General features: G+C 60.4%; 97 protein-coding genes, 1 tRNA gene and 2 pseudogenes (2 of these 100 cut by a window edge). 56 read left to right on the forward strand and 44 right to left on the reverse strand.

The features are described from left to right. Positions 1-1906: the 5' portion of a PAS domain-containing sensor histidine kinase gene (locus FEE99_RS00880; RefSeq protein WP_064361247.1), read on the reverse strand. 491 nt of this gene lie to the left of the window's left edge; the window shows 1906 of its 2397 coding nt (coding positions 1-1906); its start codon is at positions 1904-1906; its stop codon lies off the left edge, out of view. 73 nt (positions 1907-1979) lie between these two features. Here FEE99_RS00880 and FEE99_RS00885 point away from each other — a divergent pair, with 73 nt between their 5' ends. Then, positions 1980-2966, forward strand: a complete 987-nt coding sequence (locus FEE99_RS00885; protein ID WP_041476692.1) for an alpha/beta hydrolase family protein — start codon at positions 1980-1982, stop codon at positions 2964-2966. 97 nt (positions 2967-3063) lie between these two features. On the opposite strand, the gene FEE99_RS00890 is transcribed toward FEE99_RS00885, so the two are convergent. The 3 genes from FEE99_RS00890 to FEE99_RS00900 are packed head-to-tail and all read right to left on the reverse strand — an operon-like array spanning position 3064 to position 5520. After that, positions 3064-3831 carry a TerB family tellurite resistance protein gene (locus FEE99_RS00890; protein ID WP_041476693.1) on the reverse strand — a complete coding sequence of 256 codons (768 nt, stop codon included), beginning with the start codon at positions 3829-3831 and terminating at the stop codon, positions 3064-3066. 1 nt (position 3832) lies between these two features. Continuing rightward, on the reverse strand, positions 3833-4504 hold the full coding sequence (gene murU, locus FEE99_RS00895) for an N-acetylmuramate alpha-1-phosphate uridylyltransferase MurU (protein WP_041476694.1): 672 nt from the start codon (positions 4502-4504) through the stop codon (positions 3833-3835). Further along, positions 4501-5520 (reverse strand): aminoglycoside phosphotransferase family protein, encoded by a 1020-nt coding sequence (locus FEE99_RS00900; protein WP_041476695.1) that lies wholly within the window; start codon positions 5518-5520, stop codon positions 4501-4503. The genes murU and FEE99_RS00900 overlap by 4 nt, the downstream gene beginning before the upstream one ends. 130 nt (positions 5521-5650) lie before the next feature. Here FEE99_RS00900 and FEE99_RS00905 point away from each other — a divergent pair, with 130 nt between their 5' ends. From FEE99_RS00905 to FEE99_RS00955, 11 genes are all read left to right on the forward strand, one after another. Continuing rightward, positions 5651-8449, forward strand: coding sequence for an LPS-assembly protein LptD (locus FEE99_RS00905; protein WP_041476696.1), 2799 nt, complete (start codon positions 5651-5653; stop codon positions 8447-8449). After that, entirely contained in the window at positions 8424-9746 is a 1323-nt protein-coding gene (gene surA / locus FEE99_RS00910) for a peptidylprolyl isomerase SurA (protein ID WP_177327002.1), read from the forward strand. The genes FEE99_RS00905 and surA overlap by 26 nt, the downstream gene beginning before the upstream one ends. Then, on the forward strand, positions 9743-10732 hold the full coding sequence (gene pdxA, locus FEE99_RS00915) for a 4-hydroxythreonine-4-phosphate dehydrogenase PdxA (protein WP_041476698.1): 990 nt from the start codon (positions 9743-9745) through the stop codon (positions 10730-10732). The genes surA and pdxA overlap by 4 nt, the downstream gene beginning before the upstream one ends. Next, positions 10729-11547, forward strand: a complete 819-nt coding sequence (gene rsmA / locus FEE99_RS00920; RefSeq protein WP_041476699.1) for a 16S rRNA (adenine(1518)-N(6)/adenine(1519)-N(6))-dimethyltransferase RsmA — start codon at positions 10729-10731, stop codon at positions 11545-11547. Before pdxA ends, rsmA begins: the two co-directional genes overlap by 4 nt. Before the next feature lie 113 nt (positions 11548-11660). Further along, a complete protein-coding gene (apaG, locus tag FEE99_RS00925) occupies positions 11661-12041 on the forward strand; it encodes a Co2+/Mg2+ efflux protein ApaG (protein ID WP_041476700.1) in 381 nt (126 codons plus the stop codon). After that, positions 12041-12922 (forward strand): symmetrical bis(5'-nucleosyl)-tetraphosphatase, encoded by an 882-nt coding sequence (locus FEE99_RS00930; RefSeq protein WP_041476701.1) that lies wholly within the window; start codon positions 12041-12043, stop codon positions 12920-12922. Before apaG ends, FEE99_RS00930 begins: the two co-directional genes overlap by 1 nt. A gap of 34 nt (positions 12923-12956) precedes the next feature. After that, positions 12957-13286, forward strand: coding sequence for a thiosulfate sulfurtransferase GlpE (gene glpE / locus FEE99_RS00935; RefSeq protein WP_041476702.1), 330 nt, complete (start codon positions 12957-12959; stop codon positions 13284-13286). A 296-nt stretch (positions 13287-13582) separates the two neighbouring features. Further along, positions 13583-15505 (forward strand): PrkA family serine protein kinase, encoded by a 1923-nt coding sequence (locus FEE99_RS00940; protein WP_016772892.1) that lies wholly within the window; start codon positions 13583-13585, stop codon positions 15503-15505. Between the two features lie 119 nt (positions 15506-15624). Beyond that, positions 15625-16896, forward strand: coding sequence for a YeaH/YhbH family protein (locus FEE99_RS00945; protein WP_039757709.1), 1272 nt, complete (start codon positions 15625-15627; stop codon positions 16894-16896). Continuing rightward, positions 16893-18455, forward strand: a complete 1563-nt coding sequence (locus FEE99_RS00950) for a SpoVR family protein (protein WP_024014545.1) — start codon at positions 16893-16895, stop codon at positions 18453-18455. The genes FEE99_RS00945 and FEE99_RS00950 overlap by 4 nt, the downstream gene beginning before the upstream one ends. Before the next feature lie 63 nt (positions 18456-18518). Next, entirely contained in the window at positions 18519-19742 is a 1224-nt protein-coding gene (locus tag FEE99_RS00955) for a multifunctional CCA addition/repair protein (protein ID WP_041476703.1), read from the forward strand. A gap of 90 nt (positions 19743-19832) precedes the next feature. Here the strand turns inward: FEE99_RS00955 and folK are convergent, their stop codons facing one another. After that, complete coding sequence (gene folK, locus FEE99_RS00960) at positions 19833-20348, reverse strand: 2-amino-4-hydroxy-6-hydroxymethyldihydropteridine diphosphokinase (protein ID WP_041476704.1); 516 nt, start codon at positions 20346-20348, stop codon at positions 19833-19835. After that, positions 20339-20695 (reverse strand): dihydroneopterin aldolase, encoded by a 357-nt coding sequence (gene folB / locus FEE99_RS00965; RefSeq protein ID WP_016772885.1) that lies wholly within the window; start codon positions 20693-20695, stop codon positions 20339-20341. The genes folK and folB overlap by 10 nt, the downstream gene beginning before the upstream one ends. A 74-nt stretch (positions 20696-20769) precedes the next feature. Here folB and plsY point away from each other — a divergent pair, with 74 nt between their 5' ends. Next, positions 20770-21339 carry a glycerol-3-phosphate 1-O-acyltransferase PlsY gene (gene plsY, locus FEE99_RS00970; RefSeq protein ID WP_041476705.1) on the forward strand — a complete coding sequence of 190 codons (570 nt, stop codon included), beginning with the start codon at positions 20770-20772 and terminating at the stop codon, positions 21337-21339. A 23-nt stretch (positions 21340-21362) separates the two neighbouring features. Here plsY and tsaD read toward each other — a convergent pair whose 3' ends face one another. Beyond that, on the reverse strand, positions 21363-22388 hold the full coding sequence (gene tsaD, locus FEE99_RS00975; protein WP_039757706.1) for a tRNA (adenosine(37)-N6)-threonylcarbamoyltransferase complex transferase subunit TsaD: 1026 nt from the start codon (positions 22386-22388) through the stop codon (positions 21363-21365). A 199-nt stretch (positions 22389-22587) separates the two neighbouring features. Here tsaD and rpsU point away from each other — a divergent pair, with 199 nt between their 5' ends. The 16 genes from rpsU to FEE99_RS01055 all read left to right on the forward strand — a co-directional run bounded on the left by rpsU (position 22588) and on the right by FEE99_RS01055 (position 43091). After that, positions 22588-22803 carry a 30S ribosomal protein S21 gene (gene rpsU / locus FEE99_RS00980; RefSeq protein ID WP_002551877.1) on the forward strand — a complete coding sequence of 72 codons (216 nt, stop codon included), beginning with the start codon at positions 22588-22590 and terminating at the stop codon, positions 22801-22803. A gap of 486 nt (positions 22804-23289) precedes the next feature. Further along, the gene (dnaG, locus tag FEE99_RS00985) at positions 23290-25254 is read left to right on the forward strand and encodes a DNA primase (protein WP_024014549.1); all 1965 of its coding nucleotides are present in this window, start codon (positions 23290-23292) and stop codon (positions 25252-25254) included. 67 nt (positions 25255-25321) lie between these two features. After that, positions 25322-27169, forward strand: coding sequence for an RNA polymerase sigma factor RpoD (rpoD, locus tag FEE99_RS00990; RefSeq protein WP_024014550.1), 1848 nt, complete (start codon positions 25322-25324; stop codon positions 27167-27169). A 125-nt stretch (positions 27170-27294) separates the two neighbouring features. Further along, on the forward strand, positions 27295-31041 hold the full coding sequence (locus FEE99_RS00995) for a bifunctional diguanylate cyclase/phosphodiesterase (protein ID WP_041476706.1): 3747 nt from the start codon (positions 27295-27297) through the stop codon (positions 31039-31041). A gap of 15 nt (positions 31042-31056) precedes the next feature. Then, positions 31057-31133, forward strand: a tRNA-Ile gene (locus FEE99_RS01000). Between the two features lie 194 nt (positions 31134-31327). Beyond that, a complete protein-coding gene (locus FEE99_RS01005; protein ID WP_056786649.1) occupies positions 31328-31900 on the forward strand; it encodes a PBECR2 nuclease fold domain-containing protein in 573 nt (190 codons plus the stop codon). Between the two features lie 272 nt (positions 31901-32172). After that, positions 32173-32634 carry an Lrp/AsnC family transcriptional regulator gene (locus FEE99_RS01010; protein ID WP_041476707.1) on the forward strand — a complete coding sequence of 154 codons (462 nt, stop codon included), beginning with the start codon at positions 32173-32175 and terminating at the stop codon, positions 32632-32634. A gap of 223 nt (positions 32635-32857) precedes the next feature. Further along, positions 32858-34540, forward strand: coding sequence for a flavin monoamine oxidase family protein (locus tag FEE99_RS01015; protein ID WP_024014552.1), 1683 nt, complete (start codon positions 32858-32860; stop codon positions 34538-34540). 12 nt (positions 34541-34552) lie between these two features. Beyond that, positions 34553-35347: a carbon-nitrogen hydrolase family protein gene (locus FEE99_RS01020; RefSeq protein ID WP_041476708.1), complete on the forward strand. Its 795-nt coding sequence runs from the start codon at positions 34553-34555 to the stop codon at positions 35345-35347. Between the two features lie 38 nt (positions 35348-35385). Further along, the gene (pqqF, locus tag FEE99_RS01025; RefSeq protein WP_041476709.1) at positions 35386-37797 is read left to right on the forward strand and encodes a pyrroloquinoline quinone biosynthesis protein PqqF; all 2412 of its coding nucleotides are present in this window, start codon (positions 35386-35388) and stop codon (positions 37795-37797) included. A gap of 156 nt (positions 37798-37953) precedes the next feature. Next, the gene (gene pqqA, locus FEE99_RS01030) at positions 37954-38028 is read left to right on the forward strand and encodes a pyrroloquinoline quinone precursor peptide PqqA (protein ID WP_003444522.1); all 75 of its coding nucleotides are present in this window, start codon (positions 37954-37956) and stop codon (positions 38026-38028) included. A gap of 81 nt (positions 38029-38109) precedes the next feature. Continuing rightward, positions 38110-39021: a pyrroloquinoline quinone biosynthesis protein PqqB gene (gene pqqB, locus FEE99_RS01035; protein WP_041476710.1), complete on the forward strand. Its 912-nt coding sequence runs from the start codon at positions 38110-38112 to the stop codon at positions 39019-39021. A gap of 136 nt (positions 39022-39157) precedes the next feature. Continuing rightward, entirely contained in the window at positions 39158-39910 is a 753-nt protein-coding gene (gene pqqC, locus FEE99_RS01040) for a pyrroloquinoline-quinone synthase PqqC (protein WP_039757691.1), read from the forward strand. After that, a complete protein-coding gene (gene pqqD, locus FEE99_RS01045) occupies positions 39907-40182 on the forward strand; it encodes a pyrroloquinoline quinone biosynthesis peptide chaperone PqqD (protein ID WP_041476711.1) in 276 nt (91 codons plus the stop codon). Before pqqC ends, pqqD begins: the two co-directional genes overlap by 4 nt. Then, a complete protein-coding gene (pqqE, locus tag FEE99_RS01050; protein WP_041476712.1) occupies positions 40154-41326 on the forward strand; it encodes a pyrroloquinoline quinone biosynthesis protein PqqE in 1173 nt (390 codons plus the stop codon). The genes pqqD and pqqE overlap by 29 nt, the downstream gene beginning before the upstream one ends. Next, positions 41292-43091: a S9 family peptidase gene (locus tag FEE99_RS01055; RefSeq protein ID WP_041476713.1), complete on the forward strand. Its 1800-nt coding sequence runs from the start codon at positions 41292-41294 to the stop codon at positions 43089-43091. The genes pqqE and FEE99_RS01055 overlap by 35 nt, the downstream gene beginning before the upstream one ends. Positions 43092-43207: 116 nt before the next feature. On the opposite strand, the gene FEE99_RS01060 is transcribed toward FEE99_RS01055, so the two are convergent. The 4 genes from FEE99_RS01060 to FEE99_RS01075 form a co-directional block, all read right to left on the reverse strand. Continuing rightward, entirely contained in the window at positions 43208-43366 is a 159-nt protein-coding gene (locus FEE99_RS01060; protein WP_003228885.1) for a YqaE/Pmp3 family membrane protein, read from the reverse strand. Positions 43367-43461: 95 nt separating this feature from the next. Further along, the gene (locus tag FEE99_RS01065; RefSeq protein WP_041476714.1) at positions 43462-43782 is read right to left on the reverse strand and encodes a helix-turn-helix domain-containing protein; all 321 of its coding nucleotides are present in this window, start codon (positions 43780-43782) and stop codon (positions 43462-43464) included. Further along, positions 43775-44131 (reverse strand): type II toxin-antitoxin system RelE/ParE family toxin, encoded by a 357-nt coding sequence (locus tag FEE99_RS01070; protein ID WP_041476955.1) that lies wholly within the window; start codon positions 44129-44131, stop codon positions 43775-43777. Before FEE99_RS01070 ends, FEE99_RS01065 begins: the two co-directional genes overlap by 8 nt. Positions 44132-44382: 251 nt before the next feature. After that, entirely contained in the window at positions 44383-45609 is a 1227-nt protein-coding gene (locus tag FEE99_RS01075) for an aspartate aminotransferase family protein (RefSeq protein ID WP_041476715.1), read from the reverse strand. 169 nt (positions 45610-45778) lie between these two features. Here FEE99_RS01075 and FEE99_RS01080 point away from each other — a divergent pair, with 169 nt between their 5' ends. Next, the gene (locus FEE99_RS01080; RefSeq protein WP_041476716.1) at positions 45779-46693 is read left to right on the forward strand and encodes a LysR family transcriptional regulator; all 915 of its coding nucleotides are present in this window, start codon (positions 45779-45781) and stop codon (positions 46691-46693) included. 228 nt (positions 46694-46921) lie between these two features. On the opposite strand, the gene FEE99_RS01085 is transcribed toward FEE99_RS01080, so the two are convergent. The 10 genes from FEE99_RS01085 to bioB all read right to left on the reverse strand — a co-directional run bounded on the left by FEE99_RS01085 (position 46922) and on the right by bioB (position 59282). After that, positions 46922-48700 carry an acyl-CoA dehydrogenase C-terminal domain-containing protein gene (locus FEE99_RS01085; protein ID WP_041476717.1) on the reverse strand — a complete coding sequence of 593 codons (1779 nt, stop codon included), beginning with the start codon at positions 48698-48700 and terminating at the stop codon, positions 46922-46924. Positions 48701-48856: 156 nt separating this feature from the next. Further along, positions 48857-50653 (reverse strand): acyl-CoA dehydrogenase C-terminal domain-containing protein, encoded by a 1797-nt coding sequence (locus FEE99_RS01090; RefSeq protein ID WP_041476718.1) that lies wholly within the window; start codon positions 50651-50653, stop codon positions 48857-48859. Positions 50654-50743: 90 nt separating this feature from the next. Further along, complete coding sequence (locus FEE99_RS01095; RefSeq protein ID WP_041476719.1) at positions 50744-52033, reverse strand: GGDEF domain-containing protein; 1290 nt, start codon at positions 52031-52033, stop codon at positions 50744-50746. A gap of 191 nt (positions 52034-52224) precedes the next feature. After that, positions 52225-54030, reverse strand: a complete 1806-nt coding sequence (locus FEE99_RS01100) for a phenylacyl-CoA dehydrogenase (protein WP_143978990.1) — start codon at positions 54028-54030, stop codon at positions 52225-52227. A 274-nt stretch (positions 54031-54304) separates the two neighbouring features. After that, positions 54305-54601 (reverse strand): hypothetical protein, encoded by a 297-nt coding sequence (locus FEE99_RS01105; RefSeq protein ID WP_016772865.1) that lies wholly within the window; start codon positions 54599-54601, stop codon positions 54305-54307. A 108-nt stretch (positions 54602-54709) separates the two neighbouring features. Continuing rightward, a complete protein-coding gene (gene bioD, locus FEE99_RS01110; protein WP_041476721.1) occupies positions 54710-55390 on the reverse strand; it encodes a dethiobiotin synthase in 681 nt (226 codons plus the stop codon). Beyond that, positions 55387-56196, reverse strand: coding sequence for a malonyl-ACP O-methyltransferase BioC (bioC, locus tag FEE99_RS01115; RefSeq protein WP_041476722.1), 810 nt, complete (start codon positions 56194-56196; stop codon positions 55387-55389). The genes bioD and bioC overlap by 4 nt, the downstream gene beginning before the upstream one ends. After that, entirely contained in the window at positions 56189-56920 is a 732-nt protein-coding gene (locus tag FEE99_RS01120) for an alpha/beta fold hydrolase (RefSeq protein WP_041476723.1), read from the reverse strand. Before FEE99_RS01120 ends, bioC begins: the two co-directional genes overlap by 8 nt. Then, complete coding sequence (bioF, locus tag FEE99_RS01125; protein ID WP_041476724.1) at positions 56913-58091, reverse strand: 8-amino-7-oxononanoate synthase; 1179 nt, start codon at positions 58089-58091, stop codon at positions 56913-56915. Before bioF ends, FEE99_RS01120 begins: the two co-directional genes overlap by 8 nt. A gap of 135 nt (positions 58092-58226) precedes the next feature. Beyond that, positions 58227-59282, reverse strand: coding sequence for a biotin synthase BioB (gene bioB / locus FEE99_RS01130; protein WP_041476725.1), 1056 nt, complete (start codon positions 59280-59282; stop codon positions 58227-58229). A gap of 91 nt (positions 59283-59373) precedes the next feature. Between bioB and FEE99_RS01135 the strand changes: the two genes are divergently transcribed. The 5 genes from FEE99_RS01135 to rarD all read left to right on the forward strand — a co-directional run bounded on the left by FEE99_RS01135 (position 59374) and on the right by rarD (position 65218). Beyond that, the gene (locus tag FEE99_RS01135) at positions 59374-60108 is read left to right on the forward strand and encodes a ComF family protein (RefSeq protein WP_041476726.1); all 735 of its coding nucleotides are present in this window, start codon (positions 59374-59376) and stop codon (positions 60106-60108) included. 186 nt (positions 60109-60294) lie between these two features. Further along, entirely contained in the window at positions 60295-61059 is a 765-nt protein-coding gene (locus FEE99_RS01140) for a TOBE domain-containing protein (protein WP_041476727.1), read from the forward strand. A gap of 69 nt (positions 61060-61128) precedes the next feature. Further along, positions 61129-63030 carry a PhoX family protein gene (locus tag FEE99_RS01145; RefSeq protein WP_064361248.1) on the forward strand — a complete coding sequence of 634 codons (1902 nt, stop codon included), beginning with the start codon at positions 61129-61131 and terminating at the stop codon, positions 63028-63030. A gap of 165 nt (positions 63031-63195) precedes the next feature. Next, positions 63196-64170, forward strand: coding sequence for a serine/threonine protein kinase (locus FEE99_RS01150; protein ID WP_041476729.1), 975 nt, complete (start codon positions 63196-63198; stop codon positions 64168-64170). A 160-nt stretch (positions 64171-64330) separates the two neighbouring features. Beyond that, positions 64331-65218 carry an EamA family transporter RarD gene (gene rarD, locus FEE99_RS01155; RefSeq protein WP_041476730.1) on the forward strand — a complete coding sequence of 296 codons (888 nt, stop codon included), beginning with the start codon at positions 64331-64333 and terminating at the stop codon, positions 65216-65218. A 223-nt stretch (positions 65219-65441) separates the two neighbouring features. On the opposite strand, the gene FEE99_RS01160 is transcribed toward rarD, so the two are convergent. After that, a complete protein-coding gene (locus FEE99_RS01160) occupies positions 65442-65960 on the reverse strand; it encodes a glycine cleavage system protein R (RefSeq protein ID WP_016772854.1) in 519 nt (172 codons plus the stop codon). A 639-nt stretch (positions 65961-66599) separates the two neighbouring features. Here FEE99_RS01160 and FEE99_RS01165 point away from each other — a divergent pair. Further along, the gene (locus tag FEE99_RS01165; RefSeq protein ID WP_041476731.1) at positions 66600-68777 is read left to right on the forward strand and encodes a malate synthase G; all 2178 of its coding nucleotides are present in this window, start codon (positions 66600-66602) and stop codon (positions 68775-68777) included. Between the two features lie 154 nt (positions 68778-68931). On the opposite strand, the gene FEE99_RS01170 is transcribed toward FEE99_RS01165, so the two are convergent. Beyond that, positions 68932-69378, reverse strand: a complete 447-nt coding sequence (locus FEE99_RS01170) for a response regulator (protein ID WP_016772851.1) — start codon at positions 69376-69378, stop codon at positions 68932-68934. Between the two features lie 255 nt (positions 69379-69633). Between FEE99_RS01170 and FEE99_RS01175 the strand changes: the two genes are divergently transcribed. The 8 genes from FEE99_RS01175 to FEE99_RS01210 all read left to right on the forward strand — a co-directional run bounded on the left by FEE99_RS01175 (position 69634) and on the right by FEE99_RS01210 (position 78799). Beyond that, entirely contained in the window at positions 69634-71568 is a 1935-nt protein-coding gene (locus FEE99_RS01175) for a putative nucleotidyltransferase substrate binding domain-containing protein (protein WP_305965246.1), read from the forward strand. After that, a complete protein-coding gene (locus FEE99_RS01180; RefSeq protein ID WP_041476733.1) occupies positions 71565-72272 on the forward strand; it encodes a 3'-5' exonuclease in 708 nt (235 codons plus the stop codon). The genes FEE99_RS01175 and FEE99_RS01180 overlap by 4 nt, the downstream gene beginning before the upstream one ends. A gap of 242 nt (positions 72273-72514) precedes the next feature. Further along, positions 72515-72991 carry an RNA polymerase sigma factor gene (locus FEE99_RS01185; protein WP_221264883.1) on the forward strand — a complete coding sequence of 159 codons (477 nt, stop codon included), beginning with the start codon at positions 72515-72517 and terminating at the stop codon, positions 72989-72991. Continuing rightward, a complete protein-coding gene (locus tag FEE99_RS01190) occupies positions 72988-73962 on the forward strand; it encodes a FecR domain-containing protein (RefSeq protein WP_041476735.1) in 975 nt (324 codons plus the stop codon). The genes FEE99_RS01185 and FEE99_RS01190 overlap by 4 nt, the downstream gene beginning before the upstream one ends. 258 nt (positions 73963-74220) lie before the next feature. Further along, positions 74221-76659 carry a TonB-dependent siderophore receptor gene (locus tag FEE99_RS01195; protein ID WP_041476736.1) on the forward strand — a complete coding sequence of 813 codons (2439 nt, stop codon included), beginning with the start codon at positions 74221-74223 and terminating at the stop codon, positions 76657-76659. A gap of 74 nt (positions 76660-76733) precedes the next feature. Continuing rightward, positions 76734-77864, forward strand: a complete 1131-nt coding sequence (locus tag FEE99_RS01200; RefSeq protein WP_064361249.1) for a PepSY-associated TM helix domain-containing protein — start codon at positions 76734-76736, stop codon at positions 77862-77864. Next, the gene (locus tag FEE99_RS01205) at positions 77861-78040 is read left to right on the forward strand and encodes a hypothetical protein (RefSeq protein WP_041476738.1); all 180 of its coding nucleotides are present in this window, start codon (positions 77861-77863) and stop codon (positions 78038-78040) included. The genes FEE99_RS01200 and FEE99_RS01205 overlap by 4 nt, the downstream gene beginning before the upstream one ends. Before the next feature lie 129 nt (positions 78041-78169). After that, positions 78170-78799 carry a glutathione S-transferase gene (locus FEE99_RS01210; RefSeq protein ID WP_041476739.1) on the forward strand — a complete coding sequence of 210 codons (630 nt, stop codon included), beginning with the start codon at positions 78170-78172 and terminating at the stop codon, positions 78797-78799. Positions 78800-78998: 199 nt separating this feature from the next. Here the strand turns inward: FEE99_RS01210 and creD are convergent, their stop codons facing one another. The 4 genes from creD to rloA2 form a co-directional block, all read right to left on the reverse strand. Further along, a complete protein-coding gene (gene creD / locus FEE99_RS01215; protein ID WP_041476740.1) occupies positions 78999-80366 on the reverse strand; it encodes a cell envelope integrity protein CreD in 1368 nt (455 codons plus the stop codon). Between the two features lie 132 nt (positions 80367-80498). Then, positions 80499-81917 (reverse strand): two-component system sensor histidine kinase CreC, encoded by a 1419-nt coding sequence (gene creC / locus FEE99_RS01220; protein ID WP_041476741.1) that lies wholly within the window; start codon positions 81915-81917, stop codon positions 80499-80501. Further along, entirely contained in the window at positions 81917-82597 is a 681-nt protein-coding gene (gene creB / locus FEE99_RS01225; protein ID WP_024014583.1) for a two-component system response regulator CreB, read from the reverse strand. The genes creC and creB overlap by 1 nt, the downstream gene beginning before the upstream one ends. A gap of 69 nt (positions 82598-82666) precedes the next feature. Continuing rightward, the gene (gene rloA2, locus FEE99_RS01230) at positions 82667-83173 is read right to left on the reverse strand and encodes a retropepsin-like aspartic peptidase RloA2 (protein WP_041476742.1); all 507 of its coding nucleotides are present in this window, start codon (positions 83171-83173) and stop codon (positions 82667-82669) included. A 278-nt stretch (positions 83174-83451) separates the two neighbouring features. On the opposite strand from rloA2, the gene FEE99_RS01235 reads away from it, so the two are divergent. Beyond that, entirely contained in the window at positions 83452-84339 is an 888-nt protein-coding gene (locus FEE99_RS01235) for an acyltransferase (RefSeq protein ID WP_041476744.1), read from the forward strand. Position 84340: 1 nt separating this feature from the next. Here the strand turns inward: FEE99_RS01235 and FEE99_RS01240 are convergent, their stop codons facing one another. Further along, on the reverse strand, positions 84341-84898 hold the full coding sequence (locus FEE99_RS01240) for a DUF2780 domain-containing protein (RefSeq protein WP_041476745.1): 558 nt from the start codon (positions 84896-84898) through the stop codon (positions 84341-84343). 281 nt (positions 84899-85179) lie between these two features. On the opposite strand from FEE99_RS01240, the gene FEE99_RS01245 reads away from it, so the two are divergent. Further along, positions 85180-85488: a hypothetical protein gene (locus FEE99_RS01245; RefSeq protein ID WP_041476746.1), complete on the forward strand. Its 309-nt coding sequence runs from the start codon at positions 85180-85182 to the stop codon at positions 85486-85488. A 62-nt stretch (positions 85489-85550) separates the two neighbouring features. On the opposite strand, the gene fdhA is transcribed toward FEE99_RS01245, so the two are convergent. The 8 genes and pseudogenes from fdhA to FEE99_RS01285 all read right to left on the reverse strand — a co-directional run bounded on the left by fdhA (position 85551) and on the right by FEE99_RS01285 (position 95586). Then, the gene (fdhA, locus tag FEE99_RS01250) at positions 85551-86750 is read right to left on the reverse strand and encodes a formaldehyde dehydrogenase, glutathione-independent (RefSeq protein WP_016772834.1); all 1200 of its coding nucleotides are present in this window, start codon (positions 86748-86750) and stop codon (positions 85551-85553) included. A 118-nt stretch (positions 86751-86868) separates the two neighbouring features. Continuing rightward, positions 86869-87726: a formyltetrahydrofolate deformylase gene (gene purU / locus FEE99_RS01255; RefSeq protein ID WP_039757644.1), complete on the reverse strand. Its 858-nt coding sequence runs from the start codon at positions 87724-87726 to the stop codon at positions 86869-86871. A gap of 234 nt (positions 87727-87960) precedes the next feature. Continuing rightward, complete coding sequence (locus FEE99_RS01260) at positions 87961-88593, reverse strand: sarcosine oxidase subunit gamma (RefSeq protein WP_041476747.1); 633 nt, start codon at positions 88591-88593, stop codon at positions 87961-87963. A 142-nt stretch (positions 88594-88735) separates the two neighbouring features. Continuing rightward, complete coding sequence (locus FEE99_RS01265; protein WP_041476748.1) at positions 88736-91753, reverse strand: sarcosine oxidase subunit alpha; 3018 nt, start codon at positions 91751-91753, stop codon at positions 88736-88738. Beyond that, on the reverse strand, positions 91750-92079 hold the full coding sequence (locus tag FEE99_RS01270; RefSeq protein ID WP_041476749.1) for a sarcosine oxidase subunit delta: 330 nt from the start codon (positions 92077-92079) through the stop codon (positions 91750-91752). The genes FEE99_RS01265 and FEE99_RS01270 overlap by 4 nt, the downstream gene beginning before the upstream one ends. 14 nt (positions 92080-92093) lie before the next feature. After that, positions 92094-93343: pseudogene (locus tag FEE99_RS01275) on the reverse strand (sarcosine oxidase subunit beta family protein). 21 nt (positions 93344-93364) lie between these two features. After that, entirely contained in the window at positions 93365-94618 is a 1254-nt protein-coding gene (gene glyA, locus FEE99_RS01280; RefSeq protein WP_024014589.1) for a serine hydroxymethyltransferase, read from the reverse strand. Positions 94619-94875: 257 nt separating this feature from the next. Beyond that, positions 94876-95586 carry a TraX family protein gene (locus FEE99_RS01285; protein WP_041476750.1) on the reverse strand — a complete coding sequence of 237 codons (711 nt, stop codon included), beginning with the start codon at positions 95584-95586 and terminating at the stop codon, positions 94876-94878. A 126-nt stretch (positions 95587-95712) separates the two neighbouring features. On the opposite strand from FEE99_RS01285, the gene FEE99_RS01290 reads away from it, so the two are divergent. The 4 genes from FEE99_RS01290 to FEE99_RS01305 all read left to right on the forward strand — a co-directional run bounded on the left by FEE99_RS01290 (position 95713) and on the right by FEE99_RS01305 (position 99619). After that, positions 95713-96753 (forward strand): threonine aldolase family protein, encoded by a 1041-nt coding sequence (locus FEE99_RS01290; protein WP_016772826.1) that lies wholly within the window; start codon positions 95713-95715, stop codon positions 96751-96753. 159 nt (positions 96754-96912) lie between these two features. After that, entirely contained in the window at positions 96913-97398 is a 486-nt protein-coding gene (locus tag FEE99_RS01295) for an Hcp family type VI secretion system effector (protein WP_041476751.1), read from the forward strand. Beyond that, positions 97395-98858, forward strand: coding sequence for a hypothetical protein (locus tag FEE99_RS01300; protein ID WP_041476752.1), 1464 nt, complete (start codon positions 97395-97397; stop codon positions 98856-98858). The genes FEE99_RS01295 and FEE99_RS01300 overlap by 4 nt, the downstream gene beginning before the upstream one ends. Next, positions 98855-99619 (forward strand): hypothetical protein, encoded by a 765-nt coding sequence (locus FEE99_RS01305; protein WP_052392126.1) that lies wholly within the window; start codon positions 98855-98857, stop codon positions 99617-99619. Before FEE99_RS01300 ends, FEE99_RS01305 begins: the two co-directional genes overlap by 4 nt. Before the next feature lie 58 nt (positions 99620-99677). On the opposite strand, the gene gbcB is transcribed toward FEE99_RS01305, so the two are convergent. Further along, entirely contained in the window at positions 99678-100778 is a 1101-nt protein-coding gene (gene gbcB, locus FEE99_RS01310; protein WP_016772824.1) for a glycine-betaine demethylase subunit GbcB, read from the reverse strand. A gap of 296 nt (positions 100779-101074) precedes the next feature. Here gbcB and gbcA point away from each other — a divergent pair, with 296 nt between their 5' ends. Then, positions 101075-102370, forward strand: coding sequence for a glycine-betaine demethylase subunit GbcA (gbcA, locus tag FEE99_RS01315; RefSeq protein WP_016772823.1), 1296 nt, complete (start codon positions 101075-101077; stop codon positions 102368-102370). A gap of 871 nt (positions 102371-103241) precedes the next feature. Here gbcA and etfB read toward each other — a convergent pair. From etfB to FEE99_RS01345, 6 genes are all read right to left on the reverse strand, one after another. Next, a complete protein-coding gene (etfB, locus tag FEE99_RS01320; RefSeq protein ID WP_041476753.1) occupies positions 103242-104012 on the reverse strand; it encodes an electron transfer flavoprotein subunit beta in 771 nt (256 codons plus the stop codon). A gap of 9 nt (positions 104013-104021) precedes the next feature. Then, positions 104022-105242 (reverse strand): electron transfer flavoprotein subunit alpha, encoded by a 1221-nt coding sequence (gene etfA, locus FEE99_RS01325; RefSeq protein WP_041476754.1) that lies wholly within the window; start codon positions 105240-105242, stop codon positions 104022-104024. Then, a complete protein-coding gene (dgcB, locus tag FEE99_RS01330; protein WP_041476755.1) occupies positions 105242-107191 on the reverse strand; it encodes a dimethylglycine demethylation protein DgcB in 1950 nt (649 codons plus the stop codon). The genes etfA and dgcB overlap by 1 nt, the downstream gene beginning before the upstream one ends. A gap of 113 nt (positions 107192-107304) precedes the next feature. After that, positions 107305-109365 (reverse strand): dimethylglycine demethylation protein DgcA, encoded by a 2061-nt coding sequence (gene dgcA, locus FEE99_RS01335; RefSeq protein ID WP_041476756.1) that lies wholly within the window; start codon positions 109363-109365, stop codon positions 107305-107307. A 15-nt stretch (positions 109366-109380) separates the two neighbouring features. Beyond that, positions 109381-109911, reverse strand: a complete 531-nt coding sequence (locus FEE99_RS01340; protein ID WP_039757633.1) for a 4-vinyl reductase — start codon at positions 109909-109911, stop codon at positions 109381-109383. A gap of 105 nt (positions 109912-110016) precedes the next feature. Continuing rightward, positions 110017-110994: a dipeptidase gene (locus tag FEE99_RS01345; RefSeq protein WP_024014597.1), complete on the reverse strand. Its 978-nt coding sequence runs from the start codon at positions 110992-110994 to the stop codon at positions 110017-110019. A 231-nt stretch (positions 110995-111225) separates the two neighbouring features. On the opposite strand from FEE99_RS01345, the gene FEE99_RS01350 reads away from it, so the two are divergent. The 3 genes and pseudogenes from FEE99_RS01350 to FEE99_RS01360 all read left to right on the forward strand — a co-directional run bounded on the left by FEE99_RS01350 (position 111226) and on the right by FEE99_RS01360 (position 112310). Continuing rightward, positions 111226-111627, forward strand: coding sequence for a lysozyme inhibitor LprI family protein (locus FEE99_RS01350; protein WP_041476757.1), 402 nt, complete (start codon positions 111226-111228; stop codon positions 111625-111627). Positions 111628-111637: 10 nt separating this feature from the next. After that, a pseudogene (locus FEE99_RS01355) lies at positions 111638-111865 on the forward strand (helix-turn-helix domain-containing protein); the annotation flags it as partial. Between the two features lie 28 nt (positions 111866-111893). Then, positions 111894-112310 carry a DUF3010 family protein gene (locus FEE99_RS01360; protein ID WP_016772815.1) on the forward strand — a complete coding sequence of 139 codons (417 nt, stop codon included), beginning with the start codon at positions 111894-111896 and terminating at the stop codon, positions 112308-112310. 143 nt (positions 112311-112453) lie between these two features. Here the strand turns inward: FEE99_RS01360 and FEE99_RS01365 are convergent, their stop codons facing one another. Continuing rightward, positions 112454-113398, reverse strand: coding sequence for a GlxA family transcriptional regulator (locus FEE99_RS01365; RefSeq protein ID WP_041476759.1), 945 nt, complete (start codon positions 113396-113398; stop codon positions 112454-112456). A 191-nt stretch (positions 113399-113589) separates the two neighbouring features. On the opposite strand from FEE99_RS01365, the gene FEE99_RS01370 reads away from it, so the two are divergent. Beyond that, the gene (locus FEE99_RS01370) at positions 113590-114534 is read left to right on the forward strand and encodes a choline ABC transporter substrate-binding protein (protein WP_024014601.1); all 945 of its coding nucleotides are present in this window, start codon (positions 113590-113592) and stop codon (positions 114532-114534) included. A gap of 104 nt (positions 114535-114638) precedes the next feature. After that, positions 114639-115343: the 5' portion of a BKACE family enzyme gene (locus FEE99_RS01375; protein ID WP_041476760.1), read on the forward strand. 183 nt of this gene lie beyond the right edge of the window; the window shows 705 of its 888 coding nt (coding positions 1-705); the start codon lies at positions 114639-114641; its stop codon lies beyond the right edge, outside the window.

The raw sequence follows: 115343 nt of genomic DNA on the forward strand, positions 1-115343 counted from the left end.
CTGGATCGAGTTGCGCGTAGGCCAGCTCGCACATCGATGTCTCCAGTTTCAGCACGGTGAGCATCTGTCCCAACTCATCATGAACTTCCCGGGCGATACGCGCCTTCTCTTCTTCGCGCACGCTTTCCAGGTGCGCCGACAGTTCGCGCAGTTGCTCGCGCGAGGCCGCCAGTTCCAGCTCGATGCGTTTGCTTTCGCTGATGTCCCAGACAATGCCGTCCCACACATAGGCTCCGTCCTCCAACTGGCGGGTGATTGCCTTGATCTCGGCCCAGCGCTGCTCACCCTGGCGCGTGACGATGCGGCCCTGCCACGACCAGTCGCTGTCAGTGTCCAGCGCCTGATCCTGGGTGCGGTGATAACTGGCCTTGTCGTCGGGGTGCACCAGGCTGCGCAAGCCCATGTCGCGATGAGCGATGGCTGCCGGCGCATAACCGACCAGATTTTCGCTGCCTTCGCTGATGTAGGCAAAGTCGATCTGCCCGGTGACCGGTGCCCGCTCCAGCCTGAACACCAGACCCGGAACGTTGGCGGCAATGCCTTGCAGGCGCGCCTCGCTTTCCTGCAAAGCGGCGAGCGCGCGGCGGCGGTCGGTGACGTCGGTGAGGTAGACCACCAGATATTCACTGTCGCGAAAACGCAGAAAACTCAAAGACACGTCGGCCGGCAACACGCTGCCATCGGCGCGCAGGCAGCTGGTTTCGAAGCTCAGCGGCCCTTCTTCACTGGCCCGCGCACGCTTCCACAGATTGAGCCAGCGATCCATGTGCAGGCCGGGCTCGAAATCGATCAGCGGCCGTTCGATCAGCCCGCCCGAGGGATAACCGAGCATGTTTTCCGCCGCGCGGTTGGCGTAGCGCACATGGCTGTCCCAATTGACCCAGAGGATGCCGACGGTGCTTTGATCGATGGAGAACTGCGTCAGCCGCAGCGCCTCTTCACTGGCCGCACGCAACGCGATGTCTTCGCGGGCGCTGAGCAAGCGTTGTTCGAGGCTGTGTTGTTGGCGCCGCTGCCAGACCACGATTGCCGCGCAACTGAGCAGCATCACCGCGAACAACAGACTGAGATTCTGCCAGAACCCCGGCGACTCGGTCAGCCGTGGGTATTTCGGCTGCAGCCATTGGTTGTGCAGTTGTTCCAGATCCTTGGCCGGGATAGCGCGCAAGGCGCTCTGGACAATGCCGGCCAGTTCCGGCCAATCGCGGCGCGAGGCCACACGCAGCAGTTGCGGCAGGCCGATATCGCCGACCACCACCAGTTCGGCAAACTCCGGCTCCACCGACAGCCGGCCCAACTGCGCTTCGTCGACCACCGCGTAGGAGGCTTGCTGACTCAACAGCAGCTGCAACGCCTGACGCTCCAGCGGTACGCCTTGCAGATTCAAGTGCGGATAGTTGCTGCGCAGATAATCGGCGGTGCTGCTCGGCATGCGCACGGCGACGCGGGTCTGGCTGTCGAGTTTTTCCAGATCGACCGCGCCGCTGCTTTTCTGATCGCTGACCACCAGTTGCGGCACGCGCATGTAGGGGTCGGAAAACTGCCAGAGGCGCAGCGCGCTCGGGGTCTGGCTGAGGCCCGGAGCGATGTCGATCTCGCCCTCGCGCAAAGCGTTTTCCAGCGCCCCGAGATCCTGGAAGTTGCGCCAGCTCAGCTCCACGCCCAAGGTTCTGGCGAGCAGCTTCATCAACTCGACATTGGCCCCGGACAATCGCTGCAAGCGCCGATCGTAGGTCGCGTAAGGCGCCTGCAACACCAGGCCGACGCGCAATTCGTTGTGCTGCGCCAGCCATTGCTGCTGCTCTGGCGACAATTGCGCGGCATGGCCCGGCGGCGCAGGCGCCGCCCAGCCCATCAAGGGAAACCACAAACAGCCGATAACCCACAGGCAGCAAAATCGCTTCATTGAAGTCTCATACACTGACAAATTCTGACCAACCCATTAGGCTGCCGGGATACTTTCTGGCCTGGAATAACCGATGCCCTCTGTCTACCGCCTGGCACTGCCAGCATTGTGCCTGTCGCTGATCCTGCCTTGTGCGTTTTCCGTCGAAGCCGCAGACCCTGCGCCTGCGGCCACGGATAAACCCGCCGAAGAAAAACCGGCCGAGCGCCAGCCACTGCTTGAGCGTAGTCAGGAAGAGGCCGCCGCACTGCAACGTAAACTGCCGGCGCAAGAGCAGCAACAACTGCAGGCTGGCAGCGACACTTTCCTCGCCCTGTGGAAACCGGCCAACAGCGCCGAACCCAAAGGCGCGGTGATCATCGTTCCGGGTGCCGGCGAAACCGCTGACTGGCCGCAGGCAGTTGGCCCGTTGCGAGGCAAATTGCCGGATGCCGAGTGGAGCAGCCTGAGTATCACCCTGCCGGATCTGCAAAGCGACGCCATTGCTCCGCGCGTGATCGAACCGGCCGCCGCGCCGAAAGCCCCGGAAACCACGAGCAAAGACGCCACCACCGCGCAACCGATCGAGCAAGCCGCTGGTGGGGAAGCGGAAGTTGCCGAACAGGTAGTGGCCGAGACCAGCGAAGAACAAACCAAAGCCGACGCCGAGCGCATTTTCGGACGGATCGACGCGGCGATTGCCTACGCCGAACAGCAAAGCGCGCGCAGCATTGTCGTGCTCGGTCACGGCACCGGCGCCTACTGGGCGGCGCGTTTTCTCAGTGAGAGACAAACGCCTCAGGTGGAGAAACTGGTGATGGTCGATGCGCAAGTCCCGACCAAAGCCCTGCCGCCACTCGCCGAACTGACGCCGACGCTGAAGCTGCCGACGGTGGATATTTTCTATATGGACAGAGCGCTGGATCGCAACGCGGCGCTGGAGCGCATGCAGGCGAGCAAGCGCCTGAAGACCTCGGCGTTCAGCCAGGTGGCGCTGAAGGTATTGCCGGACAAGAAGGCTGAGCAGGAACAATTGTTTCGGCGGGTGCGAGGATGGTTGAATCCACAAAATACGGACTGATAAAAGCAAAAGATCGCAGCCTTCGGCAGCTCCTACAGGAAAAATGCATTCCAAAGGTAGGAGCTGCCGAAGGCTGCGATCTTTTGATCTTCAAGGGTCAGCGAAAATCCCGTCGCTCGCGAATCAGCGTATAGGCGCTATGCAGTTCCCGCGTACGCTCGGTCGCGTCACGCACCTGCGCCGGGGTCGCGCCGCTGCCGGCGATTTTGTCCGGGTGATGGCGACTGAGCAATCGCCGGTAAGCGCGCTTGATCTGTGCCGGCTCGCTGCTCGCCGACACCCCAAGCAGCTTCATCGCCTCCTGATAGCTCACTGCCGCACTGACGATCGGCCGCTTGCCCGGCTCGTAATCGCTGGCCAGCGCTTGCACCTGCTGCGACGTCCAGCCGAGCCACTTGCCCCACTGCGCCAGCAACTCGCGTTCGCTGACCCCGGCGCGACCATCAGCCCAAACCATTCGCCAACAGGCGCGCAACACACCTTCGGCCGCGTGCGGTTGAGAACTCAGACGACGCAGATAACCGCGCAGATTGTCGCTGCCGGATTTGCCGCGATTGAATGCAGCAATGGCCCGCCGTGTCGCCGGCTCGCTCATTTCCAGCGCGCGCATTTCATTGCGCGCCTGCTGGATATGCCCGTCAGTGACGCGCCCGTCGCTCTTGGCCAGACGCCCGAGCAACACGAACAGCAGTTCATCGTTGCGCAGCATCGGCCGGCCGCCGAGCTTTTCGCGCAAGTGTCCCCAGCTCTGCAAGTGCAGGCGCCGATCCAGCGCCTGCCCCAACAACGCCCCAAGCATGGCCCCCGGAATGCTGGCAATCGCGTACCCCACTCCGGCTCCAATCAGAGTCCCTGGCCACAGCATCTCAGCGACTCGCTTCTATCAAGGCTTCGGCTTCGGCCAGACGCTCGTGGGTACCGACATCCACCCAATGCCCCTTCAGCCGCTCGCCCGTCACTTCACCTTTGGCCATGGCGTTGCGTAGCAGCGGCGCGAGCTTGAACGCGCCATCGCTGCAACCATCGAACAACTGCGGATGCAGCACGGCGATACCGCTGTAGGTCAGCGTCTGCGCATCAGGCTCGCCGTCCTGCACTTTGCCGTCGATGAGAGTGAAGTCGCCTTTCGGGTGATGCGCCGGATTGTCCGCCAGCACCAGATGCGCCAGGCCATTGATCGGCTGGTGCAGCACGCTGAAGTCGTAATCGGTCCAGATGTCGCCGTTGACCACCAGAAACGCATCGTCACCAAGTAACGGCAGCGCACGGAAAATCCCGCCACCGGTTTCCAGCGGCTCGCCCTCCGGCGAGTACTGAATACTCAGGCCGAAACGCGAACCGTCGCCCAGATGATCCTCGATCTGCTGACCAAGCCAGGCGTGGTTGATGACGACTTCGTTGAAACCTGCGGCCGCGAGGGCGTGCAGGTGATACTCGATCAGCGGCACGCCAGCGGCACGCACCAGCGGTTTCGGCGTAGTCAGGGTCAGCGGGCGCATGCGCTCGCCTTTGCCCGCTGCCAGAATCATTGCCTTCATGCCGTCGCTCCAGCACGCAAGCTGCTGAACAGCGCTTGCAGTTCCGCCAGTTCAGGGCGGCGCGCGATCACTGCTTCTATATAAGTGAAGAAGCGCGGCACGTCCGCCAGATAACGCGGCTTGCCGTCGCGATGGCAGATACGCGCGAAGATGCCGATGACTTTCAGGTGACGCTGCACGCCCATCAGGTCGCTGGCGCGCAGGAATTCTTCGAAGTCCGCCTGCACCGGGATGTCCAATGCCGAGGCTTGCTGCCAATAACTTTCCAGCCAGCCGCGAACACGTTCTTCCGGCCAGCTGAGGAAGGCGTCCTTGAACAGGCAGGTCACGTCATAGGTCACCGGGCCGTACACCGCGTCCTGGAAATCCAGCACACCGGGGTTGGGCTCGCTGAGCATCAGGTTGCGCGGCATGTAGTCACGGTGCACCAGCACTTTCGGCTGCGCCAGCGCGCTGTCGATCAGCAACTCGCTGATGTGTTGCCATTGTTGCTGCTGGGCCGCATCGAACTCGACGCCCAGCTCGCGCTTGACGTACCACTCGGGGAACAGTTCCAGCTCACGACGCAACAAGGCGACGTCGTAACTCGGCAACGGCGCAACCATCGGCAACTGTTGAAAAGCCAACAGCGCTTGCAGGGCATCGTGGAACAACGCGTCGGCATTTTCGCCATCGATGACGTCGAGATAGGTCTTGTTGCCCAGGTCATTGAGCAAAAGAAAACCGCGCTCGAGGTCTTCGGCGTAAATTTTCGGCACATTAATTCCGGATTTCGCCAGCAAAAAAGCGATATCCACGAACGGTTTGCAGTTTTCCTGGGGTGGCGGCGCGTCCATCACGACGAAGCTGCGACCATCGCCCTCCCAGCGGAAGTAGCGGCGGAAACTCGCGTCGCTGCTGGCCGCAGTCAACGTGGCCGGGGGCACGGTGCCCCAGCCCTGCTCGGCAAACAGCTTTGCCAACTGCTCATCGAGCCAAACTTTCAGGTGTTGCAAGCGTACATCTTGGTCAGGCATTGCAAGGGTCTCCGACGGCGCTAGCCGTCAAGCGGGTCATGCTTTATTATCCAGCATCTTTTTCAGACCATCGAGAGGCGTGCGGCCCACACCGCGGGCAGATGGCACGCAGGAAGCCCGGACTAATAAGATGGCATTGAAATCCCCCGCGTTTCGTAAAAAATTTCCATTGTTGGTAACCGGCAGTCTGCTGGCTATGCAACCTCTGGCCAGTCAATTCGTTGTTGCCGCCGAGCAGTATGACTGCTCCGTCTCGGCTACGGGTGGCTGGGACTGTGCGCCCAAGTCGCCCGCCGCGGCATTGCCGCCGCGTCCGGTGCATGACGGCAGTGCCGTCAGCGCTGCCGGCGAGCCTGCGGCCGGCAAGGGTTCCGACGCCGACACTGGTGCGAAAACCGCACTGGTCACCGAGTCCAAGGGCCGCGGCCTGAAATCCCGTAGCGAAGACTACAGTCACCTCGACTGGGTTCCGCGCGAGAAGCTCACCGCCGCCCAATTGGCCGAGACCGGTCCTTACTGCTCTGGTTCCTATATCGAACCGATTCGTCCTGGCATGAATGACAAGACGAATAAAAGTGACGCGCCGACCTTCATCGGTGCCAAAGCGTCGCGTTACGAGCAGGACACGCAAGTCGCCAGCCTCGCCGGTGACGTGGTCATGCGGCAGGGCAGCATGCAGGTCGAAGCCGACGAGGCCAATCTGTATCAGGCCGAGAGCCGTGGCGAACTGGCCGGCAACGTGCGCATCCGCGACAACGGCGCGCTGATCGTCGGCGACCACGCCGATGTGCAGCTCGACACCGGCGAAGCCAAGGTCGACAACGCCGAATACGTGATGCACAAATCGCGCATCCGCGGTAACGCGCTGTATGCCAAGCGTGCCGAAAACGCGATCATCCGCTTGAAGGACGGCACGTACACCACGTGCGAACCGAACAGCAACGCCTGGCAGCTCAAGGGCAACAACATCACCCTGAACCCGGCGACCGGTTTCGGTACCGCGACCAACGTGACGTTGCGCGTCAAAGACATCCCGATTCTGTACACCCCGTACATCTACTTCCCAATCGACGACCGTCGCCAGTCAGGTTTCCTGCCGCCGACCATCGGTTCGGGCAGCGACACCGGCTTCATGCTGGTCACCCCGTACTACTTCAACCTGGCGCCGAACTACGACGCCACGTTGTACCCGCGCTACATGAGCAAGCGCGGCATGCTGGTGGAGGGCGAGTTCCGCTACCTGACCAAGTCGAGTGAAGGTCAGTTCGGTGCGGCGTACCTCAATGATGAGAACGACGATCGCAAGCTTCAGTCCGACTACAAAGACACTCGCTATATGTACAACTGGCAGCATAAGGGCGGTCTCGACTCCCGCGTGCTGACCCAGGTCGACTACACCAAGATCAGCGACCCGTATTACTTCCAGGATCTGCAGACCGATCAGATTGGTGTGAAGAGCGATGATTTCGTCAATCAGCAGGGTGCGGTCAGCTACCGTGGCGACAACTACACCGCACGCCTGAATGCTCAGCAATATCAGCTGGCTACCGTTTCCAACATCACACCGTATGGCCGTCTGCCGCAGATCACCTTCAATGGTCAGCTGCCGTACCATCCGGAAGGTCTGAATTTCGATTACGAGACCGAGCTGGTTCGTTTCGATCGCGATCTACGTGATGGCGACTTCATCAATGAAGATGGCATTGCCGAGCGTCGTCTGGACACAAACATCAGCGGTCTGGCCCGCGCTAACGGTGATCGCCTGAATCTGAAGCCGGGCGTCAGCCTGCCGATGAACTGGACCTATGGTTTCCTCAAACCATCGTTGAAGTATCAGTACACGCAGTATCAGCTTGATCTGGATAACACCGGCAAATCCCAGATTGATGCGCTGTCGCCGGAAAACCAGAAGCTTTACGGCAAGTTCGACAGCAACCAGAGCCGCGGCGTCCCGATTGCCAGCATCGACAGCGGCCTGTATTTCGATCGCGATACTTCCTACTTCGGCAAGAATTACCGCCAGACTCTGGAACCACGCCTGTTCTACCTCTATGTTCCCGAGACAGATCAGGAAGACATTCCAGTATTCGACACCAGCGAATATACCTTCAATTACTCTTCGCTGTTCCGCGACAACCGCTTCTCCGGCGCCGACCGTGTAGGCGACGAGAACAAACTATCGCTGGGCGTTACCAGTCGCTGGATCGAAGAAAACGGGTTTGAACGTCAGCGCATCAGCGTGGGCCAGGCGTACTACTTCAAGAACCGCGAAGTGCAATTGCCTGGTATCGATGCGAAAACTCGTGAAGACTCCAAATCCAGTGTTTCGCCGTACGCGCTGGAATATGAATACCGCTGGAACCGTGACTGGCGCGCCACTGCCGATTACAACTGGGACCCGGACAGCCGCAGCCCACGCTCCGGCAGTGCGATGTTCCACTACCAGCCGGCTGACAACCCGAACAAAGTCATCAACGCTGGCTATCGCTATCGCAATGACCAGATCCGTTACGACCAGAACACCGGCCAGTGGTCGGTGGGCGGCGGCGACTACGGCACCCCGGGTCAACCTGGCTACGTGAAGGACTACTACAAGATCCAGCAGCATGACTTCTCGGTCATCTGGCCGATCGTTCCGCAGTGGAACGCCATCAGTCGCTGGCAGTACGACTACAACCGCAATCGCACGCTGGAAGCCTTCGGTGGTTTCGAATACGACAACTGCTGCTGGAAACTGCGCCTGATCAACCGTTACTGGGTCGCCTATGACGAAAACAGTCAGAACGCCCCGGAAAACGAAAAAGGCGACCATGGCATCTTCCTCCAAATTGTTCTGAAGGGACTCGGCGGCCTGACTGGCGCCAAGGTAGAGAGCTTCCTCGACAAAGGCATTCAAGGTTATCGTGAACGTGAAGACCAAGCTTTCTGATTGTCTGCGCCCGGTGCTGCTGGGCGCGCTGTTCCTGGGTACGGCGGCCAACGCCGCCGTACAGTCCATCGATAAAGTGGTGGCGATCGTCGATAACGACGTGGTCATGCAGAGCCAACTGGACCAACGCGTTCACGAAGTTCAGCAGACCATCGCCAAGCGCGGTGGCGGTCTGCCGCCTCCAGGCGTGCTGGATCAACAAGTGCTCGAGCGTCTGATCGTCGAAAACCTGCAACTGCAGATCGGCGAACGTTCCGGCATCCGCATCACTGACGAAGAGTTGAACCAGGCTGTCGGCACCATTGCTCAGCGCAACAACATGAGTGTCGATCAGTTTCGTGCTGCGCTCGCTCGTGATGGCCTGAACTATGACGACGCCCGTGATCAGATCAAGCGCGAAATGATCATCAGCCGTGTGCGTCAGCGTCGTGTGGCCGAGCGCATCCAGGTGTCCGAGCAGGAAGTGAAGAACTTCCTCGCCTCCGACCTCGGCAAGATGCAACTGTCCGAAGAACTGCACCTGGCCAACATCCTGATTCCGACCCCGGAAAGCGCCGACTCTGAAGCGATTCAGAGCGCTTATCGTCAGGCCATGGATGTTTACCAGCAGCTCAAGCAAGGCGCTGACTTCGGTCAGATGGCCGTGGCCAAATCCGGCAGCGACAACGCGCTGGAGGGCGGCGAGATGGGCTGGCGTAAAGCCGCGCAACTGCCACCGCCGTTCGATCGTGAATTGAGCAGCATGGCCGTCGGCGACATCACTCAGCCTGCGCGTACACCGGGCGGCTTCATCATCCTGAAGCTACTGGGCAAACGTGGCGGCGAAGCGCAGATGCGCGACGAAGTGCATGTGCGTCATATCCTGGTCAAGCCGAGCCCGATCCGCGACGAAGCCAAGACCAAGGCACTGGTGCAATCGTTGTATGACCGCATCACCGCCGGCGAAGACTTTGCCGAGCTGGCGAAAAACTACTCGGAAGATCCGGGTTCCGCCCTCAACGGCGGCGACCTGAACTGGATCGACCCGAACGTGCTGGTACCGGAATTCCGCGAAGTGATGGCTTCGACCCCACAAGGTCAGCTGTCCAAGCCATTCCAGACCCAATACGGCTGGCACGTGCTGGAAGTCCTTGGCCGTCGCGCCACTGACGGCACCGAACAGGCCCGTGAGCAGCAAGCAATGACTGTACTGCGTAACCGCAAATACGATGAAGAGCTGCAAACCTGGCTGCGTCAGATCCGTGACGAAGCATACGTAGAGATCAAACTCCCTGGTGCAGACCAGGCAGCGCAGTGAAACCCAAGCGTTTCGCGTTGACACCCGGCGAACCGGCCGGCATCGGTCCCGACCTGTGCCTGCTGCTCGCCTCGCAAGCCCAGCCACATCCCCTGATTGCCATCACCAGCCGCGACCTGCTCCTTGAGCGGGCCGCGCAGTTGGGGCTGGCCGTCAATCTGCTGGATGTCGCGCCGGGGCAGTGGCCAGATGTTCCAGCACCGGCCAACAGCCTGTACGTCTGGGACACGCCGCTCAGCGCACCGGTAATCGCCGGGCAACTGGACAAGGCCAACGCTGCATTCGTCCTCGAAACCCTGACCCGCGCCGGCAACGGCTGCCTGAATGGCGACTTCGCCGGGATGATCACCGCGCCGGTGCACAAAGGTGTGATCAACGAGTCGGGCATCGCGTTCTCTGGACACACTGAATTTCTCGCCGACCTGACGCACACCGCGCAGGTAGTGATGATGCTGGCCACTCGCGGTTTGCGCGTGGCGCTGGTCACCACCCACCTGCCCCTGCGCGAGATTGCCGACGCGATCACCCCTGAACGGCTCGAGCGAGTGACGCGAATCCTGCACGCCGACCTGCAAGACAAATTCGGCATCGCCCGGCCACGCATCCTGGTCTGCGGCCTCAACCCGCATGCCGGTGAAGGCGGCCACTTGGGCCATGAAGAAATCGACATCATCGAACCGACATTAGAGCGCCTGCGCGGCGAGGGCATGGACCTTCGTGGCCCGCTGCCTGCCGACACTCTGTTTACCCCCAAATATCTGGAGCACTGCGACGCAGTGCTGGCGATGTACCACGACCAGGGCTTGCCCGTGCTCAAGTACAAAGGCTTCGGCGCTGCCGTCAACGTGACGCTGGGCCTGCCGATCATCCGCACCTCGGTCGACCATGGCACCGCCCTGGATCTGGCCGGCAGCGGCAGGATCGACACCGGCAGCCTGCAAGTCGCCATGGAAACCGCCTACCAGATGGCCGAGACCCGTTTATGAACGAGCAATATCAACACAAGGCGCGTAAACGCTTTGGTCAGAACTTCCTCCACGATGCCGGCGTTATCGACCGCATCCTGCGCTCCATCCATGCCAAGCCTGACGATCGCCTGCTGGAAATCGGCCCCGGTCAGGGTGCGCTGACGCAGGGCCTGCTCGGCTCCGGCGCGCAACTCGACGTAGTGGAACTCGACAAGGATCTGATCCCGATCCTCAATCAGCAGTTTGCCGGCATGAGCAATTTCAACCTGCATCAGGGCGACGCGCTGAAGTTCGACTTCAATACGCTGAACGCCGCTCCAAACAGCCTGCGGGTGGTTGGCAACCTGCCGTACAACATCTCCACGCCGCTGATTTTTCATCTGCTGAACAACGCCGGCATCATTCGTGACATGCACTTCATGTTGCAGAAAGAAGTGGTCGAGCGCCTGGCCGCAGGCCCGGGTGGCGGCGACTGGGGTCGTCTGTCGATCATGGTTCAGTACCATTGCCGCGTGGAACATCTGTTCAACGTCGGCCCGGGCGCATTCAATCCGCCGCCGAAAGTCGATTCGGCGATCGTTCGTCTGGTGCCCCACGCGGTTCTGCCGCACCCGGCCAAGGATCACAAGTTGCTGGAGCGCGTGGTACGCGAAGCCTTCAATCAGCGCCGCAAAACCTTGCGCAATACCCTCAAGCAATTGCTCAGCAACGCCGAGATCGAAGCCGCTGGCGTTGATGGCAGCCTGCGTCCCGAGCAACTGGATCTGGCCGCATTCGTGCGCCTGGCCGACCAGCTCGCGATACAGGTCCCGGCAGCTCCCGCCGCCGACTGACTCGCGATGAACGCTATCGGGCAGCACACCACTCTGGTTTACTGCCCGATACTTGCCTAGACTGATTCCCCATCAGCTACGCCCCGCGTTCCGCTTCGTTAAGGCCTTCTTGCATGTCCGATTCCCGTTATCAGGTCGATGTCAGCGTCGTCACCCGCTATCTGCCAGACCAATCGCAACCCGAACACGACCGTTTCGCCTTCGCCTACACCATCACCGTACAGAACAACGGCGAGGTTGCGGCCAAGCTTCTGTCCCGGCACTGGGTGATCACCGATGGTGACGGCCATGTCGAACACGTGCGCGGTGAAGGCGTCGTCGGCCAGCAACCGTCGATCGATGTAGGCAAGAGCCATGTCTACACCAGCGGTACAGTGATGACCACCAAGGTCGGCACCATGCAGGGCACTTATCAAATGCTCGCCGACGACGGCAAACATTTCGATGCAATCATTGAACCGTTTCGCCTCGCCGTGCCCGGAGCCCTGCACTGATGACGACGTATGCCGTCGGTGACCTGCAAGGCTGCCTCGAACCGCTCAAGTGCCTGCTCAAGCAAGTTGCCTTCGACCCGGCGCTTGACCGGCTGTGGCTGGTCGGCGATCTGGTCAACCGTGGTCCGCAGTCGCTGGAAACCCTGCGCTTTCTCTTTGGCATGCGTGAGTCGCTGGTCTGCGTGCTCGGCAATCACGACCTGCACCTGCTGGCCGCCGCGAAGAAGGTCGAGCGCCTGAAGAAAAGCGACACACTGCGCGAAATCATCGAGGCCCCCGATGGGCCGCTACTGATGGAATGGCTGCGCCAGCAAAAGCTGATGCATTACGACGAAACACGCGATGTTGCGATGGTCCATGCTGGCATCCCGCCGCAATGGTCGCTGCGCCGTGCGTTGAAGTGCGCCGCCGAAGTCGAGACCGCCTTGCGTGACGACAACGTGTTCCCCGCCTACCTTGACGGTATGTACGGCAATGAACCGGCGAAATGGGACAACGACCTCAAAGGCATTGATCGTCTGCGGGTGATCACCAATTACTTCACGCGCATGCGCTTTTGCACCGCTGAGGGCAAGCTCGACCTCAAAAGCAAGGAAGGCCTCGACAGCGCGCCGCCCGGCTACAAGCCGTGGTTTCAGCACAAGGAGCGCAAGACCAAAGGCCTGCGCATCATTTTCGGCCATTGGGCGGCGCTCGAAGGCAATATCCACGAGCCGGGCATTTCCGCGCTGGACACCGGGTGCGTATGGGGCGGCAGCCTGACCCTGATGAACGTCGACAGCGGCGAACGCCTGTCATGCAAATGCGACGAGCACGGCGGACTTGCGCCATCAGTCGCCCCACTCACCCCCAACGATTCGCCCGTCAACGCCTCGCGTTAGACTGCGCCTTCAGTAGAGCAACAGGTACTTTGTCATGACCGAATTCAAACGAATCCCCCCGGAACAGGCGCAGGCCCTGCGTGAACAGGGCGCAGTCGTAGTCGACGTACGCGATCCGGCGACCTTTGCCGCGCTGCACATCAGCGGCTCCAAACATCTCGACAACCATTCCCTGCACGCTTTCATTCAAGGCGCCGACCTCGATGCACCGACCGTCGTGGTCTGCTACCACGGCAATTCCAGCCAAGGCGCAGCCGCCTATCTGGTCGGCCAGGGCTTCTCCGACGTCTACAGCATGGACGGCGGTTTCGAGCTATGGCGTACGACCTATCCTTCGGAAACGGCGCAAGGCATCGACGAATAATTTTTTTGCCCGGCGCAGGCCCCGGCTGCCGTGGGCCTGCGCGCGGCAGACGAACGGTCTGCCACAACTAATTACGTATCTCGCCTTTACCTCTCGAATTCCCAACTATCCTTAAGCGCAGGCCATCCAAAACAGGGGAGAGCCGGTACACCGGCGCGCGGGTCATCGGGAGTAGCTTTCGCGGTTTGTCGACCGTGGGAGAATTCTGGGGGGTAAACAGCAGCTGCCACAGCGACTGCTGCCAGCATCGACTGAGTGATCCGGCGTCGGCTCCACGTATCGAGCGAGGTGACGTCATGAGTATCTTTAGCCACTTCCAACAACGCTTCGAATCCACACGCCAGGAAGAACTCTCTCTGCAGGAGTACCTGGAGCTGTGCAAAAACGATCGCAGCGCCTATGTTTCCGCCGCCGAACGTCTGTTGATGGCGATCGGCGAACCGGAACTGCTCGACACTTCGACCAATTCGAGGCTGTCGCGCATCTTCTCCAACAAGGTGATCCGCCGCTATCCGGCCTTTGAAGACTTCCACGGGATGGAAGAATGCATCGACCAGATCGTCTCGTATTTCCGCCACGCCGCCCAAGGCCTGGAAGAGAAGAAACAGATTCTTTATCTGCTCGGCCCCGTTGGCGGCGGTAAATCGTCCCTGGCCGAGAAGCTGAAACAACTGATGGAGAAAGTGCCCTTTTATGCCATCAAGGGCTCGCCGGTCTTCGAGTCGCCTCTGGGTCTGTTCAACGCCACCGAAGATGGCGCGATCCTCGAGGAAGATTTCGGCATTCCACGGCGCTACCTGAACACCATCATGTCGCCCTGGGCGACCAAGCGCCTGGCCGAATTCGGCGGCGACATCAGCCAGTTCCGCGTGGTCAAGCTGTACCCGTCGATCCTCAATCAGATTGCCGTGGCCAAGACCGAACCCGGTGACGAGAACAACCAGGACATCTCGGCGCTGGTCGGCAAGGTCGATATCCGCAAACTCGAAGAATTCCCACAGAACGACGCTGACGCCTATAGCTACTCCGGTGCGCTGTGCCGGGCCAACCAGGGTTTGATGGAATTCGTCGAAATGTTCAAGGCGCCGATCAAGGTGCTGCACCCATTGCTGACTGCTACCCAGGAGGGCAACTACAACAGTACCGAAGGCCTCGGCGCGATTCCGTTTACCGGCATCCTGCTGGCTCACTCCAATGAATCGGAGTGGCACACCTTCCGCAACAACAAGAACAACGAGGCGTTCATCGACCGGATCTACATCGTCAAAGTGCCGTACTGCCTGCGCGTCAGCGACGAAGTGAAGATCTACGACAAACTGCTTTTCAACAGTTCCCTGTCCAAGGCGCACTGCGCACCGGACACCCTGAAAATGCTCGCGCAGTTCACTGTGCTGTCGCGCCTCAAGGAGCCGGAAAACTCCAACATCTATTCGAAGATGCGCGTCTACGACGGCGAAAACCTGAAAGACACCGATCCGAAGGCCAAGTCGATTCAGGAGTACCGCGATTCGGCCGGTGTCGACGAAGGCATGAACGGCCTGTCGACCCGCTTCGCCTTCAAGATCCTCTCCAAGGTGTTCAACTTCGACCCGCATGAAATCGCCGCCAACCCGGTGCACCTGCTCTATGTGCTGGAGCAGCAGATCGAACAGGAACAGTTCCAGGCCGAAACCCGCGAACGTTACCTGCGCTATCTGAAGGAGTACCTGGCGCCGCGCTACATCGAGTTTATCGGCAAGGAAATCCAGACCGCTTATCTGGAGTCCTACAGCGAATACGGCCAGAACATCTTCGATCGCTACGTGCTGTACGCGGATTTCTGGATTCAGGATCAGGAGTATCGCGACCCGGAAACCGGCGAGATCCTCAACCGCGTGGCCCTGAACGAAGAGCTGGAAAAAATCGAGAAACCGGCCGGCATCAGCAATCCGAAGGATTTCCGCAACGAGATCGTCAACTTCGTCCTGCGCGCCCGAGCCAACAACAACGGCAAAAACCCGACCTGGCTCAGCTACGAAAAACTGCGGGTGGTCATCGAGAAGAAAATGTTCTCCAACACCGAAGACCTGCTGCCCGTCATCAGCTTCAACGCCAAGGCCAGCAAGGAGGATCAGCAGAAACACAACGACTTCGTTACGCGAATGGTTGAACGTGGCTACACCGATAAACAGGTACGCCTGCTGTCCGAATGGTACCTGCGGGTCCGCAAGTCGCAGTGAGGCAGCTGCAAGCTATAAGCCACAAGCTGCAAGGAGAACGCGCGTGAATCCCAATCCGGGTGAATCGGCCTCTACTTGCAGCTTGCAGCTCAAAACTTGAAGCTCCCCGGAGGGGCCTTATGAGCTATGTGATCGACCGACGCCTCAATGGCAAAAACAAGAGCACGGTGAACCGCCAGCGTTTTCTGCGGCGTTACCGTGACCACATCAAAAAGGCTGTCGAAGAGGCAGTCAGTCGCCGCTCCATCACCGATATGGAGCACGGTGAACAGATCAGCATTCCCGGTCGCGACATCGACGAACCGGTGCTCCATCACGGACGCGGCGGCAAACAGACCGTGGTGCATCCCGGTAACAAAGAGTTCACGGCCGGTGAACATATCGCCCGTCCACCGGGCGGCGGCGGTGGGCGCGGCCCGGGCAAGGCCGGCAATTCAGGCGAAGGAATGGACGAGTTCGTCTTCCAGATCACGCAGGAAGAGTTTCTCGAATTCATGTTCGAAGACCTGGAACTGCCGAACCTGGTCAAACGCAACCTGACCGGCACCGACACATTCAAAACCGTACGCGCCGGGATCAGCAATGAGGGCAATCCGTCGCGGATCAACATCATCCGCACCCTGCGCTCAGCACATGCGCGTCGCATTGCCCTGTCCGGCAGCAGCCGCGCAAAGCTTCGCGAAGCCAAAGAAGAACTGGCGCGGCTCAAGCGCGAAGAACCGGACAACTTCGGCGATATTCAGGAACTCGAAGCTGAAATCGAGAAACTCAGCGCGCGCATTCACCGCGTGCCGTTCCTCGACACCTTCGACTTGAAATACAACCTGTTGGTCAAGCAACCCAATCCCAGTTCAAAAGCAGTGATGTTCTGCCTGATGGACGTATCCGGTTCGATGACGCAAGCGACCAAAGACATCGCCAAGCGCTTTTTCATCCTGCTTTACCTGTTTCTCAAACGTAACTACGACAAGATCGACGTGGTGTTCATCCGTCACCACACCAGCGCCCGAGAGGTGGACGAGGAGGAGTTTTTCTATTCTCGTGAGACCGGCGGCACCATTGTTTCCAGCGCCCTGAAGCTGATGCAGGAAATCATGGCCGAGCGCTATCCGAGCAACGAGTGGAACATCTACGCCGCTCAGGCCTCCGACGGCGACAACTGGAACGACGATTCGCCGATCTGCCGCGACATCCTGATCAATCAGATCATGCCGTTTGTGCAGTACTACACTTACGTGGAGATCACCCCGCGCGAACATCAGGCCCTGTGGTACGAATACGAACGCATCGCCGAAGCCTTCTCTGACACCTTTGCCCAGCAGCAACTGGTCTCGGCCGGAGATATCTATCCGGTCTTCCGTGAACTCTTCCAGCGCAGGTTAGTGACATGACCGCCAAAGAGCAGAAGCGCCAACCCATATCCACCGGCTCCGAATGGACATTCGAGCTTATCCAGACCTACGACCGCGAAATCGCCCGGATCGCGGCCCGCTATGCTCTGGACACCTATCCCAACCAGATCGAAGTGATCACCGCCGAGCAGATGATGGACGCCTATGCCTCGGTGGGCATGCCGCTGGGCTATCACCACTGGTCCTACGGCAAGCACTTCCTCAGTACCGAGAAATCCTACAGTCGCGGACAAATGGGCCTGGCCTACGAGATCGTAATCAACTCCGACCCGTGCATCGCCTATCTGATGGAAGAAAACACCATCTGCATGCAGGCGCTGGTGGTGGCCCATGCCTGCTATGGCCACAACAGCTTCTTCAAGGGCAACTACCTGTTCCGTACCTGGACTGACGCCAGTTCGATCATCGATTACCTGGTGTTCGCCAAGCAGTACATCATGCAGTGCGAAGAGCGCCACGGCATCGATGCCGTGGAAGACCTGCTCGATTCCTGCCATGCCCTGATGAATTACGGTGTCGACCGTTACAAACGCCCGTATCCGATTTCCGCCGAAGAAGAGCGCCGGCGGCAGAAGGATCGCGAAGAGCACATGCAGAAGCAGATCAATGATCTGTGGCGCACCATTCCCAAAGGCGCGGACAAATACAGCGACAAGGACAACGCCCGCTTCCCGGCCGAACCGCAGGAAAACATCCTCTATTTCATCGAGAAACACGCGCCGCTGCTGGAACCCTGGCAGCGCGAAATCGTGCGCATCGTGCGCAAGATCGCCCAGTATTTCTATCCGCAGCGCCAGACCCAAGTCATGAACGAAGGCTGGGCAACGTTCTGGCATTACACGCTGATGAATGACCTGTATGACGAAGGCCTGGTGACCGACGGTTTCATGATGGAGTTCCTCACCTCGCACACCAGCGTGGTGTTTCAGCCTGGCTTTGACAGTCCGTACTACAGCGGCATCAACCCCTATGCATTGGGTTTCGCCATGTACCGCGACATTCGGCGCATGTGCGAAGAGCCTACCGAAGAGGATCGCCGCTGGTTCCCGGACATCGCCGGTTCCGACTGGCTGTCGACCATCAAGTTCGCCATGAGCAGTTTCAAGGATGAGAGTTTCATCCTGCAGTACCTGTCGCCCAAGGTGATCCGTGATCTGAAGCTGTTCAGCATTCTCGATGACGACCAGAAAGACGACTTGCTGGTGCCGGCCATTCATGATGAGGGCGGCTACCGCATCATCCGTGAAACCCTGGCAGCGCAATACAACCTCGGCAATCGTGAGCCGAACGTGCAGATCTACAGCATCGATCGGCGGGGCGATCGCTCGCTGACCCTGCGCCATCAGCAGCACGACCGCAAACCCTTGGGCGACTCCACCGAAGAAGTCCTCAAGCACCTGCACCGGCTCTGGGGCTTCGACATTCATCTGGAAACCCTGCAAGGCGACCAGATCATGAAAACCCATCACGTGCCGCCACGCAGTGAACACAGCGAAGGCGATTACGGCCGGCTCGATCTGGCCGTGATTCATCTTTGATCCGGTTCCGGCCTCCGAAAGTCTGACGCAAGGGTTATCCTGTCGGACTGACGGAGGTTTTTTATGCAGGTTTACAAGGTTGGCGGCGCAGTACGTGACCGCCTGTTGGGGTTGCCGGTCACTGACATCGACAGGGTCGTGGTGGGCGCCACCACGGAGGAAATGCTCGCCAAGGGATACCGCCCGGTTGGCGCCGATTTTCCGGTGTTTCTGCACCCCAAAACCGGTGAGGAATATGCCCTCGCCCGTACGGAACGCAAGAGTGGCCGGGGTTACGGCGGCTTCACTTTCTACGCGAGTCCGGAAGTCACGCTCGAAGAAGACCTGATTCGCCGCGACCTGACGATCAATGCCATGGCCGAGGACGATCAGCTCAACCTGACTGATCCGTATCAAGGTCAACGCGACCTCGAAGCACGAATCCTTCGCCATGTTTCCCCGGCATTCGCCGAAGATCCGCTCCGTGTCCTGCGTGTTGCCCGTTTTGCTGCGCGCTACGCAGGATTGGGCTTTACGGTCGCCGATGAAACCATGGACTTGATGCGCCAGCTCAGTGAGTCCGGCGAATTGCAGGCGCTGACTGCCGAACGTAGCTGGAAGGAGATTTCCCGGGCACTGATGGAAGATCATCCACAGGTGTTCATCCAGGTCTTGCGCGACTGTGGCGCACTCAAAGAGCTATTGCCGGAAGTCGACGCCTTGTTCGGCGTGCCGCAGCCAGAGACCCATCACCCGGAAATTGACACAGGCCTGCACACCCTGAGCGTGCTGGAGCAATCAGCCCAGCACAAACAACCACTGACAGTGCGCTGGGCCTGCCTGCTGCATGACTTGGGCAAAGGCCTGACGCCGGAAGATGAGTGGCCCAGGCATATCGCCCATGAGCACACCGGGCTGAAGCTGATCAAAGCGGTCAACGAGCGCTTCAAGGTCCCCAAGGACTGTCAGGAACTGGCGCTGCTGGTCGGCCAGTATCACACCCATGGGCATCGGGCGCTCGAGTTGAAAGCCTCGACGCTGCTGGAGTTGCTGCAAAGTTTCGATATCTACCGCCGGCCACAGCGCTTCGAGGAATTTATCGCCGCGTGCGAGATGGACGCCCGTGGCCGCAAGGGCCTGGAGCAGCGCAGTTATCCACAGGCGGATTATTTGCGCGGAGCGGCGAAAGCTGCGCGAGCGGTGGCGGTGCAGCCGCTGCTGGAAAAGGGCTTCAAGGGGCCGGAACTGGGTGAAGCGCTGAAGCGGGAACGGTTGAAAGCATTGAAGATCTACAAAGACAACGCCTGAAGCAAGATCAAAAGATCGCAGCCTTCGGCAGCTCCTTCAGGGAAACGCAAATTCCTCTGTAGGAGCTGCCGAAGGCTGCGATCTTTTGCTTTAAAGATTCGACGGAGTCAATTGCTGCCCATTCCATTCGAACGCAACCGGCGCCAACACCTGATCAATTTGCGCCTCGGCCCACAACGTCGCAAAGCTCTTGCCCACCCCCGGATGCACCCGATCCGGCGCAATCAACGACAGCGGCCACAGCACAAAGGCATTTTTCAGGATTTCCGCACGCGGCAGCATCAATCCATCGAAATTACCCACCAGATCGCCATACAGCAGCACGTCGATATCCAGCGGCAGACCTTTGCGATCCGGGGCATAACGACCGTTGTCCGCCTCGATGAATTTCAAGCGGCGGTCGAGCTCCATCAATGGCAGGTCCGTGTAGGCCGAGACCACAAAATTGAAGAACGGCCCGCTCTTGATGCCCACCGGTTGGCTCTCGAACACCGCCGAACAACGGATATCCACCAGGAACGTGGCCAGCGCATCGAGACCGGCGCGCAAATGGGTTTCGCGCTCGATATTGCTACCGAGCCCGAGGTAGACCTGAGTCAGCGACATCCGCGCTCGATCTCCACACCCACACCACCCTTGGCCGCTGGAACGGCGCCCGGCTTGGTCAGTTTCAGTCGCACCCAGGTGATCTTGAATTCGGCCATCAGCACTTCAACCAGACGCTCGGCGAAGGTTTCGACCAGTTGGAATTGCGCCTGCTCGGCAAAGGCCTGAATGCGCGTGGAAACACTGGCGTAATCGAGCGCCAGGGTCAGGTCGTCACCGGCGGCGGCCGGGCGATTGTCCCAGGCGAAGCTCAGATCAAGACGCAGGCACTGACGGATGCCGCGCTCCCAGTCGTAGGCACCGATCACGGTGTCGACTTCCAGGCCCTCGATAAACACTCTGTCCAAGCACTTCTCTCCGCTGCACGACAAGGGCGCGATGCGCCGTTAGAATCAGGGCGTCCTCGCCCGGAATAGTTAGCATGTTTTGGCTACTGGCGATTCTCGCCTACCTGCTCGGCTCGCTGTCCTTTGCCATTTTGCTCAGCCGCCTGACCGGAAATCCGGATCCGCGAATGAGTGGCTCGGGTAATGCCGGCGCCACCAACATGCTGCGCCTGGCCGGTCGCAAACTGGCGATCCTGACCCTGCTCGGTGATCTGTGCAAAGGCCTGCTGCCGGTGCTGATCGCCTCGGGCGCGGGCCTTTCAGTGCAGGATCAGGCCTGGATTGGCGTATGCGCCGTGATCGGTCACCTGTTCCCTTTGTACTTTCGCTTTCGTGGCGGCAAAGGCGTTGCCACTGCCGCCGGCATGCTGCTCGGCCTGTATCCACCCGCCGCGCTGCTGGCAGTATGTGCCTGGCTACTGACGTTTTACCTGACCCGCACCAGCTCGCTGGCGGCGCTGATTGCCACGCCACTGACCCTGCCGTTGCTGGCCTGGCAGGAGCCGGAAGCCTTGCTGCCAATGAGCGCGCTGACCTTGCTGATTGTCTGGCGCCATCGCGGCAATCTACGCGACCTGTTTGCCGGGCGCGAACGGCATTTCTGACTGCCGTCCATGAGCGTCGCTCATTACAGCGCCGACAACTGCTCCATTGGCCAGCGTGCCTGCACGGTGATTGCCAGACTTTCCTGCTGACCGGCCTTCAGGCGCTGGCAACCGGCAAATGCGATCATCGCGCCATTGTCGGTGCAGAACTCCGGGCGCGCATAGAACACATCACCCTTCATATCGCCGAGCATCTTTTCCAGCGAAACCCGCAACGCCTTGTTGGCGCTGACGCCGCCGGCAATCACCAGTCGCTTCATGCCTGCCTGTTTCAGGGCGCGCTTGCACTTGATGGTCAAAGTCTCCACCACGGCCTGCTGGAACGCCAGCGCGATGTCGCAACGGGCTTGCTCGCCGTCGTCCCCGGCGCTGACGCATTGCTGCCAGGTATTGAGGGCGAAGGTTTTCAAGCCGCTGAAACTGAAGTCCAGACCCGGGCGATCACACATCGGACGCGGAAAGGTGAAACGTCCTGCGACGCCCTTCTCGGCCAGCTTGGCGATTTCCGGCCCGCCGGGGTAATTGAGGCCCATCATCTTCGCGGTTTTGTCGAAGGCTTCACCGGCCGCATCGTCGAGCGTCTCGCCGAGCAGGCTGTATTGGCCAATGCCATCAACCTGAACCAGCTGCGTATGGCCACCGGAAACCAACAAAGCGACGAACGGGAATTCAGGCGGTTTCGGTTCCAGCATCGGGGCGAGCAAGTGGCCTTCCATGTGGTGCACGCCAAGCGCCGGAATGCCCCAGGCAAACGCCAGCGCCTGCGCGCAGGATGCACCGACCAGCAGCGCGCCGACCAGGCCAGGACCTGCGGTGTAGGCGATTGCGTCGATCTCGGTCGGCACACAGTCGGCCTCGGCCAACACCTGACGGATCAAGGGCAGCATGCGTTTGACGTGGTCACGCGAGGCCAGCTCCGGCACCACACCGCCATAGACACGGTGCAGGTCGATCTGACTGAACAGCGCGTCGGCCAGCAGACCGCGTTCACTGTCATACAATGCGACGCCGGTTTCGTCGCAGGAGGTTTCTAATCCCAGTACTAGCATGGGTTTGCGCCTTGTTTAGGCTGAATTCGAAGGCGCGCATAATAGTCGCCACGTGATGCCCCGACCAGCGGTTTTCGATCAGAGGCTTTGCATTCCGAGCGATGAGGGGTTAACATCCGCAACCCTTAAAAACCGACGTCTTCAAGTGCTCTTTTGCCGCGAGGATGTTGACCCCGGTAATGAATGAAGGTAGCTCTGGATGCCAGCCGTCAAAGTAAAAGAGAACGAACCCTTCGACGTAGCTCTGCGTCGTTTCAAGCGCTCCTGCGAAAAAGCCGGTGTACTGGCTGAAGTTCGTAGCCGCGAATTTTACGAGAAGCCAACTTCTGAGCGTAAGCGCAAGGCAGCAGCCGCTGTTAAGCGTCACGCCAAGAAAGTTCAGCGCGAACAGCGCCGCGCCGTTCGTCTGTACTAATCCACAGACGTTCGTAGCAAGCTTCTTGCCTAAGCCCGGCCCTCAGCCGGGCTAATGGCATTTGCGTAAAACGCTTGATGCTTCACCGTCGACGCCGCCGATGCGACCGAGACAAATCTGCTTCACCGCGTCAGGCCTGGCTCTTTTGCCAGCGGTGCACGTCTTTTCTGACGAGCCTTTCAAGGCTACTGACGAGCACACCCACTGATTCCTCTTACGACGATCAGCCCAAGGCACCTGCATGCGTGCCCGCTTTATTGAGCTATCCGAGGTCGACAATCGGCCGTCAGCGGATTCAGCGCAACACTTTCACATAGTCGAAGACTGATAGGTACTAACGTCAGTGGATTTTCGGCAGATACACTTCCCGACAGCGATTACGCAGACGACACCGGTCGAGCCGCACTTTTTGTGCGTTTCCAGCAATGGCCCGCGTCCGATGGCCTGTCGCAACGGATTTATTGCAGCGCAGACGACGAGAACGCCATGGCCGGGCTGATTCCCCAGAGCTTCATTGACGACCTGCTGAACCGCACCGACATCGTCGACGTGGTCAGCTCGCGCGTGCAATTGAAGAAGGCCGGCAAGAACTACACCGCCTGCTGCCCGTTCCATAAAGAGAAAACCCCGTCATTCAGCGTCAGCCCCGACAAACAGTTCTATTACTGTTTCGGCTGCGGCGCCGGCGGCAACGCCCTCGGCTTTCTCATGGATCACGACAACCTGGACTTCCCCCAGGCCGTCGAAGATCTGGCCAAAGCCGCCGGCATGGAAATCCCCCGCGAAGAAAGCGGTCGCGAGCGCAAGCCGCGCCAGCCGACCGATTCGCCGCTGTACCCGCTGCTGACCGCCGCCGCTGATTTTTACCGGCAGGCACTCAAGAGTCATCCGTCGCGCAAGGCTGCGGTGGATTACCTCAAGGGCCGCGGGTTGACGGGCGAGATCGCTCGGGATTTCGGCCTCGGTTTTGCGCCGCCGGGCTGGGACAACCTGCTCAAGCATCTGAGCAGCGACACCCTGCAACAGAAAGCCATGATCGAAGCCGGCCTGCTGATCGAGAACGCCGAAACCGGCAAGCGCTATGATCGCTTCCGCGATCGCGTGATGTTCCCGATCCGCGACACCCGCGGACGAATCATCGCCTTCGGCGGCCGCGTACTCGGCGACGACAAGCCCAAATACCTGAACTCACCGGAAACTCCGGTATTCCATAAAGGCCAGGAACTCTACGGCCTCTATGAAGCGCGCAAGAACAATCGCAACCTCGACGAAATCATCGTCGTCGAGGGTTATATGGACGTCATCGCCCTCGCCCAGCAAGGCTTGCGCAATGCCGTCGCCACGCTGGGTACCGCGACCAGCGAAGAACACCTCAAGCGCCTGTTCCGCGTCGTGCCGAACGTATTGTTCTGCTTCGACGGCGACCAGGCGGGCCGCAACGCCGCGTGGCGCGCACTGGAAGCGACCCTGCCGTGCCTGCAGGACGGTCGTCGCGCGCGGTTCCTGTTTTTGCCCGAAGGCGAAGATCCGGACACCCTGGTTCGCGCGGAAGGCACCGACGCATTCAAGGCGCGCATCAATCAGCACGCGCAGCCGCTGGCCGATTATTTTTTCCAGCAACTGACCGAAGAATCCGACCCGCGCTCTCTTGAGGGCAAGGCGCACATGGCCACCCTCGCCGCACCATTGATCGACAAGGTGCCGGGCGCAAACCTGCGCATTCTCATGCGTCAGCGCCTGACCGAAATCACTGGCCTGAGCAGCGAAACCGTCAGCCAACTGGTCCAGAGTGCGCCACAGGAAGCACCGCCCGCCTACGATCCGGGCTTCGATTACGACGCCATGCCGGATTACAGCGACTACCATCAGCCGCAGGCGCAGGACATGTATGCGCCGCAACAGGAATGGACGCCGAAGAAACCCGGCGCCGGCGGCAAGAAGTGGGACAAGAAACCGTGGGACAAGAACGGCAAGCGTGGTGGCGATCGCGAACAGCAGCGCCCGCGCACGCCGATTGGCGTTGAATCGCCAACCCTGACGGCACTGCGAACATTGCTCCATCATCCGCAACTGGCCAAGCGCGTCGAAGACGCCGGGCACATTGCCGATGAAAATCAGACCAACGCCCAGCTGCTTGTGGCCCTGCTCGAAGCCGTACAGAAGAATCCCAAGCTAAACTCATTTCAGCTGATCGCGCGATGGCACGGTACTGAACAGGGTCGCTTGCTCAAGGCGCTGGCAGAAAAGGAATGGCTGATTGACGGAGATAACCTTGAACAACAGTTTTTCGACACCATTACTAGCTTGTCCGCCCGCCAACGCGAGCGAAATCTCGAACAGTTACTCAGGAAAGCGCGGCAAAGCGAACTGAGCGTCGAAGAGAAAAATCAACTGCGCGACCTTTTAAGTCGCAATGTTTCCGCATCAAACCCGACCTCAACTGGCGCGTGAGGTCATAGCTCAGGTATAATCCTCGGCTTGTTTTTTGCCCGCCAAGACCTTCAGTGGATAGGGTGTTATGTCCGGAAAAGCGCAACAGCAGTCTCGTATTATTGAGTTGATCAAACTGGGTCGTGAGCAGAAGTATCTGACTTACGCCGAGGTCAACGACCACCTGCCCGAGGATATTTCAGATCCGGAGCAGGTGGAAGACATCATCCGCATGATTAACGACATGGGGATCCCCGTACACGAGAGTGCTCCGGATGCGGACGCCCTTATGTTGGCCGACGCCGATACCGACGAGGCCGCTGCGGAAGAAGCAGCCGCTGCGTTGGCGGCGGTGGAGACCGATATCGGTCGCACCACTGACCCGGTGCGCATGTACATGCGTGAAATGGGTACGGTCGAGCTTCTGACCCGTGAAGGCGAAATCGAAATCGCCAAGCGGATCGAAGAAGGCATTCGTGAAGTGATGAGCGCGATTGCGCACTTCCCAGGCACGGTTGACCACATTCTCTCCGAGTACACCCGCGTCACCACCGAAGGTGGTCGCCTGTCCGACGTCCTGAGCGGTTATATCGACCCGGACGACGGCATCGCGCCGCCTGCGGCAGAAGTGCCGCCGCCGGTTGACCCGAAAGCCGTCAAGGCCGACGACGATACCGACGACGATGATGCCGAATCTTCCGACGATGAAGAAGAAGCCGAAAGCGGTCCGGATCCGGTCATCGCTGCGCAGCGCTTCGGTGCCGTCGCCGACCAGATGGAAATCACCCGCAAGGCCCTGAAAAAGCACGGTCGTCACAACAAGGCAGCCGTTGCCGAGTTGCTGGCCCTGGCCGAGCTGTTCATGCCGATCAAACTGGTGCCGAAGCAATTCGAAGCCCTGGTCGAGCGTGTACGCAGTGCCCTGGATCGCCTGCGTCAGCAAGAGCGCGCGATCATGCAGCTGTGCGTACGTGATGCACGTATGCCGCGCGCCGATTTCCTGCGTCAGTTCCCGGGCAACGAAGTCGACGAAAGCTGGTCCGACGCCCTGGCCAAAGGCAAGAGCAAGTACGCCGAAGCCATCGGTCGCGTGCAGCCGGACATCATCCGTTGCCAGCAGAAGCTGATTGCGCTGGAAACCGAGACCGGCCTGACCATCGCAGAAATCAAGGACATCAACCGTCGCATGTCGATCGGTGAGGCCAAGGCCCGCCGCGCGAAAAAAGAGATGGTTGAAGCCAACCTGCGTCTGGTGATCTCGATCGCCAAGAAGTACACCAACCGCGGTCTGCAATTCCTCGATCTGATCCAGGAAGGCAACATCGGTCTGATGAAGGCGGTGGACAAGTTCGAATACCGTCGTGGTTACAAGTTCTCGACTTATGCCACCTGGTGGATCCGTCAGGCGATCACTCGCTCGATCGCCGACCAGGCGCGCACCATCCGTATCCCGGTGCACATGATCGAGACGATCAACAAGCTCAACCGTATTTCCCGGCAGATGTTGCAGGAAATGGGTCGCGAACCGACTCCGGAAGAGCTGGGCGAACGCATGGAAATGCCTGAGGACAAGATCCGCAAGGTACTGAAGATCGCCAAAGAGCCGATCTCCATGGAAACCCCGATCGGTGATGACGAAGACTCCCATCTGGGCGACTTCATCGAAGACTCGACCATGCAGTCGCCAATCGATGTCGCCACAGTGGAAAGCCTGAAGGAAGCGACTCGCGAAGTGCTGTCCGGCCTCACTGCCCGTGAAGCCAAGGTACTACGCATGCGTTTCGGTATCGACATGAACACCGACCACACGCTCGAAGAGGTGGGCAAACAGTTTGACGTAACGCGTGAGCGGATCCGTCAGATCGAAGCCAAGGCGCTGCGCAAGCTGCGCCACCCGACGCGAAGCGAGCATCTGCGCTCCTTCCTCGACGAGTGATACCAGAACCCCCGGCCCAGGCCGGGGGTTTTGTTTTATGGCAGATTAAATTCCCCGCTCCGCCCTCCCCGTCGCGTACCCCGTCTACACTCGAAACAATCATCCCAAGCCCTGACGAGAGCGTTATGCCCAGACTGGCGCCCGTGCTTTTTCTGCTGTCATTGATGATCTGCACCGCCACGGCTGACGCGCTGACTCTCACCGATGAAGAACGCAGCTGGCTGGCGGCTCACCCTGACTTGCGCCTGGGTGTTGATGCATCGTGGCCGCCTTTCGAATTTCGTGACGACCAGAACCGCTATCAGGGTCTCGCCGCTGACTATATCGACGTGATTCGCCAACGTTTGGCGATCAAGCTGACGCCCATCGAACCGGCAAGCTGGACGGTGGTGCTGGAGCAGGTCAAAAAAGGCAAGATCGATTTGCTGCCGGGAATCATGTCCACGCCGGAACGCCAGAATTACCTGTCATTTACCCGGCCGTACCTCGACTTCCCGATCGTCATTCTGGCCCATGTCGGCGGGGCCCAGCCGCGCAAACTCGACGACCTGTACGGTCTGAAAATCGCCGTAGTGGAAAACTACGCTCCCCACGAACTGCTGCGCACTCACCATCCCGATCTGAATCTGGTGGCCATGCCCAATGTTAGTTCGGCGCTGCAAGCCCTGGCGACCGATGAAGTGGACGCGGTGGTCGGCGATCTGGCTTCCAGCGTCTGGAGCCTGCGCCAGCTCAAACTCGACGGCCTCTACGTCAGCGGCGAAACCCCGTATCGCTATCAACTGGCGATGGCCGTGCCCCGCGACAACAAGATGTTGGTGGGCATTCTCGATAAAGTCCTGGCCGACATGACACCGGCGGAAATCAGCAGCATTCAGGAACATTGGGTCGGTAATGTGCTCGACCACCGCACGTTCTGGTCGGACCTGCTGATGTATGGCCTGCCCGGTCTGTTGTTGTTGATGACGGTGCTGGCCGTGGTGATTCGCATCAACCGTCGCCTGAGCTCGGAAATCTCCCGGCGCATCGACCTCGAACAGGAATTGCGCAGCAGCGAATATCACTACCGTGGCCTGGTGGAGAGTTTGTCGGCGATCGCCTGGGAAGCGCGGATGAGCGACTTCACCTACAGCTATGTTTCGCCCCATGCTGAAGACCTGCTCGGGTATCCACAGTCTCACTGGCTGATTCCGGGTTTCTGGCACAACATCATTCACCCGGCCGACCTGACCCGCACGCAGAACTATTGCAGGGAAGCGCTGCGCCAGGGCCGCGATCACATCGTCGATTATCGCGTGATCACCGCCGACGGCCGCTGCCTGTGGGTGCGCGACATTGTCAGCCTGATCGAGCATGGCCACGAACCGGTGATGCGCGGGTTGATGATCGATATCAGCGAAATCAAACGCACCGAAGAGGCGCTGCGCCTGTCCGAGCAGAAGTTCGCTTCGGTGTTTGAGCAATGCCCGGACATTCTGGTGATTGCGCGCCTGTCCGACGGCTGCCTGCTGGAGGTTAACGAGGCCTTCGAAGAGCAGATCGGCCTCAGGGCCGAGGAGGTGATCGGCCAGACCGCCACCAACCTCAATATCTGGGGCATCCCCGGGGTGGGGCCGGGCCTCTTGCAGCGTTTGCAGGCCGGCAGCATCCGTAATCTGGAAATGCCCTTTCGCCGCAACAACGGCCAATTGTTCACCGGGCTGATTTCCGCCGAGCCTTTCGACCTCGACACCACCCCGGCGCTGGTGGTGGTAGTTCGCGACATCAGCCAGCTCAAGGAAACCCAACAGCAACTGCAAACCTCTGAAGAGAAGTTCGCCAAGGCGTTCCATGCGTCGCCGGATGGCCTGTTGCTGTCGCGCCAGAGCGACGGCCTGCTGTTGGAGGTCAACGAAGGTTTTAGTCGTATCACTGGTTTCAACAGCGCCATGTCGGTGGATCGTTCAACGCTGGATCTGGGCATCTGGGTCAACCTCAACGAACGCAAGCAGATGCTCGATCTGCTAAAGCGCGACGGGTTTGTCCGCGACTTCACATGCCACATCCGTCGCAGCGACGGGCAGATTCGCCTGTGCGAAGTGTCCAGTCGCCCGCTGCCGATCGGCGACGAGGATTGCATGCTGACCATCGCCCGCGACATCACCGAACGCCATCTCATGCAGGAAAAACTGCAGCAGGCCGCGACCGTTTTCGAGAGCACCGCCGAGGGCGTGTTGATCACCGATACTCAACAACACATCAGCGCCGTCAATCGCGCTTTCACCGAAATCACCGGTTACAGCGAAAGTGAAGCGCTGGGCCACACGCCACGCTTGCTGGCGTCAGGGCTGCATGACAGCGCTTTCTACGCGGCGATGTGGCACCAATTGACCGACGAAGGCCACTGGCAGGGCGAGATTTCCAACCGGCGCAAGAACGGCGAGCTGTACCCAAGCTGGCTGACCATCAGCGCCGTGCGCAATCGCGACAAGTTCATCACCCACTTCGTCGCGGTGTTCGCCGATATTTCCAGCCTCAAGCATGCCCAGGCCAAGCTTGATTACCAGGCTCACCACGACCCGCTCACCGGCTTGCCAAACCGCACCTTGTTCGAGAGCCGCCTGCAAATGGCCCTGACCAGCCAGCAGGAAAATGGCGGCCAGGGTGCCGTGCTGTTTCTCGATCTCGACCGTTTCAAACACATCAACGACAGCCTCGGCCACCCGGTCGGCGACCTGTTGCTCAAGGGCATCGCCGTGCGCTTGAAAGAACAATTGCGCGATATCGACACGGTCGCGCGGCTGGGCGGCGACGAGTTCATCATTCTGCTGCCGGGCCTGCAGCAAGCCAGCGATGCCGACAACATCGCGACGAAACTGCTCAACTGCTTCGGTGCGCCGTTCCAGGCCGGCGAACACGAGTTTTTTATCAGCGCGAGCATCGGCACCAGCCTCTATCCCCGCGACGGCTGCGATGTCGCCACCCTGGTGAAAAACGCGGACGCGGCGATGTACCGCTCCAAAGCCAAGGGGCGTAACCGCGTCGAAAGCTACACCCGCGACCTCACCGCCCAAGCCAGCGAGCGCGTAGCGTTGGAACACGAACTGCGCCGCGCCATCGAGCGCGATGAGCTGTTTCTCTATTACCAACCGAAAATCAGCCTGGTCGACCACAGTCTGGTCGGTGCAGAGGCGCTGATTCGCTGGCGCCACCCAACCTTCGGCGACGTGCCGCCCGAGCATTTCATTCCGCTGGCCGAAGAGAACGGCATGATCCTGCAGATCGGTGACTGGGTGCTCGAAACCGCTTGCCGGCAAATGTTCGAGTGGAGCCGGATCTACCAACCGCTCGGGCCGCTCTCGGTAAACCTCGCTGGCGCACAGCTGCGTCAGCCGAACCTGTTGGTGCGCATCGAGCAACTGCTCAAGGACAACCGCCTCAGGCCGGATTTACTGCAACTGGAAATTACCGAGAACTTCATCATGAGTCAGGCCGAAGAGGCGCTGGCAGTGTTGCACCAGCTCAAACACCTCGGCGTGCAACTGGCGATCGATGACTTCGGCACCGGCTACTCCTCGCTCAGCTATCTCAAACGCCTGCCGCTGGACATCCTCAAGATCGACCAGTCCTTCGTCCGCGGACTGCCTGACGACCCCCACGACGCGGCCATTGTGCGCGCCATCATCGCGCTCGGTCGCAGCATGCAATTCACCGTGATTGCCGAAGGCGTGGAAACCCAGGCGCAACAACAATTCCTCGCCGCAGAAGGTTGTGAACAGATCCAGGGCTACATCGTCAGCCTGCCGCTGCCCCCGGACGAATTCGCCGCGACGTTTCTGCATATAACCGTATCGGATTTTTCGGATAGCACAGCCGCGAAACCGTCGCTATAATCCGCGGCCTACTGAGGGCCTATAGCTCAGTTGGTTAGAGCAGAGGACTCATAATCCTTTGGTCCACGGTTCGAGTCCGTGTGGGCCCACCAAATTGAAAAGCCGCGCTGAATGCGCGGCTTTTTTGTGGGTGCGGTTTCTCAGTCTGGCTAATTCCGACCCAGGAAGAAAGCTGCGCTATCTGTAGGATCATTCTGAAGCGATGCTTCCGGGACGTTTGCAGCCTTGTGAGGCTTTCCTGCGAGCAATTAATCTCCTGACGCCATCGCCGCCCAGGACTGTTTCCATGCTCATGAATGCTGCTCCAACAATCAGCGAAGCAGCCGACCAAGCAACCTGGATCGATCTTGCCCTACCCGACTTGAGAACACTCTCAAAAGAACTTCGATCAGCCGCAATCACAGAAATAAAAAGGGCTGACGATGCAGCGGGTGCCTTGGGAATACTCTTGGAATACTTCGGATTCATCGATGAGTCTGTTATGGCCGTCACGATCCTGACGCCGATTGGAAACGTTGCGGTTGCGAGAGACAAACTGGCCCACATCGTTGAAAAACGCCCGGACTCGCGCGAGCGCTATGTTCGACACGCTATCGATACCTTAACGGGACCCTTTGAAATATGGAAAGTCCGATACGATAACGGCGGACACCGCGTGGCATTCATCAATGCCTATGAGGCAAAAAATGACATGCTTGTGGTTGTAGACATTCGGAATGGACACGTTCTGTGGAATTTTATGCACGCTCCGGCGAGAGCCATGAACAGGCATCGAAAAGGCGAGCTTTTGTATAGGCGGTACATTCTTACGGACAAAAAAAGGGCAGCCATCGGGCTGCCCGTAACATCTAAATCCTGATATTTGCATCCTCAGGAAATGGGATGAAGAGGTCTCACCTGACACCGATGTTGCAGCATCGCTGAGGTACCTACATCTGCTAATGCCCTGCAAGGCAGCAGATTTCGCGCTCTTGTTGGCATTCTTGGGAAACAGGGCAGACAAGTCAAATCAATTGTCAGAACATTTGTTTCATCAAATTCATCAGTGACCACTTTGCTATGGCGCAAAAGCCTTTCCTTATTTGCCTGTAAAGTGCGCCTCCCTCCGACTCAACGCCAATGGAGCCCACCTTGCCAGACACCCGCCAACCCATCCTCGACGAAATCGACCGCCAGCTAATCGCCGCGCTGCAAATCAACGCCCGCGAAAGCGTGGCCATGCTCGCCCGTCAGCTAGGCATTGCTCGCACGACGGTGACGTCGCGCCTGGCCCGGCTGGAAAAGGCCAGAGTGATCACCGGTTATGGCGTGCGTCTTGGTCAGCGTGTGGTCGATGGTGGCTTGCAGGCGTACGTCGGGATCAAGGTGCAGCCGCGTTCCGGCAAGGACGTGTTGCGGCGTTTGAGTGCGATGGCGCAGGTGCAGCAGTTGTGTGCAGTGAGTGGCGAGTTTGATTATGTGGCGTGGTTGCGCACCGACTCGCCGGAGCAGCTCGATCAGTTGCTGGATCAGATTGGCAGCGTCGATGGGGTGGAGAAGACCACGACGTCGATCATTCTGAGCAGCAAGATTGATCGGGGGCAGCCGGTTTAAGATTTTGATCGAGCTTCTCGGGTGAATTTCAGAGCCTCTTCGCGAGCAGGCTCGCTCCCACATTTTGGTCGGTATGCAGCCTGCAATCGTCAGTCTGCACAACAATCAGGCAAAACGACGACACATTGCGTCTTATTAACGCGCTCCACGCTCCCTAGAATGGCTGACATCTTTTCCTATACTCAGACGCGAATCCTGCGTCGGGTCGCCAACAAGGTCAGCCATGAACAAGAACAACCGCCATCCTGCAGACGGAAAAAAACCTGTCACCATTTTCGGTCCGGACTTTCCGTTCGCGTTTGACGACTGGATCGAGCATCCCGCCGGGCTGGGGAGCATTCCTGAGCAGCACCATGGCGCTGAGGTGGCGATTGTCGGGGCGGGCATTGCCGGTCTGGTGGCTGCGTATGAACTGATGAAACTCGGTTTGAAGCCAGTGGTGTACGAGGCGTCGAAACTCGGCGGTCGTCTGCGCTCGCAAGCCTTCAACGGTACCGACGCCATCGTCGCGGAGCTTGGCGGCATGCGCTTTCCAGTGTCCTCCACGGCGTTCTATCACTACGTGGACAAGCTCGGCCTCGAAACCAAGCCTTTCCCCAACCCGCTGACCGGTGCTTCGGGCAGTACCGTGATCGATCTGGAAGGCGAAACCTATTACGCCGAAAGCCTGAAGGATCTTCCTGCATTGTTCCAGGAAGTCGCTGACGCCTGGGCAGATGCGCTGGAAGCCGGTTCGCAGTTCTCCGACATCCAGCAAGCCATTCGCGATCGCGATGTGCCGCGCCTGAAAGAGCTGTGGAACAAGCTGGTGCCGCTGTGGGACGACCGGACCTTTTACGACTTCGTCGCCACCTCGAAGGCCTTCGCCAAATTGTCGTTCCAGCATCGCGAAGTGTTCGGCCAGGTCGGTTTCGGCACCGGCGGCTGGGATTCGGACTTCCCCAATTCGATGCTGGAAATCTTCCGCGTGGTGATGACCAATTGCGACGATCACCAACACCTGGTGGTCGGTGGCGTCGAGCAGGTGCCACAGGGCATTTGGCGCCATGTGCCGGAGCGCTGTGTGCACTGGCCGGCCGGCACCAGCCTGAAATCCCTGCACCGTGGCGCGCCGCGTTCCGGCGTGAAGAAAATTGCTCATGCACCGGAGGGCCGTTTCGCCGTTACCGACAACAACGGTGACACCCGCGAATACGCCGCCGTCCTGACAACCTGCCAGAGCTGGCTGCTGACCACTCAGATCGAATGCGATGAAACCCTGTTCTCGCAGAAGATGTGGATGGCCCTCGACCGCACGCGCTACATGCAGTCGTCGAAAACCTTCGTGATGGTCGACCGGCCATTCTGGAAAGACAAGGATCCGGAGACCGGCCGCGACGTGATGAGCATGACCCTCACCGATCGCCTGACCCGTGGCACCTATCTGTTCGACAACGGCGACGACAAGCCGGGGGTGATCTGCCTGTCGTACTCGTGGATGAGCGACGCGTTGAAAATGCTCCCGCATCCGGTGGAGAAACGTGTTGAGCTGGCGTTGAACGCGCTGAAGAAGATCTACCCGAAAGTCGACATCGCCGCGCGGATCATCGGCGATCCGATCACCGTGTCGTGGGAAGCCGATCCGTATTTCCTCGGTGCCTTCAAAGGCGCCCTGCCCGGCCATTACCGCTACAACCAGCGCATGTATGCGCACTTCATGCAGGACGACATGCCGGCCGAACAGCGCGGGATTTTCATCGCCGGCGACGACGTGTCGTGGACACCGGCGTGGGTCGAAGGCGCGGTGCAGACTTCGCTCAACGCGGTGTGGGGCATCATGAAACATTTCGGCGGATCCACACATAAAGAGAACCCCGGCCCGGGTGATGTGTTCAAAGACATCGGCCCTATCGCCCTGCCCGAGTAAGAGGATTCCCCGATGCGCGTAGCCGTTTACCAATGTCCACCGCTGCCACTGGACCCCGCCGCCAACCTGCATCGCCTGCATCAAGTAGCGATGGAGGCCAAAGGCGCCGATCTGCTGGTGCTGCCGGAGATGTTCATGACCGGCTACAACATCGGCGCCGAAGCGGTCGGCACGCTGGCCGAGGTCTATAACGGTGAATGGGCGCAGCAGATCGGCCGGATTGCCAAGGCTGCCGGTCTGGCGATTGTCTACGGCTACCCGGAGCGCACCGCCGACGGGCAGATCTACAACGCCGTGCAACTGATCGACACCCATGGCGAGCGCCTGTGCAATTACCGCAAGTCGCATCTGTTCGGCGACCTCGATCGGTCGATGTTCAGCCCCGGTGACTCCGACTTGCCGGTGGTTGAATTGAACGGCTGGAAGCTCGGCTTCCTGATCTGCTACGACCTGGAGTTTCCGGAAAACGCGCGGCGCCTGGCCTTGGCCGGCGCCGAGCTGATCGTGGTGCCGACGGCCAACATGATTCCGTTCGATTTCGTTGCCGATGTCACCGTGCGTGCCCGCGCCTTCGAAAACCAGTGCTACGTGGCTTACGCCAATTACTGCGGACATGAAGGCGATATCCAGTATTGCGGGCAAAGCAGCATTGCCGCGCCGGACGGCAGCCGCATCGCTCTGGCAGGTCTGGACGAGGCGTTGATCGTCGGCGAACTGGACCGACAACTGATGAACGATTCACGCCAGGCCAATCGCTATCTCAGCGATCGCCGCCCGGAGCTTTACGGCGCGCTCAACCGCCGCTAATCCGCTAGCATGGGCACTTCACTGTTCTGGAAGTGCCCATGCCCGCGCCGACTCATCCCCGCCCCCACTCTGAAACCCTGGCCAACGGCCTGCGCGTGACCCTGCGCCACGTGCCCGGTCTCAAGCGCAGCGCTGCCGCGTTGCGCGTGGCGGCCGGCAGCCATGACGTGCCATTGGCATGGCCGGGGCTGGCGCATTTTCTCGAGCATTTGCTGTTTCTCGGCACCGAGCGTTTTCCCACAGACGAAGGGCTGATGGCCTACGTGCAACGTCACGGCGGCCAAGTGAATGCCAGCACCCGTGAGCGCACCACGGATTTTTTCTTCGAGTTGCCTGTGTCGTCCTTCAGCGGGGGGCTCGAGCGTCTGTCAGACATGCTCGCCCGGCCACGGATGAATCGGGACGATCAACTGCGTGAACGGGAAGTGCTGCAGGCGGAGTTTGTCGCCTGGTCGCAGGATCCGACAGCGCAACAGCAGTTTGCCTTGTATGAAGGTTTACCAGCGGAGCACCCGCTGCGTGGGTTTCATGCGGGTAATCGGGACAGCTTGCAGGTCGAATCGCCTGGGTTTCAGTCGGCGCTGAAAGATCTCCATCAGCGCTTTTATCGAACCGGGCAAATGAGCCTGAGTCTGGTCGGGCCACAAAGTATCGATGAGCTTCGGGAGCTGGCGCAGCAATTCGCAGCGGTGTTGCCGATTGGGGATAAAGTTGCCCAGGCCGCACCGCCACCGTTGGCAGTGAAAAGTTATCAACAGGTCGGCGCTCACTCGAACCTGTTATTCGCTTTCGACGCGTTGCCCGAGTCATCCGCCGAGGCGATGGCTTTTCTCTGTCATTGGTTGAATAGCGCAAAACCTGGTGGATTGCTCGCATACCTGCATCAACAGAATCTGGCTGACAGCCTGAAAGCCACGCCGCTCTACCAGTTCGCCGGCCAAGCGCTGCTGCATCTTCAATTCAATGCTGGCGGCGACCGCCTGGATACCATTCGCGAACGCCTGCTGGACTGGCTGAGCTTCTTCGCCCAGCAGGACTGGACGCCGTGGCGCGAGGAATACGCGGCCCTGCTTCAACGCCAGCAGCAAGTCAGCGGCGCGTTGCAACTGGCGCGCCTAGACATTGAGCAGCAAGCATTCGGCCTGTCCGAATCCGGCGCTGCCGCACTTGAGCACATCCTTCGCGAAATCGGCGTTGTGGATAACTTCAGCGATCATTGGCATCTGCCCGCCGCCAACCCTTTCTTGCGCGCCAGTGAACCGCTGGCCAACGCCGGGCTGATTCGCGGCCAGACCAGCGCCCACCGTGGCCTGCGCACCTTCGCCCAGGATCGCTCGCGCAGTCGTCGCGAGCGATCGCCGATGCAGTTCAGCCAGGCCCTGCCGGACAACAGCGATGAGGGCGCGATTTACCTGCGCTGGCAGGTCGAGACGACGGCCAGCGCCGATCTGCGCGCAAGATTGCAGCGCAGTCTGCGCCAGACCCGACAGGATGCGTCCGAAGCCGGGGTGGACTTGTCTTTCAGCGCCGCAGGTAACCAATGCCTGCTGAAAATGAGCGGATTACAGGAACCGATGCCCAGCGTCCTCGAGCATGCGCTGAAATGTCTGACGATGATCGGCGCCGATTCGCCGCGCGACGAGGTGCAGATACCGTCGATGCCGATCCGCCAACTACTCGAAGCGTTGCCAGAGAAATCCCTGCCCACGATTGAAACCAGCGATGACGCCAATCAGCTGTGGACAACTTCGCGCTGGGACGGCCTCGCTCTAGGCCTTAATCAACAAACCCAATCAGCCTTGGGCCTGGCGCTGAGCCGCATTCCCGGCACACCGGACAATCAACTACCGGTGACACCGATCACCCAAGGCCAGTACCACTGGAGCCAGATCAACACGGCCTCCAGCGAACACGCCTTGCTGCTGATCTGCCCGACTGCCAGCAGCGACATCGCTGATGAAGCAGCGTGGCGCCTTCTGGCTCAGTTGTGCCAGACGCCTTTCTATCAGCGCCTGCGCGTCGAATTGCAATTGGGGTACGCCGTGTTCAGCGCGCTGCGTCAATTGCACGGCATGACCGCGATTGTGTTTGGCGTGCAATCGCCGACGAACCTGGCGGGCAAGTTGCTCGAATACATTCAGGAGTTTTTCAACGGCATTCCCGCGTTGATCGAAACGCTCGATGAAGCAAGCTTCAAGCAACGGCGCCAAAGCCTCGCCGATCAGCTCGACGACACCACACTGTCCACCAAGGATGCCGCCGAACTCCTCTGGCAAGGCAAGCTTGCCGGCCATTCGTCGGATTACCGGGAGCAGTTGGTCACGGCGATCCGGCAACTCGATCGCCAGGCTTTGCTGGCCGCTGCGCAGCGCCTGATCAATGCCGAGAGTGGCTGGCATTGCCTGGCCAATGAATCGATGCCGGGCACACCGTGGCAAGCGGCAAACTGATCATTACCGAGGCTGCAAGGAGCTTTCTCAAAGATTCACGGGTCACGGCGTTGAAATTTTGAGTAACATAGCCGCCTAACTAATTGGAACATCACCGCGCTGCCGTGGACTATAACTATGGATAGCGCTATCCCAACCCTCAGAAGGAGACATCTCATGGCCTGGACCAAACCTGCTTACACCGACCTGCGTATCGGCTTCGAAGTCACCATGTACTTCGCAAGCCGCTGAGTTCTGCCTACGCAGAATCGCAGTGCAACGCCTCGGCTCGCCGAGGCGTTTTATTTTCCGCGTTGAAATGATGGAGCGTTCATGTTCGTCCAGATTCTGGGTTCGGCCGCCGGTGGCGGTTTTCCGCAGTGGAACTGCAACTGCGTCAACTGCGCAGGCTTTCGCGACGGCAGCCTGAATGCCAAGGCCCGCACCCAATCGTCCATCGCCATTTCCGATGACGGCGTGAACTGGGTGCTGTGCAATGCCTCGCCGGACATCCGCGCGCAACTGCAAAGCTTCGCCCCGATGCAACCGGGCCGGGCGCTGCGCGACACCGGCATCAGCGCGATCATCCTGATGGACAGCCAGATCGACCACACCACCGGCCTGCTGAGTCTGCGCGAAGGCTGCCCGCATCAGGTCTGGTGCACGGACATGGTTCACGAAGACCTGAGCACCGGTTTTCCCCTGTTCAAGATGCTCACCCACTGGAACGGCGGGCTGGACTGGAACCGTATCGAGCTCGACCAGAGCTTCACCGTAGCCGCCTGCCCGAATCTGCGTTTCACCCCGTTGCCGTTGCGCAGCGCCGCGCCGCCGTATTCGCCGCACCGTTTCGATCCTCATCCGGGCGACAACATCGGTTTGATCGTTGAAGACCTCAACACTGGCGGCAAGCTGTTCTACGCGCCGGGACTGGGCAAGGTCGATGCGCCGTTGCTGGAAATCATGGCGGGCAGCGATTGCCTGCTGGTCGACGGCACGCTGTGGGATGACGATGAAATGCAGCGCCGTGGCGTCGGCACCCGCACCGGTCGCGAGATGGGCCATCTGGCGCAGAACGGGCCTGGCGGCATGCTCGAAGTGCTGGAGCAGTTGCCCGAGCAGCGCAAGGTACTTATCCACATCAACAACACCAACCCGATCCTCGACGAGGATTCGCCGGAGCGTGCCGAACTGGCGCGGCGTGACGTTGAAGTAGCGTACGACGGCATGAGTATTGTGTTGTAGCGACCGGCCACTTCGCGAGCAAGCTCGCTCCCACATTGGATCTGTGCCGTACACAAAACCTGTGGGAGCTGGCTTGCCAGCGATGACGTCCTGACAGACACCACAGAATCCAACGGTTGTTCCCCGGAGAACCGCAATGACCGACACCCCGCTGTCCCCCGCCGAATTCGAAGCGGCCCTGCGCGCCAAGGGCGCCTACTACCACATCTACCACCCTTACCACGTGGCGATGTACGAAGGCCGCGCGACCCGCGAGCAGATTCAGGGCTGGGTCGCCAACCGCTTCTACTATCAGGTGAACATTCCCCTGAAGGACGCAGCGATCCTCGCCAATTGCCCGGATCGGGAAATCCGCCGCGAGTGGATTCAGCGCCTGCTCGACCACGACGGCGCACCCGGTGAAGATGGCGGCATCGAAGCCTGGCTGCGTCTGGGCCAGGCTGTTGGCCTCGATCCGGACCAATTGCGCTCCCAGGAACTGGTGCTGCCCGGCGTGCGTTTCGCCGTCGATGCCTACGTCAACTTCGCCCGTCGCGCCAGTTGGCAGGAGGCCGCCAGCAGCTCGCTGACCGAACTGTTCGCGCCGCAGATCCACCAGTCGCGCCTCGACAGCTGGCCGCAGCATTACCCGTGGATCGACCCGGCCGGTTATGAATATTTCCGCACCCGCCTCGGTCAGGCGCGGCGTGACGTCGAACATGGGCTGGCGATCACCCTCGAGCACTACAAGACCCGCGAAGGCCAGGAGCGCATGCTGGAAATTCTCCAGTTCAAACTGGACATTCTTTGGAGCATGCTCGATGCCATGAGCATGGCCTACGAACTGAACCGTCCGCCGTATCACAGCGTGACCGAACAACGGGTCTGGCATAAAGGAATCATCTTATGAGTTTCGACCGCAGCAAAGTGCCGAGCTGGCGCCCGGGCTATCGCTTCCAATACGAGCCGGCGCAAAAGGGTCACGTGCTGCTCTACCCTGAAGGCATGATCAAACTCAACGACAGCGCCGCACTGATCGGCGGCTTGATTGATGGTGAACGCGATGTCGCGGCGATCATTGCCAGACTCGACGAGCAGTTCCCCGGCGTGCCCGAGCTTGGTGACGACATCGAGCAATTCATGGAGGTTGCCCGTGCGCAGCACTGGATCGAACTTGCCTGATTCGTCCGTGCAAGTCCCGCCAAAACCTGAAGTCGGCCTGCCGCTGTGGCTGCTCGCCGAGCTGACCTACCGTTGCCCGTTGCAATGCCCGTATTGCTCAAACCCACTGGATTTCGCCGAGCAGGGCAAAGAGCTGACCACCGAGCAATGGATCAAGGTGTTCCGCGAAGCGCGGGAGATGGGCGCGGCGCAATTGGGCTTTTCCGGCGGCGAACCGCTGGTGCGTCAGGACTTGGCCGAACTGATCCATGAAGCGCGGCAGCTGGGTTTCTACACCAACCTGATCACCTCCGGCATTGGCCTGACCGAGCAGAAAATCAGCGACTTCAAAAAGGCCGGGCTCGATCACATCCAGATCAGTTTTCAGGCCAGCGACGAGCAAGTGAACAACCTGCTCGCCGGTTCGAAAAAGGCCTTTGCGCAAAAGCTGGAAATGGCTCGCGCAGTCAAGGCCCACGGCTATCCGATGGTGCTGAACTTCGTCACCCATCGGCACAACATCGACAAGATCGACCGCATTATCGAACTGTGCATTGCGCTGGAGGCCGACTTCGTCGAACTCGCCACTTGCCAGTTCTACGGCTGGGCGCAGCTCAACCGTGTTGGCCTGCTGCCGACCAAGGAGCAACTGGTGCGCGCCGAACGCATCACCAACGAATACCGGGCCAGGCTGGAAGCCGAAGGGCATCCGTGCAAGCTGATTTTCGTCACTCCGGACTATTACGAAGAACGCCCGAAAGCCTGCATGAACGGCTGGGGCAGCATCTTTCTGACCGTCACCCCGGACGGCACCGCCCTGCCCTGCCATGGTGCCCGCCAGATGCCGGTGCAGTTTCCCAACGTGCGCGAGCACAGCATGCAGCACATCTGGTATGACTCGTTCGGCTTCAACCGTTTTCGCGGTTACGACTGGATGCCCGAGCCGTGCCGCTCTTGCGACGAGAAAGAAAAGGACTTCGGCGGCTGCCGCTGCCAGGCGTTCATGCTCACCGGCGACGCCAGTAACGCCGACCCGGTGTGCAGCAAGTCCGAACATCACGGCGTGATCCTCAAGGCCCGCGAAGAAGCCGAGACCGCCACTCAAACCATCGAACAATTGGCCTTTCGCAATGAACGAAACTCACGCCTCATCGCCAAGGGCTGAGCCTTTCAGCGCCGCCCAAGCCGTCGCCGCCGGAACCGACTTCGCCGAACTGCAGCTCGACGCCCATGGCGTGTTCTGGAATGAATACCGCCCCGAGGATGCCGCATGCCGGATCTGGCATTGGCGCGATGGCGTAGCGAAACGTCTTACGCCGGACGGCTTCAGCGTGCGTAGCCGCGTGTACGAATATGGCGGTGGTGCGTTTTGTCTGACGCCTGACGGGGTGGTTTTCGTCAATGAAGCGGATCAGCAGTTGTATCGGCAAGCGCTGGGTGGCAAGCCGGTTGCGCTGACGTCGACTGACTGCCGCTACGGCGATCTGCAATTCGCCGCTGGCCGGGTATTGGCGGTTGAGGAGCAGCAGGATCGGCATCGACTGGTGGCGATTGATCTGGCGACCGGTACGCGACAGGTGCTGGCCGAAGGTGCTGATTTCTACGCGTCGCCAACGCTCAGCCCCGATGGCCAGCGGCTGGCGTGGATCGAGTGGAGTCGCCCGCATCAGCCGTGGACCTCGACGCGCTTGATGGTCGCGCAAGGCGATTTTTCTGCGCCTCGCTGTGTTGCCGGTGAGCAGATCGAGGAGTCGATCCAGCAGCCGCGATTCGACGCTGATGGGCGGCTCTGTTGCCTGACGGACCGTGGCGGCTACTGGCAGCCGTGGGGCGAAACGTCCGATGGCTTGCACGCGCTACCGAGTGCCGAGGCCGATCACGCGCCCGCGCCGTGGCAGCTAGGCGGCTGCACGTGGCTGCCTGTCGGTGATCAATTTTTAGCCAGTTGGAGCGAGGATGGTTTCGGTCGCCTGGCCCTTGGAAGTGAAGATTTCAGCGGTGACTACGGCCGCTTCCGCCACTTGGCGATGGATCAACAATTCATCTATTGCATCGCTGCATCGCCGACCAGCCCGTCGGCAGTGATCGCCATTGATCGTGTGTCTCATGCCGTGAAAATCCTCGCTGGCGGCGTGGCTCCATTGCCTGCCGAACGCATCAGCCGTCCGCAGACCTTGCGTTATCCGAGCGGCTCCGGCGAGGCGCACGGTTTCTTTTACCCGGCCATGAGCGGTGAAGCGAAACCGCCGCTGGTGGTGTTTATCCACGGCGGCCCGACGTCGGCGTGCTATCCGATACTCGACCCGCGCATCCAGTACTGGACGCAGCGCGGCTTTGCTGTCGCCGACCTCAACTATCGCGGCAGCAGTGGCTATGGTCGCGAATATCGCCAAGCGCTGCATCTGCGCTGGGGCGAGGTGGATGTCGAGGATGCCTGCGCGGTGGTCAGCTATCTCGCCGGACAGGGCTTGATCGATGGCGACCGCGCGTTCATTCGCGGCGGCAGTGCGGGTGGCTACACAACGCTGTGTGCACTGGCGTTCAGGCAGGTTTTCCGCGCAGGCGCCAGCCTCTACGGCGTCAGCGATCCGGTCGCGTTGGCTCGCGCAACGCACAAGTTCGAGGGCGATTATCTGGACTGGCTGATCGGCGATCCAGAGCTGGATGCCGAACGCTATGCCGCCCGCACGCCACTGCTGCACGCAGACAACATTCGCGTGCCGGTGATTTTCTTTCAGGGTGAACTGGACGCGGTGGTCGTGCCGCAACAGACCCGCGACATGGTCGCGGCGCTGGAGCACAACGGCATCCCGGTCGAAGCGCATTACTACCCTGACGAACGCCACGGCTTCCGCCGCGCGGCCAACCAGGCCCATGCGCTGGAGCAGGAGTGGACGTTTTATCGGCGAGTGATGGGGCTGGTTGACTGAAAACTGTGTTGCGCCCTTCGCGAGCAGGCTCGCTGCCACAGAGGACTTGTGTACATCACAGATCCAGTGTGGGAGCGAGCCTGCTCGCGAAAGCTATCTAAGTTGCGCTACCGGACTCAACGCTTGGCGATGATATACACCGCATGCACGATCCCCGGAATGTAGCCGCACAGCGTCAGCAGAATGTTCAGCCAGAACGCCCCGCCAAACCCGACCTGCAGAAACACGCCCAGTGGCGGCAACAGAATAGCGATGATGATACGAATGAAATCCATGGGGCAGCTCCTGAATGGGGGTTGGCTCACTTGAGCCATACAAGCTAATCGACCTGCGCCGTTCGTCAGGGTTCAGTGCGATAGCTGCGTCAGGCTCAAGCGAGAATTTTCAACCCATGTTTTTGTACGATGCTCAGTAGTTTGAGCGCCATACCGCTGGGATGTTTGTCACCCGATTCCCACTGCTTCACCGTGGATGCACTTGTGTTGAGATAGCGTGCAAATACCGGTTGGCTGACCTTGTTTCGCTCGCGTAGCGCCTTGATCTCCTCAGCCGGGATCGCTAAGGGAACCGATGCCAGACAGGAGTCATCGAATTCTCGCATCGTTGCCTTGTTTATTGCTCCGACAGCAAGCAACGCCCCGGCTGATTCGTGTATCGATTCAAAAACTTCACTTTTGAATTCCTTACTCATGACATATCTCCACAAACTCCTTCATCGCCAACAAGTCGTTGATCTGCGCTTCGGTCAGTTGCGCATAGACCTTTGCCAATTTACGTAAATCCTTCAATTCTGTTGGCGTGATATTGCTTTGATCCTGCTTGGCGAAAAGCACTTGGTTGATCCAGTGACGTCCACCTTTTGCCAAAACAATCGAACGGTGACGGTTCGCCTTCAAGCGCTTCTTCCACACGCCTCCGCCAAGATTGTCCGCCTGTCCCTGAAGCATCTGATAAAACGCCTCTTGCAACTCTTCATCTGTGATCCACGCCCTACTGGCCTGGAGGGCGAAGCGTTTGGTCTTGAACAGCCTCAATGGCATAGGTATCCCTTCCAAAAACATACCACCTAGTGGTACAGATCGCAAAACGGCTTTTTCGGTGATACCGATCAGGCCGTAGCCGCATCCCTTGCTGGCATTCTCTAAAAGACCATCCACGGTACGATCCCTCAAGCTCTAAATCACGTCTGTAAAACCCGGCCACAAAAAAAACGCCCCACGCCAAAAGAATCAGGCGTGGGGCGTGCGTTATACCGCGAGACGGTTCGAGTAATCGGTTGGGGCTGCTCAGCTCACACGGCAATGCCCTTGCGACATTGCACTTGGGCGGTGCGCACTCGCGAGAAGGCGCGGCCCAGGCGCAGGAGCATTTCGTCGATGTTGGCTTTGCTGACAGTGAGGGCCGGGGTGAAGCGCAGGCAGTCAGGCTGCGCGGCGTTCAATATCAGGCCTTCGTGAAGTGCGGCATGGACGACGGCGTCGGCGCATTCGTCGGACAGCGTCAACCCGTAAAACAGGCCTTGGCCGCGCAAATCGCCGTGGCCGTAGCGGTGCGCCAGTCGCGCAAGGCCTTCGCGCAAATGCTGGCCGCTGTCGTTAACCTGCTGGAGAAAGCTGCGGTCATGGATGCTGTCGAGCACCACCAGACCGGCCGCCGTCATCAAGGCGTTGCCGTGATGGGTGCCGCTCAGCTCGCCGGTGGCGAAGCAGCAGGCCTTGCCTCGCGCCAGCAAGGCCGCCAGCGGCAAGCCGCCGCCGAGGCCTTTGCCGAGCACGACGATATCGGCGCGAATCCCGTAGGACTGTTCGGCGAGCAAGCTGCCGCAACGGCCGATGCCGGTCTGCACTTCGTCGAGAATCAGCAGAATGCCCAGGTCACGACACAGTCGCTCGACGCCTTTGAGGTAGTGTCCGGTCGCGGGAATGACCCCGGCATCGCTCTGGATCGGCTCCAGCATGATCGCCACGGTCTGCGCGTCTACCGCCGCATGCAGCGCCGGCAGGTCGTTGAATGGCACTCGATCAATCGTCGCCAGACTGCGGCCATGACAACCCTGCTCAGCCATGATGATCCGCGAGGCGCCGCCGCGATGCAGCTGCCCCCATTTGCGCGCCAGTTTGATCGCCGCCTCACAAGCCTCGCTGCCACTGTTGAGCAGGTACGCCTGATCGCTGGACGTGCTGGCGCACAAACGTTCGGCGAGGCTGAGCATGCCGCGATTACGCAGATTGCAGCCTGGATTGATCAGCGCCTGGGCCTGATTGGCGATGGCTTTGACCAGCGCCGTGGGGCTGTGGCCAAGGCTGTTGGCGCCGCTGGCCTGGGAAAAGTCGAGGTAGGCGCGATCGTTGCTGTCCCATAGCCATGAACCCTGGCCGCGAACGAACACTTGTTGCGGCCGATCGACGCTGGGCATCAGGCGTTGGGCATTGAGATGGTCGGTCATAGCGGATGGCCCCGCCTCGAAGCAGAGGTCATCCAGACTCGGCGTCTGGCGCCGCAAACTGAACAGATTCATGCGGAAAAACCTCGCTGGAGGTTTTTTGAACTGCCTATGTAATCACGAACGAAGCAAATGGAATTCGTCACGCTTTCTGGCCCTGCAAGCCTTGTGAATGCGGTTAGACTAGGCGCGCAAACGGCTTCAGGCCATTTCGATTTCTCAGCCATTTCGATAAGCGCTACTTATGGATTTCAAACAACTGCGTTATTTCGTCGCGGTCTACGAAGAAGGCCATGTCGGCCGTGCGGCTGAGCGCTTGTCGATCTCGCAACCGGCGCTGTCGCAACAGATCCGTCAGCTGGAGCAGAACCTCGACGTCACCCTGTTCGAGCGCAGCAGCAAACGCCTGCTGCCGACCCTTGCCGCGCACACGCTGTACAACCACGCGCTGCCGTTGCTCGATGGCTTGCAGCGGGCGCGCGAGGCGTTGGGTAGTTTCAAGGGTCAGGCACTGCGCACACTGGCGATCGGTGTGTTGCAAACGGTGCACACCAGCCTTGTGCCGCAGATGCTCGAGCGTGTGCGCAAGGCGCAGCCGCATCTGGTGGTACAAATCTATGAACTGACCGGGCTGGAAATCGAACGGCGTCTGCTCAATGGTTCCCTGGACATCGGCATCAGCTATCTGCCACCGCGCCAACCCGGTCTGCACGGTGTGTTGCTGTACGAAGATGAACTGACGCTGGTCATCCCGGCGGACCATCCCTTGCGCGAGTTCAAGAAGGTCTCGATGCGCCAGGCTGCTGAGCTGCCCATGTTGCTGCTCGGCGAAGAGTTCCAGATCCGACAGATCTGGCAGGCACAACTGACCAGCCTCGGACGACGCCCGCAGGTGCAGGCCGAGCTGAACACTATGCTGGGGATTCTCGACAGCCTGCCGCACACCAGGCTGGCAACGGTGCTACCGGGACGTTCGCAAAAGGAATATGACGATGAAGATCTGCTATGGAAACCGCTGAGCGAACCACGGGTGCCGTTGCAAGTTGGCCTGGTGTGCCGCGATGTACAGCGCCAGCAGGCCTCGCTGGCACTGCTGCGGACTTTGCTTGAAGAGGTAATCGATCGCGAAATGAAGCCGCCTCTCGATCCGCTCGCCTGAAACTTTTCTTCAGGCAAAAGAAAACCCCGCCGAAGCGGGGCTTTGCAGACTGTTTCCCTGACATCCATTTCACTCCGCCACCCTGGCAGAATCCTACGTGTCCGTGTTGTTTACTTTGCGCTTCCTGCGCGACGTCCATGAAATGTAGATTAGCCGTGGATCCAATATACGGATATGGGAGAACAGCAGCACGTCACGTAAGCAAATGCTTACATGACGTCTACAGGATCAAAACTGTGCCGCATCCAGCAGGAACAGCGACTCGCTACCGGCCTTGACCGACGCGCTCAACGAGTGGATACGCGGCAGCAGACGGGCGAAATAGAAGCGCGCGGTGCCCAGCTTGCTCGCATAGAAATCCTCCTGCGCTTCCTTGCCCAGCGCGGCTTTGGCCATCAACGCCCACATGTAGGCGTAAGCGGTGTAGCCGAACGCTTGCAAATATTCGACCGAGGCCGCGCCGATTTCGTTCGGATTGTTTTTCGCCCGGTCCAGCAGCCACGCGGTCAGCTCGTCGAGGGTGTCGACGGCATCGTTCAGCGGTTTGGTGAACTCGCCCAGATCGGCGCTGGCGGTTGCGGTGAAATGGCGGATCTCGTCAGCGAACAGCTGGTAGAACGCGCCGCCACTGCCAACGATCTTGCGCCCGACCAGGTCCAGCGCCTGAATGCCGTTGGTGCCTTCGTAGATCTGGGTGATGCGCACATCGCGCACCAGTTGTTCCTGGCCCCACTCGCGGATGTAGCCGTGGCCGCCGAAAATCTGCTGGCCGTGGACAGTGGTTTCCAGACCCAGGTCGGTCAGGAAGGCTTTCGCTACCGGCGTCAGCAACGCCACCAGATCTTCCGCGCGTTTGCGGGTGGTCGCGTCTTCGCTGAACTTGGCGGTATCCAGTTGCATCGCCACATAAGTGGAGAACGCACGGCCGCCTTCGTTCGAGGCTTTCATGGTCAGCAGCATGCGTCGCACGTCCGGGTGGACGATGATCGGGTCGGCGACTTTGTCCTTGTTCTGCGCACCGGTCGGCGAACGACTCTGCAGACGATCGCGCGCGTATTCAACAGCGTTCTGATAAGAGCGCTCGCCCGTGGCCAGGCCTTGAATACCAACGCCCAGGCGCTCGTAGTTCATCATGGTGAACATTGCGGCCAGGCCTTTGTTCGGCTCGCCGACCAGATAACCCACGGCTTCGTCGAAGTTCATCACGCAGGTCGCCGAGGCCTGAATGCCCATCTTGTGCTCGATCGAGCCACAGTTGGCCGGGTTACGCGCACCGAGGCTGCCGTCGGCATTGACCATGAACTTCGGCACCAGGAACAGCGAAATACCTTTTGGACCGGCCGGCGCGTCAGGCAGCTTGGCCAGTACCAGGTGAATGATGTTTTCGGTGAGGTCGTGCTCGCCACCGGTGATGAAGATCTTGGTGCCGCTGACCTTGTAGGAACCGTCGGCCTGAGGTTCGGCTTTGGTGCGGATGATGCCCAGGTCGGTGCCGGCGTGCGGCTCGGTCAGGCACATGGAACCGGCCCAAATGCCGGCGTACATGTTCGGCAGGTACGCAGCTTTCAGTTCTTCACTGGCGTGGGCATTGATCGACAGGCAGGCGCCGGCGGTCAGCATCGGATACAGACCGAACGCCAGGCTTGCGGAGTTGACCATTTCTTCGACCTGTGCCGACACGGCTTTGGGCATGCCCATGCCGCCGTAGGCCGGATCGCCACCAACACCGACCCAACCGCCTTCAGCATAAGTCTGATAAGCCTGTGGGAAACCGGCCGGCGTGGTGACGGCACCGTCCGCCCAATGGCAACCTTCCTCGTCAGCGGCACGGCTCAGTGGCGCGATGCTTTTGCTGGTGACCTTGCCGGCCTCTTCGAGAATCGCTTCAACGGTTTCGGCATCGACGGTCTCGGCCAGCGCCGGCAGCTCGGCCCAGAGTTTGGCGACTTCGAACACTTCATTGAGGACGAAGCGCATATCGCGCAGCGGCGCTTTGTAGTCAGCCATGGCAAACCTCGCAAGATCTAAACAGGTGGTTCGTGGAATGATGTTTTCGTTGATCCGGAGTGTACCTCAACAACTTTTGCGACACATAGGGTCAACCGGTGACTGATTTGTTATTTTTGGTCACCGGAAAAAGATCGCCGCGATCTTTCGATCTGCCTACAAAGCAAACGCCTGCGCCGGCAAATTCATCAAACAATCACTCCCCGCCTCGATCGCCGCCTGATGCGCAGCCGTACGCGGCAGCAAGCGCTTGAAGTAGAACTCGCACGTTGCCAGTTTGCCCTTGAGGAAATCAGCCTCACCCTCGCCCGCCTCCAGCTGTGCCTGAGCAACCAACGCCATGCGCAGCCACAGGTAGCCCAGGATGATGTAGCCGCTGTACATCAGATAATCCACCGACGCAGCACCGACTTCGTCCGGGTTCTTCATGGCCGCCATGCCGACCTTCATGGTCAGGTCGCCCCACTGTTGGTTGAGCCCGTTGAGTTGCGCGACGAAGCGGCCCAGCTGCGCATGATCAGCGTTGGCTGCGCAGAACTTGTGGACGATTTTGGTAAAGCCGCGCAGCAGCTTGCCCTGACTGCCCAGCACCTTGCGTCCGAGCAGGTCGAGCGCTTGAATGCCATTGGTGCCTTCGTAGATCGGCGCAATCCGGCAATCGCGCACCAGTTGTTCCATGCCCCACTCACGAATGAAGCCGTGGCCGCCGAATACCTGCATGCCGTGATTGGTCACTTCCAGCCCGGTGTCGGTCATGAACGCCTTGCAGATCGGCGTGAGGAACGCCAGCAGGTCTTCGGCCTCCTGACGCGCATCGGCATCGCTGCTCAGGTGCGCAACATCAAGCATCTGCGCGGTGAAATAGGTCAGCGCGCGGTTGCCTTCGTTGAAGGCTTTCATGGTCAGCAACATGCGCCGCACATCGGGGTGAACGATGATCGGGTCGGCAGGTTTTTCCGGGGATTTGGCACCGGTCAGGGCGCGCATCTGCAGACGGTCATTGGCGTACTTGATCGCGCCCTGAAAACTCGCCTCGCCCAGACACAGACCCTGCATGCCAGTACCAAGCCGCGCGTGGTTCATCATGGTGAACATGCAGTTGAGGCCCTTGTTCGGCTCGCCGATCAAGTAACCGGTGGCGGCATCGAAATTCAGCACGCACGTAGCAGAAGCCTTGATGCCCATCTTGTGCTCGATCGAGCCACAGGAAACGCCATTGCGCTCACCCGCTTCGCCTGCTGCATCGGGCAGAAACTTGGGCACGATAAACAGGGAAATGCCCTTGGTCCCGGCCGGTGCGTCCGGGAGTTTGGCCAGGACCAGATGGATGATGTTGTCGCTCAGGTCATGCTCACCAGCAGAGATGAAAATCTTGCTGCCGGTGATCGCGTAGCTGCCGTCGGCCCGTGGCACCGCGCGAGTCTTGATGATGCCCAGATCGGTGCCGCAGTGCGCTTCGGTCAGGCACATGGTGCCGGTCCACTGGCCGGCGGTGAGTTTGCTCAGGTAGGTGTCTTTCTGCTCGGCGGTACCGTGGGCGTGGATCGCCGACATCGCGCCGTGGGTCAGGCCGGGGTACATGCCCCAGGACGTGTTGCTGGAGCCGACCATCTCGCTGATCACCAGCCCCAGCGAACTCGGCAACCCTTGGCCACCGTAAGCCGGATCAGCCGCCAAACCGTGCCAGCCGCCCTCGACATATTGTGCGAAGGCCTGCTTGAAGCCTGTAGGCGTTGTCACCACGCCGTTGTCGAAATGGCAGCCCTCTTCGTCGCCGCTGCGATTGAGCGGTGCCAGAACGTTCTCGCAGAACTTCGCGCCTTCTTCGAGGATCGCGCTGATCATGTCCGGGCTGGCGTCATGCGCGCCGAGACTGGCGTAGCTGGTATGGAAGTCGAAGACGTGATCGATCAGAAAGCGCATGTCGCGCAGGGGAGCTTTGTACTCGGGCATGGTGGCTTCTCCGTCAGCAGATTCCTCAAACCTACTGCTGGCCATCACGCGCGACAATCACTGTACAGGCGCTGAATGCGCCGTCATCACTCAACCCGCAGCAGTGTCCATGCGCACCGCGCCACGGCGGTTCTGCCCGAATGCCATGACGCAGTTACGCCCGGCGCCCTTGGCGCTGTACAACGCCTGGTCGGCGGACTTGAGCACTTCTTCAGGGGTGCGCTGCTCGACACGTTCGGCGACGCCGATGCTCACCGTCACCGACACCGCCGAAGCCCCGGAACCGCTGCGCCGCTGGCGACCTTGCTGATCATCCTGCGGACGGTTTTCCTGGTTGCGTAGCTGAATGCTGTAAGACGCAATCGATTCACGGATCACTTCCAGGTGCGGCATGCACTCCTCAAGGGTCTTGCCTGCGAACACCAAGGCAAATTCCTCACCGCCGTAGCGATACGCCCTACCGCCACCGCTGATTTTCGACAGTTTGCTGGCGACCAGCCGCAGCACCTGATCACCGACATCGTGGCCGTGGGTGTCGTTGAATTTCTTGAAGTGATCGACGTCGCTCATCGCCAGCACATAGTTGCGCCCCAGTCGCTGCATGCGTTCGTTGAGCGCACGTCGTCCCGGCAGGCCGGTGAGCTCGTCGCGGAAGGCCATTTGATAGGCCTCATGCGCAACGGCGGCGGCGATCATCAGCATCACCTGGCTGCACATGATGTTCAGGGTGAACGGCAGAATGAAGGTCTTCGGCAGCATCCAGAACACACCGAGCAAGCCAACCAGTTGCGCCGCGTGCAACGGGCGCGGGTTGCGCCAGTATTGCCAGGCCAGAAGCAGGAAGGCCGAGATGAACACCGGATAGGACAACTGGATGAGACTCATCCATGCCCCATGCAGCGCCGGCCAGCGGATCTCCGACAACCACAGCAGCAGCGCCTGTGGGTAACTTTGCTCCAGTCCCAGCGCCACGCTGCCAAATGCCAGCAGCACGGCAAAGCGCGCGACCATGTCCTGAAACAGATGGGTACGTTCCTGCCATGCGGCGAATAATCCGAACAACAACGGCAGCAGCAGGCAGACCAGATGAAACACCACCGCAGCGTCTTCGCGGACCTTGCCGTTGTCGCGGTAGAAATCTGTCTGGGTGTCCAGCAGAAAGTAGGCGATGTACACCGTCAGCATCAGAAACAGTTCGCGCTGACGTCGGTACACCGCGCAATACGCGCCACCGAGGAGCAGAACCAATGTCGGCAGGACGTTGAACAGTGACGTGAAGAATACGCTGAGGTCTTTGACGTACGCAGCCGCCAGCCCCGCAAGCAATAACAGCAGTGATGGCAGGAAATGGCTGAAACGTACAGCGGAAGAACGCGGCAAGGGTAAGCTCCGACCCGTCATAGCAAAGAGATGGCATTGTGCCTGCAAAGTGCGGCCAAGCCCATACAATGTGATCCAGATCACACACGGTCTCTGTAACGGCCGGAAGCTCGACTATCTGAGCGATCCACAAACAAAAAAACCGCTGCCCCCTAACGGGAGCAGCGGTTTTCGTCAGACTGCGTTAAGGCTTAGTAGCCCAGTGCGAAGTCTTCTTCTTTCATGTCCATCAGGTTGCCAGCACCCGACAGCATAGTGGCCACGTGCGTACGGGTACGCGGCAGGATGCGCTGGAAGTAGAAGCGCGCGGTTTGCAGCTTGGCGGTGTAGAACGCCTCGTCGCTGGTGCCGGCAGCCAGTTTTTCCGCAGCCAGACGTGCCATGTCTGCCCAGAAGTAGGCCAGGCAGGCATAACCGGAGTACATCAGGTAATCCACGGAGGCCGCGCCGACTTCTTCGCGATCTTTCATGGCAGCCATACCGACCTTCATGGTCAGCTCGCCCCACTCCTTGTTCAGTGCAGCCAGCGGCGCGACGAATTCCTGGACGGCTTCGTTGCCTTCGTTGGTCTGGCAGAACTTGTGGACGATCTTGGTGAAGCCTTTCAGAGCCTCGCCTTGAGTCATCAGCACTTTGCGGCCGAGCAGGTCGAGGGCCTGGATGCCGGTGGTGCCTTCGTACAGCATCGAAATGCGGCTGTCGCGAACGTTCTGCTCCATGCCCCACTCGGCGATGAAGCCGTGGCCGCCGTAGATCTGCACGCCGTGGTTGGCGGCTTCGAAACCGACTTCGGTCATGAACGCTTTGGCGATCGGGGTCATGAACGCCAGCAGTGCGTCGGCCTTCTTCTTCTCTTCTTCATCGACGCCGTATTTGACGATGTCGACCTGCTTCGCAGTGAAGTAGACCATCGCGCGGTTGCCTTCTGCGAACGCCTTCATGGTCAACAGCATACGGCGCACGTCCGGGTGGACGATGATCGGGTCAGCGGCTTTGTCCGGCGCTTTCGGGCCAGTCAGCGAGCGCATTTGCAGGCGATCACGAGCGTATTTCAGACCGCCCTGGAAGCCCATTTCAGCGTGAGCCAGACCTTGCAGTGCGGTACCGAGGCGAGCGGTGTTCATAAAGGTGAACATGCAGTTCAGACCTTTGTTCGCCGGGCCGATCAGGTAACCGGTGGCGCCGTCGAAGTTCATCACGCAGGTGGCGTTGCCGTGGATGCCCATCTTGTGTTCCAGCGAACCGCAGCTCACGGCATTGCGCGCGCCAATGATGCCATCGGCGTTTGGCAGGAACTTTGGAACGATGAACAGCGAGATGCCTTTGGTGCCAGCCGGTGCATCGGGCAGACGCGCCAGTACGATGTGGACGATGTTGTCGGCCATGTCGTGTTCACCGGCCGAGATGAAGATCTTGGTGCCGGAAACTTTGTAGGAACCGTCGGCCTGAGGCTCGGCCTTGGTGCGCAGCATGCCCAGGTCGGTGCCGCAGTGCGGTTCGGTCAGGCACATGGTGCCGGTCCATTCGCCGGAGACCAGTTTGGTCAGATAGGCTTCCTGCTGCTCTGGGGTGCCGTGCTCGGAGATGGTATTCATCGCACCGTGCGACAGACCTGGGTACATGCCCCACGACCAGTTGGCTTCGCCAACCATTTCGCTCACTGCCAGGCCCAGCGACTCAGGCAGACCCTGACCGCCGTGCTCGACGTCGTGCGCCAGGCTTGGCCAGCCGCCTTCGACGAATTGCTTGTACGCCTCTTTGAAGCCAGTCGGGGTTTTCACGCCGGACTCGCTCCAGGTGCAGCCTTCGATGTCGCCCACGCGGTTCAGCGGCGCCAGTACCTGCTCACAAAACTTGGCGCCTTCCTCGAGGATGGCGTCAACCATGTCCGGCGTGGCGTCTGCGCACGCTGGCAGGCTCTGATAGTGCGCTTCGTAGCCGAGCAGTTCGTCACGAACGAAGCGAATATCACGCAAGGGGGCCTTGTAGTCAGGCATAGCGATAAACCTCTGCTGATGTAACCGGGAATGAACGACCGTGTTGAATTGTTGTGACGGTCAAACAGTTGTTTGAAACATACGTTTACGCCGAAATCTTGTCAAGCATCGATCTTTTGCCGTTCGTCATCACGCTCTCCAAATGCCGGAAACGAGAAATCGCCGCGACTTCACGTAAGCCACGGGCGTTGTAAAAAGATTAGTTGAGCAAGAAGGACTTAAACGAAAAACGCCGCGACAGGGCGCGGCGTTTCGGGGTCTAGAACAAATTCATTCAGGCGAAGGTATCGATGATCGTCCCGAGCACTTCGTCGGATGCCTTGGCCACCTTCACACCCAGCTCTGCCTGGATCTTGCCCTGCGACAGCTCGACGATATTGCTCGCCAGATCCGATTCTTGTGCGCGATCCACACCGCGCAGGCGATTGACCTGCACTTCGGACGACTGGCTGGTCACCGAGCGTTCGATAGTGTTGTTGGCGATCTGGCTGGCAGCCTGATCGACGCGGTTCTGCCCGGACTGAATCGAGCTCAGTCCCGCATAAAAAGCTGTGTTGCCGGAGATTTCCATAGTCACTCTCATCCCTGCAAAGGATCAATGCTCGCCATTGAAGCAGACGCGCCAGCAAAACACCCGTCAAAAACACTAATGGCACAGTGCCTGTTCATAGGCAAAAGCTTAGTCGAGCAAATCCAGTTGCAAATGCTCGGCGACCGCTTCGGCGCTCAACGCCTTGAGTTTCGGCACCCGGCCCAGGCATGGCGCGGGAATGCGCTCGGCCAGGGTCGCAAGGTTTTCCTCCAGCCGCGAAGTTTTCGGATCGATAATGTTGGCCACCCACCCCGCCAATTGCAGACCATCGCGGGCAATCGCCTCGGCGGTCAGCAACGCATGACTGATGCACCCCAGCCTCACGCCCACCACCAGAATCACCGGCAGCTTCAGCGCAATCGCCAGGTCCGAGAGATTGTCCTGATCGGCCAACGGCACACGCCAGCCGCCCGCGCCTTCGATCAGGGTGAAATCGGCGTTCATCGCCAGAATCCCGCGCATCGGCGCCAGCAGCGATTGCACCGTCAGCGCCACTCCTGCTTCGCGCGCCGCCAGATGCGGAGCGATCGCTGGCTCGAACGCCACCGGGTTGACCTGTTGATAAGTCAGCGGCAACGAACATTCGGCCAGCAGCGCCAGGGCGTCGGAATTGCGCAAGCCCTTGGGCGTGACGTCGCAACCCGATGCCACCGGTTTGCCCGCCGCCGTGCTCAAGCCTGCCGACCGCGCCGCATGGAGCAATCCGGCAGCAACGGTGGTTTTGCCGACATCGGTGTCGGTACCGGTGACGAAATAGGCTGCGCTCATAGAGGTTTCTCCAACACGGCGTATACCACCTGATACGTTGCCGGCAGCCCCGACGCCTGACGGAACCGCTCATACGCGTCGATCAGCCCGAGAATCCGCGCCCGTCCGGTCAAACCACCTGGCCGGCCGGGATTCAGATTGTGTGCGCCCAACGCCTTCAGCTCATGAGTCAGGCTGCGCACATCCGGGTAATGCAACACGTGCGGCTGATTCTGCAGCGCCAAAATGCGCATGCCACTGCCGGCACATAACTGTTCATAGCGGGCGAACTCGCGGAAGCGATTGACGTGCACCAGCCCGTCGACCTGCTGCCAACTCTCACGCAACTCGAACAGCGTCCCTGTACAAAGACTAGCAAACGCAAAAATCCCCCCCGGTTTCAGCACGCGCAAGGCTTCGCTGAGCACCGCCTCGAAGTCGGCGCACCATTGCACTGCAAGGCTGGAGAAAATCAGATCGAAGCTCGCGTCCTGCAACGGCAGCCTTTCGGCATCGCCGGCAATGAAATGCTCAGCGCCACCCAGCGGCCGTGCGTGATTGAGCATGCCCTCGGCGATGTCCAGCGCGACACCGCTGCCCTGGGTGAAACGCGAGGCCAGCGCACGAGTGAAATAGCCGGTGCCGCAACCGAGATCGAGCCACCGCGACGGCATGAAACTCCCAGGCAAACGCTCAAGCAGCTGCCTGCCGACGTCACGCTGAAACTCCGCGACACTGTCGTAACTGGCCGCAGCGCGGGAAAAAGACGCCGCCACCTGGCGCTTGTCGGGCAAGCCCTCAGGCAGCACAAGGGACAGATCAGTCATCAGCGCACTCATGTAGAAAAGCCTGGATCGCGCCCGCGACTCCATGCGGGTCTTCCAGCAGAAAAGCATGGCTGGCCTGTTCGATCAGACCAATTTCGATATCCGGCAACAGCGCGAACAATGCGCCGGCCGCTTCCGCCGGGGCCAGCGCGTCCTGTCCGCCGAACAGATGAAACTGCGGGCCGCGAAACGCCTGCAACGCCTGGCGTGTGTCCAGCTGCGCGAGTAGCTCCAGACCTGCCATCAGCGCGGCCGGCGCGGTTGCCGGCGCGCCACCGAGCAGCAAGCGCGACAACCCGCGCGGGTCTGGTGAACCTTGCGCACATAGCAGAGCGAAGCGCTTGAGCGTGGTACGCGGATCGGCCTGGCAACCGGCAAGAAACGCATCGAATGTCTCGCCAGGCATCGCGCTCGGCCACTGCTCATGGGCGACAAACGCAGGGTTGCTCGCCAGCGTCAGCAGCCCGCAGCACGCCTCGCCGCGTCGTGCCGCCAGTTCGCTGGCGAGCATGCCGCCCAGCGACCAGCCACCAAGCCAGACTTCCTGCGGAATGCGCGCATCGAGTTCGTCGAGCCAGTCTTCAAGGTCCGCGGAGTCCAGCTCCGGCAGCGGTTCGATCTCGACTTGCAGATGTTCGTCGAGGCCGTGCAATGCTGCGGCCAGCGGTTCCAGCGGCGACACGCCGAGGCCCCAGCCGGGCAGCAGGATCAGCCGATTACGCATGGCTTGGCTCCAACGACAATCGGGCGAAACAATCTGCCAGCCCATCCAGCAACTGTTGCACCTGCGCCTCGCTGTGGGCGGCGGTCAGCGTGACGCGCAACCGCGCGCTGCCGGCCGGCACGGTCGGTGGACGGATCGCGGTCACCATCAAGCCGCGCTCGCGGAGCATTTGCGAGAGCCGCACCGCGCGGCCGGCATCGCCGATCATGATCGGCTGGATCGGCGTGAAGCTGTCCATCAGCTCCAGCCCGATCTGCTCGGCGCCGTGGCGGAACTGGCGGACCAGTGTCTGCAAATGCTCACGGCGCCAGTGTTCACTGCGCAACAGCTCAAGGCTTTTCAGCGTCGCGCAGGCCAACGCCGGTGGTTGGCTGGTGGTGTAGATATATGGGCGGGCGAACTGGATCAGACTTTCGATCAACTCTTCGCTGCCAGCGACAAAGGCGCCGGCGGTGCCGAAGGCTTTGCCGAGGGTGCCGACCAGCACCGGCACGTCGTCCTGGCTCAGGCCGTAATGCTCGACGATGCCGCCACCGTTGGCGCCCAATGGGCCGAAGCCGTGGGCATCGTCGACCATCAGCCACGCGCCTTTGGCCTTGGCCGTGCGGGCCAGCGCCGGCAGGTCGGCGATGTCACCGTCCATGCTGAATACGCCATCGGTGACCACCAGCGTGTTGCCGGTGGCTTTCTCCAGGCGCTTGGCCAGGCTTTCGGCGTCGTTGTGCAGATAGCGATTGAAACGCGCGCCGGACAACAGGCCCGCGTCCAGCAACGAAGCGTGATTGAGCCGGTCTTCGAGCACCGTATCGCCCTGCCCGACCAGCGCGGTGACCGCGCCGAGGTTGGCCATGTAGCCGGTGGTGAACAGCAGTGCACGTGGGCGCCCGGTCAGATCGGCGAGCGCTTCTTCCAGCGCGTGATGCGGGCTGCTGTGGCCGATCACCAGATGCGACGCGCCACCGCCGACACCCCAACGTTCAGCGCCGGCGCGCCAGGCTTCGATCACCTGCGGATGATTGGCCAGGCCCAGATAGTCGTTGTTGCAGAAAGCGAGCAGCGGTTGGCCGTCGACCACGACTTGCGGGCCTTGCGGCGATTCGAGCAGCGGGCGCTGGCGATAAAGGTTGTCGGCACGACGGGCAGCAAGGCGTGCGGCGAGATCGAAAGACATGCAGGCCTCACATCAGACAAATGACTGGGTAGGAGCTGCCGAAGGCTGCGATCTTTTGATCTTGTTTTAGAAAGTCAAAGTCAAAAGATCGCAGCCTTCGGCAGCTCCTACAGGGTTTTGCATTTCAAGCCATGGTCAGATGGCAGCGTTATAGAACTGCTCGCTGCTTTTCTGCTCCACCAGCGCCTGCTCGATCGCCGCTTGGTGCACTTCATCCGCGTGCTCTTTGCGAGCCTCCGGCTGGATACCGAGGCGCGCGAACAATTGCATGTCCTTGTCCGCCTGCGGGTTGGCGGTGGTGAGCAATTTGTCGCCGTAGAAAATCGAGTTGGCGCCGGCGAAAAATGCCAGGGCCTGCATCTGCTCGTTCATCGCTTCGCGACCGGCGGACAGGCGCACGTGGGATTGCGGCATGAGGATGCGCGCCACGGCGAGCATGCGGATGAAGTCGAACGGGTCGATGTCTTCGGCGTTTTCCAGCGGCGTGCCGGCGACTTTCACCAGCATGTTGATTGGCACCGATTCCGGGTGCTCCGGCAGGTTGGCCAACTGGATCAGCAGATTGGCGCGATCGTCCAGCGATTCGCCCATACCAAGAATGCCGCCGGAGCAGATTTTCATTCCCGACTCGCGTACATAGGCCAGCGTCTGCAGACGTTCGCTGTAAGTACGGGTGGTGATGATGCTGCCGTAGAACTCCGGCGAGGTGTCGAGGTTATGGTTGTAGTAATCGAGACCGGCCTTGGCCAGCGCTTCGGTCTGCTCCTGATCGAGACGGCCGAGAGTCATGCAGGTTTCCAGGCCGAGGGCTTTCACTCCTTCAACCATCTTCAACACATACGGCATGTCTTTGGCGGATGGATGTTTCCACGCCGCGCCCATGCAGAAACGCGTTGAACCAATGGCTTTCGCGCGGGCCGCCTCTTCGAGGACCTTCTGCACTTCCATCAGTTTTTCTTTTTCCAGCCCGGTGTTGTAGTGCCCGGACTGCGGGCAATACTTGCAGTCTTCCGGGCAGGCACCGGTCTTGATCGACAACAGTGTCGATACCTGCACGCGGTTGGCGTTGAAATGTGCGCGGTGCACCGTTTGCGCCTGGAACAGCAAGTCGTTGAATGGCTGTACGAAGAGTGCTTTGACTTCGGCCAGAGACCAATCGTGACGCAGGGTGGCGGTGGTGCTCGCGCTCATGGGCAATTCCTTGGTTATGCTTGGCTGGCGCTGGGGGAAACGGAATACCCACAGGCGCTACACGGATGTTCGGCATATTTAAGGAAGAGCGATGCGCTGTCAACCGCAATACAAGGGGCAGGTTTACATCTGTTTAAAAAACGTACAGACCTGTTTGCTGTGCGATGAGCCCGCAGAAGCACAAATGCCAATGTGCGAGGCCTGTGAAACCGAGCTGCCCTGGCTCGTCAGCCATTGTCAGAGCTGCGCTTTGCCACTGGCGGCGGATGGCCTGACTTGCGGCGAATGCCTGCTAGAGCCTCCGGCCTTCGAACAGGTCGCCGTGCCCTGGGTTTATGGCTTCCCCGTGGACAGTCTGATTACACGGTTTAAACACAACGCGAAATGGCCGTTTGGTCACCTGCTCGCCGACGTTCTCGGCCAATACCTGCAGCATCGCTTCGCCGAGGACTTGCCGCGACCCGATGTGTTGCTACCGGTGCCGTTGGCGAATAAACGCCTGCGTCGGCGAGGATTCAATCAGGCGGCGATGCTCGCGCGCTGGTTGAGTGTTTCTCTGGATCTGCCCTGTGAAGAACAGCTCCTAAGGCGAGTCATGGACACCGACGCCCAGCAGGATCTCGACGCCAAGGCGCGCAAACGCAACTTGCGCAATGCCTTTGCGCTGGCGCCTGACGCGCAGGTCAGTGGCCGCCATTGCGCGCTGGTTGACGACGTCCTGACTACTGGAGCAACCGCTCAGGCATTGGCGCGGTTGCTGATGAATGCAGGTGCGGCGCGGGTTGATGTGTACTGCCTGGCCCGTACGCCGAAGCCCGGTACCTGAAGCGAATACGGATATCGTGTGGGAGCGAGCCTGCTCGCGAATGGGCATCACATTCAACAAAGCTGTTGTTGGTCAAACCGCTTTCGCGAGCAGGCTCGCTCCCACAGGGGGCTTTGCGTCAGGCTTGACTCATGCGTTGCAAGTGGCCAACGTCCATTTCATCGCCCGAGCCAGAAGCGTTCTGCCATGTCCCTGCCCACCCTGCTGTCCCAGCACATCGTCCGCCGCCCGCAGCGCATTGCCCTGCTGCAACACATCGCCGAGCAAGGCTCGATCACCCGTGCGGCGAAGAGCGCGGGGCTCAGTTACAAGGCGGCGTGGGATGCGATCGATGAGCTGAACAACCTGGCGCAGAAACCCTTGGTCGAGCGCGTGGTGGGCGGCAAGGGTGGTGGCGGCGCCAGACTGTCCAGCGAGGGCCAGCGGGTGCTGCGCCTGTATCAGAAATTGCAGGCGTTGCAGGCGCAGGTGCTGGAAGCGGCGGAAGACGCCAGCGATCTCGACCTGCTCGGGCGCCTGATGCTCAGGACCAGCGCGCGCAATCAGCTGCATGGCACGGTGGCAGCGATTCAGGCGCAGGGTCGCAATGACTTGATCCACCTTGAACTGGCCGAAGGCATTGCTCTGGAGGCGCAGATCACCCACGACAGCACCGTGCATCTGGAATTGCAGATCGGTACCGAAGTGATGGCGCTGATCAAGGCTGGCTGGCTTGAGTTGCTCGGCGCCGATCAGTCGGCAACGCCCGGACACAATGTCCTGCGCGGCACCATCGAAGCGATTCTCGATGCCGAGGACGGTCCCAGCGAAGTGCGCATTTCCCTGCCCAACGGCCAGACACTTTGCGCCTTGGCGGAACCGCTGCACTTGCGCAACCAGAGACTGGGCGTCGGCGATTTGGTGCAGGTGCAATGTGCGCCGTCCAACGTGCTGATCGGCACGCCGCTCTGATTTGTCTTGCCACAAAAGCGTCATCGACCCGCATTAAGGTGTTGGCCATAACCAAGCAGGGAGCCTGATGTGAGCCTATTAGAAGAAAACCAATCCACTGATCTGGAAAAAATGGTCGGCCTCAGCCGTCGCGGTTTCATCAGCGCCGGTGCCTTGTGCGGCGCGGCGATGTTCCTCGGCGGCAACCTGCTGAGCCGCAGCGTCATGGCCGCCAGCGTCAGCGCCGGCAACAGCCGCCTGCTCGGTTTCGAGAGCATCCCGGCAGCGACCACCGACGCCATCAGCCTGCCCAAGGGCTACAAGTCTTCGGTGCTGATCAGTTGGGGCCAGCCGCTGCACAAGAACGGCCCGGCCTTCGATCCGAGCGGTAACGGCACCGCTGCTGCGCAGGAAGTGCAGTTCGGCGACAACAACGACGGCATGAGCCTGTTCGCCTTCCCGGACGACAAGAACCGCGCGCTGATGGCGATCAACAACGAATACACCAACTATCGCTACCTGTATCCGCATGGCGGCATGCCGCAGTCGGCTGAGGATGTGCGCAAGGCATTGGCCTGCGAAGGCGTGTCGGTGATCGAAGTACAGCGCAAGAACGGCCAGTGGCAATTCGTCCAGGGCTCGCGCTACAACCGCCGCATCCACGGCAACTCGCCGCTGCGCATCAGCGGTCCGGCCCGCGGCCACGACTTGATGAAAACCGCCGCCGACAAGCACGGCAAAAAAGTCCTCGGCACGTTCCAGAACTGCGCCAACGGCAAGACGCCGTGGGGCACCTACCTGACCTGTGAAGAAAACTTCACCGACTGCTTCGGCAGCAGCAACGCCCAGCAGCAGTTCGATGCCGCGCAAAAGCGCTACGGCGTTGTCGCCAGCAGCAAGGACATCAACTGGCACCCGCACGACCCGCGCTTCGACATGGCCAAGAACCCCAACGAGCTCAACCGTCACGGCTGGGTGGTCGAGATCGACCCATTCGATCCGCAATCGACTCCGGTCAAACGCACCGCCCTGGGCCGCTTCAAGCATGAAAACGCCGCACTCGCCGAGACCGACGATGGTCGCGCTGTGGTGTACATGGGCGACGACGAGCGTGGCGAGTTCATTTACAAATTCGTCAGCCGCGACCGCATCAACCATCGCAATCAGAAGGCTAACCGCGACATCCTCGATCACGGCACGTTGTATGTGGCCAAATTCGATGCCGGCGACGGCAACCCTGATCACCCGAAAGGCCGGGGCCAGTGGATCGAACTGACCCACGGCAAGAACGGCATCGACGCCAGCAGCGGATTTGCCGATCAGGCGGAAGTGCTGATTCACGCGCGCCTCGCCGCCAGCGTCGTCGGCGCAACACGCATGGACCGCCCGGAGTGGATCGTCGTCAGCCCCAAGGACGGCCAGGTTTATTGCACCCTGACCAACAACGCCAAACGTGGCGAAGACGGTCAACCGGTGGGCGGGCCGAACCCGCGCGAGAAGAACGTCTATGGGCAGATTCTGCGCTGGCGCACCGACCGCGATGACCATGCCTCGAAGACATTCGCTTGGGATCTGTTTGTGGTCGCCGGCAACCCGGGCGTGCATGCCGGGACGCCGAAGGGTGGCTCATCGAACATCACCCCGCAGAACATGTTCAACAGCCCCGACGGTCTGGGTTTCGACAAGGCCGGACGCCTGTGGATTCTCACCGACGGCGACTCGAGCAACGCTGGCGACTTCGCCGGCATGGGCAACAACCAGATGCTCTGCGCCGATCCTGCGACCGGTGAGATTCGCCGTTTCATGGTCGGGCCGGTGGGTTGTGAAGTGACCGGGATCAGCTTCTCGCCGGATCAGAAAACCCTGTTTGTCGGGATTCAGCATCCGGGCGAAAACGGTGGTTCGACCTTCCCCGAGCACCTGCCCAATGGCAAGCCAAGGTCTTCGGTGATGGCGATTACGCGCGAGGATGGTGGGATCGTCGGCGCCTGACAAACCCTCATCGCTGGCAAGCCAGCTCCCACAGGTCTTGCGCAAAACCTGTGGGAGCTGGCTTGCCAGCGATGGCATCAGCAATGACACCAACCACCTCCGCCGCCGCCATCTGCGCTACCATGCCGAGCCGGACGCAGCAGCCTGCTGCGCGCAGGAGTCAGCATGGCCCACCCGTTTGAAACCCTCACCCCCGATCTCGTCCTGGATGCCGTTGAAAGCATCGGTTTCCTCAGCGATGCGCGCATTCTGGCGCTCAACAGCTACGAAAACCGTGTGTATCAGGTCGGTATCGAAGACTCCGAGCCGCTGATTGCCAAGTTCTATCGTCCGCAGCGCTGGACCAACGAGGCCATCCTCGAAGAGCACCAGTTCACCTTCGAACTGGCCGACATCGACATCCCGGTGGTAGCGCCGCTGATCCACAACGGCGAAACCCTGCATGAGCACGCCGGTTTTCGCTTCACCCTGTTCCCGCGCCGTGGGGGCCGCGCGCCGGAGCCGGGCAACCTTGATCAGCTGTATCGCCTCGGCCAGTTGCTCGGGCGCATGCATGCGGTGGGCGGCACCAAGCCGTTCGAGCACCGCGAAGCCCTCGCGGTGCAAAACTTCGGCCATGCCTCGCTGAACACTTTGCTCGAAGGCAATTTCATTCCCAAAAGCCTGCTGCCGGCTTACGAGTCTGTTGCCCGCGACCTGCTCAAACGCGTCGAGGACGTCTACGCCGCCACGCCGCACCAGAACATCCGCATGCACGGCGACTGCCACCCCGGCAACATGATGTGCCGCGACGAGATGTTCCACATCGTCGACCTCGACGATTGCCGCATGGGCCCGGCGGTGCAGGACATCTGGATGATGCTCGCCGGCGATCGCCAGGAGTGTCTGGGGCAGTTGTCGGAATTGATGGACGGCTACAACGAATTCCATGATTTCGACCCGCGCGAACTGGCACTGATCGAACCGTTGCGCGCCCTGCGCCTGATGCACTACAGCGCCTGGCTGGCGCGGCGCTGGGACGACCCGGCATTCCCGCGCAGCTTTCCGTGGTTTGGCACGGAGCGGTATTGGGGCGACCAGGTGCTGGCGTTGCGTGAGCAGCTGGCGGCACTGAATGAAGAGCCGCTGAAACTTTTCTGATCAAAGATCAAAAGATCGCAGCCTTCGGCAGCTCCTACCTTGGAATGCATATCCCTGTAGGAGCTGCCGAAGGCTGCGATCTTTTTGCTTTCTGACACGACACATCTATACAACCTCCTTACAATCCTTTCTTTGTCAGCTGCCTGAGCAAGGATTCTGCATGCAAGCCGCCAACCCGCGTCGCGGGTACATTCTGGGCCTGAGCGCCTACATCATCTGGGGCCTGTTCCCGATCTATTTCAAAGCCATCGCTGAAGTCCCGGCCGTCGAGATCATCATCCATCGGGTGCTGTGGTCGGCGCTGTTCGGTGCGTTGCTGCTGATGGTGTGGAAACACCCGGGCTGGCTGCGCGAGCTGCTCGACAATCCAAAACGCCTGGCGATTCTGGCCCTGAGCGGCACGCTGATCGCGGCCAACTGGCTGACCTATGTCTGGTCGGTGAACAACGGCCGCATGCTCGAGGCGAGTCTGGGTTACTACATCAATCCGCTGGTCAATGTGCTGTTGGGCATGGTGATCCTTGGCGAACGGCTGCGGCGCATGCAGTGGGTCGCGGTCGGTCTCGCTGCCATCGGCGTGGCGCAGCAGGTGTGGCAGGTCGGCAGCTTGCCGTGGGTGTCGCTGGCGCTGGCGCTGACCTTCGGTTTCTATGGCCTGATCCGCAAGCAGGCGCCGGTCAAGGCATTGCCGGGGCTGGTGGTGGAAACCTGGATGCTGGTGCCGATCGCGATTGCGTGGTTGCTGTTCAATCAGACTGCCACGAGTGTGCAGCCGGCCTTCTGGACCACCTCTGAAGCCTGGTGGCTCGTGGCTGCCGGCCCGGTGACGCTGGTGCCATTGGTGTGTTTCAACGCCGCCACCCGCCACTTGCCCTACACCACCATCGGCTTCCTGCAATACATCGCGCCGACGCTGGTGTTGCTGCAAGCCGTGCTGCTGTTTGGCGAGCATTTGTCGTCCAGCACGCTGGTCGCGTTCATGTTTATCTGGGCCGGTCTGGCGGTCTACAGCGTTGATGCGTGGATAAGTTTGCGCCGGCGCGCCTGATCAAAAAACGCACAAACCTCCACAGGCCACGGTTCTCGTGGCCTGCATCGTTCCTTCCCAAGCTTATCCACAGCGTGATCCCCGCCGTTTGGGCGCAAGTCACTGAATGTTGGCGGTTTTTTGATCAACCTGCGCAAAGCCACGGCCGGCGTGGCGTGGCGCTCTGTCTCTACAGGTTATCCACAGGCAGGTGCACGTTAAACCTGAATAACCCTGTGAACGCTCAAACCTCTGTGCGTAACACCAATTCGACCATCAGATCATCGGCCAGGGTTTCCAGGCGCGCCTGCAGAACGTCGAGCGACAAGGTCAGCGGTACCGCGAGAATCGCCTCGGCGTGAAACAGCGGCTCGCTGCTCATCGGCGCCGGGCGCACCTCAGTTACCAGCCGCTCCAGGTTCACGCCCTGCTCGCTCAACAGGCGAGTGATATCACGAACGATACCCGGTCGGTCATTGCCGACCAGTTCCATGGCGATCGGTTTCCACGTGCAGGACTGCTCCACTCCGCTTTCGGCAATCAATACCCGAATGCCATGGGCCGACAGCGCTTGCAGGGCATCGACCAGTTCGTCGTAAGCCTCCGCCGGCACGCCCACGCGCAGAATCCCGGCGAACTGCCCGGCCATGCGTGACATGCGGCTTTCCAGCCAATTGCCGCCGTGCTCGGCGATGCATTGGGCGATGCGCTCGACCTGCCCGGGCTTGTCCGGGGCGAAAACGGTGAGTACGAGATGGTCCATGGCGCAGCCCTCTTGTCATGACTTTTGTTATCGAAGGGCAAGTATAGGCAAGCGGATTGATTCAGCCTGACCCAGTGCTGGCAGATGATGACCTGTGGCGAGGGGATTTATCCCCGTCCGGCTGCGCAGCAGTCGTGAGTCCTGCCAATTGGGTCTGCCAGCCGGACCGCAGGGGGCGGCTTCGCCACCCAACGGGGATAAATCCCCTCGCCACAGATTCGCTCATCGCAAAGGGGGAGACGCCAAACTGCGCCATAGCAGTCAAACAGCAATTATGTGTACAACTTTCGATATTTAGCTGGAACAATCCAATGCTTTTTTGAGAACATCCCGTTCCGCGACGTGACCGCAATGCGTCATGAGGTCGCAGAACGACGTAATTAGTCTGATTTTCACAAGCGCAACTCATCATGTAGTATGCCGCAGCGCGCACTACATAACGCTGGATCGATGTCTGCCCAAGGCCCTTCGCAACCCTGAAAGCCCCGTCAGCAAGGCCTCCAAGCCGTTGATTGGTCCTAGCCCAGCCGCCAGCAATGGCATGTACTGGTCCGCAGGTTTGTGGTTTAAATGGCCGGAAGCTTCATTGTTAAATTGACGAGCTGAAAAGCGAAATAGCTGAGCAGAGTGAGGCAAGCAATGACTGAACACGTTCAAGTCGGTGGCCTGCAGGTCGCCAAAGTCCTGTTCGACTTCGTGAACAACGAAGCCATTCCCGGTACCGGCCTCACCGCCGAACAATTCTGGGAAGGTGCCGACAAGGTCATTCATGACCTGGCGCCGAAGAACAAAGCCCTACTCGCCAAACGCGATGACTTCCAGGCGCGCATCGATGCCTGGCATCAGCAGCATGCCGGCCAGGCGCACGATGCCGTGGCCTACAAAGCTTTCCTGCAAGAGATCGGTTATCTGCTGCCAGAAGCGGCTGATTTCCAGGCGACGACGCAAAACGTCGACGATGAAATCGCCCGCACCGCCGGCCCGCAACTGGTCGTGCCGGTGATGAATGCGCGCTTCGCGCTCAACGCCTCGAACGCCCGCTGGGGTTCGCTGTACGACGCCCTCTACGGCACCGACGCGATCAGCGAAGACGGTGGCGCGGAAAAAGGCAAAGGCTACAACAAGGTGCGTGGCGACAAAGTCATCGCCTTCGCCCGCGCCTTCCTCGACGAAGCCGCGCCACTGGCCGCCGGCTCCCACGTCGATTCGACCGGCTACAGGATCGCTGACGGCAAACTGGTCGTGACGCTCAAGGGCGGCAGCAACAGCGGCCTGCGCGATGACGCTCAGTTGATCGGTTTCCAGGGTGACGCCAACGCGCCGATCGCCGTTCTGCTCAAGCACAACGGCCTGCACTTCGAAATCCAGATCGACGCCAGCACCCCGGTCGGCCAGACCGACACCGCCGGCGTCAAAGACATCCTCATGGAAGCGGCGCTGACCACGATCATGGACTGCGAAGATTCCGTGGCCGCCGTCGATGCCGACGACAAAGTGGTGATCTACCGCAACTGGCTCGGCCTGATGAAGGGCGACCTCGCGGAATCCGTGTCCAAGGGCGGCCAGACCTTCACCCGCACCATGAACCCGGATCGCACCTACACCGCGCCCAACGGCGGTGAAGTGACCCTGCACGGTCGTTCGCTGTTGTTCGTGCGCAACGTCGGCCACCTGATGACCATCGATGCGATCCTCGACAGCCAAGGCAACGAAGTGCCGGAAGGCATTCTCGATGGTCTGGTGACTTGTCTGGCGGCAATGCACAACCTCAACGGCAACACTTCGCGGCGCAACACCCGCACCGGTTCGGTGTACATCGTCAAACCGAAAATGCACGGCCCGGAAGAAGCGGCGTTCACCAACGAGCTGTTCGGGCGTATCGAAGATGTCCTGCGCTTGCCGCGCAACACCCTGAAAGTCGGGATCATGGACGAGGAGCGCCGCACCACGGTCAACCTCAAGGCTTGCATCAAGGCCGCCAGCGAGCGCGTGGTGTTCATCAACACCGGTTTCCTCGACCGTACCGGCGACGAAATCCACACTTCCATGGAGGCCGGCCCAGTGGTGCGCAAGGCTGACATGAAGGCCGAGAAGTGGATCGGCGCCTACGAAAACTGGAACGTCGATATCGGTCTGAGCACTGGCCTGCAAGGTCGTGCGCAGATCGGTAAAGGCATGTGGGCGATGCCGGATCTGATGGCAGCGATGCTCGAGCAGAAAATCGCTCACCCACTCGCCGGCGCCAACACTGCCTGGGTGCCATCGCCGACTGCCGCTGCGCTGCACGCGCTGCACTACCACAAGGTTGACGTGTTTGCGCGTCAGGCTGAACTGGCCAAACGTGCGCGCGCCTCGGTGGACGACATCCTCACCATTCCACTGGCAGTGAACCCAAGCTGGACGCCAGAGCAGATCAAGAACGAACTGGACAACAATGCCCAGGGCATTCTCGGTTACGTGGTGCGCTGGATCGACCAGGGTGTCGGCTGCTCGAAAGTGCCGGATATCAACGACGTTGGCCTGATGGAAGACCGTGCGACGCTGCGTATCTCCAGCCAGCACATCGCCAACTGGCTGCGCCACGGTATCGTCAGCCAAGAGCAAGTGATGGAAAGCCTCAAGCGCATGGCGCCGGTGGTCGACCGTCAGAACGCCAACGACCCGCTGTATCGCCCGCTGGCACCGGACTTCGACAGCAACATCGCCTTCCAGGCGGCGGTCGAACTGGTGATCGAAGGCACCAGGCAACCGAACGGCTACACCGAGCCGGTGCTGCACCGTCGTCGTCGCGAATTCAAGGCCGCGAATGGTCTGTAATTTGCGCTGACGCTGGAAGTGAAAAAAGGCCCTGATCGAGAGATCAGGGCCTTTTTTTTAAACGCAAAGTCAAAAGATCGCAGCCTTCGGCAGCTCCTACATGGGATCACCTGTAGGAGCTGCCGAAGGCTGCGATCTTTTGATCCTCAAATATTCAGGGCTCAATGCCCAATTCGTGTTTCACCAACTCAAGCAACTTCCCCGTATCAATCGGCTTGAGCAGAAAATCCACCACGCTCAAATGCATCGCTTCGATCGCGTCTTTCACGTCGGCATCGCCGGAGACGATGATGATCGGCATCGCTGCCCGTACCGATTCACGCACCTGGCGAATCAGCTCGAGGCCGTCGACATTGCCCATGCGCAGGTCGGTAATCACCAGACCGATCGAAGGCTTTTCATCGAGCATTTTCAGCGCGGTTTCACCGCTGGCTGCGGTCATGCAGCGAATGCCGTCCAGCGCGAGTATCTCCGACAACAGCTCGCGGGCGTCCTTGTCGTCGTCGACGATCAGGACACGCTGCGGCGGCAGATCAGGTTCGAGCATCACTGCGCTGAGCGCTTCTCGCTCGGCGTCGCTCAAAATATCGTGGTCGGACATGGCGCTCTCTAAATGTTCAAACAATCCCTGGCAAGTCGTCAGACATCACCGGACAGCGCTTCAATGTGCACTTCGTCGGAATTTTTTCCAAGTGGCTAGCGCAAGCTTTTCCGAGCTTTTGCGTAGGTTATTTCCGAAAATCGGCCAATGGTGGCAAAACCTAGACTTACGTCCAATGGGCACCCTGCCCGCCGGGGTCGACCATGGTGGCAACGATCCGACAACAACAATTCGAAAAAGACTGCGGTAATGGTTATGAGCAAAGCGGACGCCTTCACCCAGGCAGGGAAAACCGCGGTGTTGCAGAACATTCAGGGCACCCTGCAATTCCTTCAGCGCTTCCCGCCCTTCAATCAGATGGAACACGCCCACCTCGCCTATCTGGTGGAGCAATGTCAGCTGCGTTTTTTTGCCCAGGGCGAGAGCATCATCAAACCGGCTGACGGCCCGGTGGAGCACTTTTATATCGTCAAACAGGGTCGGGTGGTCGGCGAACGCCAGCACATCGCCAAGCCCGGCACAGAGACCACCTTCGAAATCACCACCGGCGAATGCTTTCCGCTGGCCGCGCTGCTCGGTGAGCGCGCCACACGCACCGAACATCTGGCGGGCGAAGACACCTTCTGCCTGCAACTGAACAAACTGGCGTTCATCAAACTGTTCGCCCTTTCCAGCGCCTTCCGCGATTTCGCCTTGCGTGGGGTCAGCAGCCTGCTCGATCAGGTCAACCAGCAAGTCCAGCAAAAAGCCGTGGAAACCCTCGGCACCCAATACTCGCTGAACACTCGTCTCGGTGAACTTGCGATGCGCCATCCGGTGACCTGCAGCGCCGATACACCACTGCGTGAAGCGGTGAAGCTGATGCACGAGCAACAGGTCGGCAGCATCGTCGCGGTGGATGAGCACAAGGCGCCGCTGGGGATTTTCACCCTGCGCGATTTGCGCCATGTGGTCGCCGAAGGTGTCGGCGATTTCAGCGACGCCATCGAACAGCACATGACTCGATCACCGTTTTATCTGTCGCCGGATCACAGCGCCTTCGATGCGGCGATCGCCATGACCGAGCGGCACATCGCTCACGTCTGTCTGGTCAAGGATCAACGCCTGTGCGGCGTGGTGTCCGAGCGTGATCTGTTCTCCCTGCAACGGGTCGATCTGGTGCACCTCGCCCGGACCATCCGCAGCGCGCAACGGATCGAGCAACTGATGACCTTGCGCGGCGAGATCGGCCAACTGGTCGAACGCATGCTCGCCCACGGCGCGTCGTCGACGCAAATCACCCACATCATCACCCTGCTCAACGATCACACGGTGTGCCGGGTGATCGAACTGACCCTTGCGGAAAAGGGCGACCCGGGTGTGCCGTTCAGTTGGCTGTGTTTCGGCAGCGAGGGCCGCCGCGAGCAGACGCTGCACACCGATCAGGACAACGGCATCCTGTTCGATGCCCGCGATGCGGCGCACGCAGCGGAGATACGCGGCAAGCTGCTGCCGATTGCCCAGCAGATCAACCAGAGCCTGGCGCTGTGCGGCTTTACCCTGTGCAAGGGCAACATCATGGCCGGCAATCCCGAGCTGTGTCTGTCGCGGGCCGAATGGGCGCGACGCTTCGCGGCGTTCATCCGCGAAGCCACGCCGGAGAACCTGCTGGGTTCGAGCATTTATTTCGACCTGCGCGTGGTCTGGGGCGATGAACAAGGCTGCGAGCAATTGCGCCGGGGCATCCTCGATCAGGTCGGTGACAACCGTCTGTTCCAGCGCATGCTAGCCGAAAATGCGCTGCGCAATCGCCCTCCCGTTGGGCGCTTCCGTGAATTCGTGCTGGCACGCAAGAACGGTGAGAAGGCCACGCTGGATCTGAAAATTCAGGGTCTGACGCCGTTCGTCGACGGTGCCCGTTTGCTGGCGCTGGCCAACGGCATCGACGCCAACAACACCCTCGAGCGTTTCCGCCAATTGGTCGATAAACAAGTCATCGAGCCGCTCGACGGCGCGGCGTATGAAGAGGCCTATCACTTCATTCAGCAAACGCGCATGCAGCAGCATCAGCTCCAGACCCGAGAGAACCAGCCGTACTCCAACCGCGTCGATCCCGACAGCCTCAATCACCTTGACCGGCGCATCCTGCGTGAATCCCTGCGCCAAGCGCAACGCCTGCAGAGCAGCCTGAGCTTGCGGTATCAGCTATGAGCCTGTTTTCCTGGCTGCGCCCGTCAAGTCCCGTAGTGTCGGCGGATCTACAGCAGCGGCTGGCGAATCTGCCGGCGCTTGCCGAGCTGAGCGAATGCAGCCTGCGTGAGCAGCGCTGGGTGGTGCTGGACCTGGAAACCACCGGCCTGAATATGAGCAAGGATCGGGTCCTGTCGATCGGCGCGGTGGTGATTGAGGACGGCGCGATCGATTTCCGTCAGCAGTTCGAACGCACCTTGCAATGCCGCGAATTGAAGCTCAGCCCCAGCGTGCTGATTCATGGCTTGGGACCGAATGCGATTGCCGCAGGCAGCGACCCGGCGGAAGCGTTGCTGGAGTTGCTGGAGTTCATCGGCGACAGTCCGGTGCTGGCGTTTCATGCGCCGTTCGATCAGCACATGCTCGGGCGCGCAGTGAAAGAACACCTGGGGCATAAGCTGCAGCATGTGTTTCTGGATGTGGCAGATATCGCGCCGTTTCTGTGTCCGCAGGCGCAGATTCGCGAGGCCGGGCTGGATGAGTGGATCGAGTGGTTCCGGCTCGAAGTGTTCGAGCGGCATAACGCCAGTGCCGATGCGCTGGCCACGGCAGAATTGGCATTGATTCTGTTCAGCCGCGCGCGGGGGCAGCAGATTCTCAGTCCGTTGCAGCTGCAGCAGCGGTTGAGTCAGTGGAAGCGGCGGCAGCAAACTCACTCTTTCTAGCACTACCCCTGTAGGAGCTGCCGCAGGCTGCGACCTTTTGATTTTATAAACAGCATGATCAAAAGATCGCAGCCTTCGGCAGCTCCTACAGAGGCATGCAGCCCTATCACCTGACCAGTGGCCAATTGCTAACCATTCCCACCTCTGCCAGAATCGCGAACTATTCTCGTTAGTTAACATTTCCCAATCGGTGATGTCCGGTGTCGTCAGTGCCCAACCCCCACAGTGAGCTCGTCGGTGCGATGTATCGCGACCATCGCGGTTGGCTGCTGGCGTGGTTGCGGCGCAATGTGGCGTGTCCGCAGCGTGCCGAGGACCTGAGCCAGGACACCTTCGTGCGCCTGCTCAACCGCGACGAACTGCTGACACCGCGCGAACCTCGAGCGTTTCTGGTGGCGATCGCCAAAGGCCTGTTGTTTGACTACTTCCGCCGCGCCGCGCTGGAACAGGCCTACCTCACCGAACTGATGCTGATCCCCGAAGACGAACAGCCGTCGGTGGAAGAACAGCAAATGATCCTCGACGACCTAAAGGCCATCGATCGCCTGCTCGGCAAGTTGTCGACCAAGGCTCGTGCGGCCTTCCTGTATAACCGCCTCGACGGCCTCAGCCACGGCGAAATCGCCGCCAGACTCGGCGTGTCAGTGCCGCGCGTGCGGCAGTATCTGGCGCAAGGCCTGCGTCAGTGTTACATCGCCCTGTACGGTGAGCCGACATGACGGCGGCCAGTTCGCGCCCGGTGCCGGCGCATGTGCTGGACGCGGCGATTGCGTGGCAATTGACCCTCGACTCGAGCACCGCGCTGGAGCGCGAGGAATTCGCCAAGTGGCATGCCGCCCATGAAGAACACGCCCGCGCGTGGCGCCAGTTGGGCATGCTCGATCAGCGCTTCAGTGTCGCCAAAGGCCCGGCCCGAAGTGCGTTGCTGCAATCGCGCGAAGGCATTCGCCGCCGCGTGCGCAAACTCGGCAGCGGGCTGGCCAGTGTCGTGGTGATCATCGGGCTCGGGCTGTTTGTCAGCGAGCGCTATCTGCCGCTGGATTACTGGCTCGCCGATCAGCGCACCGCCACCGGTGAACAGCGCAGCGTGCGCCTGTCCGACGGCACTCTGCTCAACCTCAATACCCACAGCGCGGTCGACGTACGCTTCGATGACGAGCGCCGCTTGATCGTGCTGCAGGAAGGCGAAATCCTCGTCGAGACCGGGCATGGCGATGCGCGGCCGTTTATCGTCGAAACCCGCGAAGGCAGCATGCGCGCGCTGGGCACGCGGTTTCTGGTCAAGCGCGAGGACGATGGCACCCGCCTGAGCGTGTTGCAGTCGGCGGTCGCGGCCCATGCCCAGGCCGACTCGCAAGAACAGATTCTGCGCGAAGGCCAGCAGGTGTTGCTGCGCAGTGACGGGCTGGGCTCGATTGCCGCCCTCGCCCCCGGCGCCGATGCCTGGACGCGCGGCATGCTGGTGGTGGACAACGCACGGCTGGGCGATCTGGTGCACGAGCTGGGGCGCTATCGTCGTGGCCATCTGGGCGTGGCGCCGGAAGTGGCCGATCTGCGCATTACCGGCAGCTTTCCGTTGCACGACACCGACAAGGCCCTGAGCGCTTTGCTGCCGACTCTGCCGGTGCAGATCGAGCGGCATACGCCGTATTGGGTCACCGTGGCGAAGGCGGAGCCCTCCGCCCCTTGACATGATCGTTCCCACGCTCTGCGTGGGAATGCAGCCCGGGGCGCTGTGCGTCCCTGCCGAAGCGGACGCAGAGCGTCCATTGAGGCATTCCCACGCGGAGCCTGGGAACGATCAATGTGGGAGTGAGCCTGCTCGCGATGACGGCATCAGCCCCAACAACCTTTCCAGCAAAAAATAATTTCCACCCAGCCCTATCACTTTTCCAATCTCGTCCGGCACACAGGCAATTGAGAAATATTTCCATTCAGGAGCCGCTGTATGTCCCGTTCGCCAGACACCTTGTTGCGCCCCAGTCTGCTGGCTTTTGCCATCGCTTTCGGCACGCCGCTGATCAGCAGCCCGTTGCTCGCCGCTGAGCAAGCGTCCAGCGTGCGCGCCTACAACCTGCCGGCGGCGCCGCTGTCGACCACCCTGAACCAGATCGCCAGCCAGGGCGGCCTCGCCCTGACGCTCAATCCTGCGCTGGCGGCCGGCAAGACCTCGGCCCCGGTCAACGGCCAGTACGACGCCGCCGGAGCCCTGCGCGCGGCCTTGCGCGGTACCGGTCTGCAACTGGAACAGAGCAGCGCCGGCACCTACACCCTGGTGGCCGTGCCTGAAGGCACGCTGGCCCTGCCGGAAACTTCGGTCATCGGCGTGGAAAACTTCGAAAGCGCCTGGGGCCCGGTCGAAGGCTACACCGCGACCCGCACCGCCGCCGGCACCAAGACCGACACCGCCCTGGTCGAAGCACCGCGTTCGATCTCGGTGGCGACCCGTCAGCAAATGGACGACCGCAGCGTGCACAGCCTTGATGATGCCGTGCGCTACATGCCGGGCATCACCGCCAGCAGCTACGGCAGCGACACCCGTGCCGACTGGCTGCGCGTACGCGGTTTCGAGCCGACCCAATTCCTCGATGGCCTGCCGCTGCCCAAAGGCGTGTACGCCAACCCGAAACAGGAAACCTGGAACCTCGACCGCCTCGCCCTGCTGCGTGGCCCGGCCTCGTCGGTGTACGGCCAGACCCCGCCGGGTGGTTTGCTCGACATGGTCAGCCGCCGCCCGAGCGCTGAAGCCAGCAGTGAAATCCAGCTGCAATACGGCAGCGATAACCACCGCCAGATCAACTTCGCCAGCACCGGCAAGATCGATGACGCCGGGCAGTTTCTCTATGGCCTCAGCGGCGTGGTGCGCGACAGCGATACGCAAATCGACCACATCGACAACAAGCGCTACAACATCGCACCGAGCCTGACCTGGAACATCGACGACGATACAAAAATCACTCTGCTGAGCCAGTTCACCCGCGATGATACCGGCGTCACCAGCCAGTTCTATCCCATCCAGGGCACCAAGATCGACATGCCGTTCGGCAAGATTTCCCATCACAAGAATCTCGGCGATCCCGACTACGATTATTACGACCGCACCTATTACGCGCTGGGTTATGCCTTCGAACATCGCCTCAACGATGTCTGGCAGTTCAAGCAGAATCTGCGCTACACCAAATCTGACCTGTCGTTCCAGACCGTGACCGTTAACAGTTACAACCCATCGTTTGCCGGATTTACCGTGGACGATCAAGGCAATGTCGGTCGCAGTACCACTAACGCCGACGAAGACATCAGTCAGTTTGCCGTGGACAACAACTTCCAGGCCGACTTCGCCACGGGCAACATTCGCCACACCTTGCTGCTGGGTCTGGATCACCAGCGCAGCAACACCAACTACACCTCGATCTTTGGCGATGGTCTGCAAACCAACGTCATCAACCCGATCTACGGCCAGCCGATCGTACGTCCAGCACGCTCCACGGCGTTTTACGACTACAACCAGAAGACCTACCAGACCGGCCTCTACGTGCAGGACCAAATGGCCCTCGATCAGTGGCGCCTGACCCTCGGCGGCCGTGAAGACTGGGTGCACACCAGCACCCAATTCATCAACCAGAGCGACGCCACCAACACTCAGCGTGACAAGAAATTCAGCGGCAACGCGGCGCTCAGCTACGTCTTCGATAACGGTTTCGTGCCGTACCTGTCCTACGCCGAATCCTTCCAGCCGACCACGGGTGCCGATGCCACCTCGACCGGCTCGCTCAAGCCGACCGAAGGCAAGCAATGGGAACTGGGCATCAAGTACCAGCCTCCGGGCAGCAAGACCCTGCTGACCGCCGCCGTGTATGACCTGACCCAAAAGAACGTCGCGGTGAACACCTTCGTCAACAACGTCTCGGTGACCAGCCAGACTGGCGAAGTGAAGGTCAAAGGCCTGGAACTTGAAGCGGTATCGGATGTGACCGACAACCTCAAAGTCATCGCCGCCTACACCCTGGCCAAGTCCGAAGTGCAGAAAGGCGTCGACAAGGGCAATCGTCTGCAACTGATGCCCAACCAACAAGCCTCGCTGTGGACCGACTACACCTGGCACGCCGGCGTGCTCGACGGTTTCGGCATTGGCGCCGGCGTGCGCTACACCGGCAATACCTACGGCGACAAGGCCAACACCTGGCTGGGCAAGGCTGACGCCTACACCGTGTTCGACGCCAGCGTGCATTATGATCTCGGCCGTCTGGACAACAGCCTCAAAGGTGCGTCGCTGGCGGTGAATGCGACCAACCTGTTCGACAAGGACTACATTTCCACCTGCGACAGCTTCTACTGCTACTACGGCGACCAGCGCAGTGTCGTCGCCAGCGCCACTTACAAGTGGTAAGCCAGTGAGCTGAAACAGGCCCTGTTCCCAGGCCGTCCGTACCGGACGGCTTTGGTGTTTTTGAAGGTCATGCAATGAAAAGTAAAACCATCCGCCGTTGGTCGTTCATCCACACCTGGACCAGCCTGATCTGCACCGTGTTTCTGCTGATGCTCGCACTGACCGGTCTGCCGCTGATTTTCAGCCACGAGATTGATCACGCGCTGGGCAACGCCCCGGAGCTGCGCGAGATGCCGGCCGACACGCCGCAACTCGACCTGCAGCAACTGGTCGATGCCGCGCAGAAACATCGCCCGGGCGAAGTCATGCAGTACTTCGGTTATGACGACGAAGAGCCGAACGCGGCGTTCGCGATCATGGCCAGGACGGCCGACACCGAGCCGAACTCTTCGCACACCTTCATGCTCGATGCGCGCACTGGCGAAGCGCTGGAAACCCCTTCGGCCAACGGTGGCTTGATGCTGTTCATCCTGCGCCTGCACGTCGACATGTTCGCCGGGCTGCCGGGCAAGCTGCTGCTGGCGTTCATGGGTCTGCTGTTTGTCGTGGCGATCGTCTCCGGCACGGTGCTGTACCTGCCGTTCATGCGCCGCTTGAAATTTGGCACCGTGCGCCAGGACAAGTCGACAAGACTGCGCTGGCTCGATCTGCACAACCTGATCGGCGTCGTCACTTTGACCTGGTGCCTGGTGGTGGGCGTGACCGGGGTGATCAGCGCCTGCGCCGACCTGCTCATCGCCGCCTGGCGCAACGACGCGCTGACCACCCTGATCGCGCCGTATCGCGATGCGCCGCCGCTGACTCAACTGGCGCCGGCCACGCGGCTGCTCGACATCGCCGAGGAAGTCGCACCGGGGATGAAACCGGATTTCATCGCCTTCCCCGGCACCCGTTTTTCCAGCGAGCACCATTATTCGGTGTTCATGAAGGGCGGCACGCACCTGACCTCGCACCTGCTGACACCGGTGCTGATCGACGCCACGACCTTGCAGGTCACCGCCGTGGCCGAACGGCCGTGGTACATGGACGCCATGGGCATGTCGCAGCCGCTGCACTTTGGTGACTACGGCGGCATGCCGATGAAGATTCTCTGGGCGACGCTGGATGTGCTGACGATCATCGTGCTGGCCAGTGGGGTGTATTTGTGGGTGGTGCGGCGCAAGGCGGCCAAGCCTGTATTGGAAGCGGCGGAGGCCTCGGCATGAAGCCGCGTCAGTCGAGTTTCTGGAAGGTTTTCAGCACACCGATCGTGATCGCCTTGCTCAGTGCGGCGGGGCTGTTTGCGGCGTTGCTGGGGGATGGAATCTGGGATGCGTTGAGCTGGGTCGGGCTTGGCGTACCGGCATTTCTGGCCATAAAAGGTTTTCTGCCGCGAAGCTGAAACCCTTGTAGGAGCTGCGGAACGCTGCGATCTTTTGCTTTTGACAGCAGAATCAAGATCAAAAGATCGCAGCGTTCCGCAGCTCCTACAGCTAATCTCCTGCTCTTCGCCGACCACTGAGGTTCCTCCATGTCCGCCCCCAGCATGACCCTGTACCACAACACCCTGTCGCCCTTTGTCCGCAAAGTCATGGTGCTGCTGCACGAAACCGGTCAGCAGGATCGTGTCGCGCTGCAGGACTGCGTGCTCAGCCCGGTCAGCCCGGACCCGGCGCTGATCGCCGACAACCCGCTGAGCAAGATCCCCGCCCTGCGCCTGGCCGACGGCAATGTCATCCATGACAGCCGCGTCATCCTCGAATACCTCGACCAGCAGCACGTCGGCAATCCGCTGATCCCCCGTGAAGGTGCGGCGCGCTGGCGGCGCCTGACCCTGGCGTCAATGGCTGACGGGATCATGGATGCCTCGGTGATGGTGCGTTATGAAACTGTCCTGCGCCCGGTGGAAAAACACTGGGACGAATGGCTCGACGCCCAGCGCGACAAGATCCGCCGCGCCCTCGCCGTGCTGGAGAACGAAGCGATTGCCGAGCTGACCAGCCATTTCGATGTCGCGGCGATCAGCGTGGCCTGCGCACTGGGCTATCTGGATCTGCGTTTCCCGGACATGGACTGGCGCGCGGCCAATCCGCAACTGGCCAACTGGTATTTTGAAGTGAGTCAGCGACCGTCCATGATGGCGACAATGCCCAAGCCCTGATTCTGCGGCGCCTGATCTGCCCCCATCGCTGGCAAGCCAGCTCCCACATTGAATCGGGACAGACCGCTGACCTGTGTGTCGGCATATATCCTGTGGGAGCTGGCTTGCCAGCGATGGCACCACCTCGGTTCCGGCGGCAGCGCTGCAACAATCAGCGTCAGCAGAACCGCCACTTCCCTGCGCTCAGCCCTCAACCCGCTCATTGCATCGCCTCCACATCAAACTCCAGCGGCCTGGCCGGTTTCAAACCAATCCCGTACCAATCCAGTTTGCGCGTCAGCACCATGAACACCCCGAGCAGACCGAACAGCATCAGCGAGCCCATCAGCAGCGCGTAATCCTCGGCACTTAGCAATCCGTACAGCAGGCCATACAGCGCCGCCAGCCCGGCCGAAAAACTCAAACCGTGCCGCGCGCTGCGCAGGACGTGGCTGACATAGAAACCGATCAACAGCACGCAGCCACTGGCCGACAACAGATACGCCAGCGCAAACCCGATGTGTTCCGACAGCGACAACAGCAGCAGGTAAAAGAACGCCAGCGCGACACCGACCAAGGCATATTGCACCGGGTGCACCGCCAGGCTCTTGAGCACTTCGAAGAGGAAGAAACCGGCGAATGTCAGAACGATAAACAGCAGCGCGTATTTGATCGCCCGGTCGCTCTTCAGGTACTGATCCACAGGATCGATGAAGCTCACGCCGAAGCTGCGCCCGTTGAGTGCATCACAGTCACCAGCGACGCAGCGCTCCATTGCCTCTTGCAGGTTGGTGGAGAAAAACGAGGTCTGCCAGTCGGCACTGAAACCCTGATCGTTGATCTCGCGCTTGGCCGGCAGGAAGTTGCCGACGAAGCTGGGGTGCGGCCAATTGGCGGCGAGGCTGACGCTGCTGGTCTTGCCCACCGGCACCACTCGCAGCGAGCCGGTGCCTTGCAGGCGCAGGTCGAAACCGAAGGTCAGTTGCTTGGCTTTGCTGGCGTCGAGCGCCGGCAGGGTCACGTGTACACCCTCGCCGATCCACGCCACTTCACTGCCTGGCACGAATTCCAGTTGCTGGCCGCCGAGCTCGAGTTTCAGCGCGTTTTCGATGCCGCGAATGTCGCTGATCCCCACAGCCAGGAACGGCGCATCGAACTGATAATCGGCAAAATTTTCCTTGATGCCCAACTGCGCCGGCAGGGAAAAATGCCCATCGATGCGGTTGTCGGCGTGGAACAGTCGCGCCTCGTAAATGCCGCGTTTGCGCAGTTCGGTTTGCACCTGGCCGTCGAGTTCAAAACGCTCTGGCAGAAAGTACAGACGCCCGCGCGCTTCGCCGATCTCCTCGTAGCGCTTGTTGGTTTTCTCGTTGGTTTTCCAGGTGCGCACCACCTTGCGATATGGCACTACCATCACCGGCCCGGTCAGCTGCTGGCTGTAACTGGAACTGCGCGCGATGTCTTCGAGCACGCCGTCGCGCAGTTGCTGACGCTCATCGATGATGCCGTCGATCATCAACAACGGGATCAGCAACAGCAGGATCAACAAGGCAATCGCGCCGAGTTTGATGGTCAGATTCTTGTTCATGGGACTCTCCCTGTTTGGATGGGAAGAGTCTGGGGATGCGCTGTGGTGGGAATGTGGGGGGAATATGGAGATTGTGTGGAGAATGCATTCTCCTGTGGGAGCGAGCCTGCTCGCGAAGGCCGCGACTCGGTTTCAAGGCAGGCGCAATACCACCTCAACCCCGCCCTCGACATTGCCAATGCGCATCACCCCGCCATGCAACTTGACCACTTCTTCAACGAAGTTCAGCCCCAGCCCGGTGCTCTTGCGTCCGCTGTCCGGGCGCGGCAACGAGTAGAAGCGTTCGGTCAGACGCGGCAAGGCGTAATCGGGAATCGGCGTGGTCTGGTTGAACAGGCGGAACTCGATCTGCTCGCCAACCCGCTCGGCACGCAAGCGCAGCAGGCCCTGCGCCGGGGTGAAATCCAAGGCGTTTTCCAGCAGATTGCCCAACGCCTGGCGCAGCAGAAACGGCTCGCCAATCAACAGCAGATCCTCGCCGATCGCTTGCTCGACGCGCAGTTGTTTGCCCTCGATCCGCGCGGCCTGCGCCTTGAGCAGTTCTGCGACCAACAGCGCCAGCGGCACTGCCACCCGTTCTTCCAGCCCTTGGCGTTGTTCGACTTGCGCCAGGTTGAGCAGGCGCTCGATCAACTGCTGCATCCGCGCGCTTTCGCTGTCGATGTTGCTGACAAAGCGCAAACGCTGGACGGCCGGCATCTCGCTTTGCAGCAACTCCGCCGCGCCCCGGATCGCCGCCAGCGGGCTTTTCAATTCATGGGTCAGGGTGTGCACATAACGCTCGACGTAGGCCTTGCCTTCGAGCTGCGTGCGCATCTGCTCGACCGCCGTCGCCAGTTGCTCCAGCTCGCCGCCGCGATAATGCGGCACTTCCACGCGCCGGCCTTCGCTGACCGCCTGGGCATAACCGGTCAAACGGTGCAGCGCACGACTAAGCCACCATGAGAGCAAAGCGCCGAACAGCAGACCGAGGCCGATCAGTCCGGCGCCGTAAAACAGCAAGCGCCGCTCGGTGCGATCGACGTAGGGTTGCAACGAACTGTTGGGCTTGGCCACGGTGACCACGCCGATGATCCTGCCGTTGTCGCGGATCGGCGCACCGACGTGCATCACTGAAGAGCTCGGATCGTCAGGATCACTGCGGCTGGAGCGCGCGCCGTACTCGCCACGCAGGGTCAGGTAGACGTCGTTCCAGCGCGAATAATCCTGGCCGACCGCGACGCCGCTGGAGTCGAGCACGACGATGCCCTTGGCGTCGGTGACGTAGATGCGGTGGTTGACCTGATTTTTCGGCAAGCCCCAGATGGTCGCTTGCGGCTGCCGCTCGCCATAGGCGCGGAGCAATTGCGGCCAGCGGTTCTCGCTGAGGGTGCCGGCCTTGAAATCGTCGCGCAGGATTTCTGCCATCAGGTTGGCGGTGTCCACCAGCGTCTCTTCGGTGGACTGACGCACGCCGGGGCGGATTTCTTCCATGACCGTGTTGAGGACGAAATAACCGGTCAGGCCGACAAACAGCACGTACACCAGAAAGATCCGCAGCCCCAGCGACATCAGCTGTGCCCCGGGCTGTAGCTGTAACCGAGGCCGCGATGGGTCTGGATCGGCTCGGCCTCGGCGCGCACCAGGCGCAACTTGGCGCGCAGGCTTTTGATGTGACTGTCGATGCTGCGCTCGTAACCGGCATCAGCGGCAACGCCCAGCGCATCAAGCAATTGCTCGCGGCTGAACACCCGCTCAGGTTGTTCGAGCAGGCATTGCAACAAGCGGAATTCATGGCGGGTCAGGCTCAGCGGCTGGCCGCGATAGCTGATCTGCACGCGTTCGGCATCGATGCGAAACAGCGTTGAGCCTGCTTCCAGGGTTGCGCGCGGCGCCATGCGTTTGAGGATGGCTTTGACCCGCGCCGCCACTTCACGCGGGCTGAACGGCTTGACCACGTAATCGTCGGCACCGATCTCCAGGCCCACCACGCGGTCGATCTCGGCGTCGCGGGCGCTGAGAAACAGCACCGGCACTTCAGTGAAGCGCCGCAATTGCTTGCAGGTTTCGAAGCCGCTGATGTCCGGCAGACCGATATCGAGAATGATCAGGTCGGCCGGCGTCTGCCGCTGATGCTCCAGCGCCGCCGCGCCGAGGTTCAGCCACGTGGTGCTGAACCCCTCGCCCTGCAAGGCAAAAATCAGTGTGTCGGCAATCGCCGCTTCGTCTTCGACAATCAGGATGTGCGGCATGGCGTCCGAGCCCGTGGCAGTTAGTGCGCGAACGGTGCCCCAAGCCCGGGGTTACGTCAATCAGACCACTTAGCAGTCAGGCTTGTCGGCGGTGTAACGCCGCGCCGGGTTTACCGCCGCGCCGAACTCGCGCAAGGCCTTGGCGCCGATCAGGAGCGGATAGTTGAAGTGGCTGCGGTCGGTCAGGTTGACCTCGACGGTGCGCTTGACGTTGCCCAGGCACAGTTCCAGATCGACCACCGGGCGCTTGGCGACATCGCTGCTGTCGCGCTCTTCATCGTCCTCGTCGGAACGGCTTTTGATCTTGCTGATCCGCGCGACCTTGTGCTCGAAGACCTTGTTGCTGGCATCCTTGGTGGCGAGGCGGAAACGCACCCAGTCGTCGCCATCGCGGGTGAAGGTCTCGATGTCCTTGGCCGACAGCGAGGCGGTCAGCGCGCCGGTGTCCATCTTGGCCTTGAGCACTTCGCCACCGATTTCCGGCAGCGCGATGTATTCGTAGCGACCGTACAGCGTCGGCTCGGCGGCCATGACCGGAAGCGCGACGAGGGCAAACAGAGCAAGGAGGGATTTCACGTAAGGGGCTTCCTTGGAAATTGAGGGCGGCGGACTGGAGTTTTAGACACGCGCCGAGTTATTCGTTCGCTTCGGTCCTCTTCGCGAGCAGGCTCGCTCCCACATTTGAAATGCATTCCCCTGTGGGAGCGAGCCTGCTCGCGAAGAGGCCAGTGCATTCAGATCGAATCTTGAGCGAAGCATACCCGGCAAAAAGTGAAACATTCGTCAGCGCCGATTTGGCCTGTCGCGCGAAGCTGCTTATCATGGCTCGCCCCTGCCACTTCATAGAGTTGCTTATGCGCCGCCTGCTCACCGGCTGTTTCGTCACCCTGCTGCTGTTGCTCAACACCCTGATCCTGATCGGGCCATTGATGGTGTTTGCCCTGCTCAAACTGGTCGCACCCGGACGCTGGCGGGATTACGCATCGGGGGCGGTGATGTGGATCGCCGAGACCTGGGCCGAGATCGACAAGCTGATCTTCCAGCTGTGCATCCCGACGCAATGGGACATTCGCGGCGGCGACGATCTGCGCCGCGACACGTCCTATCTGGTGGTCAGCAACCATCAATCGTGGGTCGACATTCCAGCACTGATCCAGACCCTCAACCGGCGCACGCCGTTCTTCAAGTTCTTTCTGAAGAAAGAGCTGATCTGGGTGCCGTTCCTCGGCTTGGCGTGGTGGGCGCTGGATTACCCGTTCATGAAGCGCTACACGAAAGCCTTTCTGGCGAAGAACCCCGAGCTGGCGGGCAAGGATCTGGAAATCACCAAAGCGGCGTGCGAGCTGTTCAAGCGCCAGCCGGTGACGGTGGTGAATTATCTGGAAGGCACGCGCTACACCCTGGCGAAAAGCACCCAGCAGGAATCACCGTTCAACCACTTGCTCAAACCCAAGGCCGGCGGCGTGGCGTTCGTGCTGGCGGCGATGGGCGAACAGCTCGACGCGATGCTCGATGTGACGGTGGTGTATCCGCAGGAAAAAATCCCGGGCTTCTGGGACCTGATCAGCGGCAACGTGCCGCGAGTGATCATCGACATCAGGACCCGCGAACTCGACCCGACGCTGTGGCAGGGCGATTACGAGAAGGATCCGGCCTTTCGCCAACACGTCCAGAACTGGGTCAACCAGCTCTGGACCGAGAAGGATCAGCGCATCGTCGAGCTGCGCAACGAGCGCCGCTGACTCAGGTGCCCGTGCCGACACCCCAGATGCTGCCCAGGCTGCTCAACAGCGAACCACCGACGCCCTGCTGACCGAGGTATTGCAGCAACACCGGGGCAAACTGGCCGATCATGCCACTGTCCATGCCCAGCGCGCTGAACGCGTTGTTCAGATCGTTGCTGTCTTTGACATTGCCCAGTGCATTCTCAAGGCCTGCGGACTTGCCGGACGAACCGAGCAAAGCCCCGAGCGCCGCCAGATTGCCGCTGCCACCGGACAGCTTGTCGATACCCGGCACTTCCTTGGCCAGTTGCGAATAGTCGGTGCTGCTCAACTGATTCTTCGCCAGCCCAAGCATCGCACTGGTACCGCCAACGGCCTGCTCCGGTGTGACGTCCAGCGCACTCAAAGCACTCAACAAACCAGCGGTTTCCGAGGTCGGCGCCGCAGCGGCCGCCTTGTCACCACCTTGCATCCCCGCTACCGCACCGGCCACGTCGTTCAAACTGAAACCGGCAAACACCGGCCCGGCGGCCAGGGTCAGGAGCGATGCCAAGGCAAAACCGCGTGAAATCTTCATTCAGACATCCTCTTGGGAAAAGCAGCCGCCGGACAACGGCGACGAAACTGCCGGTTTGACCGGGTATTGGGCGGCATGTTCCTCGCGGCGCATCCCCTTCTCTACGCACTCACCTAAATGAATTGTTCAATCGTTGAATAGCCACTTCACTATTCGACTTCACACTGAAAACCCGACTATTTATTTCGATTGGAACTAACCAACTGTCAGATCTGACAGTTGGCAGTCATAACGATGCAAGTGAATATCTCCACTCCAATTACGTAACGGAGTACGAAAAGATGAAGTTGAAAATTGTCACTGGCGCCCTGCTTGGTCTGACCATGATGAGTACTGCCTATGCTGCAACCTGCCCAACGATATCAGTGACTCATGCGCAAGGCGCCGAAGATGTCACCTTCACTTCTGCCCGACTTAAAGATAAAGACACTGCTAATTCAGTTGTCATCTGCCGATACGAAGGTGAGGCAGACCTTGGCGTCTCGGCTGGCTACAGAAACGACACTCCGGTTCAAGCCACCGGTAGCAATTGGAACGGTGATGAGTGTACAACCAAGGATGGTGACGCCCGCAAATGCGCCTTTAAATAACTGGTCGTGTTCAGAACAAAAAAGGGCAGCCCGATCGGCTGCCCTTCTTACATGGGTAGAACTTACGCCGCACTGAACAACTTATGCGGATCAATCACAAACTTCTTCGGCACACCCGCATCGAACTCGCCGTAACCTTCCGGCGCCTGATCGAGGCTGATCACTTGCACGCCGACCACTTCGGCAATGTTGATGCGGTCCCACATGATCGCCTGCATCAACTGGCGGTTGTACTTCATCACTGGCGTCTGGCCAGTGTGGAAGCTGTGGGATTTCGCCCAGCCCAGGCCGAAGCGGATGCTCAGGCTGCCCATTTTCGCGGCAGCGTCGACGGCGCCCGGATCTTCGGTGACGTACAGGCCGGGGATACCGATCTTGCCGGCAACGCGCACAACGCCCATCAGTGAGTTGAGCACCGTGGCCGGGGCTTCGGCTTTGACGCCGTCGTGGCCGTGGCCGCGTGCTTCAAAGCCAACGCAGTCAACTGCGCAGTCGACTTCCGGCTCGCCCAGCAGCGCGGCGATCTGTTCGTGCAGCGGGGTGTCCTTGGACAGGTCGACGACCTCAAAGCCCTGCGCCTTGGCGTGGGCCAGGCGGATGGTGTTGACGTCGCCGACGATCACCACTGCCGCACCGAGCAAACGTGCGGAAGCGGCAGCGGCCAGGCCGACCGGACCGGCGCCGGCGATGTACACGGAACTGCCCGGGCCAACGCCGGCAGTAACCGCGCCGTGGTAACCGGTCGGGAGGATGTCGGAAAGGCAGGTCAGGTCGCGGATTTTCTCCATGGCCTTGTCGCGGTCCGGCAGTTTCAGCAGGTTGAAGTCGGCGTACGGCACCAGCACGTATTCGGCCTGGCCACCGGTCCAGTCGCCCATGTCGACGTAACCGTATGCGCCGCCGGCACGGGCCGGGTTGACGGTCAGGCAGACGCCGGTGTGTTGCTCCTTGCAGGAACGGCAGCGCCCGCAAGCCACGTTGAACGGAACGGAGACCAGATCGCCGATCTTCAGGTTTTCGACGTCGGAGCCCTTTTCGATCACCTCGCCGGTGATCTCGTGGCCCAGCACCAGACCGGTCTGCGCCGTGGTTCGGCCGCGCACCATGTGCTGGTCGGAGCCGCAGATGTTGGTGGAAACCACTTTGAGAATGACCCCGTGCTCGATCTTGCGACCGCGCGGGTCCTGCATTTTCGGGTAGTCGATTTTCTGTACTTCGACCTTACCAGCGCCGAGATACACCACACCACGATTGCCAGACATGCCATCACCTCTATATTTGTTGTTGGGTAGAGAGTTGATTGAGCTTCAAGCGGCAAGCTACAAGCCGCAAGAAGTGTGCTGACCGCTTGTTCTTGCGGCTTGGAGCTTGGAGCTTGCGCTATAGAACGACAGTTCTATTGGCGTTCAAGAACACCCGTCTTTCGATGTGATACCCAACCGCCCGCGCCAGCGTCAGGCCTTCGATATCGCGCCCTTTGGCAATCAGATCCTCGGGGTAATGGCTGTGATCCACCGCCTCGACGCCCTGGGCGATGATCGGCCCCTCGTCGAGGTCGTTGTTGATGTAATGCGCCGTCGCGCCCACCAGTTTCACGCCCTTGTTGTAAGCCTGGTGATAAGGCTTGGCGCCCTTGAAGCCCGGCAACAGCGAGTGATGAATGTTGATCGCCTTGCCATCGAGCTTGCGGCACAACTCCGGCGACAGCACCTGCATGTAGCGGGCGAGGATCACCAGTTCGGCGCCGGCTTCTTCGATCACCTGCCAGACCTGACGCTCCTGCGCCGGCTTGTCATTGGGGTCGAGAGGGAAATGGTAGTAGGGAATCTGGTGCCAGTCGGCCAACGGCTTGAGATCCGGATGGTTGGACACCACCGCCGCGACGTCCATCGACAACTGGCCGATGCGCTGGCGGTAGAGCAAGTCGTTGAGGCAGTGATCGGCCTTGGAGACCATGATCACCACTTTCGGCCGGTAGTTCGGCGCGGTCAGCTCAAAGAGCATGCCGAACGCCTGCCCGCGCTCGGCCAAACCTGCGCGGAAGGATTGTTCGTCGAAGCCGTCGGGCTGACGGAATTCCACGCGAATGAAGAAGCGCCCGGAGAGGCGGTCATCGAACGAGTGGTGCTCGGTGACGTAGCAGCCCTGCTCGAACAGAAAACGCGTGACCGCGTCCACCGTGCCGAGGACGCTGGGGCAGTCGGCGGTCAGAATCCATGTGTCTGGGGCGCGGCTCATGGTGCGGTGACTCCTGTTACAACAACGGTGAGCAAAGTGAACTCTGAACCAGGCTGACCTGCGCTGAACTGCTTTTGTGGTGAGGGGATTTATCCCCGTTGGGTGGCGAAGCCGCCCCAAAACCAATCACCGCGGTTTATCAGGTAGATCGAATTCACAGGTATTGCGACTGCTTCGCAGCCGAACGGGGATAAATCCCCTCGCCACAGAAGCAGGCACGATAGCCATTCAGTCTCAGGCCTGAACGCTGAGGCCGTACTCGGCCGAAGCATCCTGCAACCACAACCACCAGTAATCCGAGAAGCTGCGACGGATCAGCAGTTCCCAGGTGTCTTCGGCCGTGTGGCGAATCATCAACTGCGACTTGGCGAACACCGTGCCCACCGCTTTGCCGACCGGGAAGTTGTTCGGGTGCACGTCGTAGCTGGTCGACTTCATCAGCACCTGGCGCACGTTCGGCCCGCTCAGTTCGAGGATCTGCTGGCCGCCGCTGACGTTGACGATGGCAATGTGCAGATCGCCCAGCGCTTCGCGCAGTTTCTGCTCGGCGGCGAATTCTTCGCCGCTTGGCACGATCAGCAGCCACTCGTCAGGGCCCATCCATTGCAGACTGGTTTCGCCTTTGACGATTACGCTCAGCGCACCGGGCAATTCAATGCCAAGCGCCTTGTGCACACCGGCCGCGAATGCGGCATCGTGGCCATCGCCACGAATAGTCAGGTGGCCGAGGAGTTTCTTTTCCCGCACGATCACGCCGGCGTTCTTGCGGCCCTTGCCGACCAGGCTGGCGAGGTCGGCATGGTGCAGCGACGACTCGGCCTTGGCGCCAGTGGTCGGGCGTTGTTGGTAAACATTGGCTGTGGTCATAAAGCACCTTCTGAATTCTGTTGGTTCCTGTGGTGGCTGTGCCGCCGCCTTCGCGAGCAGGCTCGCTCCCACAGGGGAACGCGATCGAATGTGGGAGCGAGCCTGCTCGCGAATAGCCGCCCGCCCACCGCTCCCGAGGTTGTCAGATGTTCTGCCGATCACCCTTCGGATCGAAGAACACCGAAGAAACAATCTCCGCCTCGATCACGCTGCCATCGGCCAGCGGTGCGAACACCCGCTCGCCCATGCGCTTGAGACCGCCCTTGACCACACCCATGGCAAACGAATAACCGAGGGAGTTGTGCGCGTAACTCGAGGTCACGTGGCCGACCATGGTCATCGGGATCGCCTGCTTGGTGTTGAACACCAGCTGCGCACCTTCCGGCAGCCATTTGGTCGGATCGATCGGCTTGAGGCCGACCAGTTGCTTGCGCTGGTCTTTCACGCAATCTTCGCGGTTCATGCCGCGCTGGCCGATCCACGAGAACGGTTTGGTGCGACCGACACACCAGCCCATGTTCAGGTCGTCGGGGGTCATCGAGCCGTCGGTGTCCTGGCCGACGATGATGAAGCCCTTCTCGGCCCGCAGCACGTGCATGGTTTCCGTGCCGTACGGCGTCAGGTTGTACTGCTTGCCGGCCTCGACGATCTTCTCCAGCACGCCCATCGCATAATCGGCCTGCACGTTGACTTCGTACGACAGCTCACCAGTGAACGAGATACGGAACACCCGCGCCGGCACATCGCCAACCAGACCTTCTTTCCAGGTCATGAACGGGAACGCTTCGTTGCTCAGATCAATGTCGGTCACGGCGCTGAGCAGCTTGCGGCTGTTCGGCCCGGACAGGGTCATGGTCGCCCAGTGATCGGTAACGGAGGTGAAGTACACCTTCATATCCGGCCATTCGGTCTGGTGGTACAGCTCCAGCCATTGCAGCACGCGAGCCGCGCCGCCGGTGGTGGTGGTCATGACGAAATGGTTGTCGGCCAGGCAAGCCGTCACACCGTCGTCGAAGACCATGCCGTCTTCCTTGCACATCAAACCGTAGCGAGCCTTGCCCACGTCGAGCTTGGTCCAGGCGTTGGTGTACACGCGGTTGAGAAACTCGCGGGCATCCGGGCCTTGAATGTCGATCTTGCCGAGGGTCGAAGCATCGAGCAGGCCAACGCTGTCGCGCACGGCTTTGCATTCGCGCTTGACCGCCGCGTGCAGGTCTTCACCGTTTTTCGGGAAGTACCAGGGACGCTTCCACTGACCGACGTCTTCAAACTCGGCGCCGTTCTTCACATGCCAGGCATGCAGCGCGGTGTAGCGCACCGGTTCGAAGATGTGCCCGCAGTGTCGACCGGCCACGGCGCCGAAGGTCACCGGCGTGTAGTTCGGACGGAACATGGTGGTGCCCATCTGCGGGATGGTCACGTTCAGCGAACGGGCGGCAATGGCCAGACCGTTGACGTTGCCGAGCTTGCCCTGATCGGTGCCGAAGCCCAGCGCGGTGTAGCGTTTGACGTGCTCGACCGACTCGAAACCTTCACGGGTCGCCAATTCGATACCACCGGCGGTGACATCGTTCTGGAAGTCGACGAATTGCTTCGGTGCACGCGCCGAGTTCTTCTCGTGCGGCACCTGGAACAGCGCCAGGGTCGGCTCTTCGAGACGGCTCAGGGCTTTCGGCAACACGCCTTCGACGGTCTGGAAACCGGCTTCGGCAGCAGCGCGCACGCCACCTTCAAAACCGTCGGCCAGCGAATCGCCGAGCGCGTAGACGCCATTGATGCCACCGACGCACACGCGCTTCTGCGGTGCTTCGCCCGGTACGAAACCGAGAATGTCTTCGCGCCAGACCGGTTTGCCACCGAGGTGCGAAGCCAGGTGAACCACCGGGCTGTAACCACCGGAGCTGGCCACCAGGTCGCAGTCGAGCCATTCGCCCGGACTGGTCACGGCGTGGGCCTTTACGTCAATCGCGGCGACGCGGGCAGCGGTCACACGCTTGCTGCCACGCACTTCGATGACGGCGCTGCCGGTGAGGATGCGAATGCCTTTGGCGCGCGCTTCTTCGACCAATGCACCGCGCGGATTGCTGCGGGCATCAGCGATGGCGACCACTTGCAGACTGGCATCGAGCCAATCCAGAGCGACGCGATAGGCGTGATCGTTGTTGGTCGACAGCACCAGTTTTTTGCCCGGCGCTACGCCATAACGACGCACGTAGGTCGACACCGCGCCGGCTAGCATGTTGCCCGGCACGTCGTTGTTGCCGTACACCAGCGGACGCTCGTGGGCACCCGTCGCCAACACCACGCGCTTGGCGCGGACACGGTGGATGCGCTGCCGCACCTGACCGATTGGCGCGCGGTCACCGAGGTGATCGGTGAGGCGTTCGTGAATGGTCAGGAAGTTGTGGTCGTGGTAACCGTTGACCGTGGCGCGCGGCAACAGCAGCACGTCCGGGGTGTTCTTCAATTCAGCGATGACGCTGGCGACCCATTCCATCGCCGGTTTGCCGTCGAGGCTTTCGCGCGAGTCGAGCAGGCTGCCGCCGAACTCTTCCTGCTCATCGGCCAGAATCACGCGGGCACCGCTGCGCGCAGCGGCCAGGGCTGCGGCGAGACCGGCCGGGCCGGCACCGACGATCAGCACGTCGCAGTGCTGGTTCATGTAGTCGTAGGTGTCCGGATCGTTCTCGGTCGGCGAACGGCCGAGGCCGGCAGCCTTGCGGATGTACTTCTCGTAAGTCATCCAGAACGATTGCGGGTACATGAAGGTTTTGTAGTAGAAACCCGGCGGCATCAGCTTGCCGCCGACCTTGCCGAGAATCCCCATCATGTCGTTGTTGACGCTCGGCCAGCCATTGGTGCTGGTGGCGACCAGGCCCTGATACAACGCCTGTTGCGTGGCGCGCACGTTGGGAATCTGCGTGGCTTCGGTGGCACCGATCTGCAGCACGGCGTTCGGCTCTTCGGAACCGGCCGCGAAGATGCCGCGAGGACGCGAATACTTGAAGCTGCGGCCGATGATATCGACGCCGTTGGCAATCAGTGCAGCAGCCAGCGAGTCGCCTTCATAGCCTTTGTAGGTCTGGCCGTTGAAGGTGAAGCTCAGCACTTTGTTGCGGTCGATCCGTCCACCGTTGGACAGGCGATTGGTCTGGCTCATACCTTCTCTCCCAGCGCCGTCGTGGCTGTTTTCGCAGCGCCTGCCTTGTCGGTGAATTGCGGCTTCTCGCCGATCTTGTAGCTCTCGAGAATCTCGTAGGTCACGGTATCGCGAGTGACGTTGAAGTACTGGCGGCAACCGGCAACGTGGTCCCACAGTTCGTGGTGCAGACCGCGCGGGTTATCGCGGAAGAACATGTAGTCACCCCACTCCTCATCGGTGCAGGCGTTCGGATCCAGCGGCCGCGGGATGTGCGCCTGACCGGATGCGTGGAATTCCTCTTCAGAGCGCAGTTCGCCGCAGTGAGGACAGAAGATATGCAACATGGGGATTTCTCCTGTTAGTGGGCAACCGCAGCAGCGCCGTGTTCATCGATCAACGCACCGTTGTGGAAACGGTCGATGGAGAAAGGTGCAGCCAATGGGTGCATTTCACCCTTGGCCAGACTCGCGGCAAACACGTTGCCCGAGCCAGGTGTGGCTTTGAAACCGCCGGTGCCCCAACCGCAGTTGAAGAACATGTTTGGTACCGGAGTCTTGGAAATGATCGGGCAAGCGTCCGGGGTGGTGTCGACGATGCCGCCCCACTGGCGGTTCATGCGTACGCGGGACAACACCGGGAACATCTCGACGATGGCCTGAATGGTGTGTTCGATTACCGGGTACGAACCACGCTGGCCGTAGCCGTTGTAGCCGTCGATACCGGCGCCGATCACCAGGTCGCCCTTGTCGGACTGGCTGATGTAACCGTGTACGGCGTTGGACATGATCACGCTGTCGATAATCGGCTTGATCGGCTCGGACACCAGCGCTTGCAGCGGGTGGGATTCGATCGGCAGGCGGAAACCGGCAAGCTTGGCCATGTGCCCGGAGTTACCGGCCGTCACCACGCCGACGCGCTTGGCGCCGATGAAACCCTTGTTGGTTTCAACGCCGATGCACACGCCGTTTTCCTTGCGGAAACCGATCACTTCGGTCTGCTGGATCAGGTCCACGCCCAAGGCATCGGCGGCACGCGCGAAGCCCCAGGCCACGGCATCGTGACGGGCGACGCCGCCGCGACGCTGCACGGTTGCGCCCATGATCGGATAGCGGGTGTTTTTCGAGCAGTCCAGGTACGGAATTTCGTCCGCAACCTGCTTGGCGTCGAGCAGTTCGCCGTCGACGCCGTTGAGGCGGTTGGCGCTGACCCGACGCTCCGAATCACGGATGTCCTGCAGGGTGTGGCACAGGTTGTAGACGCCGCGCTGGGAGAACATCACGTTGTAGTTGAGATCCTGCGACAGGCCTTCCCACAATTTCATCGCGTGTTCGTAGAGGTGCGCCGACTCGTCCCACAGGTAGTTGGAGCGCACGATGGTGGTGTTGCGTGCGGTGTTACCGCCGCCCAGCCAGCCCTTCTCGACCACGGCGACATTGGTGATGCCGTGCTCCTTGGCCAGATAGTAGGCCGTCGCCAGGCCGTGCCCGCCGCCGCCGACGATGACCACGTCGTAGACTTTTTCGGGGTGGGCGTGCGCCACATGCGCTGCCAGTTTTCGTGGTGGCTGAGCGAGTGTTTGAACAGGCCGAAGCCGGAATAGCGTTGCATAGTCATTACTCCAAAACCGACTCAGCGATAAACCGGGAAGTCTGCGCACAGGGCCGAGACCTGCTGGGCGACATTGGCCTCGACATCGGCGTCGCCGAGGTTGTCGAGGATGTCGCAGATCCAGCCGGCGAGGGTTTCGCACTGGCTGACCTTGAAGCCGCGCGTGGTCACCGCCGGGGTGCCGATGCGCAGGCCCGAGGTCACGAACGGCGACTGCGGGTCGTTCGGCACGGCGTTCTTGTTCACGGTGATGTGGGCACGGCCCAGCGCGGCGTCGGCGTCCTTGCCGGTCAGGCCCTGACGGATCAGGCTGACCAGGAACAAATGGTTGTCGGTGCCGCCGGAGACCACATCGTAGCCACGCTTGATGAACACGCTGGCCATCGCCTGGGCGTTGTCGATCACTTGTTGCTGATAAGCCTTGAAGCCAGGCTCCAGTGCTTCCTTGAAGCACACCGCTTTACCGGCGATGACGTGCATCAGCGGGCCGCCCTGGGCACCGGGAAAAACGGCCGCGTTGAGCTTTTTCTCGATCTCTTCGTTGGACTTGGCCAGGATCAGCCCGCCACGCGGACCGCGCAGGGTTTTGTGCGTGGTGGTGGTGACCACATCGGCGTACGGCAGCGGGTTCGGGTACAGGCCGGCAGCGACCAGACCGGCGACGTGGGCCATGTCGACGAACAGCAGCGCACCGACCTTGTCGGCGATTTGGCGGAAGCGCGGGAAATCCAGAGTCTTCGAGTAAGCGGAGAAACCGGCAACGATCATTTTCGGTTTGCACTCGACGGCCAGACGCTCGACTTCGTCGTAGTCGATCAGTCCGGTGTCGGTGTTGATGCCGTACTGCACAGCGTTGTAGAGCTTGCCCGAGGACGACACTTTGGCGCCGTGGGTCAGGTGACCGCCGTGGGCCAGGCTCATGCCGAGGATAGTGTCACCCGGCTGGATCAGCGCCAGGTACACGGCGCTGTTGGCCGAGGAGCCGGAGTGCGGCTGGACGTTGGCGTAGTCGGCGCCGAACAGTTGCTTGGCGCGTTCGATGGCCAGCGCTTCGACCTTGTCCACATGCTCGCAGCCACCGTAGTAGCGCTTGCCCGGATAGCCCTCGGCGTATTTGTTGGTCAGGCCGCTGCCTTGCGCCTGCATGACGCGCTTGCTGGTGTAGTTCTCCGACGCGATCAGCTCGATGTGATCTTCCTGACGTTGCTCCTCGGCATTCATCGCCGCCAGCAGTGCATCGTCGTAACCCTGGATCTGGTCTTGCTTGCTGAACATCGCGTCTCTCCCAGCGGCATCTGTGCGCCATTCGTCTCGGTAAGGCACTGGCAATGATGGCAGTGCCCTTTGATGCGATGGTATGACCGGCACAGACAGCTCAAATGCCTGCGCGCGCCACGCAAAGGTGCGTTTACGACATGGCTGGAAATGACCCGAAGAATGCACTCCCCCTGTAGGAGCTGCCGGAGGCTGCGATCTTTTGACTTTGACTTTGAAGATCAAAGGATCGCAGCCTTCCGCAGCTCCTACAGGGGTCAGGCGATGATTTGGCGGATGGCGAGCAGCAGGAGGAAATGCGCGGGATACAGCGCATATGCCCAGCGCCGCATCGGTGGTGGCTGCAGATGTCGCCCATGTCGCAACAAGAACATTCCCAGCATCGGCGCAAACAGACACGTCGCCAGACCGAGAATCGCCACGCTGTTGCCGAACCGCGCAGATTCGAGCAGCACCTGCCATTGGTTCGCCGCCAGACACACCAGCCCCGGCAACAGGCTGAAATACCAGGGTCGGCGGAACACCAGCAGCATCGCCAACGGCAACAATACGCCGAAGAAACCGAACATCAGTCGTTCTGAAAAAACCGCCGCAACCACCAGCGCGGCCAGTGCGAGCAATCGCGCCACCGAGGCTGAATCCTGCCAGCCGCGCGCCACCAGCAGGCCCAGCGCCAGCGTCGGCATCACGTTGAACGTGTCAGGGTCGGGGATATAAAAGCGATAAGGGATTTCGCTGATGGCGCTGAACAACAACAGCCAGCCCAGATAGCGCCATTCCATCTTGCGCGAACCGTCTCGTGCCAGATTCGCCGCCATCGCCAGGCAAAACCATGGAAACGCCAATCGCCCGGGCACATACAAACAATCGGCGGAGAAGCCGACATATCGCAGGTGATCGAGCAACATGCTCAGCAACGCCAGCCACTTGAGCAGATCCAGGGCACCGTCGCGTTGGCTCAGGTGCATAATCGGCCCATAAACTGGTAATTTTCCCCACCCGACATTGCATGTGCTCCCCGGAAGATCTTCGGTAAAGTGCGCATCCTCATTGACCACGAGCCTTCACAAGAGTCTCGATTACGGAAGCCGGCCATGACCGACAAGAGCCAACAATTCGCCAGCGACAACTATTCCGGGATCTGCCCGGAAGCCTGGGCCGCCATGGAACAGGCCAACCACGGCCACCAGCGCGCTTACGGCGACGATGAATGGACCGCCCGCGCGGCCGATCATTTCCGCAAACTGTTCGAAACCGACTGCGAAGTGTTCTTCGCCTTCAACGGCACCGCCGCCAACTCGCTGGCCCTGTCGTCGCTGTGCCAGAGTTACCACAGCGTGATCTGCTCGGAAACCGCCCACGTCGAAACCGACGAATGCGGCGCTCCGGAATTCTTTTCCAACGGCTCGAAGCTGCTGATCGCCGGCACCGAAAACGGCAAGATCACCCCGCAATCGATCCGCGAAGTCGCGCTCAAGCGTCAGGACATCCACTACCCGAAACCGCGCGTGGTGACCCTGACTCAAGCCACCGAAGTCGGCAGTGTGTACACCCCGGAAGAAGTCCGCGCCATCAGCGCAACCTGCAAGGAGCTGGGCCTGCATCTGCACATGGACGGCGCGCGGTTCTCCAACGCCTGCGCATTCCTCGGCTGCTCGCCCGCCGACCTGACCTGGAAAGCCGGCGTCGACGTGCTGTGCTTCGGCGGCACGAAAAACGGCATGGCGGTGGGTGAAGCGATCCTGTTCTTCAACCACAAACTGGCCGAAGACTTCGACTACCGCTGCAAGCAGGCCGGGCAACTGGCGTCGAAGATGCGCTTTTTGTCGGCACCGTGGGTCGGCATTCTGGAAAACGACGCCTGGCTCAAATACGCCCGCCACGCCAACCACTGCGCGCAACTGCTGGCAGAACTGGTCAGCGACATTCCCGGCGTCGAACTGATGTTCCCGGTGCAGGCCAACGGCGTGTTCCTGCAACTGTCCGAGCCGGCCATCGCCGCGCTGACTGCAAAGAACTGGCGCTTCTACACCTTCATCGGCAAGGGCGGCGCACGTTTCATGTGCTCCTGGGACACTGAAGAAGAGCGCGTGCGCGAACTGGCGCGCGATATTCGCGAGGTCATGTCGGCCTGATTCCCCTCCCAAGTAGCATTCCCATGCTCAGCACGGGAATGCAACCCAGAGGCTGCGCGTCGCGGACCTGCATTTTCAGAATCGGCCTACACCAAGGCCTACAGAAAGCACAAAAATCCCGCCATAGACTGCTTGCTCCCGATTCAAGGAGCGCACGCGATGGCAATTCCCGGCTACATGACGATCACGGGCAAGACCCAAGGGCTGATTTCGGCAGGCTGCTCAACGCCTGATTCGGTGGGCAACAGATATCAGGCGGCACACACCGATGAAATCATGGTGCTGTCGTACAGCCACAACCTCGCCAACCTCGACAACTCTCACCGAGCCACCCACGCGCCGGTCATTGTCACCAAAGTCGTCGACAAATCTTCACCGCTGCTGGCCCAGGCACTGGCCAACCGTGAAGAGCTCGACTGCAAGATCAACTTCTACCGAACCTCCCCTCAGGGTCAGCAGGAAAAATACTTTTCTGTCTCGATCGACGGTGCGGTGCTCACCGAACTGAACCTGGATATGCCCCACGTCATTCTGCACAACGACGCGGAACCTCAGGAGCAGGTCGCCATTCGTTATCGTGGCATCAGCTGGGTGCATCACCTCGCCGGGACCAGCGGCCATGCCTCGTGGGGCGAAGAAGGTTGAGCGATCAGCGCCATGGTCTCAGCGACGTTCGACACGTTGCCAGCAAGCTGCTCGGACAGGCACAGACAGTCGGCTCACATCATCTGGCATTCGGCAGTGCGCGCGTGCAGTTCAATCAGGAGGTCGCGCGCTTCGCCAAGGGCATTGTCGATGATGTCGCCAGCGGCCGCCTTTCAGCGGACATGGGCCTTGACGCCCTCGCACAGGAACAGCGCCATCTTCTGAACCAATCCAGAGTTCTGGTACGCGGCACTAAAGGTGCCGTTCCTGAAGCGGTAAAAAAACGCCCGTTATCGATGCTCAGGCAGCCTCATTCGCGCTCCGATCCAGACAGGTTGCTGCGCGCGATTCATCAGCAGAACCTCAGGGTGGCGCGCGTTAATAACAGCAGCACCGCGCGCAGCCCTCACCCCGTCAACGACTTGAAGTTCTTCCCCAGCGAGCACTGGCCGCAAGATCGCCCGGCCCCATCTGAGCCGGGGTTTTACATCGTGCCGAAAAGCATTGTCGCCGAGAAGCTTGAGGCACAACTGCTCCCCTCCGCCAACCCGAATGTCATCGCCAGATTCAGAAGTTTGAATCCGACCCCGGACATGATTAAAGCCGGTTCGATGATCGTGCTGAGCAACCCTGACAATCAGCAATGCACATACGAGGAAGCATTGCTGATGCAGACCGCGCGTTTCGTCAGTGCGACGCTGGAACCGCTGACCGTGGAAGAAGCGGATTTCATGGCGCAGCACTATGGCGTGATCCAGACCGCACTCGCCTATGAATCAAAAGTGATCGGGGTCGTCACGGCCATGGCAGCCAATCATCTGGATGGCATAAAAAATGTTCTCGCAGATCTTGAGAAGTTGCATGTTCATACGCTGGACGTAAAAGGCCACCGGGTCTCTGAAGAATTCATAAACAAGCGTGACCAATTACTCAAAAAGCTGGACGTCCAACTCAATCGGTTCACCCGGCAGAGTATTGGCATCCCCGATTACCCGAGCCTGAAGACCACTCTAGGCATTGATCATCCCTATCTTGTGCACCACTGGCGAAAAGCCGGCGGCATCGGCCAGAACCCAGGTTATGCCACGCATATTCGGGCAGTCAGCCAAGCATCACAGTACGTTAAATATGGCGGCTGGATCGGTACAGCGGTGGGTGGTGGCGCCTCCGCCTTAAAGGTGCAGGATGTCTGCATGCACGGAAGCGCGGAGGCATGTGAAAAAGTGAAGTTCACGGAGAGCGGAAGCTTTTTGGGTGGTGTGGGTGGCGGAATGGTTGCCGGCGCGCTCGCAAGCTTGACTGCCTCAACGATTTGCGTAGGCGCTGGCCTCCCGACAGGCGGGCTTGGCACTGTACTTTGCAGTGCGCTACTGGCAGGACTCGGAAATTACGCCGGCGGGACTTTGGGCGAGAAAGGCGGCGAACGGATCGCAGAGAAAGTATACGAGGCTGTTAGATGACTCTTCGCACTTCAGAGAAAATATTCTTGTTAATTGGTATTGTAGACTTCGTCGGCATATTTACTTTGATAGGAGTGATGTTGTATGTCGCGAAAACAAAGACCGAAACCATATTGAACCATCTAACAAACAGTTCTATTTCGAGCAGACTGATAATGCTTTGGCACGGAGGTCCTTGGGGCAAAATCTACATGATGGGAGAAGTGTTCGACATCATGCGAAACCCTGAATTTTACATTCACACCGGAAAACTTTGCGCGAAAGACTTCGAAAATTTCCCCAAAAAACTGAAAAAGAACCTGATTATTTTATACAAACTGGTTTTCATTTTTTTTGCAATTATGATGTGCTTGGGAATAAGCTCATCCGCAGATCAAATTAACAATATCGTAAAAGATCCAATTGTGATCATGACACTGGTGAGTTTCACAGGTCTTTTAGTGGTAAATGGAATTTTACTTTATACGGCCAAGAGAAGACTGGAAACGATCCTAAATAGCCTGAAACGCAGTTCAATCACATCGTCTTTGCTCATGTTATGGCAAGCGGGCCTGGGGGGACGTATTTATATGTTGGGTGAGATTTTCGGCATCCTCAAAAAACCCGCACGGTACATTTCCCAAGGCAAAGTCAGCGCAAGAGACGTTAAGAATTTCCCGCCAAAACTCAAACGCGACCTGCTCAAACTGAATAAATACCAGCAAATATTTGGCTTTGCCTTTGTGGGCTTCGGCCTGCTCGCTTTGTTCGGGCTGATTTGAAATTGCACTTTCCCGGTCGATCTCCTCATTTAGGAGATCGACCCAAGTTCATGCCTATTTAAAACTCAATCCGCACATCCCCCTTCGGCACGCTGCAGCACGACAGGATAAATCCTTCCGCCTCGTCATCCTCGGTAATCCCGCCGTTGTGCTCCATCTCCACTTCGCCGCCCAGTTTCATCACCTTGCACGTTCCGCAGATACCCATGCCGCAGGCTTTCGGGATCATCAGACCGAGCTTGGCGGCGGCTGCGTGGACGGTTTCGCCCGGGCCGACGCGAATGCTTTTGCCAGAGGCGGTGAATTCGACCTGATGCAGATCCGCGGCGTCGATTTCCGGTGCATCGGCGGCTTGTTCGGCCTGTTCCACCGCGTCGGCGCGGGCCTCGGGTGGCGTGGCGCCGAAGGATTCTTCGTGATAGCGCGACATGTCGTAGCCGGCCGCTTCCAGCAGGCGTTTGACCGCGGTCATGTACGGCGTCGGGCCGCAGCAGAACACTTCGCGCTCGAGGAAGTCCGGGACCATCAGTTCGAGCATCTTGTGATTCAGATAACCGCGATAACCGGCCCATGGCTCACCGAGGCCGTGCTTTTCGCAGATCAGGTGCAGGCTGAAGTTATCGATCCGCGACGCCATGTGCTCAAGCTCGCGGTGGTAAATGATGTCTTTCGGCGACCGCGCGCTGTGCACGAACGTCATGTCGACGTTGGCGTTGGTGTCGTAGAACCAGCGCGCCATCGACATGCACGGCGTGATGCCGACGCCACCGCTCAGATACAGGACCTTCGGGCTCGGGAAGTCGATCGCGTTGAACAGCCCGACCGGGCCGTGCACCGCCAGCTCCTGACCTTCATGCAGGGTGTCGTGCAACCAGTTCGAGACCTTGCCACCTGGCACGCGCTTGATCGTGACCGAGAAGCTGTACGGCACCGACGGCGAGCTGGAAATGGTGTAGGAGCGCATGATCGGCTGGCCTTCGATTTCCAGCTCCAGGGTGACGAACTGCCCCGGCTTGAAGAAGAACAGGATCGGCTGGTCGGCCATAAAGCAGAAGGTGCGCACATCCCAGGTTTCCTGGATGACTTTGACGCAACGGACAATGTGTCGGCCATTGGCCCAGGTCTGGGTGGTGACCGGATTCAGGAAGCTGTTGGACATGCTGTTCTCCACGGCCGACTGTCGGCCTCTTGTCGGCGATTCTGCGTATAGCGCAGACCGTGCGTTTACCTATCCGCGACATTGACATACTTATCGCGACCAGCCCTTGAACACCGGGCCTTGCGCGTCGGGAACAGATTGCGCCATGTCGCGCATGGATAAGGTTCCCCCCAGCGCCGGCCCCACACTCGCCCCAACACAAGACGACTTCTTTACACCTTGCGTAGCAACCGTTTTGCAGCACACCTGATCAGCCACTTTCGCCGGCCACGCAGAGGGCCATGAGGATTACATCGATGGACGTCACCGCAAAAATCAGCCTGGGCGATCCGCTGGAACCCGCACGCAAGGCCACCGCGCAAATGCTTCAGGAGCGCGAGCGCACTTTTTCGCTGCCACAGCCGTTCTACAGCGACGAGCGCCTGTTCGATATCGATATGCAGGAGATCTTCCAGAAGGAATGGTTGATCGCCGGCATGACCTGCGAGATCCCGGCCAAGGGTAACTACCTGACCCTGCAGGTCGGCAAGAACCCGATCATCGTCATTCGCGGCGCCGAGGGCGTGGTGCACGCGTTCCACAACGTCTGCCGCCACCGTGGCTCGCGCCTGTGCACCAGTGAAAAAGGCAAAGTCGCCAAACTGGTCTGCCATTACCACCAGTGGACTTACGAACTGGACGGTCGCCTGCTGTTTGCCGGCACCGAGATGGGCGCCGACTTCGACATGAAGCAGTACGGCCTGAAACCGGTGAACGTGAAAACCGCTGGCGGCTACATCTTCATCAGCCTGGCAGAGAACCCGCCGGCCATCGATGACTTCCTGTCGACGCTCAACCATTACATGGAACCGTACGACATGGAGAACACCAAGGTGGCGATCACCACCACCTTGATGGAAAAGGCCAACTGGAAACTGGTGCTGGAAAACAACCGCGAGTGCTACCACTGCAACGCATCGCACCCGGAACTGTTGAAAACCCTGCTGGAATGGGACGACGTCACCGACCCGCGCGCCGATCAGGCGTTCAAGGATCACGTCGCCGCCTCCGCCGCTGCCTGGGAAGCGGAAAAGATCCCTTACGCTCACGCCAGTTTCGGCTTGCGCAACCGCATCGTGCGCATGCCGCTGCTCAAGGGCACCGTGTCGATGACCCTCGACGGCAAGCAGGGCTGCGCGAAACTGATGGGCCGCATCAAGAACCCGGACCTGGGCTCGATGCGCATCCTGCACCTGCCGCACTCGTGGAACCACTGCATGGGCGATCACATTATCGTCTTCACCGTGTGGCCGATCAGCGCCCAGGAAACCATGGTCACCACCAAGTGGCTGGTGCACAAGGACGCCGTGGAAGGTGTCGATTACGACGTCGAGCGCATGCGCCAGGTGTGGGATGCGACCAACGATCAGGACCGCCGTCTGGCTGAGGAAAACCAGCGCGGGATCAACTCCACCGCTTACCAGCCGGGGCCTTACTCCAAAACCTATGAATTCGGCGTGGTCAACTTCGTCGACTGGTACAGCGAGCGGATGTTGAACAACCTCGGGGCTGAGCCAGCGCCTTACCTCAAAGGCGTACCGGTTCAGGGCTGATCAAGAGCAAAAGATCGCAGCCTGCGGCAGCTCCTACAGGTGGAATGCATTCCCCTGTGGGAGCGAGCCTGCTCGCGAAGACGCCCTGACCCACGCTACATCTTCCAGCTGATCAATTTCCGATCAACCACCCTCGCACCCATACCCACCAAGCCCTCCAGCCTTCCGCAAACAAGTTATCCACACACCCGCCCACAGCAAATGGGGGTAACTGTGGATGACTCAAAAAATATCCTGCTGATTTGCAAAGAAAAATCGTGACTTATGCTGAATCGCGGTTTCTCAAAACAATTGATCGTTTTTTGATCACACTCGTACACAGCACGTATTCAGAGGCCTGTAGCGGGTAGCGAACATGTTATCCACAGAAGCGCCAACAGAGATCGGGGACAACTTTCAATCTCCTGTGGAAAAACACCTATGACTGGGGAAAACTCCTTCGCGTCAACAGCTCTCGGCGCCCGGGGATCACATTTGATCAATAATTGATCAAGCTCATGTAAGCCCTGCTCCATATGGCCTACAGCTGATAGCGAACATCTTATCCACAGAAGCGCCAACAGAGATTGGGGGCAACTTCTCGATTAATACCGAGGGAAAAGCCCGAGAAATCCGTGAGTTACGCTGATCGTTTTTTGATCTTATGGCTGGAAGGCTTGAATGGCGTGGGATGCGCGGAAGGGCGAACACGTTATCCACAGCTTCGCCAACAGGGATTGTGGGTAAGCAGTACAGATTGGCGGTGAAGAAATGCCAATGTGGGAGCGAGCCTGCTCGCGAATGCGTCGGGTCAGTCGATGCATGTGCCGGCTGACAGTCCGCTTTCGCGAGCAGGCTCGCTCCCACAGGGGATATTGCCTGGAAGAGGTGACTAGCGGACAACGCCTTCTTCAATAAGCAACTTCAGAATCGCTTCAGCCCCAGCCTGCGCGGTAACGCCCTTGAGCACCTGCCCACCGCCACCACTGGCTTTGGCCGTAGCGGCCTTCATCCGGTCGGCGCCGCTCTTGGCCTTGATCACCTTCAAGCGCTTGGGCCGTGGCTTGGCCGGTTGCAGCGTGGCAACGGCCAACAATTCATCTTCCACCGTTTCAACGTCGTCGGCGGCCAATTCGCCCCGTCGCGCCGGGCCGTACGCGCTCTGCCGAGGCTTCGGCGCGGCGTTATCCACAGTCGCCAGAAACGGCAGTTTCACCTTCAAGCGGCGTCGCTGCCCGCGCGGTAACGCTTGCAGAACCAGCGCCGAACCGTCAGCGATCGATTCGACCTGCGCCAGGCCCACCACCAGCGGCCAGCCCAGGCCTTCGGCCAGGAGGAACGGCAACATCCCCGAACCTTCGCCGGTTTCCGCCTGACTGCCGGTCAGCACTACTTGCGCCCCGGCATCGCGCAGGTACGCGGTCAGCGCTGGCAAGGCGTCGGCGCCAGCGGGTTGTTCCAGCACATGCAGCTGTTCCAGGCCCATGCCCAGATAGGCACGCAGGGCCGGTTCGGCGACATCACCGGCATGCAGCACTTGCAGGTTATCCCCAGCCAATTGCAGGCCCAGTTCCACCGCGCGCGCATCCTGATCGGCGCGCCGTGGCCGACCTGAGGTCGGGTGAGCGCCGATTGAAACCAGACTGATAACGTTCGTGTTCATAGGGTTTCCTTACGCCGCATCGCGCTTGGCTTCGTTGCGGTAAGCCGCGACCGCTTCGATCAACGCTTGCAGAATCTCTGCGCTTTCGCCGATCACCGAGAGGTCGGCACGCTTGATCATGTCGCAACCCGGATCAAGGTTGATTGCCACCACCTTGTCGCAGGCGCCAATGCCTTGCAGGTGCTGGATTGCGCCAGATATACCCACAGCCACATAGACCCGCGCAGTGACCCAGGTGCCGGACGCGCCGACCTGACGATCGCGCGCCATGAAGCCGTCGTCCACCGCCACCCGCGAAGCGCCTTCGGTGGCGCCGAGGGCCGCCGCTGTTTCGTGAAACAGCTGCCAATCCTTGACGCCGTTGCCGCCGGAGAAAATGAACTCCGCTTCGGCCATCGGGATCGCTGCCGGATCCACCGCCACGGCACCAAGATCTTCGATTCGCGACAAGCTGCGCGCGACGCTTGTGGATAACTCCACTGGCAACGCTTCGTGTCGGGTTTCGCTGACCGGTTCTGCGCATTCGGCAGCGGCGAGAATCAACCGCGCCACCGGACGCGCCAGATCTTGCAATCCGGCGCCAGCGCGGCCGATGCACTCCTGATCCTTGACCTGCCAGACCCGCGTGGCCGGACGCTCACCCAGCGCTGCAGCAAAGCGTCGGCCGAGTTCGCCGCCACCGCTGCGGCTGTCCGGCAGCAACCAGTGACGCGGGTTGAATTGGTTATCCACAGCGCGCAACCCCTGCACCCGTTGTTCCGGTGCATAACCGCTGAATTCATCGCCTTCGAGCAGCAGCAGGCGATCGACGCCAGCGGTCTCGAAAGCGCTTTCCTTATGCTCGCCGAACACCACGGCGAGCACTGCACCATCGCTGCCGGCCAGTTGGTGAGCGAGGCCGAGCAGATCGCGGTCGTGGCTGCTCAGGCGACCGCCGACCATATCCGGCACCACGCTGATGTAGAACGCCGGGGCCGGAACCTGATGCAGCGGCAACTGCACTTCAACAGCAGCCGAGCGTTTGACCGCCCCACCCTGCTGCGCGCCGCTGCGGTCAATGCGTTTGATGCCGTTGGGGCCGATAAAACCCATGCCGTGCAGATTCTTGCGGATGACGCCGTTGGGACCCATCCAGCTGTGTTGCGCCGGTTGCATCGCCGCGTGCAGCGGATGCAGGCGGTTGCGCGCAATCCATTCGGCGCGAGGGTCGCGGCGGATAATGTCGCTCATCAGTGCACCTCCGCAGGTTCACGTTTGGCCGGGCTGGCAGGCTTGCTTGGCGCGGCGTCTTCGAGCAGCGCGTCGGCCACCAGTTCGGCGATGTCCTTGATCAGCGGACGCGGTTCGACCACGCCTTCGAGCATCGCCGTGCACTGTGGACAACCCACCGCCACCAGTTCGGCGCCGGTTTCGCGAATGTCTTCCATGCGCATGTCGGGGATGCGCTGCTTGCCCGGAATGTCGGTGATCGGCGCGCCGCCACCGCCGCCGCAGCAGCGTGAGCGGAAGCCGGAACGTTGCATCTCTTTGACTTCGATGCCGAGGGCACGCAGCACTTCGCGCGGCGCTTCGTACTCGCCGTTGTAGCGGCCCAGGTAGCATGGATCGTGATAGGTCACGCTATTGCCTTTGTGCTGCCCGAGGTTGAGCGCGCCGGCCTGAATGATCTCGGCCATGTAGGTGCTGTGGTGCTGCACCAGATAGTTGCCGTCGAAGGCGCCGTACTCGTTTTTCAGCACATGGAAACTGTGCGGATCGCAGGTGACGATGCGGTTGAAGCTGTATTTGGCCAACGTCTGGATATTGCGTTTGGCGAGCTGCTGGAACGTTGCTTCGTCGCCGAGACGGCGGGCCACATCGCCGCTGTCGCGTTCCTCAAGACCGAGTACAGCGAAGTCGACTTTCGCTGCCTTCAGCACTTTGACGAAGGCACGCAGGGTGCGCTGGTTGCGCATGTCGAAGGCGCCGTCGCCGACCCAGAACAGCACGTCGGTGGATTTCTTTTCGCTGAGCAGAGTGAGGTTCAGGTCCGCTGCCCAGTTCATCCGCCCGCCCGGGGCGAAACCGCCGGGGTTGTCGGTGGCGATCAGGTTTTCGAGGACTTCGGCGCCCTTGTTCGGCGTAGCGCCTTTTTCCAGGGTCAGATGCCGGCGCATGTCGACGATCGCATCGACATGCTCGATCATCATCGGGCATTCCTCGACGCAGGCGCGGCAGGTGGTGCACGACCACAGGGTTTCGGCATCGACCAGACCGTTGACGATCGGCTGGTGCGGATTGCCTGAATGCTCGCCGACTGGTTTGCCCGGATACGGGCTGCCGGCGAACTTCGCGTCAGTGCCGCCAGCAAGACCGACGACCATGTCCTGAATCAGTTTTTTCGGGTTCAGCGGCTGACCGGCGGCGAAGGCCGGGCACGCTGCTTCGCACTTGCCGCACTGCACGCAGGCGTCGAAACCGAGCAACTGGTTCCAGGTGAAATCCTTGGGTTTTTCCACGCCCAGTGGCGCATCGGGATTGTTCAGGTCCAGCGGTTTCAAACCGGTCGAGCGCCCGCCGCCAAACCGTTCCGGGCGACGGTGCCAGGCCAGGTGCAGCGCACCGGCAAAGGCGTGCTTCATCGGCCCGCCCCAGGTCATGCCGAAGAACAGTTCCGACACGCCCCACAGCACGCCAACACCGAGGATGGCGGCGAGCACCCAACCGCCGAAGTTTTCCGGCAGGATTCCCGCCACCGGCAGGGTCACCAGGAAAAACGACGCGGAGAAGGCCAGCAGGCTTTTCGGCAGGCGCATCCACGGGCCTTTCGACAGACGCGCAGGCGGATTGACCCGGCGCAGGTACATGAAGATCGCGCCGACGAACATCACCGCCGACATCAGCAGCAAGGCGTAGCCAAGGATGCGGTTATGCAGGCCGAAACCGTGCACCAGCATGGCCAGCACAATCGACGCCACCGCACCGCCCGCCGTGGCGACGTGGGTGTTGGCAATGTATTTGTCCCGCGCGACGACGTGGTGCAGGTCGACCATGTAGCGCTTGGGCATGGCCAGCAGACCGCCGAGCAGATCGACCTTCGCCGCCCGCCCCCGGCGCCACATGTTCATCCGCCGCAACGCGCCGAGGACAGCAAGGCCCAGGGCTGCGAACAACAGGATTGGAAGAAGGGTGTTCAACATCAGAGTCACCTCTGGCGAGCGGCAAGCTGCAAGCTACAAGCGGCAAGAAAGAGCAGCATGGATCGGCTGTGCTTTTACTTGCAGCTTGCAGCTTGTGGCTTGCAACTGAGCCGTCAAAAATCCTTACAGAGCCGAAGTGCGTCGTAAATGGCGGCGTGGGTATTACGCTGCGCCACGCAGTCGCCGATGCGGAACAGCAAGTAGCCGTCGCCCGCTTCGCTCAGCGAAGGTTGCGGCTGGATCGCGAACAGCGCTTCGACGTCGATCTGGCCCTTGTTGCGCGAGCCGTCCTTGAGCGCGTAGTAGATTTCCTCGTCCGGGCGTACGCCGTTTTCGACGACCACCTGATCGACCACCCGCTCCTCTTTCGCGCCGGTGTATTCGTTCTCCAGCACCGCGATCAGCTTGTCGCCTTCGCGGTAGACCTTCTCCAGCATCATGTCGCCGGTCATGATCACTTCTTTCGGGTACATGCTGCGGTAGTAGGTCGGGAACGATGTGCCGCCGATGGCCACGCCCGGTTTGATGTCGTCGGTGACGATCTCGACCTGGCTGCCCTTGTCGGCGAGGAAGTCGGCCACCGACATGCCGGTGAACTCGCAGATGGTGTCGTAGACCAGCACGTTCTTGCCCGGCGCAACCTTGCCGTCGAGCACGTCCCAGCTGCTGACCACCAGCCCTTCGGCCGCGCCCCAGTGCTCGTTCTGCTCAAGGTACGGATGACCGCCGACCGCCAGCACCACCACGTCCGGACGCAGGTCCATGATGGTGTCGGCATCCGCCGCCGTGCCCAGGCGCAGATCGACTTTCAGCCGCGCCAGTTCCAGCTGGAACCAGCGGGTGATGCCGGCGATCTGGTCACGCTGCGGTGCTTTCGATGCGGTGGTGATCTGCCCGCCGATGAAGTCTTTTTTCTCGAACAGCGTGACGTCGTGGCCACGCTCGGCAGCCACGCGTGCGGCTTCCATCCCGGCCGGGCCGGCACCGACGATCACCACTTTGCGTTTCGGCCCGGTGGATTTCTCGATGATGTGCGGCACGCCCATGTATTCACGGGAGGTCGCGGCGTTCTGGATGCACAGCACGTCCAGGCCCTGATACTGGCGGTCGATGCAATAGTTGGCGCCGACGCACTGCTTGATCTGGTCGATCTGGCCCATCTTGATCTTGGCGATCAGGTGCGGGTCAGCGATGTGCGCGCGGGTCATGCCGACCATGTCGACGTAACCGCCTTCAAGGATGCGCGTGGCCTGGTTCGGGTCCTTGATGTTCTGCGCGTGCAGCACCGGCACCTTGACCACTTCCTTGATCCCGGCAGCCAGGTGCAGGAACGGCTCCGGTGGATAACTCATGTTCGGAATGACGTTGGCCAGGGTGTTGTGGGTGTCGCAACCCGAGCCGACCACGCCGATGAAATCGAGCATGCCGGTGTCGTCGTAATACTTGGCGATCTGCTTCATGTCCTCGTGGGACAAGCCGTCCGGGTGGAACTCGTCACCGCACAGGCGCATGCCCACGCAGAAGTCGTCACCGACCTCGGCGCGCACGGCTTTGAGCACTTCCAGGCCGAATTTCATCCGCCCTTCGAAGCTGCCGCCCCATTCATCGGTACGCTTGTTGACGCGCGGGCTCCAGAACTGGTCGATCATGTGCTGGTGCACTGCCGACAGTTCGACGCCATCGAGGCCACCGGCCTTGGCCCGGCGCGCCGCCTGAGCGTAGTTGCCGATCACCCGCCAGATCTCTTCCGGCTCGATGGTCTTGCAGGTGGCGCGGTGCACCGGTTCACGGATGCCCGAGGGCGACATCAAGGTCGGCCAGTTGAAACCGTCCCAGCGCGAGCGACGGCCCATGTGGGTAATCTGAATCATGATCTTGGCGCCATGCTTGTGCATGGCGTCGGCCAGATTCTGGAAGTGCGGAATGATCCGGTCGGTGGACAGATTGACCGAACTCCACCATTCCTGCGGGCTGTCGATCGCCACCACGGACGAACCGCCACAGATCGCCAGGCCGATGCCGCCCTTGGCTTTCTCTTCGTAGTATTTGACGTAGCGGTCGGTGGTCATGCCACCGTCAGTCGCGTAGACCTCGGCGTGCGCGGTGCTGAGCACGCGGTTGCGGATGGTCAGTTTGCCGATCTGGATCGGCTGGAACATTGCTTCGAAAGCCATGGCACGGTCCTCGGCTTACAACGGCTTGACGATGAACAAGCCGTCATCGTGGCCCTCTTCGGAGCCTCCGTAGACTTGTTCGGCCACAGTACGGATCTTGCTGCCACGGGCTTCGAGGATCTGATCCATGGCGCCGGCGAACCAGCCGGTGAACATGTAATCGACCTTGCGCCCGACCTTGCCGTAGACATAGACAAACGCCGAGTGCTCGAGCTTGACGCTGGCGGTGCCTTTGTCGAGGTCGATGTCCTGGATCTTGAACAGACCCCAGCCGCGCTGCGACAGGCGCTTCATGTAGTGCTCGAACACCGCGACGCCCTCCAGGCCGTGGCATTCTGCTTCCTTTTCACACCAGTGCCAGGCGGATTTGTAGCCGGCCTTGTAGAGGATCTCGGCATAGGCTTCAGCGCCGAGCACTTCCTCGATGCCCATGTGGTTGTTGACGAAAAAGTGACGCGGCACATACAGCATTGGCAGGGCGTCGGAGGTCCAGACACCGGTCTCGCTGTCGACTTCGATTGGCAATTGCGGGGCGATCTTGGCCATGGAAACTTAACTCCAGAAAAATGATGGTTCAGTGTTGGCCGCGGCCCTCACCCCAGCCCTCTCCCGCAGGAGAGGGGGCAGATCGGCGGCGGTCTTGAGAAAGCGTTATTCGCCCCAGACGTTCTTAAGGACGCTTACCCAGTTCTCACCCATGATCTTGCGCACCACACGCTCGGAATGGCCGCGCTTGAGCAGGGTTTCGGTGAGATTGGGGAATTCGCCGACGGTGCGGATGCCCAGCGGGTTGATGATCTTGCCGAAGCTGGTCAGGCGGCGGGCGTAGCCCTTGTCGTGGGTCAGGTATTCGAAGAAGTCCTGGCCGTGACCCTGAGTGAAATCGGTGCCGATACCGATGGCGTCTTCGCCGACGATGTTCATGGTGTATTCGATGGCTTCGGCGTAATCGTCGATGGTCGAATCAATGCCCTTGGCGAGGAACGGCGCGAACATGGTCACGCCGACGAAACCGCCGTGGTCGGCAATGAACTTCAACTCTGCATCGGATTTGTTGCGCGGGTGCTCTTTGAGACCCGACGGCAGGCAGTGCGAATAGCAGACCGGTTTTTTCGATTCGAGAATGACTTCTTCGGAGGTCTTGGAACCGACGTGGGACAGGTCGCACATGACGCCGACGCGGTTCATTTCAGCCACAATTTCGCGACCGAAACCCGACAGGCCGCCGTCACGCTCGTAGCAACCGGTGCCGACCAGATTCTGGGTGTTGTAGCACATCTGCACGATACCGACGCCGAGCTGCTTGAACACCTCGACATAGCCAATCTGGTCTTCAAAGGCATGGGCATTCTGGAAGCCGAAGAGGATGCCGGTCTTGCCCTGCTCCTTGGCGCGACGGATGTCGGCGGTGGTGCGCACCGGCATCACCAGGTCGCTGTTTTCGCGGATCAGTTTCTGGCTGGCAGCGATGTTGTTCACGGTCGCCTGAAAGCCTTCCCACACCGACACAGTGCAGTTGGCTGCCGTCAGACCGCCCTTGCGCATGTCTTCGAACAGCTCGCGGTTCCATTTGGCAATGATCAGACCGTCGATAACGATGCTGTCGGCGTGTAATTCGGCTGGGCTCATCAGGCGTCCCCTTATTGGCGATTCGTGCGCCGAATCGTCTGCCGGCGCTTTGGGGCCAGCATATGCCTCGGTGCCGGGGCGACCGGGTGCAAAAACGACAGGGGAATTGCCGAAAGCGTCAATCCGCGACAAAGGGTCGTCAGCCGTCCTCATCGGCTGGCTGTTCAAGCCCGCGCGCTTGCGCCAGAATCTGCCGCAGCCTGCACCTACCAACGGATTAGAGCGACCCCAATGAAATCAATAATCCTCGCCCTGGCACTGATTGCGACCGGCGCCCACGCCGCCGAAGAATCCGAGAACAACCCGTGCGACGCGGTGGAAAACGACATCCAGACCCTGGAATGCTCCGCCTACAGCCGCAGCACCGCCGAAGACCTGCTCAAAGACAACTACGCCAGCCTCAACGAGCGCATGCAGGCCGCCTACGGCAAGAACCCGACGCAACTGGCCGACATCACCGCCAAACTGAAAACCGCCCAGCAGCAGTGGTTGAAGACGCGGGATGCGGATTGCGCGGTGGAAGCGTTCCCGGCCACGGCGGGAAGCAAGGCCTTCACCATTGCGCAGAATGATTGTGTCGCGCGGATGAGTGATGAACGGTCGGAGTTTTTGGAGTCGATCGGGCAGGAATAAACATACAAAGGATAAATCAATGATTCCTCATGAAGTGGTCAGCCATATGGTTGATGGCGCAACACCGATCCGCGCCTGGCGCGAACATCTCAACCTGACTCAGGAAGAAGTGGCGAAGCGCATGGGCATCTCGCAACCGGCGTTTGCCCAGCAGGAAACAGTCGCCAAACCCCGCAAGGCCACCCGCGAGAAAATCGCCGCCGCGTTCGGCATCACAGCCAGTCAGCTTGAGCTGTAGGCTGCCCTCTTTATTCAAAGGAATTCCCATGAACATCTGCGGCATTGAAATCAAAGGCAGCGAAGCGATCATCGCCGTGGCGGCGCTCGATGGTTCGACGTTGAGCCACGTCCCTCTCGCCACGAAGAAGATTGCTCTGGATGACGACGACGAGGCGGCGAACGTGCGGCGGTTCGCGGCGCAGGTGGCGTCGTTTGTGCGGGAGAACTCGGTGGACCGGATTGCGATCAAGAAGCGCAGCAAAAAGGGCGAATTTGCCGGTGGGCCGACGACGTTCAAGATCGAGGGCGTGTTTCAGTTGCTTGATGGCTGTGAGGTGACGCTGCTGTCGCCGCAGACGATCAACGCGCAGGCCAAGAAGCACAATTTCGAACTGCCGGGGACGTTGAACAAATATCAGCATGAGGCTTACAAGGCGGCATGCTCGGCGTTGGTGAAGAAATAAGCCGATTCCCGAAATCACCTTGGAACCTGTGGGAGCGGGCTTGCCCGCGATGGCGGTGTGTCCGGCAATAACAATGTTGGATGTGCTGGCCTCATCGCGGGCAAGCCCGCTCCCACAGGGTTCTAGGGTGTTGCTGAAACCATTCAGGCCTGCGCGGTACGCCGGTCTTCCCGGGGGCAGCGGGCGAAACGTGCGCGATAGCTGCGGGTGAAGTACGACGGTGATTCAAACCCGCAGGCAATGCTGACTTCGAGCACGCTCATGTCGGTCTGGCGCAGCAACTGCCGGGCCTTTTCCAGCCTTAACCGCAGATAGAAATTGCTCGGCGTATCGTTCAGGTGCAGCCGGAACAACCTCTCCAGTTGCCGCCGGGTCACCTTGATCGACTCCGCCAGTTGCAGCGTGGTCAGCGGTGGTTCGCTGTGCTGTTCCATCTCGCCGATCACCTGCACCAGTTTCTTGTTGCTGATGCCGTAACGCGTGGCGACTTCCATGCGCTGGTGATCCTTGCGCGGGCGGATGCGCCCGAGCACAAATTGCTCGCTGACCTGAATCGCCAGTTGCGGGCCGTGGGCCTGGGCGATCAGGTCGAGCATCAGATCAATCGAGGCCGTACCTCCCGCCGAGGTGATGCGTCGTCGGTCGATCTCGAACAGCTCCTGGGTGACGCTGAGCTGTGGATAAGATTCCTTGAAGGCATCGATCGCCTCCCAGTGCAGGGTCAGGCGATGGCCGTCGAGCAGGCCTGCTTCGGCAAGGACGAAGCTGCCGGTGTCGATCGCACCGAGGGTTACGCCGTCGTTGTCCAGCCTGCGCAACCAGTGTTCCAGCGTCGGCGTGATGAACTTCAGCGGTTCGAAGCCGGCCACCACCAGTAAGGTCGCACCTTTCTTCAGCGGCTCCAGCGCCGCATCGGCGTTGACCGACATGCCGTTGCTCGCCAGTACCGCGCCGCCATCGGCGCTGAGCACATGCCAGCGGTACAACTCGCCGCGAAAACGGTTGGCGACGCGCAACGGTTCGATCGCGGAAATAAAGCCGATGGCGGAGAACCCCGGCATCAGCAAAAAGTAGAAATCCTGGGACATGGGCGCACTCGGTTGGCGGGTCGCGTGGCTCGTTGATACGCCGATTATCGACGGCGTTCAAGCGTGCAGGTCGCTACAGTGCAAATGCCAGTCGCCGCAGTGCGCTTTCACGGGTGCATAGCTGCGTAACTTGGCCTCACCGGCGCGCAGATGCCGGGAACGACAATAATCGAACTGCCGAGGAACCCGACATGAAACGACTGATCAGCAGCTGCGTTCTTGCACTCAGCGGTACCGCTTTTTTCAGCACCGGCGTGATGGCCGCCGAACCGGCCTCCTGCAAGAACGTACGCATGGGCGTGGTCAACTGGACTGACGTGATCGCCACCAGTGCCATGACCCAGGTCCTGCTCGACGGCCTCGGCTACAGCACCAAACAGACCAGCGCCTCCCAGCAGATCATCTTTGCCGGGATTCGCGATCAGCGCCTGGACCTGTTCCTCGGCTACTGGAACCCGCTGATGACCCAGACCATCACGCCGTTCGTCGAGGCCAATCAGGTGAAAGTGCTCGAAGCACCGAGCCTGAAAGATGCCCGCGCCACCCTCGCCGTGCCGACCTATCTGGCTGACAAGGGCCTGAAAACCTTTGCCGACATCGCCAAATTCGAGAAGGAATTGGGCGGCAAAATCTACGGCATCGAGCCAGGCTCGGGCGCCAACACGCAGATCAAAGCGATGATCGCCAAGAACCAGTTTGGTCTGGGCAAATTCCAGCTCGTCGAATCGAGCGAGGCCGGCATGCTCGCCGCCGTCGATCGCGCCGTGCGCCGCAAGGAAGCCGTAGTGTTCTTCGGCTGGGCGCCGCACCCGATGAACGTCAACATTCAGATGACCTATCTGACCGGCAGCGAAGACGCCCTCGGCCCGAACGAAGGCATGGCCACGGTTTGGACGGTCACGTCACCGAAGTACGCCGAGCAATGCCCGAACATCGGCCGCCTGCTGGCCAACCTGACTTTCACCGCCGAATCCGAGAGCCGGATGATGCAGCCGCTGCTCGATCACAAGGATGCCTTCGAGTCGGCGAAGCAGTGGCTCAAGGATCACCCCGAAGACAAACAGCGCTGGCTTGAAGGTGTGACGACTTTCGATGGCAAACCGGCCGCTGAAAATCTGCAACTGACCAGCAAATAACCCCTCACCCTGACCCTCTCCCACAGGGAGAGGGTATTTCAATCAAGCTTCACAGCCCCGTAACGGGCTGCGGACAGACCCATCACGCCTGAAGGAAACGCACCATGAACCACGACGTCATCATCACCTGCGCACTTACCGGTGCTGGCGACACGACCGCCAAAAGTCCACACGTGCCGATCACCCCGAAACAGATTGCCGCTGCAGCGGTGGAAGCGGCCAAGGCTGGCGCCACCGTGGTGCACTGCCATGTGCGCGATCCGCAGACCGGCAAGTTCAGCCGTGACGTGGCGCTGTACCGCGAAGTGATGGAGCGCATCCGCGAGGCGGACGTCGACATCATCGTCAACCTCACCGCCGGGATGGGCGGCGACCTGGAAATCGGCGCTGGCGAGAAGCCGATGGAGTTCGGCCCGAACACCGATCTGGTCGGCCCGCTGACCCGTCTCGCCCACGTTGAACAGTTGCTGCCGGAAATCTGCACCCTCGATTGCGGCACGCTGAACTTCGGCGACGGCGACACCATTTACGTATCCACTCCGGCGCAACTGCGCGCCGGCGCCAAGCGCATCACCGAACTGGGGGTGAAGGCCGAACTGGAGATTTTCGACACCGGGCATCTGTGGTTCGCCAAGCAGATGATCAAGGAAGGCTTGCTCGACAACCCGCTGTTCCAGCTGTGCCTGGGCATCCCGTGGGGCGCACCGGCCGACACCACCACGATGAAAGCCATGGTCGACAACCTGCCCGCCGACGCGGTGTGGGCCGGGTTCGGCATCGGCCGCATGCAGATGCCGATGGCGGCGCAA

It is taken from the genome of Pseudomonas sp. ef1 (genome assembly GCF_007293365.2).
In the GTDB taxonomy this organism is placed as follows: Bacteria; Pseudomonadota; Gammaproteobacteria; order Pseudomonadales; family Pseudomonadaceae; genus Aquipseudomonas; species Aquipseudomonas siliginis.

Excerpts from the sequence above, each read along its gene's own strand:
- rpsU (WP_002551877.1), top strand. The coding sequence starts at position 22,588 with ATGCCAGCCGTCAAAGTAAAAGAGAACGAACCCTTCGACGTAGCTCTG.
- FEE99_RS01285 (WP_041476750.1), bottom strand. The coding sequence starts at position 95,586 with ATGCACCTGAGCCAACGCGACGGTGCCCTGGATCTGCTCAAGTGGCTG.
- FEE99_RS01100 (WP_143978990.1), bottom strand. The coding sequence starts at position 54,030 with ATGCCTGACTACAAGGCCCCCTTGCGTGATATTCGCTTCGTTCGTGAC.
- FEE99_RS01340 (WP_039757633.1), bottom strand. The coding sequence starts at position 109,911 with ATGGCCAAGATCGCCCCGCAATTGCCAATCGAAGTCGACAGCGAGACC.
- bioD (WP_041476721.1), bottom strand. The coding sequence starts at position 55,390 with ATGAGCGCAGCCTATTTCGTCACCGGTACCGACACCGATGTCGGCAAA.
- FEE99_RS00900 (WP_041476695.1), bottom strand. The coding sequence starts at position 5,520 with ATGCCTGACCAAGATGTACGCTTGCAACACCTGAAAGTTTGGCTCGAT.
- FEE99_RS00930 (WP_041476701.1), top strand. The coding sequence starts at position 12,041 with ATGACGACGTATGCCGTCGGTGACCTGCAAGGCTGCCTCGAACCGCTC.
- etfB (WP_041476753.1), bottom strand. The coding sequence starts at position 104,012 with ATGAACACGAACGTTATCAGTCTGGTTTCAATCGGCGCTCACCCGACC.
- murU (WP_041476694.1), bottom strand. The coding sequence starts at position 4,504 with ATGAAGGCAATGATTCTGGCAGCGGGCAAAGGCGAGCGCATGCGCCCG.
- FEE99_RS01105 (WP_016772865.1), bottom strand. The coding sequence starts at position 54,601 with ATGGAAATCTCCGGCAACACAGCTTTTTATGCGGGACTGAGCTCGATT.
- FEE99_RS00995 (WP_041476706.1), top strand. The coding sequence starts at position 27,295 with ATGCCCAGACTGGCGCCCGTGCTTTTTCTGCTGTCATTGATGATCTGC.
- folK (WP_041476704.1), bottom strand. The coding sequence starts at position 20,348 with ATGTCGCTGACTCAGGTCTACCTCGGGCTCGGTAGCAATATCGAGCGC.
- FEE99_RS01150 (WP_041476729.1), top strand. The coding sequence starts at position 63,196 with ATGGCCCACCCGTTTGAAACCCTCACCCCCGATCTCGTCCTGGATGCC.
- FEE99_RS01075 (WP_041476715.1), bottom strand. The coding sequence starts at position 45,609 with ATGAATCTGTTCAGTTTGCGGCGCCAGACGCCGAGTCTGGATGACCTC.
- bioF (WP_041476724.1), bottom strand. The coding sequence starts at position 58,091 with ATGTCTTTCGATCTCGCCGCACGCCTTGCTGCCCGTCGTGCCGACAAC.
- gbcB (WP_016772824.1), bottom strand. The coding sequence starts at position 100,778 with ATGTCCAACAGCTTCCTGAATCCGGTCACCACCCAGACCTGGGCCAAT.
- etfA (WP_041476754.1), bottom strand. The coding sequence starts at position 105,242 with ATGAGCGACATTATCCGCCGCGACCCTCGCGCCGAATGGATTGCGCGC.
- FEE99_RS01200 (WP_064361249.1), top strand. The coding sequence starts at position 76,734 with ATGAAAAGTAAAACCATCCGCCGTTGGTCGTTCATCCACACCTGGACC.
- pqqB (WP_041476710.1), top strand. The coding sequence starts at position 38,110 with ATGTTCGTCCAGATTCTGGGTTCGGCCGCCGGTGGCGGTTTTCCGCAG.
- FEE99_RS01175 (WP_305965246.1), top strand. The coding sequence starts at position 69,634 with ATGAGCAAAGCGGACGCCTTCACCCAGGCAGGGAAAACCGCGGTGTTG.
- creB (WP_024014583.1), bottom strand. The coding sequence starts at position 82,597 with ATGCCGCACATCCTGATTGTCGAAGACGAAGCGGCGATTGCCGACACA.
- gbcA (WP_016772823.1), top strand. The coding sequence starts at position 101,075 with ATGGACGTCACCGCAAAAATCAGCCTGGGCGATCCGCTGGAACCCGCA.
- FEE99_RS01350 (WP_041476757.1), top strand. The coding sequence starts at position 111,226 with ATGAAATCAATAATCCTCGCCCTGGCACTGATTGCGACCGGCGCCCAC.
- FEE99_RS01245 (WP_041476746.1), top strand. The coding sequence starts at position 85,180 with ATGAAGTTGAAAATTGTCACTGGCGCCCTGCTTGGTCTGACCATGATG.
- FEE99_RS01345 (WP_024014597.1), bottom strand. The coding sequence starts at position 110,994 with ATGAGCCCAGCCGAATTACACGCCGACAGCATCGTTATCGACGGTCTG.
- rsmA (WP_041476699.1), top strand. The coding sequence starts at position 10,729 with ATGAACGAGCAATATCAACACAAGGCGCGTAAACGCTTTGGTCAGAAC.
- FEE99_RS01055 (WP_041476713.1), top strand. The coding sequence starts at position 41,292 with ATGAACGAAACTCACGCCTCATCGCCAAGGGCTGAGCCTTTCAGCGCC.
- FEE99_RS01135 (WP_041476726.1), top strand. The coding sequence starts at position 59,374 with ATGCGCTGTCAACCGCAATACAAGGGGCAGGTTTACATCTGTTTAAAA.
- FEE99_RS01070 (WP_041476955.1), bottom strand. The coding sequence starts at position 44,131 with ATGCCATTGAGGCTGTTCAAGACCAAACGCTTCGCCCTCCAGGCCAGT.
- FEE99_RS01265 (WP_041476748.1), bottom strand. The coding sequence starts at position 91,753 with ATGAGCCAGACCAATCGCCTGTCCAACGGTGGACGGATCGACCGCAAC.
- FEE99_RS01260 (WP_041476747.1), bottom strand. The coding sequence starts at position 88,593 with ATGACCACAGCCAATGTTTACCAACAACGCCCGACCACTGGCGCCAAG.
- FEE99_RS01065 (WP_041476714.1), bottom strand. The coding sequence starts at position 43,782 with ATGAGTAAGGAATTCAAAAGTGAAGTTTTTGAATCGATACACGAATCA.
- glyA (WP_024014589.1), bottom strand. The coding sequence starts at position 94,618 with ATGTTCAGCAAGCAAGACCAGATCCAGGGTTACGACGATGCACTGCTG.
- FEE99_RS01090 (WP_041476718.1), bottom strand. The coding sequence starts at position 50,653 with ATGCCCGAGTACAAAGCTCCCCTGCGCGACATGCGCTTTCTGATCGAT.
- FEE99_RS01020 (WP_041476708.1), top strand. The coding sequence starts at position 34,553 with ATGCGCGTAGCCGTTTACCAATGTCCACCGCTGCCACTGGACCCCGCC.
- FEE99_RS00955 (WP_041476703.1), top strand. The coding sequence starts at position 18,519 with ATGCAGGTTTACAAGGTTGGCGGCGCAGTACGTGACCGCCTGTTGGGG.
- apaG (WP_041476700.1), top strand. The coding sequence starts at position 11,661 with ATGTCCGATTCCCGTTATCAGGTCGATGTCAGCGTCGTCACCCGCTAT.
- pqqF (WP_041476709.1), top strand. The coding sequence starts at position 35,386 with ATGCCCGCGCCGACTCATCCCCGCCCCCACTCTGAAACCCTGGCCAAC.
- FEE99_RS00905 (WP_041476696.1), top strand. The coding sequence starts at position 5,651 with ATGGCATTGAAATCCCCCGCGTTTCGTAAAAAATTTCCATTGTTGGTA.
- FEE99_RS01370 (WP_024014601.1), top strand. The coding sequence starts at position 113,590 with ATGAAACGACTGATCAGCAGCTGCGTTCTTGCACTCAGCGGTACCGCT.
- plsY (WP_041476705.1), top strand. The coding sequence starts at position 20,770 with ATGTTTTGGCTACTGGCGATTCTCGCCTACCTGCTCGGCTCGCTGTCC.
- rpoD (WP_024014550.1), top strand. The coding sequence starts at position 25,322 with ATGTCCGGAAAAGCGCAACAGCAGTCTCGTATTATTGAGTTGATCAAA.
- FEE99_RS00945 (WP_039757709.1), top strand. The coding sequence starts at position 15,625 with ATGAGCTATGTGATCGACCGACGCCTCAATGGCAAAAACAAGAGCACG.
- FEE99_RS01240 (WP_041476745.1), bottom strand. The coding sequence starts at position 84,898 with ATGAAGATTTCACGCGGTTTTGCCTTGGCATCGCTCCTGACCCTGGCC.
- FEE99_RS01170 (WP_016772851.1), bottom strand. The coding sequence starts at position 69,378 with ATGTCCGACCACGATATTTTGAGCGACGCCGAGCGAGAAGCGCTCAGC.
- FEE99_RS01360 (WP_016772815.1), top strand. The coding sequence starts at position 111,894 with ATGAACATCTGCGGCATTGAAATCAAAGGCAGCGAAGCGATCATCGCC.
- FEE99_RS01080 (WP_041476716.1), top strand. The coding sequence starts at position 45,779 with ATGGATTTCAAACAACTGCGTTATTTCGTCGCGGTCTACGAAGAAGGC.
- FEE99_RS01165 (WP_041476731.1), top strand. The coding sequence starts at position 66,600 with ATGACTGAACACGTTCAAGTCGGTGGCCTGCAGGTCGCCAAAGTCCTG.
- FEE99_RS01140 (WP_041476727.1), top strand. The coding sequence starts at position 60,295 with ATGTCCCTGCCCACCCTGCTGTCCCAGCACATCGTCCGCCGCCCGCAG.
- FEE99_RS01295 (WP_041476751.1), top strand. The coding sequence starts at position 96,913 with ATGGCAATTCCCGGCTACATGACGATCACGGGCAAGACCCAAGGGCTG.
- FEE99_RS00890 (WP_041476693.1), bottom strand. The coding sequence starts at position 3,831 with ATGCTGTGGCCAGGGACTCTGATTGGAGCCGGAGTGGGGTACGCGATT.
- FEE99_RS01235 (WP_041476744.1), top strand. The coding sequence starts at position 83,452 with ATGCGCCGCCTGCTCACCGGCTGTTTCGTCACCCTGCTGCTGTTGCTC.
- FEE99_RS01160 (WP_016772854.1), bottom strand. The coding sequence starts at position 65,960 with ATGGACCATCTCGTACTCACCGTTTTCGCCCCGGACAAGCCCGGGCAG.
- fdhA (WP_016772834.1), bottom strand. The coding sequence starts at position 86,750 with ATGTCTGGCAATCGTGGTGTGGTGTATCTCGGCGCTGGTAAGGTCGAA.
- dgcB (WP_041476755.1), bottom strand. The coding sequence starts at position 107,191 with ATGTTGAACACCCTTCTTCCAATCCTGTTGTTCGCAGCCCTGGGCCTT.
- dnaG (WP_024014549.1), top strand. The coding sequence starts at position 23,290 with ATGGCCGGGCTGATTCCCCAGAGCTTCATTGACGACCTGCTGAACCGC.
- creC (WP_041476741.1), bottom strand. The coding sequence starts at position 81,917 with ATGTCGCTGGGGCTGCGGATCTTTCTGGTGTACGTGCTGTTTGTCGGC.
- FEE99_RS01015 (WP_024014552.1), top strand. The coding sequence starts at position 32,858 with ATGAACAAGAACAACCGCCATCCTGCAGACGGAAAAAAACCTGTCACC.
- FEE99_RS01205 (WP_041476738.1), top strand. The coding sequence starts at position 77,861 with ATGAAGCCGCGTCAGTCGAGTTTCTGGAAGGTTTTCAGCACACCGATC.
- FEE99_RS01305 (WP_052392126.1), top strand. The coding sequence starts at position 98,855 with ATGACTCTTCGCACTTCAGAGAAAATATTCTTGTTAATTGGTATTGTA.
- tsaD (WP_039757706.1), bottom strand. The coding sequence starts at position 22,388 with ATGCTAGTACTGGGATTAGAAACCTCCTGCGACGAAACCGGCGTCGCA.
- FEE99_RS00940 (WP_016772892.1), top strand. The coding sequence starts at position 13,583 with ATGAGTATCTTTAGCCACTTCCAACAACGCTTCGAATCCACACGCCAG.
- FEE99_RS00885 (WP_041476692.1), top strand. The coding sequence starts at position 1,980 with ATGCCCTCTGTCTACCGCCTGGCACTGCCAGCATTGTGCCTGTCGCTG.
- FEE99_RS01085 (WP_041476717.1), bottom strand. The coding sequence starts at position 48,700 with ATGGCTGACTACAAAGCGCCGCTGCGCGATATGCGCTTCGTCCTCAAT.
- FEE99_RS01195 (WP_041476736.1), top strand. The coding sequence starts at position 74,221 with ATGTCCCGTTCGCCAGACACCTTGTTGCGCCCCAGTCTGCTGGCTTTT.
- FEE99_RS01290 (WP_016772826.1), top strand. The coding sequence starts at position 95,713 with ATGACCGACAAGAGCCAACAATTCGCCAGCGACAACTATTCCGGGATC.
- FEE99_RS00950 (WP_024014545.1), top strand. The coding sequence starts at position 16,893 with ATGACCGCCAAAGAGCAGAAGCGCCAACCCATATCCACCGGCTCCGAA.
- FEE99_RS01270 (WP_041476749.1), bottom strand. The coding sequence starts at position 92,079 with ATGTTGCATATCTTCTGTCCTCACTGCGGCGAACTGCGCTCTGAAGAG.
- creD (WP_041476740.1), bottom strand. The coding sequence starts at position 80,366 with ATGAACAAGAATCTGACCATCAAACTCGGCGCGATTGCCTTGTTGATC.
- purU (WP_039757644.1), bottom strand. The coding sequence starts at position 87,726 with ATGAGCCGCGCCCCAGACACATGGATTCTGACCGCCGACTGCCCCAGC.
- FEE99_RS01120 (WP_041476723.1), bottom strand. The coding sequence starts at position 56,920 with ATGCGTAATCGGCTGATCCTGCTGCCCGGCTGGGGCCTCGGCGTGTCG.
- dgcA (WP_041476756.1), bottom strand. The coding sequence starts at position 109,365 with ATGGCTTTCGAAGCAATGTTCCAGCCGATCCAGATCGGCAAACTGACC.
- FEE99_RS01210 (WP_041476739.1), top strand. The coding sequence starts at position 78,170 with ATGTCCGCCCCCAGCATGACCCTGTACCACAACACCCTGTCGCCCTTT.
- FEE99_RS01190 (WP_041476735.1), top strand. The coding sequence starts at position 72,988 with ATGACGGCGGCCAGTTCGCGCCCGGTGCCGGCGCATGTGCTGGACGCG.
- pqqD (WP_041476711.1), top strand. The coding sequence starts at position 39,907 with ATGAGTTTCGACCGCAGCAAAGTGCCGAGCTGGCGCCCGGGCTATCGC.
- bioC (WP_041476722.1), bottom strand. The coding sequence starts at position 56,196 with ATGACTGATCTGTCCCTTGTGCTGCCTGAGGGCTTGCCCGACAAGCGC.
- pqqC (WP_039757691.1), top strand. The coding sequence starts at position 39,158 with ATGACCGACACCCCGCTGTCCCCCGCCGAATTCGAAGCGGCCCTGCGC.
- bioB (WP_041476725.1), bottom strand. The coding sequence starts at position 59,282 with ATGAGCGCGAGCACCACCGCCACCCTGCGTCACGATTGGTCTCTGGCC.
- FEE99_RS01365 (WP_041476759.1), bottom strand. The coding sequence starts at position 113,398 with ATGTCCCAGGATTTCTACTTTTTGCTGATGCCGGGGTTCTCCGCCATC.
- glpE (WP_041476702.1), top strand. The coding sequence starts at position 12,957 with ATGACCGAATTCAAACGAATCCCCCCGGAACAGGCGCAGGCCCTGCGT.
- FEE99_RS01005 (WP_056786649.1), top strand. The coding sequence starts at position 31,328 with ATGCTCATGAATGCTGCTCCAACAATCAGCGAAGCAGCCGACCAAGCA.
- FEE99_RS01185 (WP_221264883.1), top strand. The coding sequence starts at position 72,515 with ATGTATCGCGACCATCGCGGTTGGCTGCTGGCGTGGTTGCGGCGCAAT.
- FEE99_RS01180 (WP_041476733.1), top strand. The coding sequence starts at position 71,565 with ATGAGCCTGTTTTCCTGGCTGCGCCCGTCAAGTCCCGTAGTGTCGGCG.
- FEE99_RS01060 (WP_003228885.1), bottom strand. The coding sequence starts at position 43,366 with ATGGATTTCATTCGTATCATCATCGCTATTCTGTTGCCGCCACTGGGC.
- rarD (WP_041476730.1), top strand. The coding sequence starts at position 64,331 with ATGCAAGCCGCCAACCCGCGTCGCGGGTACATTCTGGGCCTGAGCGCC.